This is a genomic window from Tolypothrix campylonemoides VB511288_2, from assembly GCF_045999855.1.
In the GTDB taxonomy this organism is placed as follows: Bacteria; Cyanobacteriota; Cyanobacteriia; order Cyanobacteriales; family Nostocaceae; genus Scytonema; species Scytonema bouteillei_A.
The window spans coordinates 1-115,343 of sequence record NZ_JBFPMW010000010.1 but is presented as its reverse complement, the minus strand read 5'-3'; the positions used below and the strand labels follow the sequence as shown (position 1 = coordinate 115,343).

Below are 115,343 nucleotides of genomic sequence, written 5' to 3'. Positions count from 1 at the left end.
GGGGTTCTGCCAAAATCTCCAGAACCTAGACAAGTTAATAGTTACAGCGTTTTGATATTTGGCGCTATTGATATTTTGTGTCAATAAGTGAGCCTGAAATGAGGTCATTTTTTCGATCTGCCAAAACTGCTTGTAGAGTCCTTGCTCAGTAAGGATTTCAGATGGTGGACTTGAAACGTAGCGATTCCCGGCAACGGGATTGAAACAAGATAACTGGAACATCATTGAAGGTGATGAAACCAACTTGAAACGTAGCGATTCCCGGCAACGGGATTGAAACTTGAATTTTCCTCATATGATCGACCCTAAAGATATAGACTTGAAACGTAGCGATTCCCGGCAACGGGATTGAAACTTCTTGCAATGGTGATGGCATCTCGAAGAATACGCTTGAAACGTAGCGATTCCCGGCAACGGGATTGAAACTACGCTTTAATATCTCTAGAGACTACAGAACCGTCAACTTGAAACGTAGCGATTCCCGGCAACGGGATTGAAACAATCAGATGGAGTCGTTGAAAATATTTGTCACTTTACCCAGGGGATGGCAGTAAAGTGGAAGCAGTTGATGGCAGTAAAAAAGCTTGAAATGCTGATGATAAGCTTGAGCCGATTATGACAATCACGGAAGCAGTGGATGGCAGTAAGTATAAGAATGGAAGCAGCAAAATGGCAGTAAGTATGTAATCAAATGACAAACAGCTAAAAGCGTGGCAGAGCAATGGTTTTAAAGTTTTACATCATTGAATATTGAGGCAATTCTAGTTGGGAGCATCCTAAAGACGGAAGCGTTGATGACAGATAAATGAGTAGATAGTGGGCTGTTGTACTAAAATCCCATAGTACAAAAGCTGTAAGAATTATGGAATTCCTAAAAAAAGGTATAAATTAATACTAAAGCAAAAAAGCTGGATAATAGTTGTCGGTAGGACGATAATATTGCCGCGTCTGGAACCATTACCTTGCCACCTATTGGGCTGTAATGCTTATTCTTCCGTTAAGCGATGCCTTCGGCACGCGAAGCGCGATCGCCAAGAAATTTTCCAGAATGGAAAGATAACTTTGCCGAAACCCAAAAATCGCACCATAAGTTCGCCAAAATCTCAACACCTTTTAGTCAAAATAGCGATGTATTTTATACATGAGGACAAACAGTAATTTAGGCAGAACAAGCATTGTAAGCATTAAAAGCATAATGTTGCCAAAGTCAATTGGAGTCAGTGCTCGTGTCAGCTGTAGTATGAGAAAATTGAATCGATTGAGTTTTACCAAAAAACTGTTGGAGCTACCTTGATTGAAGATTCCGAACCAGGTATTTTCCGTGGGCAGCTACATTAAAGAACAATCTGACTCTGAAGTCTGATGATTCTCTGTGAACTGTAATTTAAACTACCATGCATGACGCAAGCCAAACTATTAAAATCACAATCTTTGATACGACTTTACGAGATGGAGAACTTGCTTTAAAACGCAAGCTGACAGTCGAGCAAAAGATTCGTTTGGCAATGATTCTTGACGAAATGGGAGTGGACGCAATTGAGGTTGGCTATCCTGGAGCCTGCCACAAAGACCGTGATGAAATTTTCATGGTGTCTCAACAGGTCAAACATTCTACGATCTGCGGTTTGGCAAGTAGTCAACCAGATGAAATTGCTGCGGTTGCGTCGGCACTCAAACCTGCTGTTCGAGGACGCATTAATGTGTTTACTCCCATCGGTATTCAGTCAAATATAACAGCATCAGAGGTCTTAGAAACGATCCAGAGCAGTGTATCTTTAGCAAGGAACTACTGCCAGGATGTAGAATGGTCAGCCTTTGACGCTACGCGCTGCCATCCCGATCTGCTGTGCAAAGCGGTTGAAACAGCTATTAAAAGCGGTGCAACAACGATCGCAATCCCTGACAGTCTGGGGGTTGCTTCACCGATTGAATTTTCTCATCTCATTGAAACGGTGATGCATAGAGTTCCCAATATTGACTCTTGCACTCTTGCAGTCCACTGCCATGATGACCGCTTCCTTGCAGTTGATAATTCCTTAGCGGCTTTGGATGTAGGGGCTAGGCAAATTGAATGCTCCATTAACGGATTGGGAGTACGTGCTGGCAATGCTGACTTGGCAAAGGTTGTGGAGGCGATCTCCAACCATTCCACCTACTACACTTCTATCGATTGCTCATGGCTTAAAGTAGCATCTGAGATGGTGAGTCAATTTACGGCAGGTTCGCTATAGTTCGGGTGGTATGCGGGGCATACTCTCAGACAGCTTCAATGACTATCCCTCTTCTGTCACTCTGGGAAAAGAAAAATAAAAGCCAAATTTTTAACTCTAGACAGGGTGAATATTTGAGCGTTTATTTTCGTTCCAAAATGGCTGAAATCAAGATTTTTGGTACACAGTCTTACGCTGTAAGCATTCTAGATTATTCTCTTGCGAAAGTGATAAAAGAGGGCTATACCGCCAAACCGGGCTTCGTCTGCCCTACTGAAAAATTTGAGGCATGGGTTTGGCAGATCCTGCGGCTTCAGCAGTAACAACTATATCTAGAAAAGGCAAAATACCGCAACGTTTGAGTACTTCAAGCTGCTGTGCTTCCTGACCATTTATTAGTACCCCAATTTTGTATTGTTTTAATCGTAAAAAACACTCGATTTATAGTAGTGACGGTCAATAATATCGCCCTTAAAAACGTGTTTTAACCAACGAGGTTTAACAAAACTAGTGTCCGCAAATTCCGGCACCTTTCGACCACTTGATATATTTAATGACATCCAAAACTTTCAGAACTAGTAAACTGGCTCCAATAGCTTTAAATTCAAATGTCTCCAACAACTTTTATGTATACTGTCGCAACTGTGAATAACGGTTATCAATCAATCAATTCAAGATAATCAAAATCTTCTCCACATCCTGTGAAAAGTCAGATCGCTTTATTGCTGTCTTCTCCCTATCTTACGTTTTTTTAGGTCGTTCTACTTACCGAGAAATGAAATTACGCATTTTAATATATTTCCCAGTTTGATGCAAAAAATAACCCTTTTGAAAAAAATTTTTCTTATTTATAAATATATACATTTTCTCAATTAAATATATCGACTTTTACCAATGGTTTCTGTAGACAAAGCAAAAATAATAAGCCAAACTGTAAGTATAAAAAAGTGAGAATTAAAACACATAATTATGGCAACATACCAGGGTGAAATCCTCCTCGATAATCCCATTGCTTACTGGCGCTTAGGTGAAATTACTGAAACTATTGCAGATAATTTAGGAAGTTTGGGTAGTGCTGTCGATGGAACTTATTCGGGTAGTCCTTTATTTGGAATCTCAGGATTGATTGGTGATAGCAATACCGCAGTTAAGTTTGATGGTGTAGATGATGGTGTTTTAATTCCCGATAATAGCAGTATCAATACAGGCGCTTCATATTCGCAAAAAACTATCGAATTGACTTTTAGTGCAGATACTGTAACTGGAACACGTATTATTTATGAACAAGGAGACACTACCAACGGACTGAATATTTACTTAAAAGATAATCAACTGAAACTGGGCGCTTGGGCAAGTAATTCTGGGCAATGGCTGAGCTACGAGATTAGTGCAGATAAAACCTATCATGTAGTCTTGGTATTTAATGCCGGACAACTGACAGGCTATGTGAATGGAAAATCGATTGGTACTGTTTCAACTACTTTTACTTCTATTCCTACCCATACTGGAGATATTGGGATTGCTCGGCTTAGTGATGATACTCGCTTCTCTAATACTGTCAGTACTACAGAGGATAGCGGTTACTATTTTGACGGTATTATCGACGAAGTAGTACTTTACAACACGGCACTTTCAGCATCGAGAATTCAAACTCATTATGAAGCTGCAGCTATCCCCTTAAGCTTAACTGGTAGTGGCGATAATGACTATCTTGTTGGCGGAACGGGGAATGATACGATTGTCGGTGATGGCGATTCTGATGATAACGTTCTCAATTTGGATGGGGTCAATGATTATGTGAATCTCAATGCTGGTTTAATCAATTTAGCAACAGGGGATTTTACCCTAGAAGCTTGGATTAAAACTACGGGAACAACCGAGGCTATTCTGGTCAAAAATGATGGCGATACGAGTTGGGAAAAAGGTGAAAAAGCTTTTTATATTAACTCTATAGGTAAAGTTGAATTTGTCGGTTACGGCAATAGTTACATTAAGGGTGGTACAGCGGTTAATGATGGTCAATGGCACCATGTAGCAGTTGTTTGGGATTATAGTAGCGGTACTACCGGCACGGGGAGAATTTATGTAGATGGTGTGAATGTTACCACCAGTAGCACTTACGCTGCCAACAATGTTGACAATAGTGGCGAGACCTTAAAAATTGCTCTTCCTAATTACGGTGAAGCAACCAATTACTTCTCCGGACAGATGGATGAAATCCGAGTTTGGAATGTAGCTCGCACCGAAACAGAAATTAAGACCAACTACAATCGCACTTTGAATGGAACACAAACAGGGTTAGTTGGTTACTGGAACTTTAATAAAGATACGAATAGCAGCACTGCGATCGCAAATTCAACCGCAAATGGCAATAACGGTACCCTGGTGAATGGAGGGGGAAGTAATATTGTTTTTCAAAGTAATGCTGGTCATGACACAATAGTCGGGGGTGCGGGAAATGACTATCTCAAAGGTGGAAGTGGCAATGATGTTCTCGTTGGCGATAGTAATGACAATACTCTGAATTTAGATGGCGTCAACGATTATGTCCAAATTGCCAATGAGTCTTACTTTGATAGCATAACTAGTGCGATTACAATTGAGACTTGGATTAAGGTCGATAGTTTTACAAAAAATTGGCAAGCTATTGTTACCAAAGGAGATAATAGTTGGCGCTTACATCGTAACGACACTGAGAATACCCTGAATTTTTATATTGAAGGTGTTGGTGGTGTTAACAGCACTACTACTGTGAATGATGGTCAGTGGCACCACGTTGCGGCAGTTTATGATGGCAGTAAATTACAAATCTATATCGATGGGGTTCTCAACGGTCAAACCACTGCTAGCGGTGCTATCCCTACCAACAATTACAATATTCTGATTGGTGAGAACGAGCAGCAATCAGGTAGATATTTTTACGGACAAATTGATGATGTTCGGATTTGGAATGTTGCTCGTAGCGCCACAGAAATTAGTAATAATCTGAATGCAACCTTAACTGGTAAGGAAACTGGTTTAGTCGGTTACTGGAACTTTAATGAAAATAGTATTAGTGGCAATACCATCACCGATTTAACAGGAAATGGCAATAATGGTACCCTCTTTAACGGACAGGGAAATAATTTTATTGCTAAAACTAGCGGTGGTAACGATACCTTAGAAGGGGGTGCAGGTAATGATACTCTCACTGGTAATGCTGGTGCAGATACTTTTGTATTTAATTCTTTATCTGAAGGTATCGATACTATTACCGATTTCGATGGCACCGAAGGAGATTTAATTGAAGTTAGTCGTGATGGTTTTGGTATTATTGGGGCTAAGGTTAATAACTTCACTTATAACTCAACCACCGGAACATTATCTTTTAATGGAACTCAGTTTGCGACCCTGAAAAATCCTGTTAGTTTTAATTTCACCAACAGTATCTACATCAAAGAAGCTGCAGCTATCCCCTTAAGCTTAACTGGTAGTGGCGATAATGACTATCTTGTTGGCGGAACGGGGAATGATACGATTGTCGGTGATGGCGATTCTGATGATAACGTTCTCAATTTGGATGGGGTCAATGATTATGTGAATCTCAATGCTGGTTTAATCAATTTAGCAACAGGGGATTTTACCCTAGAAGCTTGGATTAAAACTACGGGAACAACCGAGGCTATTCTGGTCAAAAATGATGGCGATACGAGTTGGGAAAAAGGTGAAAAAGCTTTTTATATTAACTCTATAGGTAAAGTTGAATTTGTCGGTTACGGCAATAGTTACATTAAGGGTGGTACAGCGGTTAATGATGGTCAATGGCACCATGTAGCAGTTGTTTGGGATTATAGTAGCGGTACTACCGGCACGGGGAGAATTTATGTAGATGGTGTGAATGTTACCACCAGTAGCACTTACGCTGCCAACAATGTTGACAATAGTGGCGAGACCTTAAAAATTGCTCTTCCTAATTACGGTGAAGCAACCAATTACTTCTCCGGACAGATGGATGAAATCCGAGTTTGGAATGTAGCTCGCACCGAAACAGAAATTAAGACCAACTACAATCGCACTTTGAATGGAACACAAACAGGGTTAGTTGGTTACTGGAACTTTAATAAAGATACGAATAGCAGCACTGCGATCGCAAATTCAACCGCAAATGGCAATAACGGTACCCTGGTGAATGGAGGGGGAAGTAATATTGTTTTTCAAAGTAATGCTGGTCATGACACAATAGTCGGGGGTGCGGGAAATGACTATCTCAAAGGTGGAAGTGGCAATGATGTTCTCGTTGGCGATAGTAATGACAATACTCTGAATTTAGATGGCGTCAACGATTATGTCCAAATTGCCAATGAGTCTTACTTTGATAGCATAACTAGTGCGATTACAATTGAGACTTGGATTAAGGTCGATAGTTTTACAAAAAATTGGCAAGCTATTGTTACCAAAGGAGATAATAGTTGGCGCTTACATCGTAACGACACTGAGAATACCCTGAATTTTTATATTGAAGGTGTTGGTGGTGTTAACAGCACTACTACTGTGAATGATGGTCAGTGGCACCACGTTGCGGCAGTTTATGATGGCAGTAAATTACAAATCTATATCGATGGGGTTCTCAACGGTCAAACCACTGCTAGCGGTGCTATCCCTACCAACAATTACAATATTCTGATTGGTGAGAACGAGCAGCAATCAGGTAGATATTTTTACGGACAAATTGATGATGTTCGGATTTGGAATGTTGCTCGTAGCGCCACAGAAATTAGTAATAATCTGAATGCAACCTTAACTGGTAAGGAAACTGGTTTAGTCGGTTACTGGAACTTTAATGAAAATAGTATTAGTGGCAATACCATCACCGATTTAACAGGAAATGGCAATAATGGTACCCTCTTTAACGGACAGGGAAATAATTTTATTGCTAAAACTAGCGGTGGTAACGATACCTTAGAAGGGGGTGCAGGTAATGATACTCTCACTGGTAATGCTGGTGCAGATACTTTTGTATTTAATTCTTTATCTGAAGGTATCGATACTATTACCGATTTCGATGGCACCGAAGGAGATTTAATCGCAGTTAGCCGTGATGGTTTTGGTATTAGTGGGGCTAAGGTTAATAACTTCACTTATAACTCAACCACCGGAGCATTATCTTTTGATGGAACTCAGTTTGCGACCCTGAAAAATCCTAGTAGTTTTAATCTCAGTAACAGTATCTACATCAAAGATGAATATCGCAAAGAAGTAGAATCTGATAATCCCATTGCTTACTGGCGCTTAGGTGACAGTACTGGAACTGTTGCAGATAATTTAGGGAGTTTAGGTAGTGCAGTAGATGGTACTTACTCCAATAGTCCTACTTTGGGAGCGTCAAGTTTAGTTTGGTCAGGTTATCGTAATACTGCAGCCGATTTTGATGGTATTAACGACGGTGTTCTCATTCCCGATAATACTAGTGTTAATGCTGGTAATTCCTACAGCCAGAAAACTATCGAACTGTGGTTTAAGGCTGATAAATTAACTGGTACACAAGTTCTCTACGAGCAAGGAGGACAAACCAACGGTTTAAATATCTTCCTTGAAGGTACGCAACTAAAAATGGGTGCTTGGGTCAATCAAGCTGGTAATTGGCTGAGTCAAGCAGTTAGCATCGGTAACATCTATCATGTCGTCTTGGTTTTTGATGCTGGAAAACTGACAGGTTATGTCAACGGAGAAGCAATTGGGACGGCTACAACCAGCTTTACAGCTATTCCCAGCCATACTACGGATGTGGCGATCGCACAAATGTCTGGCGAGACTCGCTTCTCAAATACTAGTAGTTATACTGGTAATGGATACTACTTTGATGGCATTATTGATGAAGTCGCCCTTTATAATACTGCATTGTCTGGGACACAAGTTCAGGAGCATTATGATGCAGCTGCTGCTCCCCAAACCTTAACTGGTAGCACTGGTAATGATACTCTTGTTAGTGGTACGGGGGATGACACAATTAGCGGTGGTGCTGGTAATGACATTATTGCTGGTAACGGCGGTCAAAACAGCCTTACTGGTGGCGCAGGGTCAGATGATTTTATCTTTACCGAAGTTTCCCATTTTGTTGATACAATTCAGGATTTCACTCCTACCAAATATCCTTACACTCAATTTAATGTCAGTTCCATCTTTAACGCAGATGTGATTCACAACTCTGGTGATTCTACCCAGGATGCAACTGTCATGGATAGCAATGCTTATGTACTGGTGACAGACAACTTTGCTAAGAGTTTATCTAGTAGCGGTAATGGTTTACCTGATGATGGTTATTTTGGCGCTCAAGGATATCGCCCAGAAGTCAAGCTTAGCTACCATAACAACAATAATGGCTTAAATGCTCGTGTTGTTACGAACAATGGAGAATATTTCTCTTTCACGACTGAATCCAAGCAGTATGCCGAAGTTCATTTATTCGCATCAGCCACACATGGTAGCTCTACGATGAATGTAACCCTCACTTATAGTGATGGTACAACTACTACCCAAACGGCTTTAAGTATCCCCGATTGGTTCTATGAAATTACCGAAACTAGCGATCGCTATTATCTCGTCGATGGCATGGATCGCTATAAAGAAGACACGGGTGTACTATACGATGCCAACAATCCAGCAATTTTCGGTTTCCGTATTGCTGCCGATCCGACCAAAACCCTCTGCAGCGTGACTGTGACAAAAAGTAGCTCCACCGGACGGTTAGTGTTTTTAGGGGCTACTGGAGTTGCTCAAGCCCAGACAGAACGCGATCGCATTATTATCGCCTCCAGCTTTGGCGCAACTTCCCTCGAACAATTTAGCTTTGATGCAGCAACCGGAGGACTTTTATTTGCAGGGACTAAGTTTGCTACCTTAGCTGGAGTTTCCAGTCTGGACTTAGCTAGCAATATTGTCATTCAACAGAGCTTCAAAATTGCCGAAAATAGCGCTAATGGTACCAGCATCGGTTCAGTTGCGATTAACAATCCAGCAGCAACTACTCCCTATAAAATCATTTCTGGAAACGATCAAGGTATTTTTGCTCTCAATGCCTCCACTGGTGAAATTACAGTTGCCAACTCCGCTCAATTAAACTATGAAACAATTGCTGATAGCTATCAAATAGAAGTCAAAGTTGCAGATACCAATGGTCGAACCTCTACTAAGTTGGTGACAATAAAAGTTACAGATGTCAACGAAGCACCAATCATCAATAATTACAGCTTCTCAATCCCAGAAGGTTCTGCCGAAGATACCGTTATCGGGACAGTCACTGCAACTGATCCCGATGCCGGAGATAGTAAGTACTATCAAATTACTGCTGGTAATGAAAGTAACATTTTTAACGTCGGCTCTTTAACAGGTCAAATCACCATTGGTGCTAACTCCAGTAAATTAGACTATGAAACTGCTACGAGCTATACATTGACTGTCAGAGTAACTGATTCAGCAGGTAAAACAGATGACGCAACAGTAACGATTAATGTTACCGATGTCAATGAAGCACCTGTTCTGGACAACCAGAGTTTTTACATTCATCAATTTGGAACTCAAAGCGATAAAGGAGATGCGATCGGCAAAGTTGTTGCCAGTGATGATAATGGTGATACCCTCACTTACAGTATTGTTAATGGTAACAGTAATAATTTCTTTGCTATTAACTCAGCCACCGGTCAACTGAGCATCAATCCTAACTTGACTGCCACTGAGCGTAAAAATCTGATTAAAAGTACTGCCAGAAGCTTTGAACTGACAGTTGCAGCCAGTGACGGGGAACTCAGTGATACGGCAACAATTACCTTGGAAAAAAGCATTTTCAAGGATGTGTTTAGTCGAAATGGTCAAAGCAATGCCTTTAGTGAGTTTAATGATAAAACTCTCTCTACAGCTTCTCATGCTGCGCCAAGTTTAGCCGATCTCGATCGAGATGGAGATTTAGATGCTTTTGTTGGTAAAAATGCACAGATGTCTAATACAAATATTAGGGGGTTTCAATATTACGAAAATATTGATGGTATCTTAGCAAGTAGTGCTAGCCCAAATAATCCTGCTTATGCTCAATCTCTAAGTACAGTTGGCTTTAACCCCAAAGCTGCTTTTGCCGATGTTGATAATGATGGGGATTTAGATGTTGTCATTGGTGATGATGAGGGTACAATCAGCTACTTGCAAAACAATAACGGCAATTATAGTGAAAAATCTGGTAGCGATAATCCTTTCAGTGGGATTGATGTTGGAAGCTATGCTAGCCCAGCCTTTGCCGATATTGACACCGATGGCGATTTAGATGCTTTCATTGGCAAAGATGTTGGTGGGATATTCTATTATCAAAACAACAATGGCACATTTAGTTTCAATGATGGTGGTATTAATGGCTATAATGCTGTTGCTTCAAATGCTTCTCCCACCTTTGCCGATATTAACAACGATGGTTATTTAGATTTAATCGTTGGTAGTGGTGATGGTACAATTTCATATTTCCAAAATGATGGTGATGGAACTTTCACCCAACAAACAGGCAGTAATAACCCCTTCAACGGTATTGATGTCGGCACGAATGCAGCCCCAACTATCGGAGATTTAGATAGTGACGGCTATCTAGATTTAGCAATTGGGGCTGCTAATGGGGATGTTTACTACTATCGAGGAACTTCTCGTATATATGAAGTAACTTTCTCTTCAACTAATCAAAGTACCTGGGGTAGTGGAAGTTCAATTAAAACAGCGTTTAATTGGGAACCCTTCGACCCGATTAAGTGGAACTACACTTTCAACAAAGACTTTGGTTTTATCGACTTTGGTGGTGGTACTGCTGGGGACTTTCATTTCCGCACTGGCTATGAAATTGATTCAGGTACAATTAATAGTACCTTGCCCTTTGACATCATGGTCAACGCTCCTAAAAAAGTGGCAATTGGCGATAAGGTCACTATCTCTACTGGCTACAGTCTCTCGGATAGTGCATCATTTTCAACCACAACTCCTTATGTCAGTGCTTACCTCGACCTTGGTTTGATGTTCTATTTGGGTGCCTATGCCAGCATTGATTACAAAGTTGGTAAATACACTTATGACATTGCTGACCAATTGGGGACAAACATCGATTATTCAATTGATTTTGAGTTTGATACTCGAGATGGGGAATATTCTAAAACTTTCTTCGATTTTGCTGACTTTACTCTTAGCTCTCCAGATATTGCTGTAAGTGGTACAGTCGCAGATGATAATACTCTTTCTGGTAGTGCTGAGGATGTTTTCTTATCAACCGAGATATCCCTTGATGACTTGATTGTCGAAAAATTCTTGAAACAATCCAGCAATGTTTATATGCAAGCGCTGGGCAATGCTTGGCAAAATGATTTTAATATTGGTGTGGCAGGAGTTGAATGGGATTTATTGGATTTAGATTTGATTGGCGATATTTCTCTCAAAACCAGCTATGCGTTAGACTTTGACTCTTTAAATGGACAGGTGATTTTAGAAAATGGAACTACCAAATCCTTCACAGCGGGAGATGATGTCTCTATTGACTTGCTGACTGGTATGGACACCAATCATAATAGCAAGTTAGATTACGCTCTCAAGTTTGACCTGGTTAATCCAAAATTAACTACTAAAGTTGACCTCGTCTTCGATCTTGACTTTGATATTGCTGCTCTTCAAGGTTCAGCTTGGTACGATGTCTGGTTATCCAAAGGTAGTAAAGATTTTGGACCTGTATACGATCGGTCCTTCGACATTGCCAAAGGAAGTATCAATATTTATAACCAAACCTTCGCTTTAGGTGGTTTCAGCAGTACTTACATCAACGATTTAGCCATTACTATTGTTTAATAGTTGATGTAAAAAATTTGCTTGCAATCAGATGAGACGCGTAGCCTGCGGTCAACAGGCTCTGCGTCTCTTATTCCCAAACATTGAAATTACATTGCCATGACATTGCCCAATCAGCCAAATATCTCAAAATTTCATTCTTCATCGAATTCTTTATCTTCTGATTTTGAATCTAATCTTAAAATCAAATATCAATGGGTTTATAATTTAACTGTTGACAATATAGTTGAATTTGAACCGTTAAGTTTTCCCAGTATAAAAAAACGCTGGCAAAGTACAAGAGTAAGGGGTCATTTAGCTGGTGTAGCTGCTTTTCTTAATGCAAAAATGGTGGGATTAATCATCGTTGAATTATTACCTAATGCAGTCGAAATTATTTCTTTTTTTGTTATTCCTGAATGTCGCTATCAAGGAATTGGCAATCAACTATTAAAACACGTAGAACAAGCCTTAATTAAACTAAAAGCCCCTCAAATTCAAGTTAAATACCGCGTCACAGAGTTAACAACATCAGCATTAGAATCCATTTTAAAAAAACAAGAATGGCAACCCCCTCAAACAGACTTTATCTTATTTAAATCTAATCGCGATAATATTCTGCAAGCACCTTGGCTGAATCAATATTCACTACCAGATAAATTTACTATTTTTCCTTGGGTAGAACTCACAGAAGCAGATAAAGCAAGTATTATTAAACGTCAAGCTTATCCCGAACTCTTGAGTCCCTTTAGTCCAGATATCCGCCTTGAACCTCTCAATAGTTTAGGTTTACGCTATCAAGGAGAAGTCGTAGGTTGGGTGATTAATCATCGCATTGACTCGGATACTGTGCGTTATTCGATTATGTTTGTGGAAGAAAGATTTCAGAAAATGGGGAGAGCCATCTCTTTATTAATTGAGTCCATTAACATCCAAGTCAATAGTAATATTTTTTATGGAACTTTAGCTGTATCTAGCAGCAATCAACCCATGCTGAAATGGTGCGATCGCTATCTCAAACCTTATACAATTTTGACTTCGGAATCGCGGTATAGCTACAAATTATTGAATTATCGCTTCTCATAACTTCCTTTGTTGTCACCAATTTATTGGAATCCGGTCCAAAACCAGCCCACTCTAGGGCGTTGACGTTGAGCATACCCAACGTTGCCGGACAATTCAAAATGATTAAGTTACGCGATAGAGGATATTTTTTTAAGCGATCGCCCAACACGTACTCGCTCCGCTTCCTCATCACCAAGTCATTTGCCATATCAGCCAGTAATGGATGCCCCTGGCACACTTCTATCTTTGACTCCTCCCAAGCCGGAACCAAAGACCACTCTCCAGAAAAATTGCCCATAATGGGTACACACAGTCCCCGGATTTATCTGGAACAGAAAATAAAATAATTGTTATGCCTGTTGAAGTGCATTCAACAATTATTCCAGTCCCATGGGGTCAAGAATTGGAAATGTGTCGTCCCTTGGCACGAGACAAACACCAAAAGTCCTTCTTAGAGAATATTTTTATACTTCTTAAATTGTTCCTCTAGTAAGCTCATCCATGTCAGTCGTCAGTCTGCTTTATTGATAGAATGCGGTTTTCGGCGGAAGTTTGATGCGATTTTGATGCGGCTAATTAGCAATTTCTTTAAATAGCATCCAGTGAAAATGCGCTTTCAGAAATTTGGTAATGCGACGTAAAATTTTTGCATCAATCTTCGAACCATAGAATCATGCCAAAATCAAAATCCTTAAGAGAAAAAGTTTTTGAGGCTTGCCATACTATGTCTCAAGAAAATAAAAAAATTACACGAGATGCCGTGCGAGAAATAACAGGGGGACGTAATACGGATGTGATGCGATACCTCAATGAATGGCGAGCAGAGCAAGCGAAGCAGGAAAAATCTGCCATAGTAGTTGCAACAAGTACCAAGATTGCTCAACAATCTGAGGAATCAGTTGCAACAATTGAAAATTCTGCATCCTCCGCATCCCCATCTGCACCCGGAGTTTACACAACCGCACCTCAAGACGACCTAGCTTTAGTTGGAAGACGTAGTGCGGAGCGTGCGGCGGCAATGCTGTTAGGTGAAAATGTCTTGACCGACTTCTTCCTTGAAAACCCAGATAAACTGCCTGAAGATTTGCGTCTACAGGTCGAAGCCGTGCAAGCTAAATTCAATCAAAAGTCTAAGCAAAGGCAGGAAGCTTACGACCCGGAGACCTTCACCCGGATGGCGATCGCGCAATTCCAGTAGCTATCCCTATCCGGGTAAACCAGACAACAGATTTTAGATCGCCAATTACCAACCAAGTTCTAAGCAGCTTGCAGCAAGGGAAATCAATCTGCGTTATTGGCGAATCAGGAGCAGGTAAAACATACCTGGCAAAACTGATACAAGAACAGCTTGATTGTGCTTACGGTGTCTATCGCGGTGATAACACAAAATGTCTGCAAATGATTGCTGAAAATCTAGGTCTTGAGACTCACAAGATTGATGAAGAAACGGGGGAACAGAAAAGGGCACTGACCGCAAAACAACTTAAAGATGCGATCGCGGCCAATCTAGGCGACACCATTTTGATTGCTGATAATGCACACAAATGGACAGCTAGCCTTAAGGGATGGCTTGAGGAGCTTTGGGAAGAGGGCCATACTCTATTGCTTTTAGGTAACAGAAGAGATTTAGAAGGCGTGCTTTTTAAAATTCCTTACCTACCTCTACCACCTCTCAATGAGCAGCAGACAAGAAGCATTATTTGGACTGAAGCTGCAAAGCTGGGAGTTACGATTACGCCACTTAAAGCAGCAGAGTTAGCGAGCAAAGCTGGTGGTAATCCTTTGTTGGCTCAAAGATTAGTGCTCGAGCTGCAACAGGGTGTTGATTCGCCACATGATGGAAGTAACTACCGAGACATCACACCATTCTTACTAGCTACCACTGGTCTAGTAGGGGCTGTGAGATTTATCGGATTAGCTACTGGTGATATATTCTTGCGTGTTGTTGGGGGATTAGCGATTACCTTGTTTTTCTCGTTCCGTAGTTTAGCGTTACTCTTTCCTAAAGGAAATAGAAGGAAATGAATGAAGCATATTTAAGTTTTTTGCTGGTATTGCGCTGTATTTTTTGGTAAAGCTCCTATTTGTTGAAGAAGAAAGCGATTTATGATGGCAATCACGCACTGTGCGATTAGTTTGGCTGGAGTCACTTGCATCACTGGTAGTGCTGACCCTCGCGTGTTGCTTTTAGCGGGAATTGGTTCTCAAATTCCCGACCTAGATACAACTAAAAGCTGGGTTGGATTGGCGTTTTTCCCATTGGCTAGATTTATTGAAGAACGTTATCCTCACAGATCAGTGACCCATTCGATCTGTCTCAGTCTTGCGCTTGCACTCATTACCCTGCCTCTTCTGTTCCTCTACGGTTGGCAGTTGTGGGTTGCGATGCCTCTCGGTCACTTGCTCAGTTGTTTCTCAGACTGTTTTACTCGCTTGGGATGTCAGTTTTTCTGGCCCATTAATAAAGATATTTGGGTGGGAGGACTCAATCCGAGAAATAGGCTTCAAACTGGAAAACCAGGCGAGTATGCCGTTCTCGTGTGTTCGGTCTGTATTTTCTGCATAGCTTTTTACGTGGTAACAGGTGGAGGGGGGATTGGCAGATGGGCTACACAACTATTATTTCCAACTCCCCAAACAGCTGTAGAACTGCTCAGACAAGAGAACCAGAAAGCAATTTTAATTCGAGTTCAGGGGAATCGTAAAGTTGATGGTTCTCTTGTAAACGAACAGTTTTGGGCGATCGCTGCTAATGGCAATGTATTGACCGTAAAATCTACAACTGGCGAAATCTTTCAAGTTGGTGAAACAGGCGAAGTTGTTCCTAAGCGAATTGATGTTCTGTCTGATAAATTATCAATCAAAATTAAGAGACAACGAATTGAAGAGGTTGAAGCACAAGAGTGGATAGATTCTCTTTCATCTGATTCTCTTATTGTAGGAACACTCCAAATTGAGGATTATCAAGATATAGAGTTACCAATTCCTAAACCTGGAATGATGGCAACAGTAACTAGAACGGGTGATGATATCACCTTATACCATGCCTCACGTAAAGACCTGCAACCTCTTGAAGAATTCTTTATTTTTTCAGGAGAGGTTTTAATCAAGCAATTATGACTATGACTGAGAAGTTTTGGGCGATATTCGCAACTTTAACAGCAACGGTGTGTGGGATAGCAATATACTCACCAACTTTGACAATTAAAGTACAAACGCCAGTTGCACAAGCACAAACACAAACTACCCCAGAACCGAAAGAGGATATTCCGGTTGAAGTGTTTAAAGGCAAGTCGGGTGCAAAGTCTAAGTCAAGAAGTTTACGGCTGTCTATAACACTTGACAATCCATCGTATTTATTAATCAGGGAAGGCGACGAAATCAAGGAGGGACAAACAATTTCGGATAATAAGCTTGAGCGCGATCGCTTACTGAAACAGCGCAAATCGGTTGAGTTGCAAATTAACAATTTAAAAGCTAAGCCTATTTTCAAGCCTAACCCTCCAACAGCACTACAGCAATCCAATCCCATACCACCAGCTAACTACGCGGAGGAGGAGGCGGCTATAGCCCAGGCACAGTTGCGGTTCAATCAGGCGCGATCGCTACTTGAGTCTAGAACCTCTGTTCTGAAAGCTGATAACCCAGAGAGAAGGGCTGAGGTTGAGAAAGCAGAGGTCGTTTTACAAGCTGCTGCTCAAAAAACTGAAGAGCAGCGCCAACTACTGCAATCTATGCAGGATTTGAAATTGCAAAGCGAAATTATCCAGCATGAGAAGGCAAAGCTACGCCAGATTGAGGGAGAGCAGGAGCAGGCTAGATCCGCATTGGAGCTGGCTAGGGGAAAACTTAATGCTTCCGCGATTGAACAACAGCAGCAATTGCAACAACTACAGTTAGCTGTGCAATTGGCACAGTCAGAATTGGAGGGGAGCAAATCTCGGTTGCAAGCTGCTATCAATAGGAGGCAACATATAGAGTATGCTGCTTCGATTGACAAAGTAGAGCGATCGCACAAAGAACAACAGCTACAACAAGAATACAGTAGGCAGCAGCAGATTTACGAGCAAGCATTACGAGAGCGCGAGTATCAACTAGCGCAACTCTCACTATCAAGAGCGAGTGTAGATGAAAAACTCAACCAAATCCCCTTAATACGCTCTCCAAAAAACGGACATATTAGACGCATTAAACCTTGGACTGGCAATAACGGAAAATACACAACCACAATCACAATATCAAGTAGTACAACAAAAAAATAAAACCTCTAATCCTATGGATTGGGTCATCTCCAAGACCCTTATCGGATCGCATTTGCACCAAATGCGTTCGCCAATTTATCGAAAGAGAATGTTTATGAACGAGGCAGAACTATTAGAGGTAATAGAAAAAGCAGCAACAGAAGGCGCAACGGAACTCGTACTCATGTTTGAGGAATTGAGAGTGTTGCCACCTGAAATCGGACTCCTCACCAACTTGAATACTCTAGCCCTCAGTGAGAACCACCTGAGTCAGCTGCCAGCAGAAATAGTCCAACTCACTAACTTGCAAACGCTATACTTCAGATATAACGGACTAAGTACACTACCACCAGAAATAGTCCAACTTACTAACTTGCAATGGCTTGACCTCAGAGGTAATCAACTCAGAGTACTGCCAAGTGAATTCGGTCAACTCACCAACTTGGAAGTGCTATATCTCGATGACAATCACCTAAGTAGGCTGCCAAGTGAATTTGGTCAACTCACTAACTTGCAATCGCTCTGGATTATAGAGAATCAACTGAGGGAATTGCCAAGTGAATTTGGGCAGCTCGCCAACTTGAACACGCTCAACCTTTACATGAATCAAATAAGGAAACTGCCAAGTGAATTCGGTCAACTTACCAACTTGAAATTGCTAGTTCTTGGTGAGAATCAACTAAGGGAACTACCAAGTAAATTCGGTCAACTTACCAACTTGGAATTGCTTGACCTCAGGAATAATGGACTAAGCGAGCTGCCAGCAGAAATTGTCCAACTCACCAACTTGGAATCCCTTGACCTCAGTTATAATCACCTAAGCCAACTGCCAGCAGAAATAGTTCAACTCACCAATTTGCGCTCGCTTGACCTCAAATTTAATCGATTGAGTGAGTTGCCACCGGAAATTCAACAACTGCCAAACTTGGAAAATCTCGATCTGCGTGGCAACCCTGTCCCGATCCCATCTGAGATGTTGGGGCCAAAGGAAATTTGGAGATGTTCGAGGAATGCCAATGAAATTCTTGATTACTATTTCCACACAATCAATAAATAAATGCCGACATTATCAATTCCCTGGTAGTTAAAGCCGAATCACTCAAGATTGTGCAAGTCATATTATAATCGGATCTACAATCCTAATAAAAATATTGAAGAAAAAGATTCAGATTTGCGCTTTATCTACCACTGGATACCGAAGTTGCTGGGACACAGTTTACAGGATATTCTCCAAGGTAAGTACATTGAGCACGGTTTATATCCACCACCCATTCTAGATTGGTCAAAAACTCGCCTCGTCAACGGGAAAATTGTCTCCGATATCCGCAAGCGCGTGCGAGAACGCCTATTGGTATCTGGTGGGGATGAGTTAGAAAGTGCTATTGCTACGAAAACAACCGTTGAAAAATACTTTGAGTCCAAAGATAAACAGTACAAGCAATTTCAGGAAAAAGAGTTTCTTTCTTGAGAATTAAGCATAAGCCCTGTAACGGGCGTTGGTAGAGTGCCTCTCTAATGGCATAGAGAGGAATTTTCAAGACGTGCTGCATGAGCAAAAAACTTAAAGGTTGGTTTACTGAAATTGTTATCCGTCCCTAACTATTAAGACAGGGCAGTTACAGGTGGACATTTATGGTAAAAACCTTACATAGCCTTCTGCCCCTGCCCTCGCTTGCGTGCCTTCTTCAATATACTTAGTCCTCACTGCGCTTAACCAGGAGCAACAGAAGTGGTTCAAGCGATCGCCAGTTCGCTTGCTGCTTTCAAGAAACACGAGCCAAAAAGCTTGTAAAATAAGGCTTAGTCAAAAATTGCTCGTGTTTGTTTCATTCATAGGGGGTGGCAATCGCCGCCTGTGCGCCTGCTCCTAAGAAAGCAGATTTGTTGAGGGTTGAGGAGGGTGCCACCGTTGGGGCGTCCGTATTGGTCATAGTTGGTGATTTGGGCTATGGCTGTGCCACACTTCGTGAACGGCTAGTTGTCCTGTGGGGAGGTCGGCAATTCGGAAACTGAGGTTGAAGGTAGGGTCGAATAGGGTAAAAGGGTTTGGAGAAACGGATTTGGTATAAGGTGATGGTGATAACATTTATAAAACGTAGGCGGGCGGAAACAAACAGATTTATGTTAAAAATCTTAATATATTTGTTGCCGTTACAAATAATAAATAACGACCCCAATCGGTTAACTTTAACTGTGCCTATCTACTTAAAAAAAAGTTAAAAAAAAGTTAAAACTTCCTTTGATTTTTCCAGGAAATGCATCCTTAAAATATATGTTGCAACAATTAACAAAAAAGTTTCAAAATTTAACATTAGCTACCAAGTTAACCACATTGCTACTCATAATTTTTATTGGAGGAATTACATTAAGCAGTATAGCTTTTGCTCATCTGTTAAATTACCAAGCTGAAATAGCAGTCAAATCAAGAGCTCGTTTTATATTTCAGAATATCAATGCTATAAGGCAATACACAAATGATGAAGTGCAACCAGTCTTGGAACGACATTTAAAAGAAGATGAATTTGCACTGCAAGCTATCCCATCTTACTCAGCCCGGAAAGTCTTTGTAAATCTCCAGAAACAAGATGCAACTTATAATGATTTCTTCTACAAGGACGCCATGCTAAATCCTACCAATCCTCAAGATTTAGCAGATAGTTTTGAAACAACAATTGTGCAAAAATTGCAACAGGCTAATAATTTGCAAAACATAACATCTGGATATCGTTTGATGAACGGAGAAAAATACTTTTACATTGCTAGCCCTTTAGCCTTAACAGACTCAACTTGTTTGAGATGTCATAGCAGTCCAGATGTTGCTCCCAAGAGAATGATTAAGGTGTATGGAACAGAACATGGATTTGGTTGGAACTTGAATGAAATTAATGGCGCTCAAATTGTTTCCGTTCCAGCAAATATAATTCTTGTAAGAGCTCACCAAGCCTTGATGTTATCGATAGGAATTATAACTCTCGTTTTTGCGATCGCTATATATGTAGCGAATCTATGGCTGAAGCGATATGTTATCCAACCTATCAAGCGGGTTGTTCGAGTTGCAGAAGCGGTGAGTACTGGTGATTTTGATGCTGAATTTGATAAAGTATCCAAAGATGAAATAGGTTCTCTTGTAGAAGCTTTTACTCGTATGAAGCTGAGTTTGCTGATGGCCATTCAAAGTTTTGAACAGCAACGCCCAAAAGGATAAAGCTTTTAGCTTTTATACTTTATTTGAATGCGATTTCTAAATTCTTGTGCTCTTTGCTGGTGGGGAATCTTTGCCACTAAGACTTCTACCAATTGCTCTGGTGTAATATTTGGGTTATTTGCTATAGTATCTTCGATAAGAACGGTTGCGAAAGGTCCTACAAAGCTCACGAGTTCTTTACGACAATATTGTAAAAACTCGGGATCGTTAGCAGCCGGAAAGCTAGTTACCACATCCTGAAAGAGAGTAGTTTCTTGAGGGCTTCCTGTTTGTGACAGCAGAATTTGAGCGCGGTTTCTAAACTCTCGCGATCTTTCTGGATGAGGAATTGCTACAGCCAGTCGTTCAACAAGTTCGTTGGGTGTAAGCTGTGGGAATTGATTTAAAGTATTTTTTAGCAGAACACTAGCAAACGGTCCTACAAAACTAGTTAATTCTTCCTGACAAGATGCTAAAAACTCAGAGTTAATACCAAGCGTATTTTCAATACTTGTCTTGATATCTGAAAATTTTTGTTTCTCTGGTGTATTGTCTTTTGCTTCTCCAGTCTTTGCCGTTTTCAGCTCGCTGTTGCGGTCAGTTTGTACCTTTTGTTCGAGTAGGATCGCATCAGAATTACCCGATGCAAGATGCGAACAGCTTTGTAACTCATCAATAACTTCTTTGGCTGATTGGTAACGGTCTAATGGATTCTCCGCTAACATTTTTTCTAGTATTTCACCCAATTGGGGACTGACCTGAGCGTAGGAGCGCCATTTCCACTTCAAAGACGGATCGAGCAATAAATTTGGCATTTTTCCAGTCATAAGAACGATCGCAGAAACAGCCAATGCGTATAAGTCGCTACAGGGATAGCATTGTCCCATACGCAGTTGCTCTGGTGGAGAATAGCCTATTTTGCCTACTACTGAACCCATAACGGAGTGCTGGTCGTTTTCAGGGTCGGTGTTCCAAACCTCAGAAACTTTCTGTTTAACAATTCCAAAGTCAATCAGCACGGGTTTAGACTGTTTTTGGGAATGGATAACATTATCGGGTGCAATATCCCGATGAATGATGTTCAACTGGTGAAGATAATCTAACACCGATAGCAACTCTAACAACCATTGGATAACTTCAGCTTCAGAAAAAGGCTTTTTTTGCTGAGAAAGGCGATCGCGCAACAGTTGAGAGTAGGTTCGACCATCAATATATTCCTGTACGATAAACAGCCGCTCTTCCTCGGTCAACCAAGCTAGAAATTTCGGTATTTGGGGATGATTGATTTGGTATAAAACTTTTGCTTCGCGCTCAAATAGGTCGCGATATTTGTTAAGTAAACGCTCTGAGGTGTTTGGAGGTACAAATTCTTTCAGAACACAAGGTTCACCAAACCGCTGAGTGTCATACACTAGATAAGTTCTTCCGAAGCCTCCCTTTCCAAGAAGCTTGTTAATGAGATAGCGATGACCGATCAAAGTTCCTGGTTGAATCTCAGCTAGCATGGTTGTGTTGTTGTTTAAGTAAAATTTTACCTAATAGAACTGACGCATCCCAAACGACGATCGTTTTTAATCATTTTGTCGTGTGAGCCAAAAAGTCAGCTTATCCAAACACAGTAGCAAACCTCAACTCTCCTGACAGACGTCTCCCAAACAAGCGGTCAGCCTAAGCCCTTGTTGTTGTAACGTTTCTAAGTTCTCCTCAATTACCTTGGGTGGATTTTTCAATCTGCTTCATTACCTTTAATAACAAACAAAAAGCTTACAGTTAAAGCTTTTGCGCCTTGTGTCCTCTGACGGGCGAATTTCTGCCATCACGGACTATTCACTGATTTGAGTAACCCAGCCGCAAACTCTATTGCTTCTGCTGCGGTGGAAACCTTACCTTCTATTTGGGCTAGAGCAATTTCGGTTAGCAGTTTACCTACTAGTGGCGAAGCAGGAATTTTTAAGGTTATTATTATATCATTGCCACTCACTATTGATGTGGGATGAGCGACCAGATCGTCAGGGTTAAGGTAGCGGGCGATCGAGGGTGCAGTCTCCCCTACCTGAGTTCCTCTTGCTACGGCTAAGGCAACAATTGCCGGAAATGCCGCTCCTGCTTCTTGAAACAAGAAGTACTGTTCTCGTATGGACAATTGAGGTGTCTTAAACTGTGGTACCAGTTTTAAAGCTGTCAAAACAGCTTTAATTTCAGCACGGCTGTAGGTGAGTTGCATCAACTCAGTTTCTGCTGTCTCTGGTTGTGGATTGACAAGACAAGCTAGTTTTGCAATTCCCAACCATGTCGTTTTAACAGTCTCGCGTACATACTGGGAAAGCTCTACTCCAAGTTGATTCCATGTTTGTGCTATTTGAGATGCTGCTTTGTCAACTTCTGAAAGTAGCGAAACACTGTCTTTTGTCGAGTATTGGAAGAACTGCGCTAACAAACCATCTTCCCAAGCTTGTATCACCCAGGGAGTTCCTTGGGATGAGTTCAGCATATAACTTAATTCTACCCTGACTCTTTCTGCTGCTACTTTGCTAATGCATGGAGCTAAAGAGCGAATTGTGTCTTGTGTATTTGACTCAATCGTAAAACCAAGTTGTGCGGCTTGGCGGTATGCTCGCATCAACCGCAATGGATCGTCTTCTAAGTTAGCAGGTGAAATCATTCTTAAAAGCCGCTGTTGCAGATCCGCATAGCCTTGAAGGGGATCGATGATTTCTTGAGTATAGGGATTGTATGCGATCGCATTCACTGTAAAATCCCGTCTTCGCAAATCAGTTGTCAAACTTTCGCCTTCCTGTTGGGCGAAGTCAACCGTAGCTTGAGGAAACACCACGCGAGCAATTTGTCTTTTTGCATCAAGCAACACAAAACCTGCTTTGTAATGTGAAGCGATTTTACGAGCTGTCTTGACAGCGTTAGATGGTATTACAAAATCTAGATCCAGATATTCCCGTGTCCTAGAGAGGATTGCATCCCGCACAGCACCACCCACCATATAAGCTGGTTGTGGCAATAACTCAAAGCTAAAAGGCCAATAATCTGGGGATAAAGTAGAAGGAACTGGAATATTCATCGTAATAAAATTAAACCCAAAGACCGGGCAATATCAATTGCGGTTAAGCTAGAGTATCAATAAAGGTTCCTGGAATTGGTTCGATTATGTGTATTTGCGTGAACTGCCATTATGTAGATCGCTGTCTCACCTACCACGCGGTAGAAACGCAGCACGAGCAGCCCCACTTGACTGAAACACCAGATTTTGAGCCTAATGAACCTTCCATTAATGTTAACATCCGCCCGCGTGAGGATGTCATTGAAATGGAATGGGATGTTGTGGGATGTCTCAGCTTTAAGCGCGAAATGGGTAAGTGGGCTAAGTTACGTCCCGGTGAATTAGTGCCAACTTGATAGTTGGCGGTGTTGTGAAAGGGGCTAGAGAATGGGGATTGGGGATCGGGGAACAGATCGCCCAACAGAGAGTGTACCTTACTAGCCTCCGGCTTCTTTAGTCTCAACAAAAAATGCATTTTTTAGGAATAAAACTAACTTAAGAGCGCAGTAGGCGATCGCCATCCCAAAAAGTAACCAAGTTATCTGTACCGAAGCAATCTGTAACATCCAAAGACTCACTAACACCAGTCCCAGAAAATCGGCAATTAACACGCTGTAACGTTCGGAAATTTTCCAAGACTGAAGGACTATTTGCGAAGAGGTATCAATTTTGACTCCAGCAAATAAGTTAAACCACACTTGGCTCAATAAAATTAAAATCGAACCCCATCCCAGCCAAATTGATGCCGTGTAAAATCCTAAAAGTTCTATAAAAATTGTACTGGTAGTAATTTTTAAGAAAGTATCCAGACGTCTGTCCCGAACTTGCTTCTTTGCTTCAGCAATTTGTTGCAAATCCCAAGCCGCCATCCGGGCTTGTTCTATACAAAACAAAAATATCCCTACAGCTAGTACTTGATAGCTTAATTCCTGACCCCAAAGAACTTGTCTCAAGATACAAAGATTTGCCGGAAAGAATAATAAAAATATCATTCCAGGAATAGGCAACATGAGATGGTTTCCCTATGAGCACGTAGATGGAAATATATGGTAAAGCGATCGCACAAGGCTTGGCTGTAGTAAAATGCCACTTTGTACTTTTGGTACAGTGAGTAGTTATAGGGTTTGTGAATTGTTTGGCATTTTACGGGACGGGATGTCCTATTGATGCAGTCCAGATGGCAAACCATTGCTCGCGAGAAAGTATAAAGCGGTTAGCCGCAGCAAGGTTCTTCAACCTCTCAAGATTATTCGTACCAATGACTGGAACAATCCGGGCGGGATGTCGCAGGAGCCATGCAAGTGCCACTTGCTCTTCCGTTGCACCTTGCTCTCGCGCAACCTGTTGCAGGGATTCCCTCACGCGCACAATCCTGGGGTTATTGCTTGCAAACAGGGTTCCTCCAGCCAAAGGTGACCAAGCCATAGGAGAAATTCGCAGTTTTTGGCAATAGTCGAGAGTTCCGTCTTGAAGTGAAGCCATTTCAAGGACGCTTATCTCAATCTGATTTGTGACGAGGGGAAAGGAGAGTCGTGAGGCGAGAAGTTCCATTTGAGGAACAGTGAAGTTAGACACTCCAAAATGAAGTACTTTCCCTTGTTCGCGAAGGTCGGTAAAAGCACCCGCTACCTCATCAGCATCTAGAAGTGGGTCAGGTCTGTGGAGGAGAAGAACATCTATGCGATCCGTGCGGAGGTTGCGAAGAGAAGTTTCTACAGAAGAGATAATGTGTTCCCGGCTTGTGTCATAATGCTTGATGCTATGGGCGGGACGCTTGGGAGATACTAGCTTGATATCACACTTTGTTATCAACTCCATTGAGTCTCTAAGAGTGGGGGAATTGGCTAATGCTGACCCAAACAACTCCTCACAAGAGTAGTTACCGTAAATGTCCGCATGGTCAAAAGTCGTAATTCCCATTTCTATTGCGGTTTGAATCTTCTCAAGAATTCTGTCGCGAGTAACTCCCGCAGGATCGGCGGCTAAACGCCAGACTCCATAGACAATCCTTGATACATCAGGTCCTTGAGTAGAAAGTTTTAACCTCATCTGCTTTTTCCTAATAAACTGGCTATTGGTGGACATTGCTAAACTACTACTAGTACAGCACGGCGTAAATAACTAGACCATTAAGTAGCCAAAACTTTGCTCTTATAGGTCCACTTAAAAGGCTTATCCATTGTTTTGTTAAAATAGTCAGTAAAATTAAGGATTTTTCATATCTCAAGCGACTTCCATAATATACAGTACTGCTACACCCACAACTTGAGTTTTTATGCGAATGACAAAATATTTCTTGTGTTTGTGAAAGTAACGTAGAGTAAGATATCTAAAAGGAAAGAGCAAGATGACTTCCCAAGTTGTAGATACCACCTCAAAATTAATTGCCAAGCTGCAAACCTTACCACTCGAACAGCAACAACAGGTTCTGGATTTCGTTGAATTTTTAGTACAAAAATATCCTCATCCCCAACAATCATCCCAGAAACGGGTATTGGGTCTGAACCAAGGAGAGATTTGGATGAGCGATGATTTTAATGACCCTTTACCAGATGAATTTTGGTTAGGTGAGGGTCAGGTATGAAACTTTTATTAGATACCCACGTATTTATTTGGGTAGCAGGAAATCCTGAAAAGCTATCTGAGAAAGTAAGAAATTTATTAACCGATGCTAACAACTTTTGGGTAGTCAGCATCGCTAGTGTTTGGGAATTACAAATCAAATCTCAGCTAGGTAAGCTAAATTTAAACTCACCCCTTCCTAAATTAATCACAACTCAACAGCAAGTGAATAATTTACAATTATTACCCATTGAATTATCTCATATTTATGCCTTAGAAGCTTTACCAAGTCACCACCGCGATCCTTTTGACCGAATTTTAATAGCTCAATCAATATTTGAAAAAATGCCTCTGTTAAGTGTAGATGCAGTTTTTGATACATATTCAGTTGAAAGGATTTGGGAGTAAAAACACCAATTCAATAAATTAAGATAGCGATCGCTATCCAAAAACCACTTACCAATTAACTTTTCCATGCGGTCGCTACTACTACCAGCATATCAGGTGTAAATAATCCTCTCTCGTTTGTAGTTGCGATACATACGCTAAAGCGCTACTAAAAGCCAAATACAGAAATTTTACTTTTCGTTACGTAGTTTTGCATGATACCTCCCATAGCATCAAAAATCACCTTTCCTGAATTAACTGTAGCAATTCCTCAGTAGATATCTTGCTGCTCATCTCCGCACCTTCTAACAAACTATCCGCCAAATCTCGCTTGTGATGGTGCAGACTCACAATCTTATCTTCTATAGTATCTTTTGCTACCAAGCGATAAATCGTGACCGGACGTTGCTGACCGATGCGGTGGGCGCGATCGGAGGCTTGGTCTTCGACTGCTGGGTTCCACCAAGGGTCCATATGAATGACATAGTCAGCAGCTGTGAGATTCAGCCCCGTACCTCCCGCTTTCAGACTAATTAAGAAGATGTCCCCTTCTCCAGACTGAAAGGCATCCACCCGTTTTTTGCGTTCTAATGCTGGTGTACTCCCATCTAAATACTGGTACTCGATCTGCTGATTGTCTAAATACTCGCGGATTATCTGCAAATGATCCACAAACTGACTAAACACCAAAACCTTATGGCGATTTTCCAGCAACTCCTCCACCACCTCACCAAAAACTTGCAACTTGGCGCTGGGAAGTGGTGCATCAGGCATTACCAAACGTGTATTGCAACAGGCGCGACGCAGTTTCATAATTTCTGCTAGAACTTGTAGGTGTTTCTGACCTCCTGCGACTTCACTCTCTGCTAGTTTGGCGATCGCATCCCGACGCAACGCTTCATACAATGCCATTTCCTCCCGGCTCAAATCCACGTGCAAGGTAGTTTCAGTTCGAGAAGGTAACTCCTCCAAGACCTGATTTTTCGTGCGCCGTAGCAGAAACGGTTGAATCAGTTTTTTCAATCTATTACGTGCTTGTTTGTCCTGAAACTTCTCAATGGGAATGGCAAAACGTTGGTTAAAGCTTTCCAACGAACCAAGCAACCCAGGATTGATAAAGCGGAAAAGATTCCACAGTTCCCCAAGATGGTTTTCAATAGGAGTTCCCGTCGTAATTAGTTTAAACCCACCTTGAAGTTTCATTGCAGATTGGGAACGCTTGGTTGCTATATTCTTGATACACTGAGCCTCATCCAGAACAATAGTTTGCCACAGCACCTCAGACAGCATTTCAGCCACTTCTTCTTGTTGCAACAAACCGTAGCTGCAAATCAATATGTCAAATGGTTGCAGCCGCTCCAAAACTTTTTGGCGATTGCCACTCCCAAATTGAATAATATTAAGGGTTGGAGCAAAACGCTGCGTTTCACTTACCCAGTTCAAACACACTGAAGTAGGAGCCACAATGAGGGTTGGTCCTTCATGAGCGCGAGTCAGGATGACAGCTAATGCTTGCACCGTTTTCCCCAATCCCATTTGGTCAGCTAAACACGCCCCAACTCCCCAATGAGCCAAACGCGCCAACCACTGAAATCCCTCAAGTTGGTAATCTCGCAGTTCTGCTTGTAATGTAGAAGGCAGTTTTGGTTGTAAGTTCTGCGCCTCCTTAAGACGTTGGATATGCGCCTTCCAATGTTTGTCAGCTTGCAAATTCCCCACTTCTTCCGCCAAATCTTCCACAACCATTGCTGCAAGTGGGTGAAAGCGCATACCTTTACCATTCTTTTCCGTAAACGCCCGCAATTCATCAAGGCGTTTGCGAAATGCTTGGGTTAAAGCAAGGAATTGACCGTTTTTTAACGGAACAAAACGGCTGGGTGTTTGCTCTAACAGTTCCATCAGTTGCTGCATATCAAATACTAGAGTCTCATCCAATTTCAACTCTCCACTCACAGCAAACCAATCTCCCTGGCGTTGAATCTTTAACTGAAAATCGTTCAAGTCAGCACGGCGATCTATACGGAATTTTTCTCCTTCTGGCCATTCCAGCACTATGCTATCCCCCAACGCTTGCAGTTCCTGCAACAGTTCCAAACAGTCCTCGAGTTCCTTTACCAGCCATTCACCATCTTGTTCCTCTTGACGGGTTAAGGTGGGACAAGCTGCGATCGCAGCATTGGCAAGTTGCTTCTCCTCACTCAAATTGCGTGTGGTTTGCAAGCGCGTACCTTCAACCTCCGCAATCACGGTTTCACCACCCGTACCGGGGATGTAATAGGGACCACCTCCATCAAAAGGTCGAACCATGACAGCCACTTTCAACCCTTCTCCTGCGGGTAACAAATGAACGTGGGGTGTGGCTCGTGCTGCAACTTCTCGAGCATTTTCCAACCCGCCCCCAATATCAGAATGTACGGTGACAATTCCAGATACTGCATTGAGAGCAGCCAAGACTCGATCTTTAGCTAGGACAGGGACTTCCAGCCGATTTTCCTTACCTAAAATCTCTGCAATTCGTCGGTGTCCCGCACCGATTTCAATCACTTTTATCCGAGTTGGAGTTTCTTTAACAGCCAGGATTTCCTGTCTTTCTGGAAGCTTGGGAAAAAATTCCAGTATGAGGCGATCGCTCTTGGCGGAAGCCTTACCCGACTTATCAAGATTCCCTTTTTTCACCAACAATTCCGGTTCTCCTTTCACAATTTCTACCCGAGTTGTTGGCGAATCTTCCCAAAACACAAAAGGATGTCCTACTAACTCCAAAATTGCTTTTTCGTTTAAAGTGTATTCAGTTTTTCCGTAATATCCATAAGATCCATCATAATAAGTTTCAATATAAGCACAGACCCTTAGGTCTTGAGGGGTAATATAATCAAACTCACTCAGATTATCGCTCAACCGCTTCAAAGCGATAGGACGACCCACACCCCAAGTTCCCTTAGCATTGATCTTTTGTTCGCGAGGCTGCAGCACGCATTTGCTGGAATAGAAAGTAATAAACCAAGCCAAGCGCCGTTCAGTATAAGTTTTAACTGGTGTTTGCGGTTCTTTCTGAAGATTAGCTAGTGCTTTCAAGCTAAGTTCCCAAGGTTCTTGAGGTCGAATCAGGTCTACAATACTTTCTGCTTGGCTATCTTCACGCAAGATCGCTGCTTTCGCTTCATAAGTGCTGCGTGGTTTGAGCCGAGATAGCAGTTCTGCTGCTTCCATCGCCACCCAGTCGTAACCGGACGCCACTGCTTGCTCATATAAATGTTCTAACAACTTAGGAAGTTGCTTTTTTGCTCGATCGCCATCCATCCAGTAAAGACAAAGGGAACACAACAGAGTTTCTAAGCTGTTACCCTCTTCTATAGAAGGAACGCGAGCATCGACAACAAATGATTTTTGTGCGATATCGCCCTGCTGAACTTGCAGTACTATTTTCAGTCTCGAATAAATTAACCTCAACCAATGGTTGGACTGGCGTGAAATTAAACTGCTATATTCTTCTGCTTCCCGAAGGCGTTCGAGCGATCCCTCTTTCAACAAAGCTAAGATAAAAAACAAGCTGCTTGTAGTGCTGAAATATACCTGTCTTTGTCCCCTATCTTTCTTGAAGGCTTTGAGACCGGCTGTAAAATACTCAATAGCTTTTTCATGCTCGCCACGTAAGAAAGTTAGCCAACCCCAAAAGGTAGTCGCATAATGTCCGGACTCATCAGATATACGCTCCAAACTCTGTTGAGCCTCTTGTAGGTGACCTCTTAAAAGCAGTTGTTCCGTTAAAATCAATTGCAAATCATCTGAAGAATGCCCGTCAGGAGTAGAGCATTCTTCTTCAAGCAATGCAAACGCCTCTTCTACTGGATAACATTTCAAGGTTGCATTCCATAAAATAACAGATATAGCGCTCTTGTACAATTCTACAGGCAGAGTCCGAAACCAATCTGCATCAAATGGATTATTACAAACGAGAGTGAAGATATTTTCTATTGATATACGATCTTGAGTGTTGTATTTCCCATAATCCTCAAGTTGCTTGTGAATAAAATTGAAACTGTGGTTGTAAAGACCAATGCGGACTTCCCGGATTAATTGGCTCTGACTTTTAAAATATCGAGGTCCATCTTCCCATCGAGTTTTAATAGGTAGTTTTTCCTGAACGGCTTTAACTAGTGTGTCAAACCTTCCTGTTCTCACTGAATCGCGAGTCGCAATCTCCACAAGCAAAGGATGGCACTGAGGACCTTGTCCAAGTGGTTGTACCAACAACCCTGCTGCTAACAATTTATTAATATAAGGCTTTAAAGTTGAAGCATTAAAAAGATGACCTTTCTCATTACGTGCGCCAATATATGTCAAACATTCCAGAAACGTGGTTCTATTGATAGGCTCATAAATAACCGAAAACAATTGGACAATAGTTTGTTCCAACGTTGATAGCTGACGATAATCTTCAGCAAGTTGTGAGCGAAGCATATCGCTATCAGCCTCAGAATTGCTCGTGGTATTCATCAGGTTTTACGTATTTTTTCTATAAAAAAGTAGATAATAGATCCAACATTATAAACTAAATGCCTGCAAAAACTAACTTAATCTTTATTCACAGCTATTCTCTCTTTCTCTTACCTCTGCGACCTTTGCAGTTCAAAAAGTTTCATCACCTCACGCTCCCCGAAGTCTCTAAGGGTACACTCAGTCAACGGACATCAGTACTCTCTCGTTTTTAGCTAAAGGCTGGGAATGAACTCTGCAAGGCAAATGGGGAAAGGCGGAATCTCAGTCCACAACAGGCATTATTCCCAAGCGGAGCCACCGGATCGCTCGTGAGGGCGCAGACCTGCTAGGAGCCAATCCCATCCTCTAAAAAGTAAGGGCTCTAACTAGAGAGCCTTGTCAATCATTTTGATTTGATGTAGTATAAAATACCTTGAAAAAGTCACCAACAGTACGCAGGGCTCCTCTAGAGTACCATCGTCGATTTGTTTAGATTCAATGGACACAAGTTCGCCTAGTAGTCACAGTAGTCATCTCCCTCTTGCTCGGTGAGTTTGTCTCCCAGCAAGTGGGAGACATTAGGAGGTTATTATGCTCACCTGGGAAGGACGTGCTGAACTGTCAAGCATTGCTGACTTAAACCAGCTCAAAGTTGAACTCAATCGTTTACCAGCTGTTGATGTAGGCGACTACATTGTCGAACAGCCCACAGAAAAAAGAGCGATCGCATTCCGCTTGCTAAACAAAGACCAAGCGATCGCAGTTTTTGAATACTTACCCTCTGAAATTCAAGAAGAACTGATTGAAGCACTTCACGACACGCAAGTCTGTCAAATTGTAGAAGCAATGAGTCCAGACGATCGCGTAGAGTTGTTTGATGAGTTACCTGCAAAAGTTGTCAAGCGCTTGTTGCAACAACTTAGCTCTGAAGAAAGGCAAGTGACAGCAACAATTCTCGGCTACCCTGAAGGAACAGCCGGGCGTGTCATGACAACTAAATATGTCCGCTTACAGCAAGGTTTAACAGTGGGGGAAGCTTTAAACAAAATTCGTCGTTACGATGAAGATAAAGAAACCATCTACTACGCCTACGTCACAGACGAAAACCGCAAGCTCGTGCGGGTAATTTCCCTGCGCCAGCTATTATTTACCATTCCTGATGCTCACGTCAGAGATGTGGCTAGCGATCGCGTTGTCAAAGTCAAAACGGAAACTCCCCAAGAAGAAGTCGCTCAGTTGATGAAGCGCTACGACTTGATAGCACTTCCTGTTGTGGATCGCGAAGACAAACTTGTGGGGATCGTTACTATTGATGACGTAGTAGACATTTTAGAAGAAGAAGCCACAGAAGATATTCAGAAACTAGCAGGTGTGAGTGGTGGTGATGAAGCCGCCCTCTCGCCGCCCCATGTCACTCTCAGCAAGCGTTTTCCCTGGCTATTGGCTAATATTGGCTTGTATGTAGGAGCAGCAAGTGCGATCGCGCCATTTCAACAAGTCATTTCCGTAGTCCCAGTTTTAGCTGTCATCATGCCAATTCTATCCAATACCAGTGGTAACGTCGCCATTCAAGCTCTATCCGTAACAGTACGGGGATTGGGAGTAGGAGAAGTGACACCAAAAGACACTTTTAAAATTCTTCGTAAGGAAATTCTCGCAGGATTGGGGACATCTGTAGGGCTGGGATTATCCTTGGGTATACTGTCCTTAATTTGGTCACCACCGCAAGAGAGATGGGTAGCACTTGTTGCTGCGGTGGTGATGGCTGTGAACGTATTTGTCGCAGCTAGTATGGGTACAGTGCTACCAATGGGTCTTAAAAGATTAAAATTAGACCCGGCATTGATTAGCGGACCGTTGTTAACAACGTTATTAGATGCAGTCGGATTTCTCACTTTCCTAACGCTGATTTCGGTGGCTTTGAAGATTGTTCGTTAAGATAGCGCTCGCATTCTTGGATAAAATTGTGGACGGGCGATTTGCTCCAATTGCCCCTCCAATCTCACAATTTCATGTTGCTGAGTAGCGTTTGGGTTTTGGGTTTTCCATATTTTACTATCAGTGGTAGAAGCTGTTCGGTGACGATTGTTCCTTAGAGGATGTTTTAAAAGTCCTCTTGTTGGTAGCAAAATATTCAGATCCCCCTAAATCCCCCTTAAAAAGGGGGACTTTAAGAGGCTTTTTAAGGGGTTCAGGGGGATCGATAGGTACTTAAAAACACAGCAAATCACTTTTCAAACATCCTCTTAGAGACCATTTATAAAGTAAATCTTTAGACAACAAGACGATGTAACATAATACGAGTTATGACTCTGAAGATTGACCAACATTCCGAATCCAACTCCATCGATAGCTGAGTAATCGCAACTAATTGACATCAAACACTTATACTAAACTGGCACTTTAAGGAAGCAGCAAGCTGTTGAATGCTTGAATTTACAAAAAAAGAGATTAAAAAGAATTTGTTTTGAAAGTAATCAAACCTCGTCAGGAAAAATTTTTTTCTCTGTTTGAGAACCATCTTCGTTATCCCTTATAAAAGTGTGAAACTCAAGCTCAGTTAAATCATTTTTTTTATGAAATTTCATAATTTCCCATACAGTAGGAGCTTCTTGTAATTTAGTATTGATAATAACGATCTCAGGTTCTCCAGATTCCTTATCGCTACGCTCAATAATAAAGTTCTGACCGTGATGCCAAAATGTTGTGGTAATTGTTAAAAATTTTTGGATTGTGCTGTCTTTGATTCTAAGTCTTGTATGAGACACCAAAGATGGTTCAACATCTAAGTATTCAATTGCATGGTTGTATTCTGGAACACTATTCCAAACTAGTTCTTCATCTTCATCTAATAAATTTAGATCGAAGTATTCTTCTGGTGACATCTCAACTGTATGCCATTGTGGCTCGTTAGCAATTTTATAATCTATAAATATCTCCAGAGACATATACAAGCATACCTCATATTGAATTTAATAATGGTCTGAATTTGACGGACATAAATTGACCGTATTATTTAATTGAAAAAATCTTTTTACTCCCATTATGAATGAAGTTGAGGAAATGCACAGTATATTAGTTGCTACTTTTTAGTTCACTGGAACACATTAATTTATTAGAAACAGCCGATCTATAATTACAGTGAATCAGTTACGTGATTTGATTACTGATGGACGAGTTGTTCTGGTTGGGGCTGTAAAAAGGGATATATGCTGGACTCACGGAGCATTACTCAAAGCAGTACGTAACAAAACTGAACCTTTATACTTCCCCTACCGATTCCTCAAATATTCCCCAGTTCCTCGTTCGGGATTTACATGGACGTATTTACCCGTAACAGCCAAACTGGAGTGTCCGAGTTGCTTCTGCACGCAAATAGTTGGCGCACCTCTTTTAAGAGCATGAGTTGCATGGGCGTGTCTGAGCCAATTTGGTGAAAACTTAATCCCTGCTTTTTCGCACACCTCTGCCATCAATGCCCTGATACCTCTATCGGTCAGTGCTCTCCCCTTCCTACGATTTGAACAGCTTGGGAAAACTGGATCGTCAGGTGAAGCATCACCCTTGACTGCCAAAAGTGCTGCACTAGTTTCGGGGTCAAGTCTCATAGAGCGCGTCTTACTCCCTTTCCCCGTCACCGTTACAATAATGCAATCCCCATCCTCTCTGATTTGCTTCCATCGCAACCCCGGTTTGGACTCTGCTTTTTTTCCCGCTGTTGCTTCTGTTTCCCCAATCTCCCCCACCTGACAACCGGAATAGTAAATCAACTGAAATAATAGCAGATGGCGATCGCTCAAAATACCTGCTGCTTCCTCTAATTCCCAAATTTGTTGTTCACTCAAGATTCTCTGGGATAAAGTTTCTTCCCACTCCATAGCAAGTTCGGCTGCTGCATTGCATGGAAAATAGCCAATACTTTCTTTCGTCCCAAAAGACCAGAGCGACCTGATAGCAGCAACATATTTAGCAGATGCATTCTGACTCAACCCTTTCCGATCTTTCTGCCCTCGTACTGGCTTTTCCTCCTTAAGCCAAACCACATAAGACTGCAAATGTGCCAGGGTACAGAAACGCAGATCGCTAATTGAGTAGCGATCGCGCATCCAACTGCACAAATCCAGAGCGATCTGACAGTACACCCTTTTGGTTTGAGCGCTTTTAATGTTGGCAGAATTTATCCACAATTCCACTAACTGTTCTGTAGTTTGAACTCTAGCTCTCCCAGGGAAGTAATAATCTCCAAGCATCTGAATTTCTTCCCCAGAAAAGATTTCAGCATCTATAACATCTATTTTGACAATTTCGTTCATAAAGGAAATAACGAGAATTTATCGTTCAAGAGGGATGGCGCTTTGAAGTATACAAAAAAGCATAATTGCAATCTTCTCGTTGAGAAACCGTGTATTTGCTCATCCCCCTTTTCAAGTTTTGAAGCGAGCAACAAGTTTCAATCCCGTTTCCGGGAATCGTTAAGTTTCAAGTTAACAGTTCCTTTATGTAACTTGAACCACTTGATGGCAGTAACTGCCACGATGTGCTTCCACAAGGGCACTGCCATGATGTGCTTCCATTTTGAAAGCAAAGTAGAAAAACAGGGAAGATAGTAAATATTATACACGATGTTTTCCAAAGATTTTATTGTGTAATTTGTAACGTGCGGAGATTTGGGAGCACAAATCAGGAAAATATCTGTACAAATCTTTCGAGTCATAGCCAAGTTGAAATGCAACCTGCTTTAAAGATTGGGGTGGGTTTGATTCGTGATGCTGCTCTAAAAATTCTCGGGCCTTGGGAGCATCAAATGGACGATTAGTTTTAAAGTATTGTTCGGATAATGGTAATTCTTGAAAAACTATAGGATTATCCAGATCTAGTTTCCCTAAATAGATATCAATTAAAGAGATAGATAGTCGGTAGCATACACGTAAGAGTTTATCGAGTTGGGGTAATGCGTTACCAACACGCCAATCTCTTGGGACAGTAGAACTTAAATACATTTGTTCTGCAAAAGCTTTAGCATTGCCTCCAGTTGCTACTTGAATACACTTATCTATAGCAAGAGCTACATATTCTCGCAAAGGTAGTTCAATTAAATAGGGAGCTTGAGCGATTAATAAACCAAGCTGTTGTGCAATAAAGTTTTGCCATTCTATATCTTGGCACCTCAAAAGGTGCGATTCAATCGTTGAACAACTTATACCTAACCAGGAATGGCATCTACAACAAAATCCATTTTTAGTGTTCCAAGCTAGTAGATAAATATTGTGACCGCAATTTGGACAATAATTCATCAAAGGATATTTATGGAGCGGACAAATTTTCAGTGCGGATACACACCAAATTAATGGTTCATATACTGGTAGTCCTTTCTGGCTAGATTCTGAGTAACATAATGGACACCAAGCTTTATATTTACGTAATAAATTTCTAGTCGATAAAACTTGTGACCAGTAGATTAATGTTAAATATTTTAAATGGGGTTGTTGAGTCAGTTTCTGTAAGATTAATACAGGTTCAAGTGCCATAGTTCCAGTCCCGTTCCATGCACCTGTCTGATTAAAAAAGATGTGGAAAAATATATTGGATAAACTATCTAGATTCGGTCCGGGATAACGGCTAATGAGAGGAGCTAATTCCTGAGCCAGTAAGATTCCTGTAGGAACTTGATGAACAGCAGCTAAACGTGTGATGTAGCTGGTAAAACTTTCAGTTAGTGGTGTGCCTAATAATAATGGTTGTAACGGATATAAATGACTACGCTGCGGTAGATTTAATTGCTGGATAGACTCCGGCGATTGTAAATTTAATTGATTAAAGAGCATTTTCACCTCCTCCAACAATATCCCTGTTGGCATTGCGTTCACCAGGACGACGTTTCTTTTTCTGAATTTTTACTTCTGGACTTGTGGGTAAATTATTGTGGCTTGGTTGAGCATGAATATTGGGATTTTGGCTAGAACTAACTATTAAGCCTAAAGACGAACGAAGTTTTTCTACTTGATTCTCTCCAGACAATAAAATATTCTCACCCTCAATTGCTTCCGTTAACATTCGTACAGATTTAGAGACAGCAGGTGCATAAGTTTGTAAGTGGTTTTCATTTAAAGATTTTGATGACTCAGATAAAGCTTTTCTTAGGGACTGTGTCAGCCAATCTTTAACTATTCCTACACACCCAATACTCCGCTCATAAAAGTAATCCCAGCGTTTTTCCAAATCAGGAGTTTCAGGGGTTGGTCGTAATATTCCAATACATCCGGGTCATATTCCATCTCATATATCAATGCCAATTCGTTGCGATGGCTCTCAAACTGAATCACCACACCCATTTTTTTACTTGGGTATCGCCCGACAACATTTCCCACCTTTCCCCTGACCCGTCTTGACGGTGGAGAACTACGTATCGTTTGAATCATTGTATATTGTTGTGGTGACAACTCCACTGATGCCGACCACTCATTAAACTCTGATTCTGTCAGCATTTCTACCTCGGTACGCAATTTTTCCTTCATTGCATACTTCTATTCAATCGAATCTTTTTCCTAGAAAATTTAAGAACTATTAATTTTCTTCTACTTGCTGCCACCAACTGCTTCAAAAAAAATTGGGCTTATCATCAATCAAACCCTTGCGGTGACTATTATCTAGCTTTTTTGTCTGGAGTATTAATTCATACCTTTTTCTCCAGAAATCCCATAATTCTTACAGCTTTTGTACTACACGATTTTAGTACAACCGCCCACTATGTACTCATTTATCTGTCATCAACGCTTCCGTCTTTCGGATGCTCCCAACTAGAATCGCCTCAATACTCAATGATGTTAAACTTTAAAACCATTGCTATGCAACGCTTTTAGCTGTTTGTCATTTGATTACATACTTACTGCCATTTTGCTGCTTCCATTCTTATACTTACTGCCATCCACTGCTTCCGTGATTGTCATAGTCGCCTAAGAAGGCTCAACGCCATCATTACCATTTCAAGCTTTTTTACTGCCATCAACTGCTTCCACTTTACTGCCATCTCCTGGGTAAAGTGACACGGTTCATCGTGTAATCAATCGTTTCAATCCCGTTTCCGGGAATCGCTAAGTTTCAAGTTAGCCAGAACACATAAGATTAATGAGCCAGGGCAACGTTTCAATCCCGTTTCCGGGAATCGCTAAGTTTCAAGAATCACTCAGCATTAGATATTGTTAAACTTATTAAGTTTCAATCCCGTTTCCGGGAATCGCTAAGTTTCAAGTTAATTATTCAAATTCTTTAGTAATTTCAACTTCAAGTTTCAATCCCGTTTCCGGGAATCGCTAAGTTTCAAGTTTTATTAAAATGTTCGCTACTCCTAAAGATGCTTGGTTTCAATCCCGTTTCCGGGAATCGCTAAGTTTCAAGGTGGATGGTGTATTTTAGGCATTCACAAGTTCAAGGTTTCAATCCCGTTTCCGGGAATCGCTAAGTTTCAAGATCAATGTTAGCCTAGTATTAGGAATTCATATTTTAAGGTTTCAATCCCGTTTCCGGGAATCGCTAAGTTTCAAGGCTAATAGGTGTCCGAAAGACAATAAATTCTTTATGTTTCAATCCCGTTTCCGGGAATCGCTAAGTTTCAAGCCGCGACTTTATGAAGCTGATCAAACAAGACGTTCGTGTTTCAATCCCGTTTCCGGGAATCGCTAAGTTTCAAGTGTGCATGACTTTCTCTATGTGCTTGAGTTTGACGTTTCAATCCCGTTTCCGGGAATCGCTAAGTTTCAAGTCGGTCACATAGCAGTCACATAGCGCGATCGCTGTTATTGTTTCAATCCCGTTTCCGGGAATCGCTAAGTTTCAAGTTTGAATCCCCCCCCGCGATCGCGCTGAGGAAAAATTTGTTTCAATCCCGTTTCCGGGAATCGCTAAGTTTCAAGAAGTAGGTGAAGTTGTCCAATTTAAACCAAAATTGCGGTTTCAATCCCGTTTCCGGGAATCGCTAAGTTTCAAGCGTGGCAGAGCACGACTGAGGAGCTTGGTATTGAGTGTTTCAATCCCGTTTCCGGGAATCGCTAAGTTTCAAGATTTTTGTCGCAATTCAATCTTAAAATTCAATTAATGTTTCAATCCCGTTTCCGGGAATCGCTAAGTTTCAAGATGATGTTGTATTGTAATAAACCTACTTAACAAAAGTTTCAATCCCGTTTCCGGGAATCGCTAAGTTTCAAGTATAGAAGATTGGGAAGAGAATAATAAATTAATCAAGTTTCAATCCCGTTTCCGGGAATCGCTAAGTTTCAAGTGGGCAAGACCTCATGAGCTATGGAATGAAAAATTGTTTCAATCCCGTTTCCGGGAATCGCTAAGTTTCAAGCTACCTTGCTAAGGGCGCTTTTATCATGGGAATGTCCGCGTTTCAATCCCGTTTCCGGGAATCGCTAAGTTTCAAGTGTGAGGCGCTCGGATTGCCGTGGGTGTTACTCGTACGTTTCAATCCCGTTTCCGGGAATCGCTAAGTTTCAAGCAAGCAGCCAGCACTTAAGAATCGGAACACTGCAAACTATGTTTCAATCCCGTTTCCGGGAATCGCTAAGTTTCAAGTTTGTGGCGTAGCATTTGTGAATATATGCACCACAATGTTTCAATCCCGTTTCCGGGAATCGCTAAGTTTCAAGCCCAGAGGACATCAAAGATCCGAACAAGAGAGCGGCAGTTTCAATCCCGTTTCCGGGAATCGCTAAGTTTCAAGAGGGCTATTACGACGAGTTTAAATCCGAATTAGCTAGTTTCAATCCCGTTTCCGGGAATCGCTAAGTTTCAAGTTGACCAATTTTAGCCGACCTCCTGTGTGGACAGTTTCAATCCCGTTTCCGGGAATCGCTAAGTTTCAAGGAGTTTTTACCTGTAACGTAGCTGTCTTTAGGGATACGTTTCAATCCCGTTTCCGGGAATCGCTAAGTTTCAAGTTTGTAGTTTGGTAATTTACGTAGCAAAAAAACAAGTTTCAATCCCGTTTCCGGGAATCGCTAAGTTTCAAGCTGGCATTGTTCAGTCAACTCCTACTAAATGGAAGTTTCAATCCCGTTTCCGGGAATCGCTAAGTTTCAAGCACTAAAAGCACAAAGATTAGTAGGTACGGTTTCATCTTGTTTCAATCCCGTTTCCGGGAATCGCTAAGTTTCAAGTCCGCCATCTGAAACCCTTACAGAGCATGAATTCTACCAGACGTTTTGGCAGATCGAAAAAATAACCTCATTTCAGACTGCTTTATTGACATAAAATATCAATAGTTCCAAATCTCAAAATGCTACAACTATTAACTTGTCTAGGTTCTGGCGATTTTGGCAGAACCCCCTAGGTTTTAGCTCCCGCTTCGGTTTGCCAAACATCAATCTAGTAACATTATAAATGGACTGCTTCTGGGCGTCCAGAGATCGGTTAGATATCTTCATGTTAATTGTAGCGATCGCCAACGCCTATAATTGCCTGCTGCAAGGAGGTTGGTAGCCTAAGATGGTATATGAATTAATTGCATACCTGCTTGAATGGGGTCAAAATCTTCGGCAAAAATTGTACTAAGGCTGTATTTTGCTCCGGTAAAGTTTGCAAGAGCAACGACTGCTCCAGACAAGTCAGCACCGCTTAAATTGGCATAGCTGAAGTCGGCTTCTCGCAATCGAGTTTCTAACAAACTAGTTCTTATAAGCATAGCTCCACATAAAGTGGTTCTTAACAATATAGTTTTTTTGAGAACAGCACCCGTCATGAACGAACGATTGAGATTGGCACCCGTTAGATTTGCCTGACTCAATTGAGCTTTATTAAGAATTGCTGTACTGAAATCAGTCTGAAACAAAAGTGCTTCGCTTATATCTGTCCCAGTCAGGTCGGCTTTTCTCAAACTGGCTCTACTCAAATTAATCCCTCGCAACACAACTCCACTTAAATTAGCACCGTTGAGTTCAGACCTTTCAAAGTTACGTTCTCCTTGGCTGTACTGCTCTAATAGTTGTTCGGCACTCATAACTTTTGGCATTCCAAATCCTTTTATCCTTGACATCTGTTCCAAGATAATCTAAGAAAGGAATCAAAATGTTCATGGAAAATCCTTAATTTTTACTGAGTTTCGCTACTTGCAATCGAGCGCGATCGGAAATTGACTCCCATAAAGGCTTCATTCAAATAGGGATAACTGAATCCGTTTGGCTGACTTAACATTATCGAGATTGGACAGCGAAATGCCCAACAACCTCACACCGCGTTCCTCCATGTCAATGGCTTCAAAGAGTTCCCTGGCAACAGCTGCAATCCGATCCAACTCACCGATCGGACTCATTAATGTTTTGCTGCGGGTCAAAAGCTGGTAGTCTGAAAACTTCACTTTTAGGGTTAAAGTCCGTCCGGAAGCTTGATGTTTGTTTGTGCGTTCGTAAAGGATTTGGGCAATTTGTTCCAATTCCACCAGCATTGAGGCGCGTTCGTGTAAATCTTCAGCGAAGGATGTCTCCGCACCAATGGATTTACGGATGCGGTTGGGTTCTACGGCGCGGTCATCTTGACCCCTGGCAATTTTGTAATAGTGCTGTCCTACTTTGCCAAAGTGTTGGGTTAGTTCAGACAGCGATTTCCGACTGAGATCGGCACCAGTACGAATTCCCAACTCGTGCATTTTAGCCGCCGTCACCTCTCCAATCCCGTGAAACTTCTCAATTGGTAACTGTTGGACAAAAGCTTCGGCTTGTTCTGGCAAGATGACCCAAAGCCCGTTTGGTTTGTTCAGTCCCGATGCCATTTTTGCTAGGAACTTGTTGAAGGATACACCCGCAGTTGCAGTTAATCCAGTTTCTTCTAAAATGGCAGCTTTGATGTGTCTGGCAATGGTGGAAGCATAAGAAAGGTTTTGCTTGTTTTGAGTTACGTCCAAGTAAGCTTCATCCAAAGCAACGGGCTCAAATAAGTCAGTGTAATGCTCGAAGATGCTGTGGATTTGCTCTGATACAGCACGGTAAACCTCAAACCGGGGACGGACAAATATCAGGTGGGGACATTTGGAGATTGCAACTCGTGAAGGCATAGCAGAATGAATCCCGTATTTTCTTGCTTCGTAACTAGCTGCTGCTACCACCCCGCGCTCCTTGGGAGACCCACCCACGACTAACGGTTTGCCTCGGTAATCGGGATTGTCCCGTTGCTCAACCGAGGCATAAAAAGCGTCCATGTCTACGTGGATAATTTTTCTTATACGAGCGCCCATCAATGGAGAAAACAAATCCCATAGTATCAATCATATAGTACTTTTGCACTAGAAACGAGATAATAATTATGAAGATAATTCTGTTCGTACTATTAAACTTAGTAAAGCAATGGGGACGCACTGTACGCTGAAATTAGTAAAGGCAGTGAGAAAAGCCAAGTTCTCAATCTTGCGGCTTTGTTTTTCATAGCTTATGAGTTTTTAACTCAGCAGAATACTGAACAACTCATACCACGATAGGTGCGACGCTCGTTCATGCGAATGCGATCGCTCCGGGAGATGGTTGTTACTGTTCCGGACAGTTAGCTTTAATACACTTTACTCTATATTCTCTATTTTCTTTCTCTAATCGTTTAACTTCATTGTTTTGTGATTGAAGTAGATGCTTTAGACTATTCCTCTCTTTCTGAAGCTCTTCCAATTGACTTGTCAGTTTTTCTCGCTCTTGTCGAAATTGCTTAACTTTTTCGGTGAGCGGTCTGACTGCGTTTTCCTCAAGCCGTTTGACTGCACTCTGGGGCTGCTGTCCGAGTTGCTCAATCTGAAATGTAGCACTATCGTATGTTACTTCAACGATTTTGATCCGGTAATTATAAATCCCCTGATAGTCGTAAGACTTTCCTAATTTTCCTATTTGACAGATTTCTTTCTCATCAGACTCAGATTGGATAGCACGAATATTACAATCACTTTCTGTAAAAATGTCAAGATTTTTATAATCATCTGTGCCAATAGTACCCCCTACAGATGAACTAGAGACATCACTGACGGAGATTGAAAGTCCCTTCGGGTCAGTAAGGTACTCTAACTTGCCTTGTTTAACTGTGAGAGTTTGAAATGGGATCGCTTTCTTTTGACGAAGATTGTTGAAGCTAGATATAACTCCAGATATAACTGGCTTTAACTGAGAGCGAAAGATAAAAATACCCGATACCGCGATCGCGGGAATCAGTAGTGCAATTCCAAAAGAAACACCTTTTCTAACTTGTTGAGTAATATACTCTTGGTGTTGCCGTTGTAGGATGAGCCGACGCGACCGTTTTTCTTCAACGTTTTTAATAGCTTGTCTAATGATATGTGCGGGAATTTGTGCTTCTAAACCCGCTTGTTCTAAATCCGCAAGTGAGTAACCAGTGTTTGCCTCAGTAAATAATCGAGCAGCTTCCGCTAGAACTTCAGCTGCCATATCATCAGGAATGCGGGAAGATGAATGACTCATAAATGTTACATCAATTCACCACGTATTTTAGGGAAAAATGCATCCAGCTTCAACCGTACTTATAACTTTGTTTGGACTAAAGGACGTTTTTGCGATAAGCCGGGGGAGGCTTGCGCCGAAGCGATGCTACAAAGCAGCCGATAAAGCGATCGCATTGGCAAAGACGCCCCTCAGTACTTGGAGTTCCCTCCCAAAGCTACATCGAATGGGTAATACGTCGCAAGCGATCGCGCGTACCCCTAACTAAGATTTGCACCTAACCAACTTCCAGGCTTGTTACTGCAAATATACGGTTTATGGGCAACTTAGGAATTTCTCTGGTGTACATTCTAGCTACTTCAGAGACAGGCTTCATTCCGTAACGTTGAGCTAGAGCGATCGCTTCTGGATTGGCATCCGGCACATCCAGAAACACGGGAGCATCGGTTGCCTTAGCAAGCAAAGCAAGTAAGAGTTGTTCGGCAATCTGTCCTTTATTTGCAAATAAAGGTCCAATGCGAAAACCAGTATGGCTTTGTCGGATGACTCCATAACCAACAATATGTCCTTCGCTCATCACTCCTAAAGCAGCACTGTTTGGCTGCTGAATCCATAATTGCAGGAAGCGAACTCGCTCGGTGGGAAAAAAATTGCGCTCGTAAGCAACTAACTCATCAATTGGCACAGCTGCAAGTTCTACGACGTTATCTGGTACTGCACCGCCGCCAATTGCCTTGTAACGAATATGGTTGTAAGCAATTTGGAAACCCGATTTTTTGTAGTTTTCTTGTTGGGCAATGACTCCATCTACACTAATGTTACGCTCGGTACTCAGATATGCCATTGCAGTCTTCCATATTTTGAGCCCAAAGCCCTGCCCGCGAAACTGTGGCTTAACTATGTAAAAACCAATAACGCCAAAGTCTTTTCCGTAAGTTACAGCAGAAATGCTCCCTATTGGCTCGCCGTTCAATTCAGCCAGAAAAAAACCGTGGGGATCGCACTGATAAAAACATTCAGCATCATATATACCAGGATTCCAACCTTCATCTGCTGCCCAAGAAATTACTAACTCAAATTCAAACCTGTTCATCGGGCGAATAATGAAGTTGTCAGCGCTCGTTGGCGATTTTGCAGTCATAATGTCTTTTTTTCTAGGTAATTACCTGAATTTGAACAACTGGGAGAAGTTCTTTTGGATATTCTCGTTCTTCTTCTAAGTCGTCATCCTAATAGTCTTGTTCGTTATCATCAAACATAGTGACACGAAAGTGTTAGTTTACAAACTGTAACTTACTACAAAAAGCCCATTTGTCAATTTTAAAGTAGAAGCAGTACGCAATCTGATTTTCTAGATTGAACCAAAGTAGGATACAGCATTTTGCGATCTTATCTCCATACGTCTTAGGTACCGCGCTGTTAGTTCTCAAGCGCAGCGACTTTACCTATTTGCCCTTAAAATGTAACTTGTAACGCATTCGTTCAACAAGTTAACGGATGGGTTAAAGAGTCTGCACTCGAAGCACTCAGCGATCGTCGAGTTGTTGATGTTGCTCACCACATCATAACAGGTGCAGCATATTTATATCGTCTGCATCATCTCAAACTGCAAGGATGTTTTTTACCTTCTAATGACTGGATTTAGCGTCCTGAATGACATTGTGCTGAAAAGCAAATAATTAGATGATTGCCGAAAAGTGTAATACCCAATGGTCAAAAATCACCACAAGCATTGTCTGCAACTATCAATGATTTCCCTTTCAACCTGTCCGATACTGAAATCATCGAACGCAAACAAATGATTTTACAAGGAGATTGAATTATGAATATAAAAGTTATTGGTTTAGCTGCTATTCTTGGTTTATCTGCACCTGCAATTACAGATATTGTTTTAAATCCTCAAAGTGCTGTAGCGATGCCTACAGATTTTGTTCGTCCGACAGGTGCTTTTACAGATAGCAGTCAAGAATGGGTTGTAAAGCTTAATTTAGACCAATTTGGTATTTATACTTATTCAGGTCAAAATATCAAGCAAGGAAGTGATTTAACTTTAAAAAATCCAGAAATGTCTGGCAATAACCAAAGTTACACTTATACTTTCAAAAATAATAACTACAAATATATTATTACTTATCAACCATCAGACAAAAAACATATTCGTCTTACAGTTGTTAACCCACAGGGAAGTACAATCTTAAATAAACTGATGGCTAAGGTATGAAATTATAGAGATATTTCAACTATTTGCTTGAGGGAAAACATCAGATTTAAGTAGGTGCGGTCTATATAAGTTGACTGCACCTGTTCTTGTTACCAGTATAGGATTAAGGAATAAGGATTATGGATAGAGTCCTGATAGTACAAGGGTTAATTGTATTAGTGACAGTGGGAATAATCCTGTACATTCTATATCTATGCTTGCATTTTTGGCATCAAAAACTTTTTCTATCACAACAACTCCAGCTTCAGCAGGATTTAATGGAAAAGACATTTGCTTCAATTCACAATGGTCCAGTACAAATGTTGGGGTTTCTTATTAGAGAAGTTGAAGTTCAGCCAGTAAATCAACAAGAATTACTAGAGTATCTACGTGGTATTTATCAAGATATTTTAGTAAATGTTGAACAACTGAATATGCCGCATTCTACTTTAAACAGATGAATCGAAAGTCATCAGCATTTAGACTGTCTTGGAGTTTCAAGAAGGCAGGAAGCAGAGAGATTGAAGCTGTAACTTAATTGCAGGACCTTCTGCCATCTGCCCTCGTACTTCTGCCTTCTTGATAAAGTTGACCTTGGGAGAAATCTCCGCATAATTATTAATTGCAATTAGTTCACTATTGGCAGGAATACGTGCCCAGCCTCTTACGTAGAGGTTGGGTTTTTTATTTTATTCAGTGGAGTGGAATATGCAGGAAAGCCTCTGACTTTTCACGGCATCTGGAAAAGGTTATTTTGAGGGTTTCTCAAACCCTAACTTTTACGTTACCTATTTTCATTAAATTAGAGTTATTGAGAATTAGACTGTGGAAAAAGCCACACTGTTTCGTGGTTTGAGTGTGATATATTAGGATTGAAAAAATTATACGGCAAGTTACCGTATAAGAAGTAGTTGGGCAGCACGGAACGAATAAACGACTATAAAGACTCAATGCAGAACTCCCTGAAGCTCGGATTCTTCATCCAGCCCGTCCACCCGCCGTCCCGTTCCTATGGGGACGTTCTTTGCGAGGATCGCGAAGCGGTCGTGCTCGCCGACCGACTTGGCTACCGCGAGGCCTTCATCGGCGAGCATCTCGTTGACTCGGCCGAGACGATCACCTCGAGCCTCGCTTTCATTGCGAATCTCGCCGATGCGTGCCCGTCGATCGCCTTCGGTACCGGCGTGCTTCCGCTCGCCAACTACCACCCGGCGATGGTGGCAGCGCAGGTTGCGATGGTGGACCACCTGGTGCAGGGTCGATTGATCCTGGGAGTCGGACCTGGCGTTGCCGGTGACGCAGAAGCCATCGGAGATTTGGGCTCGGATCGAAATCGCAAGACCCAGGAGGCGCTCGAGCACATGTGCCGGATCTGGAGCGAAGAGCCGCCGTACCGGATCGAAGGCAAGTTCTACCGGACCACCACGGAGCGATCGCTCGATCGAAACATCGGAGTGGGTGTCGCTGTCCGACCGCTGCAAGAGCCCCATCCGCCCATCGCCATCACCTCGATCCGACCGGACGCTCGGGGACCGCACGCCGCAGGAGCACGCGGCTGGTCCGGAATCTCGGCGACCTACCTGGGTGCATACGTAGTCCGGGCCCACATTAAGAACTACCTGGAAGGCCGACGAGCGGCGGGCCTCTGTGCCGATGCTTCCGGGTGGCGCGTGGCACGCAGCGTTTTCGTGGCCGATGACGAGGCCACGGCACATCGCTACGTGCATCGCGAGGGCGGCGCACACGACTTCTATTTCCATGTCATGAGGACCAAGCTCGCGAAGGCCGGCGCGCTGGACGTCATGCGCGACTTTCCCGACCAGCCGGATTCCGATCTCTCTACGAAACGGTGCATCGAGCGTCTCGTAATCGCGGGAACCCCCCAGAGCGTCGCTGACCAGATTCTTGCATTCCGCAACGAGGTCGGCGCGTTCGGCACACTGCTCTACACGGGCCACGACTGGACCGATCCAGCGCTCGCCCAGCGCTCCATGGAGCTCATGGCGAAAGAGGTCTGGCCCCGGATCGAGCGGGCCGCGCATGAGACAACACCAAAAGGTCAAACTGACGGTAAGGCATTTTCAGTCTGATGGATAGCCCAACCATTGCGTGCAGCCGACGCCCGTTAGCGGGTGCGGCTGACGCAGGCGTTAAACCGCTTCGCGTGACGCAAGATGTTCGCGCCTGATTGTATATCTAATGGAGAAAGCTTTTGCGACTGAGACACATAACACACTCTGATTCGGTTCGCAAACATTACACGCGAATTATTTTTTAATTGGATCGGGTAGTGTTTATCATTTGGAACGCTATATTTAAAATTTTGGTGCAGTAGCCAACCTTGGCATCAAGTTTCTAACTCTAACCAACCTCTCCATAAAACTTGTATACCAATGGCACTGTTTTTCCTATGTTCTAAGTATCCTCCTAGGCGGGCGATAGCGCGGATTGCCCATTTAACCGATTGCCGAAAAGTGTAATACCCAATGGTCAAAAATCACAATTGTCTTTGTCCGCAATTATCAATGATTTCCCTTTGATATTCTCCGATACTGAAATCATCAAACACAAACAAAAAAGGAGAAAGTTATGCCAGTAGATACTCAAGACCGTACATTGAAACTTGGCGATCGAGGAGATGATGTTAAGCATTTGCAACAAGACCTGAATCTTCTAAAATATGGACCATTGACAGTTGATGGTGACTTTGGCACAAAAACAGAAACTGCGGTAAAACATTTTCAAAGCAATAACAAGTTGACTGTAGATGGAATTGTTGGACCACAAACTTGGCAAGTTTTACACGAACAAGCAGCAAGGGCAAGAAGAGCCAGTTAATTTCATAGATGGCTTTAATCATAGCTGAAAACGCTTACTCAATAGTAAGGTGGGCTCTGCTCCACCCTACTAAATTAACATTTATTGAGTTTTATACAGAACTAGTCGGATTTCTTGTATTTCGTAAAATTAAATCAAGATTATGAAAAGACGGACATTTCTATCAACAACTGGTTTAACAGGTGCTGCACTAATTGGGTCTCAACTTCTAGTTAAATCTAACGCATCAGCAATTACACAAACATCTGAGTATAAAAAGCCGAATATCCTTGTAATTGTTGTAGACCAACTACGAACCCCAAAATGGTTTCCAGCACAAGCGACTCTCGACAGTCTTCTACCCTACATGGCTAAATTACGAAAAAGTTCTGTTAGCTTCACGCGGTACTATACAGCAGCAACAGCCTGTACTGCGGCTCGCGGTACATTGGTAACTGGTTTATACTCCCATCAAACCTATGTAATGGATACACATTTGAACGATGGTAGTGGTAAAAATGGCTTACTAATTAAGGCACCGGCACCAAGTCTTAACCCTGGTTTTCCGACTTGGGGAAAACTGTTGCGAGACAACTTTGGTTACAGTACATGGTGGTTCGGGAAATGGCATTTATCCACTACAAACTCCCTCGAACCCTACGGATTTAGTGGAGGAACTTATCCTTCTCCCAATGGTAATCCTGGCGAAGGTTTAGCAGTAGACTCTTATATTGTCAACGGTGGTAAACCTCCTCAAGGAATTCAAGCCACCGAACAGTTTGCTCAGTGGCTCAATTCCAACGATGCTAAAAATACTCCTTGGTGTACAACCATCAGCTTAATAAATCCCCATGACATTTCTTGGTATCCCCGTGGTACAAAGCAGATACCAGAAGAAAATAACCCGCCAAGTATTTTCAAAGACAAGATTCCTAACTTTGAGAACCCCATCGAGTTAAGGAAAAAGCCCCGGTTGCAAGAAGCATTTCGCCGAGCAACAAACATAGGAGCTGGCTTTGTACCACCGAACTTTGGGGAACCTTGGCTGAAAATGTTGGATTCATATCTACTATTCCAACAATTTGTGGACACTCAAATTGGCAAAGCACTTGATATTTTAGAAAACTCCCCCTATGCCAAAAATACCATCATCGTGTTTACCTCAGACCACGGCGAATATGGCGGTTCTCACGGGTTGCGCGGTAAGAGCGCTGCTGTCTATGAAGAATCAATTAATGTTCCTCTCTATATTAAAGATCCAACTAAACAGTGGGTTTCTACCCCAGGAACAGAACGGACACAACTGTGTTCTAGTGTAGATATTGTCCCACTGTTACTGACTTTGGCTAGTGGAGATAATCAATGGCGTCGCCAATCAGCATTCAAGCATTTAAGTACACGCTTGGACATTGCCCAAATCCTGCGCCAACCCTATGCATCAGGGCGCTCCTATATTCTTCACACTACAGATGAACTGATATTAGAGTTGGTAGGAGAACTGCTCGTTTTAGGCAAGACCCCAAATCATATTATTGGATATCGCACGGACAAAGCGAAACTAGGAGCTTATAACTTCTGGCGTTCTGGCACGATAGATATTGAAACCAAAGGTATGGAAATAGAGCTTTACAACTATAGTACAGTTAGAGGACAGCAGGAATTAGATAACGTCAGCAACAGTCAACCCAAATTGTACAAAGAACTTGTTAGCAATCTGTTTAATGATGCTATTCCCAATGAGTTGCGTAAACCTCTAACTTCGCCAGAACTGCAAGCCATACAACAGCAAGCATTAAAAGACTATTTGTCCTTTGCTTCTCAAACAACTCAATCAAAAAGCAAGCTGGGTAAAACAGATGAACATCTCGAGGCTTTAAATACTGCAATTGCTAATTTGTAGCTTTACGCTTCCTGAGGTTGTTTGATTTGGCACCTGTCAAAAAATTCCATTGGGTATTACACTTTTGGGCAATCATCCCACAAACCAAGAAAGCTCACACAATACACCACCTTTGGGTAAGCACTCCCGACGAAATTCTCCCCCCAACCTTTTCGCTAATAAGTAGCTGTGCTTTGTTCCCTGTTGCTGTCCGGGTTTTAACCCAGAGCCATTATCCTGTACCCTAAGAATGTATTTATCCTGTTGTTGTTCTCCTGTTGCGATAATTCGAGTTACACCTTGGGCATGTTTACCTACATTACATAGAGCTTCCTCTAACCACAAACACAAATCGCGTTTCATTTCTAGAGTGAGGTTCGGTTGATTAATGGGTGCAAAATTCCGTACTTTGACTTTTATCGTTTGAAAGTAAGGTAGATTGCGCTTGAGAGTATGTGAATAGACTTCGTGTAATAAATTATGCAGGGGAAGATTGAGGTCGATACTCGTTCCTTCCCCCAAGCGGAGGATGTCTTCAGAGGTTACTAATTCCGGGACTGTTGGCACCAACAATGGTTTGTTATCAGTATCATTTTCATCTGTTAGGCTGCGTCCTACTGCCCGAATCTCCATGTTGAGGTCATGTAAGCGCTGTAAAAGTTCTTCTGAAGCTATCTGCTTTTGTTGGATATCTCTCTGGAGGAGTGCCAAGGTTTGCAATGGACCATTATGAATTTGAGTAAAGGCTTGTTCCATCGCCTTTTGGCGAATACTTTGCCGTTCGATGATTTGAGCATAATATTGAAGACGCTCCGCATACAAGTGTTCTATCATAGACTGGAGGCGAGTATGCAATAAAATTACAATACTTTGTACTCCCATAACTGGACCCAGAGAGATGAGTAAATCTAGTCCTCGTGGACTGCGTAATTCTACTGGGTTGAGGATTAAGTAGGTCAAAATGGGAGATGCGATCGCCAACCAGGTAAGTATAATTGCCCTCAGCAATTGGTGGGGACGGAGAGTTATCAGCATACACGTAGTCAACAAGAATAATCCTGAGGTACTGGGGGGCAAAGTTTCCACAAGGATAGTCTTTGAGGTAAACGCTTTAATGGTGACGAACCAAGAGGGGAACACCACAAGAATTACAGCCTGAAATAAACCTAGATATATTACCTGTTGTAAGGTTTGCGGTTTTGTATAAAGACAAATTAGCAATATTAAGGATGTAATTGCAAACAGGGGAGGTACTATCAAATAAATGGTCTCATGATGGGGGTTAAGCCGATGAATAATCGTGGAAATAGTTCCACCAACAGTCATCAAACTCAAAATACCCAGAGCAATTCGACGCTTAAGTGTATTATGAGAATCTAATATCATAGATAAAGCACATTTAACACCATCAATTATTTAACTTATACGCCGTAAGTCCCCCACGCTCATTTGGTACTCCAAATCAGTGGCGGGATATAAGGCGGGCGACGACGATTGCATCTTTCTCGCTCATGTAAGCCGCAGGCTTCAAGGACAAAGGTGTATGAGGAGTCGCCAATTATTTTCTGGAGGGCTTTTACTGAAAATAGTCCTAAGATGCGGCATTCCTCCGTGAAGTTGGAAGCCAACACTTTACCCGGTACTCCGGGTCAGTGTGGGTAGTTCACTCAGTCAATTAACCCTTTTTCACGCGCACGAATTTGGGTCAATGCCCGAATATTTTTTCCTTCCTCTGGATAAATTTCTAATGCATCTTGAATTTTTGACCAGTAATGGCGAATCATGCGTTCGGATTTATACATAGCGCTCGCGATTGCTTTATCTTGCAATCCTTCTTCAAACGCAAGTCGCAGTACCTCCAACCACTCTGGTTTGACCTCCAAATCCCCTTGAATATCTTTAGTGTGGGTCAGTCCCTGGATTGACCAATCCATCCGGGTTAAAAAGGTTTCTACGCTCGAACTTTTATCCACTATTGTAAATCCTCCCTGATGGGCATCAATTTCTGGCATCAAGCGAATTAAGGCTTTGATATTACTGCTTTGCACCATTAGGTTGAGATGGGGATAATTCTTCATTAATTGTGACAGCAACCCCAATCCATTTTCTATTTGCGCCGTTGTTTCTGCTGTTTGTGGTATGGATAAATCCGCAATTACCAAGTCAGGCGAATGCTCGGCAACCTCTTCAAGGGCTGACTCTACAGTCTGTGCTGATAATACCAGTGCATCGGGATAACGCTCGCTTACCAAACTAATTGTTCCATTCAGCAGCAAGCGATGGTCATCAATAATTAAAATCCTTGGTTTTTGAATATTCATCGAACTTAAGATCTTAATTTGCTAAAAAAGGAGTGTGTGCTATGCAATGCTTGTTACTCAGGGTACAGGCAATCAGCATTAGTCAACATATTAACTATGTGATTGAGATGAATCAAGCTCTATGCAATCGAGCAGCTATTAATTTTGCCGTAGCGTTTGATGATGCCTTAGGAGCTGGGGAAGACATAGTTTGGTTGACATACTCCGCGCCCTAAAAGTGCGCGGATTCTAGGCTCAAGCAACAACTGCGGACATAGCCCGTCTTACGTCGTCTAACCCAACAGTTGATGCCCCAACTGTACAAATATTTTTAGCGGCGTTTTCATCCCTTCCGTTTATTGACTCGCAGCTCGGGCAACGCCATTCTCTGACTGACAAATCTAAGTTTTCTAGAACGTGCCCGCAACAAGAACAAGTCTTACTGCTCGGATACCATCGGTCTATAAATATGACAGAATTGCCTTTCTTTTTGGCAACCCACTCTAGAATTTGTAGAAACTCTCCAAAAGCTAAGTCTGATATTTTGCGTCCCCAAAGACGTTGCATTCCTTTGAGGTTAAGCGTCTCAAAACACAACACATCAAACCTATTAGTTAGGTCGTGTGCCAACTTCCAGAACCAGTCACGGCGACGATTGGAAACATCCTCATACTTGTGTACTAAATTCTTTCTTGCTCGCTCTCGATTGGACGAACCTTTTACCTTTTTGGAGTGCTGCCTACTCGCTTTCTTAATGGCGCTTAAAGACTGTTTCAAAAATTGGGGAGACTCAATTTTTGTACCGTCCGAGCAACTGAGGAATGTCTTAAGTCCAAAATCAAATCCAGCGATTTTACCCGTCTCGAATTGAATCTGCGGACTAGCTACACTGTCAACCACAACGACCATAAACAACTCACCTAATGGCGTCCGTTTGATGGTTAATGTTTTAACCGTTCCCTCGATTTCTCGCTTATTCCAAAATTGATAAACTCGATTTCCCATCTTGATCCTATTGCCACCAAGAAACTTGTATCCCGCTTGTTTAAGAGTGAATGATTTGTACTTTTTGACCTTTTTAAATCCTGGTGGACTAACTCCCTTCAAGCTGTGCTTGAAGAATAACTGGTACGCTTTCTCAATGCGCTGACAAATATCTTGTACTGCTTGAGAGCCTACCATCTGCCAAAATGGGTTGCGTTTCCGCAATTTGGCGATATGAGACTGAAGTTTTGCACAACTCAAGTGCTTGCCCCACATTCGGTAGTAACGACGATGCAAAGCAATGCAATGGTTGTAGATTCCCCCTGAAGCGTTAATCATTCGCTTGAGGTATCTATTCCGCTTGTGTTCGTACAATTTAAACTTTAGTGTTTTCATGCTAATATTGTACACTAATAATCCGTACAATATTATGAAGAAACGTTTAGATTTCAGGTTGGAAGAATATGAACTTCTAATACTCTTCGAGTATTGCGCTTCTGTAGGGAGAACAAAGTCAGACGTACTCAGAGAACTTATCAGAAGTTTAAAAACCAAGAAAAGCCGTGCTAGAAGCGCAAGTCCTTGGTAATATTTACTTCGAGCAAGAACAATATGCGATCGCACTTGATTGTTAAGTAGAGAATGAGTGCGATCGCGCTCGGTTTAAAATTTAGAGTGCGGTAGCTCCTCCCATACTTCCCATGCCAAGCCATTGGGCATAGTTGCACCTGTCAGATCTGCACTTGCCAAATTAGCACCCTCAAGCCTAGCTGCAGTTAAATCTGCACCTACTAGATAAGCGCCCCTCAAATCGGCACCCCTTAAATCCGCACCCCTCAAATCGGCATTTCTAAGTTCAGTACTTCTTAAATCCATTCCTCGCAAATCTGCTCCTCTCAAGTTGCAGGCTCTACACTCTCGGAAGTTCCGCAATTGTACGATCTCGCTTGGATTCTCAATCGTAGGGATATTCACTATTTCTGGATGAATTGCAACAGGTTCTACAGTATTTTTATAACTAAAAGAAAGGATTGCGATCGCACTCAATAAACTAAAGCCTTCCAAAGCAACTTTAATTGGATTGAAGCCCGCACGAGTTTGTACGGTGTCAATGGAATTTATGGATTTGAGAAGACACAAAGCAGCATTAGCATTGGGGAAGCGATCTTGTGGTGATGGTGCGACCATCTTTTCCAACCAACAAACTAACCGTGCATCAACTTGGGGAACAACTGAGTTGAGATTAACGCGAAAAGTATCATCAATTAGGTTCCCAACCTGAGCGGATTTTGTTTGTGTCAGCAAGCAAATAAGAGTGACTCCAAGGCTGTATAAGTCAGAAGCGAGAGTTAGCGAACGACCAAAAAGCACTTCTGGTGGCATAAATCCTAACGTACCTTTGACAGTACTGCTAGCCGCTAAGTCTTCACTGCCAATTCTCGCTAACCCAAAATCTACCAAATAAACATTGAGGCGATCGTCTACTAGAATATTTTCCGGTTTGATATCGCGATGAATAATGGGAGGGACTTGTTGTTGTAAGTAAACGAGAACTTCTAGAATAGCGATCGCAATAAGTTGAATACTCTCAAGTGTAAAATTCCTTGGTTCTGCTAAAGAACGAGCATCTTTATATTCTTGTACCAAGCAAAAACCACAATCGGTTTCAAACGTTGCAAGATACTTGGGAATCCGGGGATGCTTCAATTGCTGCAACAGGGCTATTTCTTGTTGCAAAGCTTCATATCCCGACCAGCTCGAACCCACCTTAGCAAATTGAAATTGTTTGATAACAACTTTTTGCTGAGTTTGGAGACAGACTGCTTTGTAGGTCACTCGCCCGCCATTCAAATTGAATCCTAACTCTTGTTCTACTAAATAACCTTGTTGGGAAAAATCGGGAAAGCGATTGGTATGAGAATTTATTGAGTGGTTGGGGATTTCGTTCATAGGATTTACAGTTATTTCAAAGCCTTACTTTTTTCAACCAAGCGGATAAACTCAGCACGATAACCATCCAAGTCAGCTCCTTGAGACTGACGCGCTAGTTGCAAAACACCATCAAAAGTAGCAGTTCCTTTATAGCGTGAATTTCTTAAAACCATGCCAAATCCAGCAACAGCTGAGGCAAACTTTAAGTTTGTTGTGGCTTCATTCAACTTAACACCTCGGTCAACAACAGGATAAGTCAGGAGTTGAGAAGCAGACGCTTGGGGTTGTTTGTAGCGTAGCTTCACCTGCATGATTTCATCCTGATTTGATAAACTTTTTTGCTGATATTTTAAAGAATCTACCTTTGGTAGGGTTACATCACTTTCTACTCCAGTCGGGATAATTTCATAAAGTGCTGTCACAGAATGTCCCGCACCCAACTCACCTGCATCTTTTTTATCGTCATTAAAGTCTTGGTTTGCCAGCAATCGATTTTCATAGCCAATCAGACGATAGCCTTGGACTTTTGTTGGATTAAACTCGACTTGAATTTTGACATCTTTGGCAATTGTCAAAAGGGTTGCTCCCATTTCTTTAACAAGAACTTTCTTCGCTTCAAGTAAATTATCGATATAAGCGTAATTACCGTTTCCTTTATCAGCGAGTTGTTCCATTTTGGCATCTTGTAAGTTACCCGTTCCAAATCCAAGAACCGTTAAGAAAATCCCTTTTTCTCGTTCTTTTTCAATCAGACTGACTAATTCCTCATCACTCGTCACACCAACATTAAAATCACCATCTGTTGCTAAAATAACGCGATTGTTACCCGATTTTATAAAATTATCCCTCGCAATTTTATAAGCGAGTTGAATTCCTTCCCCACCTGCTGTTGAACCACCTGCAGCTAATTGTTCTATGGCATCGAAGATTTTATCTTTTTGAGAACCCGGTGTGGGTGGTAAAACCAAACCCGCATTACCAGCATAGACAACTATTGCGACTTTATCGGAATCTCGTAACTCGTTTACTAACAAACGCAATGCTGACTTCAGCAGTGGTAATTTATTTGGGTCTTCCATTGAACCAGAAACATCTAACAAAAAGACAAGATTGTTAGCAGGCAAATTTTCTGTAGAAATCTTTTTAGATTGCAAAGCAATTTGGACAAGTTTGTGTTTGGGATTCCAAGGCGCATAGGAGACTTCTGTTGTAACAGAAAAGGGTTTGTCGTCATCGGGTTGGGGATAATCATAAGAAAAATAGTTAATCATTTCTTCAAGGCGGACTGCATCGGATGGCGGCAGCTGACCCTGGTTGATGAAGCGCCGGATATTGCTATATGAGGCAGCGTCTACATCAATGGAGAAAGTGGAAAGAGGATTGACACTGACACTCTGGAACTGATTGTCTTCATTGTGCTTATATCCCTCGCGACTGAGATTTTCATCGCGATCGCTCGGCTGAATCGTTGACGTCTGGCTCAACAACGGTGTTCCCGTGTTTGCCACAGGAGATGCTGGTAAGAGACGGGGTGTTGAGTTTTTCGGTTGCGCCGCAGGTTGAAGTGGTTGCGTTGAAGATTGCTTGTAAGGTTCTTTTGCTAATTGATTTTCTACAGGTGCTGACTTTGACATCATGGTAGTTTGAGGTTGACTGCAAGCAACCAGATTCCCCAACAAAACAGCAATTCCAAAAACAGCAAGTGGCCGATGCGGGTGATTCATAAGTTATGTTAGAAGTGAGGATATGTAGAGGTGAGGAAGTAGGGATCGAGAAGTTTTCCTAGTTCTACTATTCCTATACGGGTTTTTAGCAGTCGGTTACGGAAAATGTAACGTTCAACAGCATCGGTAAACAGCGATCGATATCAATTTAATAGGATTGCTACAGAAAATTCATATTTATAAAGATTGGGTAAGGTTTTTTATCATCCCTGTCCGGTCTTGTTGGTATCATTTTTGAATGATGAGTACACCTAAAATTTTAGTAATATCAACATTTGTAAATACAAGTAACTTGATATCAGATTTTTTAAAGACCATTAACTCGAACTCAGATTTTGATACCAAATGAATAGACAGCGTACTATCTTGCAATATATCCAGTTCTTCCAATAGCTTGTCAAATCCCCTAATCTTCTTAGTTGCTCGTAATGCTGCCGCTCCCGCACGAGTCGTATAAACATCGCGTGCTTGCTTTGTAGAAATTGTAATAGATCTAAATATAGGGCTCGATTTCATCACTTACGAAGCTTTCAAGTATCTCTGATTCATCGTTTTTTAAATAAAGAAATACAAGATGTTTGAGTTTGTTCCACATATTCAGCCTTTGCAGTTACTCAACTAGCGCACTACTTATACTTTTGAGCCATCCTTGTATCATACATCCCCCTGACCTAACAGTTTTTTGGTGTAGTTTGTTCTATTTGTTTGCAAAATAGAGTTTCCTGGGAATTATAAGCATAGTGACTGAGAAGAAAGAACACAATTGTGAAAACCCAATCCTTGGAGCACACTATGAACGCAAACGATCCAATTCTACATAGTCTTACATCTGTGATAGAAGCGGCAAGACTTGCTGGAAATTGCGACTCATATACCGATCTCCCTATTCCCATTTTGTACGCGGGTGCCCAAGGAAATTACTTTTCAACCGATTTAACAGACTTGCCTGTGGATGAATTAGCGAAAATTCATGAAGTTGATGGCAAAATACGAGGCTTGGAGTTTCGCTTATTGGGAAAGCTCATACTGTCGCACTTGAATGAAGTCACGACTTACGTTTACGTTTCAGAAGATAGCTGTCTTGTTGCTTCAGTTATGAGAACTAGAACGGAGTTTGCAGGTGTTGATATTGTGACTTACTTTGCTGATGATGCAATTTTGACAACCACGACGGTGAAATTGCAAGTCACTGACAATGGAGGGCAAAAACTCTTTAGGCGATCGCATCCCGAACTCGATATTGTAGAACTTGTAGACTATCACCTCGCTCACACCAGAGACTTTGCTTCGTGTCATGGCGATCGGCAGCCAATTTTTACAGATTTATTAGCTGTAGCCGTTCTCATTGACGAGTCTTTACAGCGTCAGGAGAACGACCCTATGAACATGATGCTGACACTGGTAAACGCATTGGGAATGATGAACTCATCTGATACTGAGAATATTTTCAGCGATGAAGATGACAGCCATGAAGATGAACAGTACGACGAAGATGAAGAATTTGAGGAAGAAGCAAAAACGCCTCTCATGGCTGCAGTCATAAGTGGAGATGTGGAAGCCGTCAAAGCTTTGTTAAGTCAGGGTGCAGCGCCTGACCCTACACTTTGGCACGAGACACCGCCGTTAGTTGTTGCAGCAAGGAAAGGTTATGTTGAGATCGTGCGTGAGTTAATTGCCGCAGGCACAAACGTCAACCGGGGATTTGAATATCCACCTATTTTTGAAGCGGCTCTTAAGGGACAAACAGAAGTTTTACGCGTACTGATTGAAGCAGGTGCGAATGTTAATGCCTGTGATGGAGATGGCATTACACCATTGATGGATGCTGCTTACTCCGGTCATCTTGAAACAGTAAAGTTATTGGTAGCATCTGGTGCTGATGTCAACGCTTGGGGACAGGGAGAGACACCCCTGCTACGTGCGGCGGCTGGTGGACATCGTAATGTTTATGATTTCTTGTACCCATTAGTAAATGATGATATTAAGAAACGCGCCGATAAAACAGGTGATAAGCAAATTCAAGCAACTCTTAAAAGAAAAGCACGAAAGAAAAATAAAGCAGTTGAAAAATTTATTACAAACGCAATGTACGGTAACTTAAAAAAAGTACAAAAAGCCATTGCTCAAGGTATAGATGTTAATGCAATTGGTTCTAATGGTTGTACGGCACTCATGTATGCAGCTAGTTACGGTCATATTCCAGTTATCGAAGCATTACTTAACGCAGGTGCAGAGCCGAACATTCTCAGTGATAGTGACGATGGATTGGGTGAAGGGAAAACAGCGTTAATGATGGCAGCAGAGAGCTTTTTTGCTAGTAATCGAGTGGAAGTAATAAAGTTACTGGTGCAAGCGGGAGCAGATGTTAATCTCAAAGGTGATAACGGTCAAACAGCTTTAATGTGTGCCGCATTCGGTGCTTTTGGTTATATAGAATGTGTTAAAACACTCATTGATTTAGGTGCAGATGTTAATGCCAGAGATGATGATGGGAATACGTTATTAATGAAAGTTGAGTTACACGGTCGTGAATTTCGGATAGCACCAATGTTGAGACAGGCTGGTGCTTCTGAAGAGGGAATGGCAGAAATTGCACTTATAAAAGCCTCTGAAGACGGAGATGTACAAAGAGTTCGAGAATTAATTAACACTGGTGTCAATGTCAATCATTTTCACGGAGCAGCTTTAGGTAACGCAGCTTATAAAGGTCATCGAGAGATTATCGAGTTGTTGATTCAAGCTGGTGCAAATGTGAATCTTGGTGTAAAGAGTGGTTTGACTCCCCTAGCACGTGCCGCCCATGAAGGACATTCCGAAATTGTAAGGTTGTTCCTACAAGCAGGTGCCGATCTGCACGCACGATGTCATGATGGGGAGGGTTATACTGCCCTAGAATACGCTGAAATAGCTTTGCAAGAAGGTCATCAAGGCAAAGGACACGCGGAGGTAATTGCTTTCTTGAGATCGCTAGTACATGAAGGCAGAAGGCGCAAACGCTTATAACTGAAGCTTTTCTCTCAATCCTAATGGTATATTTACTTCCGCCAAGCTGTACTAGTGGTTCACCACATTGAATTTGAGGGTTGATTGAAAAACCGCAGAGGCGCAGAGGGCGCAGAGGAAGAGAAAAAGAGGATGAGCTTGAACATCGTTTTACCCATTAAAACTTATGTGGTGAACTACTAGTGACAATTAGCTGAGTTTAGCTCCCAATTCATTATTGGGATTGCGCTCGGGTTGGCGCTTGCAGCAGTTCAATGTCTCTAATCTGAAGAACACCACTACTCTCAAATTGCACGCTGATTTGAACTTTGGCAGAATTTGTTTCTTTCTTAAAATAGGCACGGACTTCATAAGACTCAAAATCTTCGGTAGGTGAAATCCCTTTAGACAGCAGGCTTGTTGTCGTGCCCCACTGTCCTTGCCTGCGCGTACCCAAACTCACATTGATTGGTTTTTCTGTATTGAGTGCTTTCGCATGAAATCGGCAGGCAAGCACGCATTCTTGAACGTTGGGTTCGGCAACTTCAAACAAAATGACATTTCGTAGAGGTTCTGTAGTGGTTATCAGGCGTCGATCGCTATCTTCGTAGGCTTCTATTTGCCAGTAGTCTCCCAGCATCGCAATACCTCCTTTTGAGATTGTTGAATCACCAAAGGTAAATTGACGAATAAGCACAAACGATCCTGTAGGCTCGGGGACATCAAAGCGTTTTTCTAACTCACTACCAACTTCTTGAATTTTTGAACCGATAAATTCTTTCAAATGGTTGAATAGATCGTCGAACACGAGGGATACCTTGCAGTCACAATACTTACAGTATTCCCATAATAAGGATGAAAGTTAGCATGAAATGCCAGATTGAGAAGAACTAAAGTGAATTCTGAACAGCAGGGGGTAGCGATCGCCAATTGATAGATTCTTTACCTGAACTCCAAAAACTTAACATTACTGAGCCCTAAAGGACTTCAGCCTACATTCACAAGCAAGTTCAAAGTCCCTTATCGATTGTCCGATGCGCCTAGTTGTGTTTGCGGGTTATGGGTGTACCAGTACGCCCAAGCAATCAGAACTGCCTGAAACGGTAGTCTTATTATATAAAGTAATTGACTTTGAGGAATTCCTTCCACCTTAATGTTGTGCAAAGTCATGTAGATGTTAGCAGGAAATACGCCAATGAACAGAGCAATCAGCCCCCAAGCTGCGGCTACACTGACAGACGGAATCATTAAGCCAATACCACCAAGAATCTCAAAAAAACCGCTAATGTAGACGGATGCCAAAGGTGGAAATAGTGGCGGTACAATCCGGGCGTATTGGTCTGGCTTAATAAAATGGGTAATCCCAACGATAATGATAGACACTGCTAAAAAACCACGGAGAATTTCTTTGAGTCGATATGAAGATGCAGAATACATAAGAAAAATCACAAACACTGCTCAAATAGTAGAAATTGCTCTTGCTGAGTACTTCTATCTGGAGTTAGCTTTTAAAGTCGATTTTCTGAAAACTTTTTTCTTCTATAACTGCCTTAGCATAACTGCTCTATGCCTTGTCCCAAGGGCTGTTCAAAAAAAAGCCCGATTATGGCAAAAACACCCACATTTAACTAATATCAAAATCTCAGTTTTAACACCAAGAATCGAACAATAAATCATACACAATCTACCGATTAACTTTGTAGCTTGATGATACCCTTTTATTAGAAATTATAATTTTTAAAAACACAATATTAAGAAAATCTTATCATTCAGCGATGTGCGGAAATTAGCGTAGATAGAATATGGACGCACATCGCTCAAGAATTTGGAAAAATGGGATATTCGACATCTTGGATTGGCAATACCTTTAGTGGGAATCGTAAGTGGGTGCAAATCAATATAGAAGCAATGTATGTTGCACCCGATGGAACTGTCTACACGAATAGTATCTGGGACGAAGCAGCAAAAGAGGCGGGTATATATAAAAATGGAGATGTTGCCGGATACGCCGCCGACTTGCACGGTTGGGAGCGTTTGGGTGGCAAAGCGGTCACAGCTAATTCGCGCTATTTGTATGTAGGAATGTCACAAGGTGCGGGTTCGGGCAAACCGGGTGAGGATTATCCACCAAAAGGAACGATTTGGTATTGCATCCGACGTTATAACTTATCCGGTCAGCAAGCGCCTTTTTCTGGTGGGCGTGGTTGGGATAAGAGTATGGTGATTGTGAATACGAGTAGTCCCGTGACTGGATTAGCAGCAACGGATAATGAGGTGTATGTCAGCGATCGCGCTGGTAACAGAATTGTTGTCTATGACGCTAACTCTATGAACCAACTCCGGAGTTTCTCTTTTTCACGCCCCGGACACATAGCAATTGACCAACAGAAGAATCTTTGGATTGTCCAACAAAAAGAGAACTCTTCTGCTGCTGCTATTTTGCGGTATTCTCCCCAAGGACAGCAGTTATCGGAAAAAATTACCAATGTTGCGGAGCCAACTGCGATCGCACTCGACAATCAAGGTAGATTGTTAGTTGCAGATAACGGACCGCGCCAACAAATACTGATCTATAACATTGGGGGTTCTCCCTCCCAAGTTGGAACATTTGGTACTGAACGAGGTGTGTATTCAGGGACCCCCGGTCAAATAGGGGATTTAAAATTTTACGGTATTACTGGAGTAGGTACTGATGCACAAGGCAATATTTATGTTGCAAACAATGGTTTTAACAATGCAGGCTCTGACCTAAGAAAATTTTCTCCAAATGGTGCTTTGCAATGGAGGTTGTTAGGGCTGTGCTTTTTAGATACCGCAGATGCCGATCCCGGTTCTGACGGTCGCGATGTGTTCACAAAAGAAGAACACTATGTCATGAACTATGACAAACCTAACGGTCAGCAGTGGACTTATGCTGACTACACTGTCAATGCTATTAAATACCCGCAAGATCCCAGACTCAATACTACAGCAACTGCGGTTTTCTTCCGGAGAGTTCAAGGCAGACCTTTGATGTACCTAACAGGTATGTACAACAGTTGGATGCAAATATATCGTTTTGCACAAAACTCCGAAGGTTGGACGGCGATACCAAGTGGAATGTTTGTAGGCACTCCAGCAGACCCTAACAAGCCTTTTTTCACTGATGGAAATTGGCCTCCAAACCAACCCAAAACAGGTGAGTGGATTTGGCGCGATGCTAATAGTAATGGTGCTTTCGATCCAGGTGAATATGATACTAACAAAGATGACGTCTATATCGGTGGTTGGTGGGTAGATAGCCGAGGCGATGTGTGGAAAAATTTACGGACTGCTAATGGTATCCGACATTATCCTCTCCAGGGTTTTGATGGGAGTGGCAATCCTATCTATACTTATGCATCAATGAAAAAAATAGCTACACCAAGCTTCTTCACAGATTTACGTAGGGTAGAATATTTTCCAGAGACAGACACAATGTACTTGACAGGGTTTACTAAAGAAAACCCTCCACCATACGATGATGCCAAAATCGTCGGCTCTGAATTAGTCCGTTTTGATAATTGGAGTAAAGGAAATAGAAACCCTGCTTGGAGAACTAAGTTACCTGTAGACAGACGTCCTGAAGAGAAACAGACTATTTATCCAGCAGCAATCAGTGTTGCAGGTGATTATGTATTTGTCGCAACAGTAAAAACAAGGCAAGTCTACGTCTATAGAACATCAAATGGTTCACAAGCAGATATCATGACACCCGATCCCAATGTTGAACCAGAAGCCGGTTGGGTAGATGTCCCGTATGGTGTCCGAGCTTACCGCCGTTCTAATGGAGAATATATCGTTTTTCTTGAAGAAGACCACCACGGTAAGGTTTTATTCTTCCGTTGGCAACCATAGCAATTGAGTTTGGTGGGCTCTAGAACGTGTTTTCACGCGTACTTGTTTAGTCTCCTAATTTTCTAGCTCCCCCTAAATCCCCCGACAAATTGGGGGACTGTAAAGTATCTTAGCCCCCTCTTATTAAAACTACGGTGGTGTACAGATCTCTAAAAAAGAGATGAAACATCGTGAAAAGGGAGAATTGGAATTCAGTTCCCCCCTTTTTAAGGGGGGTTAGGGGGGATCGAAACTGCAAGAATCCACTATGATATGACTTGTGTACACCACCATAGCTGGGCTTGGTGGGATCTATAAGAGTTTGAAAACACGCCCTAGCCCACCTTTTTACAACTCATTTAGAATCCACTACTGAAGGTATCACCACCACTACCGAAGGAGGGATTAGAGGGGTTAACGCCACCAGCAAAAATGTTCCAGAAGTTATCTCCAGCGAAGGGGTTACCGTTATAAGGTAGGTCTTGGATGTTAGAAGCACTACCCATTGTAAAGGGATTCTCATCACCAAAAGAACCACCAACATTACTAAATATATCCTCCGCTCCTTCTACACCAGATATATCGAGCAAGCGATCGAAGGGACCAAGATTAACTTCATCCATGTTGTTTATCCTCTTTTATGTTAAGAATTCGTTGCCATATACTCAAAAGTAACTTGATATTTCTCTTGAAGAGACAAAAATTCTTTTGATTATTTGACCTTTTTTTAGAATTTATGAAAAACTCATTTTCGATTTATTGAATAAATTGGTGCTGTATCAATCCTGAATTTTCTCTTTATTTATTTTGCTTTCTGTGGTAGAAGGGCGATTTGTTAAATCTGCCATAATTCTAAGAAAAATACTCTTAAATATAAGACAAGTAGGGCGAGTAATCCCCAATATATAGCAATCCTATTTGAGATCTAGACAAGGGAGACAAGAAAGAGGTGTTTGTAAATCATTTAGGACTGTTATATAGCAATTCTAAATCATTTGTGAAGAACTTAAGAGCGCTAGGGGCAAATATAATTCGCAACTATACAAACAAAGTCCACCTACGTGAACTTTATTAAATAAACCTGCAATCGGTAGGTTTCGTCTATATAGCTGCGATTTCTAATTGCTAAGCATGAATTAAATTTAACTTTAAATGAGTCAAGATAATTGCGTATTTTCTTACAATTCAACTAGGATTGCTATATAAGGTTTTTCATCAGTACTGTCACCTTACTTATTGAGCGGATACATTTTATAGATAATTCTTTCTTTTGGTAGAAGTAAATTTTCTTTGCTTGAATTAACTTTTGCCAAATATGAGGTTTCTAAAAATTTGGGATGGGTAATGTTTAACTTACAAAAATAGCTAGTTTATGATTGTAAGGGACTTACAGCCACTAACTCAAAATTAGTTTCACAGCAATTCGTCTTCCATAAATCTACTCTTACAAAATATGTCTAATGTTAGTGGTATAGATGAAATCGAATCTTGAAGATAAAGGCAAACGATCTGTATCAGAGTGATTGACTGCTATGGCTGCGATCGCCATAACGGTTGTTGCATTATTTGTTTAAACCGTCAGGCGTGAAACATAGTTAACAAGATTCGGAACTTATAACTTATCAAGAACGAGGCTTCATGGAACCAAATCAACTGAGTCAAGAACTGCGTGAAGGGAATAATCCCCACATGACCCGCCGTCGGTGGATTATTGGTTTATCTACACTTGGGGGTTCAATGGGACAAATTGTTTCACTTTATCAAACAGGGATAGTCAAGCATTTACCAGATCCACCAGTCCCAGTCTTTAATGCAGATAAAGTAGACGCATCTAACTACGCCTACAGCCGATTCAATTCACCTGACGGTCCAATCATGGTTCTAAATTACGCTCTGACAGCTTGGTTGGCTGCAGCTGGGGGTTTAGACCGCGCACGGAGAAACCCACTGCTACCAATTGCAATGGGCGTTAAGATTCTTTTAGATACAGTTGTCTCAGCCGAACTCGCTCGAGAAGAGTGGGCAGAAAACAAAGCATTTTGTGAGTATTGTCAAGTAGCAACTGTTTGCTCCATAGCCTCTTTGGTACTTGCCGCACCAGAGGTACTTGCAGCTACTCGTGTTCTGCTAAGTCGTCGGGACAGCAAGAAGGCTGAAGCACAAAGTAGTACACGCTGAGCGGTACATTTAATTTGCGAGTACATAAAGGCAGCCCCGATCGCTTGCTACTAGGGCAGAAGGAGCCAAAGCTTTTCTTGTCGGCTTTTTGTTTGTTACTAATGGTTGCTTTATTTATGCGCCTGCTGTACTAGAATAAACTTTTACAGAGACGTTGTGTTTAACGTCTCTACATTTTACTGGGGTAGAAGTGTGTTTACATTATCTCCACCTGCACTTCCAATTAAAGTTTGTCTTATATGCCTCCTCGCAAACGAACCAAATCTGAAAATGTCAATCCGGATATTCGCGAATCTGTTTCTGAAGAAGCTAAAGCGGAAGCTCTTATAGTAAACACTGATGAAATCGGATGCACTCAGATAGAGACTACGAGTACAGATTTGTCACAGGATAAGGTTGAAAACCCCAAATCAATCGATCTATCTTTAAATTCATTAGTACAGCAAATTGAAAAACAAAACTCCAATCTATCTGTTGTAGTAGCGCGTCAGTTTTGCTACAAATTAGCACAAACCCTGGTGGAGGTGATGATTAGCGAACCGCGTAAATTTAATGTTTTGGAAGAATTTATTCTCCGTGCAAGCATTGAATTTACACCTCTCCCCACATTGAAAGAATTGTCAAGCGTGTTGGGGTTGGATATCGTATTTTTACAAAGTACTGCTGAAAATTTAGCAAGATTTAAGAGTTTGAAAATTTTACCAACGGGTGAGCTTAAGATTACACCACAAGGACAGGAATCTTACAAACAGGGAAATGTCTCTCTACCACCTCAAGTCAAACAGATTTATGCGATCGCCGATCCTTTTGCAGAAAATCTCACTTTTCAGTTTGAAGCTTTACCATCGGGATTAGTAGATCTACCCGATCTAGGAGAGTTAGTTGCTATTGAGAATCATCTTCCCACTCTCAACAGTCTGGCACTTACCGATATTCAACCATTGATTCAGGCTGCGGGGTTAGGGCTTCACGTACCTGAAGAAGGAAAAATTGTGACTAATTTTCAGGCGATCGGGAAGCCTCAAGTCTGTTGGAAGACTATCTCAATCTTTGTTCTACTTGATGTTATAGAGAACAAACATATTATTCAGATTAGGCAAGATAAGCAAGTCTTAGAAAAAGCATCAAATTGGCTGACAGAACTAGAAGCCCAACAAAAATTTGATTTGAAGCATTTGGGTAGAATATTACCGGAAAACACTCCTGTTAGTCCTTCAAAACCAAAAGCCAAACGGCAAAGGTCAACAACAAAGAAAAGTCAAAAATAAAAGAGATACACTAAGAACGTAAAATTTTTTATCTCACGCAAAGGCGCGGAGATTTTTTGATGTCTTTGCGTGAGATGCGATTGGAAAAGAGGCTTAGTTAGCGGTGAGAGAAGTGGCTAAAGTACTCAGTGCTTTCCAAGTTTGATCTCCAATCATACCGTTGACAATGAGTTGTTCGCTTTCCTGAAACGCCTGCACGGCTGCTTCTGTTTTTGCACCAAATATACCATCAATTGCACCATCTTGATAAAATTTACCTCTAAAAAGAACTTCTTGAACAATTGCAACTTGTTGACCGTGACTGCTACGGTGTAATATCGGTTTGTTAACTGGGGCGTTAGCACGCAGGGATTGCCAGGTGAGAGGACCAGCAATACCATCTTGTTTGAGAAGGAAGTGATATTGGACAGTTTTGACAGCCCTTTGGGTTTTGATGCCAAAAAAACTGTCAACTGTAAGGCGATCGCCACTAGGGAGTCTGCCATTTAACAGTTCTTGCAATTCTTGCACTTTTAGGTTGTTGGCTCCGAGTCTTAGTATGGGGTCGATTCCTGGTGTAGCTACCTGCATAGTTATGCCTCGTGGATGATATTAATTAATTCAGTGGTTTTACCTCTAGAAACCGGATTATCTTCAGTATTTTCAGAGGTAATATTTTGGTTGACAGCCATTGGTTAGACGGCTCAAACTTGCGCCCCGTAAATTATGGAAGACTTAAAGCAAACAATAAGCAGCTACTCCAGCAAAGACCTAGAGCAACGCAAACACTGGTATTCACCAGCAGCAGAGGCTTACAATGAGGTAAGACCCCGCTACCCTAAAGAATTGATTCACCAAGTTGTGGAAGTTGCTCAACTAACCCCGGACTCAAAAATTCTGGAAGTCGGATGCGGTCCTGCAACTGCAACAGTAGGGTTTGCTCCCTTGGGTTACTCAATGATTTGCTTGGAACCCAACCCAGATTTTTTTAGGTTAGCTCAACACAATTGTCAACTTTATCCGAATGTAGAACTTCAGAACACATCCTTTGAAGAGTGGAAGCTCGTGGAACGTGAATTTGATGCCGTTTTAGCAGCAAGTTCCTTCCATTGGATATCACCGGAAGTTGGATACCCCAAAGCTGCCAGTGCATTACATGAGAGTGGCCACCTAATTTTATTATGGAATAAAGAACTTCAGCCATCCTATGAAGTTTACCAAAGTTTATCTGAAGTCTATCAAATATATGCTCCATCACTTGACCGATATGAAGATAGAAAAACTCAAGAAGATATTCTGAGTGGATTGGGACAAATGGTCGTTGATTCGGGACAATTCAAAGATTTAAAATCCGGTAACGTTATATCTGAAGTGACCTACAATGTCGATGAATATTTTATGCTTTTGAACACTTACTCACCGTACCTTAAATTAGACTTCCAGAGTAAAGATGCTTTATTTACAGGATTGAGACATCGGATAGAAGATAATTTTGGAGGTTATCTTCAGCTTTCATATATTTCTGCCTTTCACATTGCCAAAAAATCTTAAGTCAGTACAGCAGGTTGTAAATTCATCAAAAAACCCGCACGTGGCGGGTATGAACCAAAGGGTTTAAAATACAGACGGTTAATCATTCAACTTTGCGAATATTTACCTCCATTTTAAAAAGAGAGCATTGGCGATCGGTCACTGTTTAAGCTGTCATTAATTGACAATTTGTAGGAGAAATAGTGTGAGTTCCGGTTACACCAGTAGACTTTGTCACTGGCTTTTTTCTGACGATATCGCAGACGGCTTCTAGCGCTGACTCAATGGAACCTTGGAGCCAAGCGGGGAATCTAGAACAATGTTCGCCAGCAAAGAATAAGGTGTTTTGAGATCTTTGTGCTTCCAAGTAATTGGATTCGCTATCATCCCAATGAATGGTGCATCCCCCCGCACTCCACTTGTAGTTACCCCAAGCAATGGATGCTTTATCCAGAATGATTCCAGGTGCATTCAGTTCTGGGTGAATTTTGCTGACAGTATTTTGCACGTAATCAAAACGTTCAATCTCTGACATTTTGCCCATGCGCTCGGCGTCGTCGCCAATGGTATAACTTGCTAACATTACGCTTCCACGCTCTGGATTGAACTTAACTGAGGGGTAGTATGTTTGGCGTACACCTTCTCCGCTGAAAGAAGCACCACCTTTAATCCCTTCTTGTTGCCAGAAAGCTTCCTTGGTATGGAATGCTACTTTCGTACCGGGGCAGTAAACAGTGTTGTGAATGGAGTGTAATTTTTGTTGGTCAAAACCACTTAATTCCATTTTACGGAGTACGCTGAAGGGAATGGTGCATAAGATATAATCGCAGTTTTTGGTATGCAATTGACCGTTTTGTTTCCAAGTAATTTGGGTGTAATTTTTTTCTACGTGTAGCGCTACCACTTCAGCATTGCACTTAATATCAGCTTTAATTGATGCTGCTAAGCGTTGGATAAGTTGATCCATTCCACCTTTAAGTTGCAGCAAGTCATGGCTGGTTTCGGTCATAATGTCGCCAAGGAAAATGTCTAGCCCTTGGGAACACTTAGCACGGAAACTGGGATTTTGAGTCAGGAAAGAGTGCAGATCGATGGTTTCACCATCTTCACTAAAGTAGGGATCTAAATCCAAGCGCTCCAACTCATCCATTAAGTGAGATTGCAAGTCGCGTTCAAAATCAGAACGAAGATTACCCGGTGCGATGGTGTTAATAATAGTTTTGAGCCAAGCGGCAAAATTGCGAGTTTTTTCGCTGTAACGAGTATCTGTCAACAGACCACCTTCTGTTTCTTGCAGCACTCTCGGTGCATCTTTCATGCGGATCGCGTCCCCATCAATATTCATTTTGGCGTTGCTTTCCTCGAACACGGTTATAAACTTACACAGCTTGTCACCGAGTCCCATTTCTTGAACGTAATGCAGTGTCAGTTCGTGGTTGCTGGGAATACGCATTGCACCGAGTTCTGCATAAGGTGCATCAGGTGAGTTACCGAAGCGGTGAGTCCACACCCGTCCACCAGTGCGAGGGCTACCTTCCAATATCTCAACAGTATGTCCCAAGCGTTCGAGTTCGTAAGCAGCTACCAAACCTGCAATCCCTGCGCCTAAGATTGTAATGTGCTTCTTCTGTGATTGGCTGTTGATGAATTGGAGTTGTTCTTTAATCGTGTTAGCGTCCATTGTTTTATCCCCTTTGTTGTTTGTCTTATGATTTAGGATTCAACTTGCCACGGACGATTACGTAATTTTTAAAGATAATTGTATAAATTAAATACTATTTATTACGGATACTGACAGTTTCTAACTTTTTCTGACTGAAGCTCACAGGGCCCGAGCCTTACAAATGATAAAGTAGCTTAGATATATTGCAAATAAACGCATTTGCCAGTAAAAAGTACTCGTAGGCTTACTGGAAATTATGCGATCGCTCTCCATGAAGAAAATCTTGTTCCTTTGTACGGGTAACTACTACCGCAGCCGCTTTGCCGAACACCTTTTTAATTGGTTGGCAATTAAGCAGGGATTAGATTGGCATGCCGATTCACGGGGTTTGGCACTTGAGCGTGGTGCAAACAATGTGGGACCGATTTCCCGATATACCCTTGAGGTTTTAGCAACGCGCTTGGTGAATGTCATTGATGATGAACGGTTTCCCAAGCCAGCAGAGGAGCAAGATTTTCAAGCAGCGGCTAGGATTATTGCCCTAGATGAGTTAGAACACAGACCCCTAATGAATGAGCGCTTTCCCCAATGGACAGAAAAAATTGAATACTGGCTAGTTCACGACATAGATAAAACCTCTCCTCTAGAAGCCCTTGGGCAAATTGAAAAAAATTTATTCCAACTCATAGAACAGTTAGCTCAAAGTGAGTCGCGCTCAGCCGAGTGACAATATTACCCAACGTGTAAATTGTGCAGGGGAAGAAAGTTTAACTCAATAAATTCACTGGTAGTAAGAGTTGCGATCGCACCTCTCCCCCACAACTGACCATCAATGTAATAACCTCCGCCTCCATCCCCAATGACGATCCATTACCGGGATTCATGGAATATGCGGGGAAACAGGCTGCACTCAAACTCAAGCGGAAGAAGTTTCCCCTGGCAATTCTGACACAGGTCGTCTGCAAGTAAATTTGTCTTTTGGTCAGATCGCTACCATGAGAGCGAAGATAGCCTTGTGTCACGTTGTAAACTTGTCCCTCTGGATACACTTGTGACAGTACAGCACACAAATCGTAACTGGGTTTATCGGAACTACACCAAACTTCAACCACAATATCACCAGCTAAATACAAATCTTCTTCTAAGACTTCGCTTGTATAAGTGAGAACATCTGAACGACAATCGATGTGCGATCGCTCAAAGGAACCTGCACTCATTGCTGCATGACCGCCCAATGATGGAACGGGTCGCCAGGGGTCATGAACGAGAACATCGGTCTTGCTAATTGCTAATGGCTGATGGCTAATGGTTCCCGAATCTTCTCGAATGTTACTAAGTCCTTGACTTGACAAATAGTAACTTTTATGGGCTGTATCGGGAAAACTATCAAACTTGCGCCAGCGATCGCTACCCATTTCAAACAAGCAAACAGGTGGTTCCTCAAGCAATCCCGTATCTATACCTTTAAGAAATTGGTCGAACCACCGAATTTGCATTTCATCGACAGGGCTAGCAGCATTAATACCAAAATTAACACCACCAACTTTGCGACCCCAAGGCAAATGTGCCCACGGTCCTACTAGCAGTTGTTGGCGGTACTGGCTCCGTGCTGCCAGATCCTTATATAAATGCATTGTCCCGCGCAAGTAAGTATCAAACCACCCTCCAATATGAAACACGGGCAAATCGACATTTTGGAAGTATGTTTTGGGTGAAAGTTGTTCCCAGTATTCATCGGGTTGGGAATGAGCCAGCCAATCGTGATAAAACGAGTCAGGGGAAAAATTCTGCAAAACTTCAGGGCGATTGGGGCTTGTATCGTGCAAAGGCAAATTACCACAAGCAGCACGCAAAGCATGGTAAGCTTTCTCATCCTGTCGCAAACGTGCTGTTTCTGTGGCTAGCTGAAGCGCCCAGGCGAGATTGCTCTGCAAGCAGAATGCTCCACCTTCGTATGCCCAATCTGCATATAAATCGTAGCCAATCATTGCAGGGCAAATAGTTTTTAACGCCTGTGGTTTGGTAGCGGCTGCATAGAGTTGCGTCATACCTTGGTATGAAAAACCGTACATCCCTACTTCACCAGTACTCCCCGGTAGTTTTGCTGCCCAGTTTACTGAATCTTCTCCATCTTCAATTTCACGGGCAAAAAGCTGAAACTCTCCTTCGGATGTCCCTCGTCCCCGTACATCTTGAATCACGACGATATACCCGCAAGCCGCATACCATGTAGGATGGGCGTAAACAACCGTAGATGCGATCGCTCTTCCATAAGGTTGTCGCATCAACAGTACGGGAAATTCTCCTTCTGCATCAGGACGGTATACGTCCGCATCAAGGCGAATGCCATCACGCATGAGTACAGATAAAGTTTCTTTGGGACAGACATTAAACATTTCAATAGGAAAGGCAATCAACCTGAATAAGTTCAACACTTGAAAACTTAGGTTTGCAAGAGTTACCAGGTTTTTTAGTTGCTATCATTTTACGTTACTCAGTACCTCTATCAAATCATCGATCGCTTTTGCCATAAAACCTCTACCAGAGAAATATCAATGTTCGCCACAACTTCTGCTTCTTAACAGATATAAATGCGTAGCTACTGATACAAAATTTAATATTAAATCGCAATTTGATATACAGATTTCAAGGGAATATTATGTAGTGCTTTCTCTTTTGCCAACACAATTAGCCATAAAAGAGGTAATGAGACGTGAGAGTCAAATGAGTGCTATATCGCCCTGAACTCCGTTCTTATAACACATTCCAGGGAAATGATGTCCGTTAAAGTGCATCCCGCTATCAAGAAAACTTTTACAAGTTTATAACCCGAACATGACAGTATTAAATGACTGCAATCAACCTACACAAAAAGGCTTGCACGCTCTTGGTGTAATCCTGCTAGTCGCCGCATCCTTAATCTGGGGTACAACCTTTCCACTCATTAAAAATGCGATCGGTAGCCTTTCACCATCTGCAATACTCGCAAGCCGCTTTGTTGTAGCTGCAGTGGTGTTAGCTCCTTACTTGCGCTGCTTGAATGCTAAATTAATCCGCGACGGATGTCTCTTAGGACTGGTGCTCTTTGCTTCTTTTGCGACCCAAACAATGGCGCTTCAGACAATCCATGCAAATCGGGCGGCATTCATTAGTAGCCTGACCGTCGTTATTGTCCCCCTTTTGGGTTTGCTGATCGGTCAGCGCGTACTGCTGAAAACTCTGTTAGCAGCTGGAGTTGCCATCACTGGTATTGGAGTCATGTCATGGGAAAGCGGACAGCTAAGTGTGGGTGATTTCTTGTTGTTTGGTAACGCTTTCATCTACGCCGTGTACATTTTGATTCTTGAAAAAACTACACAACGCCACCCAACCCTTTCACTCACCGCCGTTCAAGTCTGGGTTATAGCGGTGCTTGGAATGCTTTGGGCAACACCTGAACTGGTTCGAGAAATCCACGCAATTGGTACGAACATCAATGCAGTTCTTTACCTGGGTCTGGTTGCTACTGCTGCTACTGTCCTGATAGAGACAATGAGCCAGCGCTGGGTTTCCGCTCAAGAAGCAGCGCTATTTTATACACTCGATCCAGTGTTTTCAGCAGTTATCTCGTTTTTACTGCTTGGTGAGACACTTGGAGTTCGTGGTTTGATTGGAGCAACGTTAGTCTTAGCAGCAATGGTATTAAGCCAAGGTGGAAAGGATACACAGGACAACACAGAGATCGAGACGCTGTGCCTTCCCTTTGAATCCTCTGACGACTCTCACCTGTCACCGCTTACAATTTCATTGCATCCGGAAACACGTCAGTTAGTTGAATTAGGGAAAGATTGATAATTCTTTTAATGACGATTTGAAAAATATATGTCAAATAAAACACTCTTGCGATCGCAGTAAGCAGTGCATTGGGGGGTTCCCCCCATTGAAGCATTTGTCTTTGACTTCAAAAGTTTGTGGTTGATTGACTTTTTTGGTTGATTGCTTTGTCCTGGTGTTACATACTCGATTTCGAGATTGATGGTATTTTGTTTTTGCACAAACTCCTTTATCCCAATTGCGGTACAAGCCATGACACTCAATTTATATTTCCTGCGACATGGAGAAACGACTTTCAGTCAAAGTGGTAATTTCTGCGGTGAAACTGATGCGGAGTTGACCTCTGAAGGGATACAGATGGCAGAGAGTTTTGCCGAGGTTTATCAAAAATTGAAGTGGGAAGCTGTTTATGTTAGCCCAATGAAGCGCACAATTGCAACTGCCAAGCCATTTTGTGATGCTATCGGTATGGATATGCAGTTGCGTGACGGGCTTAGAGAAGGTAGTTACGGCGAATGGGAAACTAAGAGTAAATCCTTTGCTCAGGAGAATTACGCAGAAAATTATGTAAAATGGTTGACAGAACCCGCTTGGAATGCACCCAAAGGCGGGGAAACTGCGGTGGATATTGCTAACCGTTCTATGCCTGTCATTGCTGAAATTCAAGAAAAACATCCCCAAGGGAATGTTTTAGTCGTTTCCCATAAAGCCACGATTCGGATTATGCTTTGCAGTTTACTGGGAATTGATTTGGGGCGCTATCGCTATCGGGTGAATATTTTGGTCGCGTCAGTCAGTATGGTGAAATTAGACGTTCACGGTCCTTTGTTAGAAATATTAGGCGATCGCCATCACATACCCGATCGTATTCGCTCTCGTCCGGGAACATAATAGTCCCTACTAGTACAGCACGGCGTAAATAAGGCAACCATTAATAGGAAGGAAGAAGCTTATATTCAAAGCTTTTAAGCCTTCTGCCCTCTGCCTCCGGACTTCTGCCTTCGTGTACTAGCAGTTTGTCAAAAAATTATTGACACGATTTCCCAGGCATAACTTGTATTAAATAAATATTATTATGCATCGCACTCTCGCCTAAAAACCAGATTGTGGGACGAGCGTCCTTGCTCGTCCCAAATTAATAGCGAGCTTTTCAGTTCGCACTACAAAAAATTTTGGGCTATCTTTGTATTTGGAAGTTCAGATGGATGTGGGATTAGTATATCGGTGCCAAGGTATCCACTCTACCAAGTACTGACATATCTTCCTCATCTAATGCCACTGGTGTCCCACTGCGAATCAGTTCGGCAAAATCCTCATTAGGAACCATAATAGTCAACGTATACAATCGACTCGAACCTGTATTTTTAATCAAATGAGTACCTGTAGGTGGAACTAATAAACTATCTCCTGCTTTAATGGGAACAGTTTTGCCATCGCATATGGCTACACCTTCCCCTTTCAGAACAAAAAACATTTCTACTGCCATTTGATGGCGGTTTGGTGGTGTTTTGCCACCAACGTCAAAAATTTCTACACAACAAGTCAAAGAAGTATTGGCACTAGCTGGATCGAACACGATCGCCAACCGATTTGAGTCGTTCGGAGCGATCCGATAGGCTTGGTAATCTTTCGGAGACTTGACGACAGGAATAACACAACGAGTAGCACGCATTTATTTATCCTCCGTGGTTATTGAGGTTACTTAGTGCTGTGAAAATAGCTTGGGAATCCGTCACAAAGCCAAAGCACTGATTGACGTTGTAAAGTGTCGCCAGCCAACAGTAATCAGGAGAAGTTGTGGCGGTACAATCTTTGATTAACAGGCAGTCATAACCCAAGAAATTGGCATCACACAGGGTTACCATGACACACTGATCGGCATTAACGCCTGCAAATAATAGGGTATTTCTACCTAAATTCTTTAAGATACTATCTAAGGGTGTATCCCAAAAAGCACTCATGCGGTATTTATCGACTCGAATGTCTTGAGGGAATTGTTCCAATTCATCCACCACCGCCGCCGCCCAACTACCAGCCATCAGAACTTGAGCGCCATTACTCGGTAAGCGATCGCCCAAGCCTACACCTTCCCCTGTAGGATTGTAAACGTGAAGTACATTGGCACTAATATTAAGTAAATCGGGACGATTACCCCAATTCACCCAGATAACGGGAACGCCTTTTTCCCGAAGTGCGGGCAATAAGGCTTGCAACGGTTCAATCGGTTTGCGTGCTGGGGTAACATCTACACCGATATGCGCCAGCCAACCATCAGGGTGACAAAAATCGTTTTGCATATCAACAACGAGAATGGCAGTTTTTGCCAAGTCAAGGCGCAGAGTTTTAGTTTCTGTTGGTAAGATAACGGGTTGTGGGGGTTGGGGCGGACGAGTAATATCTGCAAACGTCTGGCTGACTGCCCATGCGTTTGGTGCAATTCCTAAATTCCGAAGAGGTACATTCATAACATTGTTACACCCGAAACCATTGCTTATTTTTTAACGTGAAAATCCTCCGAAGGTTCTATTACTTAATCAAGGTTAAATATGGTGAACTTTACTATCCAGAATGTTTTGATTGCCACTGATGATGATTATGTCACCGTAGACGTGCAAGTTATAGATGGAACTATAGCTAAGGTAGCACCTCATTTAGAAGTTGTTGGTACAGTCATTAACGGTGAGAATAAATTACTACTGCCGGGATTTGTCAATGCTCACACTCACTCCTCAGAAATGTGGCAACGAGGGGCAATTCCACCTCTACCATTAGAATTATGGTTGGCAGAACTTTATGATTTTGCACCTCTTGATACAGAAAAAGTTTACTTAAGTGCTCTAGGTACGGCAGTAGAAACTCTACTATCGGGTGGTACGAGTGTAGTGGATCATCTCGTATTGATTCCAGGACAAGAGTTAGAAACAATTGCAACTGCTGTTCGGGCTTATCAAGAAATTGGCATCCGCGCCTTTGTTGCACCCCTCATTCAAGATGAATCCCTGACGGCTGGTATGCCATCTGGGGAAATTGAGCAAGCACACGAACCCTACTTTCGCTCAACCACAGCAACATTAGAACTCATAGAAGAAGCTGTCAGACAGTTTCACCGTCCGGATGAGGGGATGAATATTCTAGTTGCTCCCACAGGGATACAATTATGTTCCGATGCTTTGTTTGAGGGGTGTAGTGAGTTAAGCGATCGCTACAATCTTTGCCGTCACTCCCACTTACTGGAAACCAAAGCACAAGAAAAACTAGCCCAAGAAAAATACGGTTGTACTGCTGTCGAACATTTAAAGCGCATTGGTTACCTAGACCATCGTACCTCATTAGCCCATTGCGTTCACCTCACAGACAATGACATTGCCATCCTTGCCCAAACAAAATCCACAGTAGTACACAATCCTTTAAGCAATCTGCGATTGGGCAGTGGCATCGCCCCCATTTTAAAATATCGCCAAGCAGGGGTAAATGTCACTTTTGGTTGCGATGGGGCTTCTAGCAACGACTCCCAAGATTTACTAGAAGCTATCAAAATAGGTTCTATATTACATAACGTTACAGATCTAGATTACCAGCACTGGATTACCTCACGCCAATCAGTAGAAATGGCATCCCTAGGTGGTGCAAAAGGATTGAACGTAGCAGATACACTGGGTTCAATTTCTGTAGGGAAGAAAGCCGATTTGGTATTGTACGATCTCACGAGCTTATCCCTATTACCACGTACAGATCCCATTGGCTTACTAGTTCTCGGTCGTCCTACCAATGTTGTTAATAGCGCGTGGGTAAATGGCAAGCAGATTGTTGCTGATGGACAAGTAACCACTATTAACGTTAATGAGTTACGACAGGAGTTGTTTAACCACAGTCAATGGCATGCAAATCGCAAATCTCAAACGGTTGCCCAAATTGAAGCACATTATCGGGCTGTCATGGGATTATAAGATGGGGACTGGCGATTGGGAACCAGGAAAGAGACATCTTCATACTTAGTTGTGGGATTTTCCTATAAATAACCGACCTGTAAAAATACTGAGTTTCAGAAACTCAGTATTTTCTCACGAACAGAGTTGTAAATAATCGTTAACTTTTAGAGTATTTAAAGCTCAATCGAACATTTTAGTCTTGACCATCAAATTTTACCCAACCATAATGGAATAAGTTTTGGTATCCTTATGTCCAAACTGTATCAGGATAAATGACTAGTACATTGATAAGGGAGGTAAAAGAGGTAGTAAAAGTACCTAGTATCTACGTAAAGCAGAAATTAAGACGATCTGTAAACTCCTCGGCGTTTTAAAGGATACTGTTGGCGCATGGTAGAGCAGACCTGACCTCGTTCCCAGACAGAGCCTGGGAATGCCTTCCGAGAGGCTCCGCCTCCAGTACTTCCTAACGTAGATTCTATATATTCATAAGTTAAAAATTTTACAAGTATTTAAACTTTGTATTCTTTTCGCTCCAGTATACTGAAAACGGCATATAACCGTTTTTTGTCAGAAGAGTGTCATAGCAGTTGTAGGGGCGCAAAGCCTTGCGCCCTTGCAATTGTTAACAGTATGGAAAGTTAGTTTCTAAACCGTTTTTAGTATCAATAGATGCAGCTAGTTTTAGATTTGGCAAACTGATTGACATCTTAGAAAGCTATATGGGTGCATAAGTTGGAATTACAGCCAAATCATGATTTTACACCTGTTGCTAATGCGATTGAGGAAAACTAGATTTCCGGTTCTCTCCCCTTTCCAAGGGAAAGGTTAGGGTGGGGTAGAACCTCAATATAAAACATAAATTCTTCAGTTATTTCAAACTTGTGTGTCTACCAGAGTTATTAATTATCTTAATTTAAAGAAAAAATATGAGTTCTGTACAATTTTTAAATCAAGGGATTGCATTAGCTAAAACTAAACTGCAAGAAAAAGCTCAAGAACAGGGGTGGAGAGACTTACTGACAAAAGCATTTGACAATTTCACTTCTTTGCCTCAAGTTGAAAATTTAACTCAACCTTGGAGTGTGGGAGATTTTAGCAATCTTCCTCATATTGAAATTGTCAGTTCAGAGATTTTGGGAAACGCGAATGCAGCTTATGCAGCTAGTTTAAATACAATTTATATTTCACAAGATTACCTCAATAAATCTGAAACAGAAGATATTGCATCTGTTGTCTTAGAAGAAATCGGACATTTTTTGGATAACCATTTAAATTTTAATCTGGATAGTGCGGGAGATGAAGGAGCGATTTTCTCAGCCTTAATTCAAGGCAAAGTTTTAGATGACTATTTACTGCAACAGTTACGAACAGAAGACGATCGCATTTTCATTCACGTGAATGGGCAAGTTATAGCAGCAGAAGCAGAGACTAGCCCAGAAAGCAACTTATCCCTTTTAAGCCAGTCTATAAAGCCTTTACTTGATAATATTAAACAGGCAGTTGCAGGACAAAATTTAACAAATCTGCCAATATTAGGGGATGTTCCTCTTGGTAATTATGTCAACGACTTCATCACAGATACAGTTGAAAAAAGAATATTAGATGAACTCGATAAAATTACTAACAAAACCACAGCGTCCGTGCAGCAAGCTTTATTTGATGCGTTAAAGCCTGAAAGCCAAGGCGGTTTGGGTTTGCTGTTAGACATAGATAACAATAACTTAATCGATCTCAATGATATAAAAACTCCTACTGATGCTACTAGCATTGGGTTTCAATTCAAAATTGGCAAAAGCTTTACTCCCGATCTTTCCTTATCAAAAAGTTTAGGTTTGCCTAATTTAGGCATTAACTTAACAGGAGGTATTACTCCCAGTTTAGCATTTGGTTTAAATGTCGGCTTTGGAGTTGATAATACCACTGGTGCTGATGCTTTTTTCTTTGACACAGCTACTGCAGATGAATTCCAAGTCGAACTGAATGCAAATCTCAAAGATAAAACGGCTCAACCCTTAAATTTAGCTGGTTCGCTGGGCTTTCTACAAATTAGCGCTACTGACAACGGTAGCAACCTCAATAGTAAATTTGCTGTTGACTTGACAAATACCACAAGTCAGCGTGTTAAATTCTCCAATCTTAACAATATCAGCCTTGGTTCTCCTAACTTTACTGCAAACGCTAATCTAAAGTTACAGCTTGATACTGGCTTGGATAAAAATGGTAACTTACCATCAATTAGTGCTGACTTTAATGTCAATAACTGGAGTTTAGGAGCAGCTATTCCCAGTGTTGAATTTAAAAATGTGGCTCTCGACTTGGGTTCTTTTGCCAACAACTTTGTGGGACCAACTCTCAAAGATATCCAAAGAATTACACGCCCCATTGACTCCATCCTCAGTCCTCTTGTTGAACCACTCCCTGTTATTGATTACTCCTTGCTTGGTATTGCTCAACAATTTGCACCGAGTTTGATACAACCCGGTACTGAAGATTTTATCAGACAAATTACTAAGACTCTCAAGCAATTTAATGGTCTTGCAGGTGATGCTACAAACGGAATTAAAATCTATCTTGGTGATTTCAACGCCAATCCTAATAACCCAAACCCATCACCGGACGTAGTACAAAAAGTCGGAGCAAAGTCCATTTTACCTCTTGGAGAAGAACCATCCAATAGCTACGTTGATTCCCTGAAAAAGCTAGAAGAAGAAGATGGAATTAAATTCCCGCTTTTAACCGATCCAACTAAAGCTTTTAATTTGCTACTGGGTCAAAATGTGACTCTTTTTGAGTACAATCCACCTGGATTAAAGTTTGAAACGGGGACTTTAGGTTCGGGAATTATTCCTCCGATTCCTGTTTTTGGACCAGTTGTCATTCAGATTTATGCAAAAGCTGGCGCAAGTGCTCAATTTGGATTTGGTTATGATGCACAAGGATTGATTGATTTTACCAAAAATAACTTTCAAAATCCTGTTGACCTAACTAATGGCTTCTTCCTGAGTAAACCCGAAAATAAAGGTTATTTCACTATATTTGGGGAAATCGGTGCGGCTGCAGCCGTGAATCTCGCTGTTGTTGAACTTGAGGTAGGCGGAGGGCTGAGAGCTACTGTTGAATTGGGGAAAAATTCTCCTTCTAAAGTCCGGGGAAGCGAACTCTATGAAGATCCTCTATGTTTGTTAGCACCGAGTGGAAATTTAGCTTTAATCATCTTTGGATCTGTCACTCTTGACTTGGGCTTTTTTAGCTTTACCAAACGTCTGGACTTAGCCAATATTAACCTCATTGATTTTAATACGGGTTGCGATCCAAATGATAAGCACTTTAACGTTGAAGACCCGGAACCCGATCCAGAAACTGAAGAGTTTTTGAAAGCACAAGGGGTGATCGATCGCAAGGGTACAAATAATGGCGAGACTATTACAGTTCAATATCTTTCTGGTAATAAAAAGGATGGAAATGAATCTGTATTGTTGCTAGGACTTGATTTTCCAGAAGGGAAGCCTCCCGGAAAACAATACGACTTTCTCAAAGCGATCGTCATTGATGGGCGTTCTGGAGATGACACTATTACCCTGACTGATGGGGTTGATGTCTCCGCTCAACTCAATGGTGGTGAGGGGAATGATATTGTTATTGGCGGAGCAGGGAGTGATTTCTTAACAGGGGGAGCAGGTAGCGATCGCTTGGATGGTAAAGGAGGAAATAACACCACTAGCTATACAGATGCACCCAAGGGAGTCATAGTTAACTTAGCTGCAAACATAGCCGTAAAAGACGGTTACGGTACGATTGACTTCCTGCAAAATATTCAAAATGTTGAAGGCTCGCAATTCAGAGATATCATTACGGGTAGTTCCGAGAAAAATTTCATTGATGCGGGCGAGGGTAACGACGACATCTTTGCGGGTGAAGGCGATGACGTTCTCCTTGGCGGTGCGGGACGAGATATTCTAGATGGCGGTACGGGGGTTGATACAACAACATATTTAACTTCTCCTGGTGCAGTTTTTGTGAACCTCCGCACGGGTAAAGCTTTTGGTGGCGAAGCGGAAGGCGATAAGTTAAATTCAGTCGAAAACGTCCACGCTACCGTTTTTGATGATGTCGTCATTGGTAATAATTCTGACAATGCTTTAGGTGGTTATGAAGGCGATGACAAGTTAGAAGGTGGTGGAGGTGGAGATTTATTAGATGGTGGTGGTGGTAATGATACTGCTATTTACCGCAATTCTAACAGTGCTGTGGACGTCAGTCTCAAAAATGCTCAAGGTTCGGGAGGAGATGCTGAAGGAGATAAATTAGTCAGAGCCAAGATTCTAGATAAAGATAAAAAACCTGTTGAAACAGAATATAACTCCATAGAAAATCTCATCGGTTCCAACTATAACGACACTCTTGAAGGCGATATCGGAGACAACAAACTTGAAGGGTTAGCAGGTGACGATCTCCTCAAAGGCGAGAACGGTAATGATACTCTCATTGGTGGTGCAGGTGCGGATAATTTTGATGGCGGTTCGGGTATTGATTGGGCTGATTACAGCGAATCACCTGGAGGAGTGAATGTCTATCTTCAAGGCGTTGGTTCTGGTAGCCACGCTCAAGGGGATACTTTTGTTAACTTTTTACCTGGAATATCCACTGTTGAGAATTTACGCGGTTCGGATTTTGGCGATACTCTCATTGCAGATAATGGAGTTAACGTCATTGACCCTGGTTTAAGTAGCGGCGGTACAGATAACGTTGATGGTGGTGGATCGACAGATACCCTCATTGTTGATTATTCCATTCGAGATATTGGTGCGGGAATGACGGGAGGTTATACCGTTGGTTCTGCACTATCTGGAAGTTTCTTGCGACAACGCAATTCTGGTGGTTCGATTTTAGATGCTGTTAATTTCACCAACATCGAACGTTTAGTCGTCAAAGGAACCATGAAAGATGACTCCATTATCGGTGGTTCTGGCAATGATATTTTAATTTCTGGTGATGGTAACGACACGATTTATGGCGGTCGTGGTGGTAACTTAATTCTTGCGGGTGATGGGAATGATATTGTTGTTGACCAAAACGATGTCAATCTGGAATTTAAGACTATCCCCGATAACAAATTTGGTATTTTCATTGATGGCGGACGTGGAATTGATACTCTATCCATTGACCTTTCAGGTAAGGTTGTAAAGACGAGTAGCAAGACACTGCAATATAATATCTCTCTGATTGGAACCAATCCCTTAGTTGAAAATCCCACACAAGCACTGAGTCTGAGTGATGGAACTGCAATTCGTAACTTTGAAATTTTCAAAGATATTAAAACGGCGGGTGGAAATGACATCCTCATCCAATTGGGAAGAGTTAATAATAATTTTAGTACCGCCCAAGGAAACGATATCGTCAATGCGGGTTTGGGAATAGATGTTGTCGATGGCGGTCAAGACCCAGCACCTGTTGTTATTGCGTCAGTACCATCAATAAATGAAGACTTATCAGTTAATGTTCAACAAGTCGGAAATACGAATAGTGAAGGGAATAACTCGGTAGTCGTTCCTCAAGAAGTTATCAATCAAATTGAAGATGACTTGTTAATTATAGACTACTCAGTTGAAGATATTGGCACGGGAATAGTGGCAGGAATTCCCAATTTCAATGCTAAAAATGGCGGGAGATACTACCGCAACACTAGTAATGGTGATAGTCTTCTCGATGAAACTAAGTTTACTAACTTTGAACGCTTCAACATTACTGGAACTAGTAAAAATGACCAAATCTTTGGTGCGGATTTAAATGATTTTCTAGTTGGTAATGCTGGCGATGATTTAGTAGTTGGTAATGGCGGTCAAGACCAAATCCAAGCGGGAGAAGGACAAGATTTTGTTGTAGGTGGTAGTGGTGATGATACTGCTACTGGTGGCGATGGTGATGACATCATAGTTGATGGTTGGACATTCAATACATCTCAAGTCAATACTGCTGTGGCGATTCCAGGGATTGCGATCGCAGATGGTGGTAATGATACCTTTGATGGTGGGACTGGTAATGATGCTATCAATGGTGGAACTGGAAACGACCAACTCAGTGGCGGAAACGATAACGATCTCCTCGTTGGTGGTGAAGGTAACGATACTCTCAGAGGGGACAGTGGCAATGATATCTTAATAGGAATTAATTTGGGCATCAGTGTTTACTCAAGTGTTAATTCAGAAATTGATACTTTAAGTGGTGGTAGCGGTGCGGATGAATTTTGGTTGGGAGAGGAAACACTAGTCTACTATGACGATGACAACCGCTCTACTGTAGGAGCAAATACTTACGCTTTAATTACCGATTTTAATTCTACAGAGGGAGATATTCTCCAATTACAAGGAGTGAAAGAAGATTATTTCACTCAACTTGTCAATAATTCCATCGAAATTTATCGAAAAGATAGTCCAACAGCCCCATCGGGAGACTTGATTGGAATTCTCCAAGGCGTCACTACTTTCGATTTAGGTGCTAGTTATGTACGATATGTCAACAACACCCAGCCAGCAAACACACTGAGCCTTTTACAAAAATTTAATTATCCCCAAAATTCAAATCTAACATCTCAAGCAAACATCACTAACCAGGTACAACCTTTATCGCCTGGAGTACCTCCATTAGGTAGCCTTCCAGTACAAAGCCTTAAAGCAGATGTTCAACCATTATCGGCTTCAGACGCAACAGCAAACTTTATCATTACTCAAGATGGAGATGGCGAGAAATTACTCAGTAAATTACTAGGAAATACCAACGGGCTGAGTAACTTTAAGGTAAAACTCAAAGGCGATAGCCGTGCTTTTGGAACTTTCCAAAACGATCCCTTTGGTTTAGGTGAAGGAATAGTTCTCAGTACTGGTAAAGTTGTCGATTTACCGGGTAAAAATACTGCTGATGGTGGTCTTTCGCCCGGTACTAATGTTTCGTTACAGTTTGAGAAACTTGACGGTGTTACAGGTGACCCCAGCAACGCAGCAACTGCTGTTTACCGTGCAGATTTAACTAATTTGGGATTTGACCTCAAATCTTTAACAATTGGTGATGGTGGCGTCATTGGTGGTAGCAACGGTCGATTTACTGGCTTCGATCTAGACGGAATTAAAATCAGCAATACCAAAATTACCAACGCTGCTGATATTCAAAGTTTACCCAGCCTAAATGTCTTTGACTTTAGCCCCATAGGAACTATCTTTACACCAGGAAATCAACGTCCACCGAGCGATCCTGAAAATCCAGATTTATTTGGGACTATCAATGGTACAGTTAACAATGGTATTGCAAATTTAGGAAGTTTTGATGCGGTATCTACTACTGGTAGTAGCGCCAATGGTTTTGTTAGTTTAGGGAATTTAGGGAAAGCTGGTTTTAACTTAAAACAGTCGTTAGCTTCAGGACAACCACTTTATCTTTATATTGGTGAAGTTGGTGATAATGGTGAAGTTGCAGGCGGTAATATTACTGTTTCCAATCGCGAAGTCAACAGCTTAAACGACCTCAGCCAAGATTTTGGTTTACCAGGTGTAGCAGATGATGCTATTTCAATGGAAATCGAATTTGATGCTGATGCTAGTACACAATATGTCTTCTTCCAATTTGCGTTTGGTTCGGAAGAGTTGGCTGAATACGCAGGTAAGTTCAACGACGCCTTTAGTTTAGAACTCAATGGTTTTAACATGGCGCGGTTGAGTGATGGAGATACCGTCACTATTAATAATTTAGCCAAAAATGCCTATCCCTCTTCATATCATCCCGACTTAATCTACAATCCAGTTGACACTGGTCCTGCTAGCGATCGCATTAAGTTAGATGGCTACACTAAGCCTTTAACTTTTGTTGGAGTTGTTGAACCCAATTCCCGGAATAAAGTCGCTATTAATGTTAAAGATAACCGGGATGGTTTATTAGATTCTGCTGTCTTTCTCAAAGCCGGAACTTTCGGTATTACTTCACCTCAGCCTCTTGATGGAAGCAGACCCGGAGTCAGTATTAAGCCAGAAGATGGTAAAGATACAGTTACAATTACCGAAGGTGGCGAGACGGGTAGTATCAACATAGTGCTAAATACTATCCCCAGTCAGCCTGTCACGATAACTATAGAACCCGGTTCTCAAGTAGATTTAGGTAATGGACTAGGTAAACCCGTAACAATTACCTTTACTCCTACCGATGCTTACATTCCCCACACAATCACAATTTCAACACCAGATGATGGTATCAAAGAAGGTACGCAAACGGAGACAATAAAATTCACCTCTAGCAGTGCTGACCCCAATTACAATGGTGTTGTCATTCCTCCCCTCAACATACAAGTTAACGATCCAACAAGTGGAGGTGGGATATCAGGCGGTCAATCGAGTGTCAGTGCTACTGCAAATGATTTGTTGTTCGTATCGGGAAGTGGTTCGCAAGTTGAATTGGAATTTGCCCTTGAGAAAAATAACGGTAAATTTATTAATGAAGTGGGTGTATTTGTCGTTGATAATGATAAAGGTGAAGTTAACGGTATTGCACCCGGTCAACCTGGCTATTTGCAAGCAGCAATGTCACGTTCTCAAGTCCTTCTTTCTGCACTTGCAAATAATCCCACTCCCGATCTACAAGGAATTCGCAAGCTGAATTTTAATTCTGGTTCTTACCTCAGCTTTTATTTGGTTCAAAATGCTAGCACTGATGAGGTTAAAGCAAATTTAGCAGCTTCTCAACCAACTCCTAATGTATTTTTCTCCTCGAACTTTGCAAACATTGATAACTTCGATCACTTACAAATTGATAGTTTGAATGATGGTGTATTATCTGTTAAGTGGGAAGACCAACTAAGTGGAGGCGATCGAGATTTTGATGATTTGGTTTTGAATGTTAAAACTAGCAATAGTCCTTTGACGATTGGGACTAAATTACAAGCAGAACGCGAACTTATTGACTTACGGGGGATTACTGGAGCGATCGCAACTCAGTTTACCATCAACAGTGAAGCTGCTTACAAAAACTCTGTTGGTTTTTATACTATTGACGATGAAACCGGACGGATTGGAAATCTCAAACCAGGAGACCCAGGTTATGTAGAAGCCGCATTCCAACGTACCATTATTAACTTAAATGGGGATACAACAAACGTCTCCGGACAGTTCAACGGCGATACACTGATTGCACCGTACATTATCGCTAATGGTAATATCGAGCAACTTCGCTCTCAAAATCCAAATAACGTGTTAAGTACTGGTCCAGTTGCATACTTTGCCTTTACAGAAGTCAACACCGATCGAGTAGACCATATTCGCCTGCTTGGGGATAATAAATTCGGTTTCGAGGATATCCATAACGGAGGCGATCGCGACTATAACGATATGGTCGTACAATTGAATTTTACAAGCACCGCAGGTCTAGAGAATTTAACGCAACCTTTGGGGTAAATTCTCAATCTCAGGCGACTCTTGTCTCTACTCTAGTAGTAGAGACTAAAGACATTATTCTCTTGATAAGTTTTTGCCAATCATTAATTGATGTAGGTTTGGCAAAGTGCTGAATCTCCATCCTATCCAACTCAGCAATTTCATTAGGACTAGCAGAACTAATTGTGGCGATGACTGGTATATCTTTGAGATGAGATTGTTTCTCGATCCAAGTTATTAATTCAATCCCGTTAATATCTGGCAGAATGAGATCTGCTAGCACTATGAGATGTGGTACGGGACAACAATCGCGATGACTGTATAACCCGATTTCTGATAAGTAAGTTAAAGCACTCAATCCATTTTCTACAAATTGTAACGAAATAGGTAAACGGGCTTTGGTTATAATACGCTGGATTAGCCGCAGTTCAGGTAAATGGTTTTCTACCAGCAAAATAGTAAATGGTTTTAAGTTAGCCATATTTTTTCTTTAATAATTAGAGAGTATCAAAGGGATTTTTAGGTAGACGCAGTACCTGTTCTAGCAAACATAAATCTGTTAATTAGAACTTTGTTGTTTAGTGTAGGGATCAATTATGAAGAAGGTGTGGAGAGGATTGCATCCGTAGATACACTCAATCTACGCACGTAGATTAAAGAATCTCTGCTGGCAATTCCGTAAATTTGCGGTTGAACATTCAAAGCTGTATGACTATCTCGTTTGGACTTGACCAAAAGAATGGAATGCAAGCCCCGTCCTTCTAGGACGGCTTTTCTTGATTTCTAATGTATTGCGTTAGTATTTCAATTGGCGCACCTCCAACGGATACAGCAAAATAACTGGGACTCCATAAAGCTGCGCGTGTTGCCGGGGGGATACTCCCCCCGGCAAACTCGCGCAGCTTTATGGGGCTTTATGTATCCAGCTTGTCCATAACGACGACTAGAAACACCTTTTAAGGCATTAACAATTTGAGAAATAGACAATTTAGGCGGATATTCGATAAGTGCATGAACATGATTGTCTTCACCGTTGAACTCAATCACTTCAAAATCCATCTTCTTGGCTACTTCATTAAACGAGTTTTTAATCAATTCAAGACTTTCGGACGTGAAGACAGACATACGATATTTGGTAACACAGACCAAATGAATCTTAAGGTCTGTAACACTATGTCTTTCACGGCGAAACTGGCTTGTCATGTTTTGTAGATCAAAGTATAATTGTCTTACAGACCAATTATAACACTGTCAGTGAAAGCCAGATACCAGTTCCGATTCTACCCGACAGACCAACAGCAACAGCTTTTAGCTCAGTTGTTTGGTTGTGTTCGTGTGGTTTGGAACGATGCTCTTGCTATCTGTAAGCAGTCTGAAAAGCTACCGAGTAACAACGACTTGCAAAAGTTAGTGATTACGCAAGCCAAAAAAACTGAGAAGCGGTCATGGTTGTCTGATGTTTCTAATATTCCATTGCAGCAATCTGTAGCTGATTTAGGAGTCGCCTACAAAAACTTTTTTGATTCACTTAAAGGTAAGCGGAAAGGTAAAAAAGTTGGCAGTCCTAAATTCAAAAAGAAGACTGCACGACAATCAGCACGATTTAGAATTGGTGGTTTTTCTATCAAAGGAGATAAAGTATATTTAGCCAAAATTGGTAATATTAAGCCTATTTTGTCTAGAAATTTACCCTCAACTCCATCAAGTGTAACAGTCATTAAAGATTGTGCAAATCGTTATTTTCTCAGCTTTGTTGTAGAGGTGGAACCTGTTCAATCCGATGCCAAAAACCAAAGTATTGGTATTGATTTGGGAATTAAAACCTTTGCAGTTATGAGCAATGGAGAGAAAGCAATAAGTCCCGATTACTCAAAGAAAGACCGCAAAATTCGCAATCTACAACGTCAGCTAGCAAGACAACAAAAAGGTTCTAAACGTCGTGAGCGTACCCGTCTAAGAATTGCCAAAAAACACAACAAACAAGCAGATACTCGCCAAGATTTCCTACACAAGCTATCAACCAAAGTGGTTAGTGAAAACCAAACTATTATTTTGGAAGATTTGAATGTGTCAGGGATGGTTAAAAATCGCCAGTTAGCAAGAGTGATTAGTTTACAGGGATGGAGAGAATTTCGGGTATTTTGTGAAGCTAAGGCTGAAAAACTTAACCGAGACTTCAGAGTAATTAATAGATGGGAGCCTACTAGTCAAACTTGCTCTTGCTGTGGGTATCGTTGGGGCAAAATTGATTTGTCTGTTCGCTCAGTACTTTGTTTAAGTTGTCGTACTGAGCAGGATAGAGATGAGAATGCAGCTAAAAATATAGAAATGGTCGGCATGGGGCATCGGCACGACCTTAAACGGACGGGGAGTGATTGTCAGACTACTTCGGTAGCTATTTGCTGTGAGCCGTCAAGAATCACCGACCCTTTAGGGCGGTGAGTATGTCAAATAGTGCTGTCATATTTACTGACCAAGATAGTAGTAGAGTTGTTATTCAGTTCAAGATGTCTCGCACGTTTTCTCTAAAAACACCTACAACCGCTTTTCAAGTTTTAGTTGCTGGAGTTGCAGCCAGTCTTTTTGCATCTGGACTTTTAACCCAAGCGATGTTGAAGTATCCGAACAAAACGCCAGACTGGTATTTTGAAAAAGTCATCTACGATCTAGAGCGCGATCGCCATGCATAAAGGTCACTGGTTATAGCACGGTAAAGATTGAGCCAAACCAGTGCTCATAGGTCGTTGCGTTTCACTTGTTGATGAGACAAGGAAGACAAGGGAGAGGGGGGAGACAAGGGAGATGTATGAACGTAACTTGGTGTCACGCCAGTACTGCTAAATGAGAACTCCTGCTAGGCTCAAACACCCGATTGCTAAAGTCATGGCTAACGCCCGTCCCACGATCGCGCTGTCCCATCGGTTTTGGAGGGCGCGAATATCTTCCGGAACCTTCCCCAACTCTAAAGCTTCCTTCATTTTTTGGTTGACGGGCTTAGCCACAGTTAAATACAAGCTCAATTGAATCAATAATCCGGCTAATGCAATCAACGCTAGCGAGCTTGGACTTGTCCCAATCTTGGTAACAATTGCAAAGCTGAGGGTCGCTAGCATTCCAAGTATGCCGAACACGGGCATTCGAGTATCTGCTATTTTATGCAAATTTCCTATAACATTTGCGATCGCACCATCGTGACTTGCTGCTAAAGCAGGACGACCTATCACCGCAAAGAAAACATCAACTCCATAAACTACACCAGCTGACAGAAGGCTCAATATCAATAATGCATTAACCAACATAAGATCCTCCTTTCAATTCATCCAGTAATGATTGAGTTTGGGGTTTCCAACCCAAAAGGTTTCTAGCCTTAGCGCCACTAACCCATTGATCTAGAGCAAGCGCATCAGCAAAGGTACCCATTGCATTTCGAGCTTCTTCCAATACCCACGATTGAATTTGACCCGGTATTCCAGCTGCGTAACTTGCGGCTTCAGCAATCTCCCGTAATGTCATAACCTGGTCATCGGCTGCAATAAATAATGACCCTGCTGTTGCTTTCTCCAGTGCTAGAACATAACAACGTGCTAAATCATCTACATGCACGAGCGTCCAGCGATTTTCTCCTGTACCCACAAATTGCACGACGCCATACTGACGACCTGCTTGCACTAGCATTGCTACAATCCCTCCTCCTCGACCGTAAACTAGCGCTGGTCGAATCACGATGGTGCGAATTTGATTTTCTCGTGCTGCTAAAACCCGTGACTCAAGCTGGGATCTCCAGGCAATCAGAGGAGTTGGATTGAGGGGAGTCTCTTCATTGGCAATGCGATCGCCCGTGTTGCCCAACAACCAAGTACCTGTTGTGTAAATGAACGTTTTGCCTGTCCCATCTAGGGCTTTGAGAAACGTTTCTACAGCCAATTGTTCGGTGCTTGCCATCTGCTCGTCGCCTGTAGATGCTGCATGAATGACCGCATCCACCTGTCTGGCTGCTTGAACTAAAGTTTCAGGTTGCATCAAATCTCCATACAGATGTCGAACTCCAAGAGACTCTAGCTTTTGAGCAGAAGCATTTGAGCGCACTAGACCAGTCACTTCATGTCCAGCCGATTGCAGGGCATTTACAATCGCACTGCCAATGTATCCCGTTCCTCCCGTAACTAAAACATTCATGATATAGTGTCTCCTGAAATTAGTTGGTTGACCAACCAAATTAAATCAAAAAAAGAGAAGGTTCCTTGTGTATCAGACTAAATATAGAGAACTTGTGGACATTTTTTAATCTTTCCTCAATTGCGATGCAAACATCTCGAATAGAGCCCGGTAGGCACTCTCTAAATCGAAATCTGGATCTGCCAATTTTTGTAGAGCAAGTCCATCAAATGCTGCCAGTAAAACAGATGCCATTGCCTCTGGATTGGCGATCGCATCTCCCGCAATCTGGCGCACCAGACGAGTAATGCACTGTCTCCCTGTTGAGAGCATGACCCGAACTGCGTCATGAAAGTTAACGTTGCGTAGCCCTAAAGTAAAAAGCTCGCACCGCAACCGAAACCATTCTGGTTCATCAACCACTCGTTGCTTTGGCTCGGTAAACGTCTTCTCCAGCAATTGCTCCGGAGATAGCGTATTACACCACCGTTCAACCTCCTTCACGTATTGTTCTCCCGCTGCATACAGCACTTCCTGCAACAGTTGATCCTTACTACTGAAGTAGTAGTGAATCAAGCCAGGAGCAACCCCCGCTGCATTTGCAATTTCTTTCATTGTTGCAGCGTCGTATCCTTCCCGTGCTAGAAGCTTGTAGGCTGCACAGACAATAAGCGAACGATTATTTGCAGTCTTTGAAGCAGTTTTTTTGCTCACCGATCTATTTGGTTGGTCGTACAACCAAATAGTAGATCGATTATGGCCCTATTGGCAACACGGAGAGAACAATATTTTTTGTGACAAAATTAGGCTTGTATATGCGGATATCTTTGTATAAGTGCCATACCAGACGTTTGCCATGCGTGATATACATGACACAGAATAACTATCTTAAGTGCTGATAAATATGACCAGAGTTGAACTATTGTCTGATAAGGATATTGACTATAATAGGCTGCGCGATCTGCTAGCAACGTTCAAATGGAAAGAAGCTGATGAAGAAACAGCGTCTGCAATGTTAAAGGCGGCTGGTAGGGAGATGCAAGGCTGGTTAGATACTGAAGCAATTAGTAAATTTCCTTGTACTGATTTAAGAACAATCAATCAACTCTGGGAGCGCTATTCAAAGGGACATTTTGGTTTTAGCGTGCAGAAACGAATTTACCATGAGGTAGGAGGAGATTTAGAGAACTGGGGTAAGCTCGTCGGATGGCGTGAAGGAGATACCTGGTTAGATTATTCAAAGTTGATTTTTGATATCCATGCGCCTTGCGGTCACCTACCTGCGAAGTTTCCACGCTTTACAGTTGGTTGGGGATGGTGGTTTGGTCCTTTTATGGTTGAAAGAATCACCGAGTGTAATTTGTAATATCTAACACGCCCCATTCGTTCTGAGAGATAAAAAGCTATGCATCCGGGTCTGATTGCTGTACTACTTCTGCTGTTTTTAGGACCACCTTTATGGATAAGCTACCAAGCATTCATCAGATTGGGCTGCACGTGGATGTTGCTGTTGCTACCTTTAGCCTGGTTTGTTGGGCTGCTATTTGGTGCGATCGCCGCTATGGTTCTCACTGGCTTGCTAGAGTGGCTGAGCAATCGCAACCTACCACCTGCAGAGGCGGGATCGATGGGTGGGGTTGCATGGCTTGGTATATGGCTGGTTGGAGCATTGATACTGAGTCCTCTTTGTGCAGCCATCTTTACCTGGTTAACTGCAAAGTTGTTATTCCACTTAAGAGCTTGAGGCGCTACCAACAACAGCTAGACAGCAAACATTGTAACATCTGGCTCAGGTGACGCACAGGTACAGAGGTGCTGATGTAAATTGAATAATAAACGATCCCAAAGCCCCTATGCTCACTCAAGACAAACAACAACGCAACTGGAAACCCATCATCAAGCAGTTTGAAGCAGTACTCGGCAAAAATGGCGTGGTGCAACGTCGTGAAGAACTGATTACTTATGAATGTGATGGGCTCACGAGCTACCGCCAACGCCCTGCTATTGTAGTACTGCCAAGAACAACAGAACAAGTGGCAGAGGTTGTGAAGATATGCGATCGCAATTCCATCCCGTTCATTGCTAGAGGTTCCGGTACTGGCTTATCTGGCGGTGCATTACCTGTTGAAGATTGCGTGTTAATTGTTACTTCTTTAATGCGGCAAATTCTTAATATTGATTTAGAAAATCAACGTGTAGTCGTACAGCCAGGAGTCATTAACAATTGGGTGACGCAAGCAGTGAGTGGTGCTGGTTTTTACTACGCCCCCGATCCCTCCAGTCAAATTATTTGTTCGATAGGTGGGAACGTAGCAGAAAATTCTGGAGGAGTGCATTGTCTGAAGTACGGTGTCACCACCAACCACGTTTTGGGGTTAAAAATCGTCACTCCTGAAGGTTCAATTGTGGATTTGGGAGGGCAAATACCCGAAATGCCCGGTTACGATTTGACAGGGATCTTTGTTGGTTCTGAGGGAACTCTTGGAATCGCCACGGAAATTACTTTGCGAATTCTCAAAAGCGCAGAATCCATTTGCGTACTTCTTGCAGATTACACGAGTATAGAAGCAGCTGGGGCTAGCGTTTCCGATATCATCAGTGCGGGGATCATTCCTGGTGGTATGGAAATTATGGACAATCTTAGTATTAACGCAGTTGAAGATGTTGTAGCAACCAATTGTTACCCCCGTGATGCTGCGGCTATTTTAATTGTTGAAATTGATGGTTTGGCTGTAGAAGTTGCAGAAAACAAACAGCGAATAGCAGAAATTTGTAAAAATAATGGTGCGCGGAACATTGCGAGCGCGAGCGATCCAGAACAACGCTTAAAATTGTGGAAAGGACGAAAAGCAGCTTTTGCAGCAGCAGGGCATTTAAGCCCTGATTATTACGTCCAAGATGGAGTGATTCCCCGGACTCAGTTACCCTATGTGCTGGGAGAAATAGAAGCATTAAGTCAAAAGTACGGTTATCGCATTGCCAATGTTTTTCATGCTGGCGATGGCAATCTTCATCCACTGATTTTGTTTGATAACTCAATTCCTGGTGAGTTAGAAAAGGTAGAAGAAGTTGGAGGAAAAATTCTTAAACTTTGCGTTCAAGTCGGTGGCAGTATTTCTGGAGAACATGGCATCGGTGCAGAAAAAAGGTGCTATATGCCAGAAATGTTTACTGAAGTTGATTTAGAAACCATGCAATGGGTAAGGCAAACTTTCAATCCTAAAGGTTTAGCAAATCCAGGTAAAATTTTCCCCACACCCCGTACCTGTGGTGAAGCCGCTAATGCTATGGGCGATTTAGCTAAGAAGTTTGAGGGAGTGGAACGGTTTTAGCTTTGTAGTTGCAATGGATTTGCTAAAAGCCAACTACGAATGAATTATCAGTAGGGCTGGCAATGCTAGTACAAAAAGGCTGAAGGAGCCCCTCCGGTTATGTCCTTACGGAGACGCTACGCGTTGCGAAGCTATACCCGCAACGGCTTACGCCCTCCCTTGTTCGCCCTCCCTTGTTCGCCAGTCGCCAGGGCGCGGGAAACCCGCCTACTTTCCCTGAACTCACCAGTTCCCAAGGCGCGGGAAACCCGCCTGCTTTCCCTGGGCTCACCGCCTGCGCGGGCTAATTAGATGCATCTTTATAAGAAATGGTATAGATAGAGAATTCAGTAACTTTACTGAGTGAGCAAGATATAGAAATCGCTAAGATTTAGCATTAGTTAAAAGGAATAAAGCTTTAAGTAGTAAGGAGTTTATATAAAAGTCATAAATAATTCCTGGAAAATTTGAAGTGCTTTAGGGCGGGTATTGACCACCCCACTACCAATACTGCAAGGGCTGAGAAGATTGTCGCATGAGACAAGCACCTTTGTGCAGGGGTTGTAGGGGAGGAAAAAACGCTCTTTCCGACAAGTATTGACCCCACTAAGTATAATTCATAAATTAAATAAAATATCTATACAAAACAGTTATGAATGAAATACCATTTTTTACCTTAGTAATATTAGAACTGGGATTTTTTATTTGGTTTTCTCGGAAAAAAACTATCCTTCAAGCAATACTTTTTAGTATTCTCGTAGCTACTATTACCTTATTTGCACGCCTGTTTCAATTAACATTGTTAGCAATTTTCTTTGTTAATTTCACTATTTTATTAGCAATACTAATTTTTTTTATTGGATTATCTTGGTCTGTTGTTTACCTCGTCAAAAGATGGCAACAAAGGCGTTATACTTCTATTCCTCTCGCAATCATTTTATTTTCATGGATTTTATCAAGTTATATTTCTCCCGTTCAAGTAGAGTTTTTACTATATGCTAAAACTCGTAATGGCATAGTTTCAGAGCTCGCAACAGGAAAGCTCATACCAAAGCCTTTATCAGCAGCAGACATAAGAAGACGAACCCCTAATGAAAAACCTCCTACTGCTGCTCAAGTGAACAATTTTACAAGTTTATGGCGAAATAATTTATTAGGATGTGATGGGCTGGGTATGCCAAGGCAAATAAAGTTGCCACGGGGCTTGCTCACTTCCACAGGTAGAAATGCAGTTTCTGTTCTTCGCAAAGATGCTAAAGCCTTAGTGGTAAAATTTTTGGTTAGTAGCTACGGTTTGGGGGATGGAGACAACAGTTTTATATATAGTTCTGACAAAACTTTAGATATACCAGCTAAAACTACCATTCAAAATTACGATCGCAATTCCTCAACTTCTCAAAAAGCAATTGACATTCAAACCGCTTTATGCAGTCAAGAGCATTTTTTTCATGCGGAACAAATAGCAAAGAATTGGTTTTTTGTGAGCGCGGGATACTAGTAGTACAAAAAGTTTAAAGTATAAAATCAAGGTTTCTATATAGCCAGCCTTCCAGGGATTTGTAATGTGTACTTGTGTTTGCCGTGGTATACTAAGCTGTCAGCATAAAGAGTTGTATGGTTAGAGAATTTAGGAAAAGATTTGATGTCAAAAAAAGAATCAAACATGAAGTAACTGCTTGGTAGGAATAGTTAATAAATCTTTTTTGCCTAAAGTTCAAATACGTTATTAAAGCTACAAAAAATACTGATAATTTTATGATATTTTAAAAAAGATTTGTAAATATTTTATTCAACCTATTGCAAAAATCATTTCTTCCGATAATACCTAAGAAGTATGCAGTAGGAGAACAACTTCCGCCGCTCGCGATCGCCGTATAATTCAAATGTACCGTTTTATTCACCAAAAGTTCAATTATTTTATTGTTTTAGGGTTAATCCTGAGTTTATTTCTATTTTCTTCACCTTCTACCTCAGTTTCTTCTCAAAATGAAAGTTATTCACAGCAACAAGAAATTAGAGGTGTTTGGTTAACTAATGTGAGTAGCGGTGTCTTGTTTGTTCCTTGGGGTATTAATCGTGCTTTAAACCAACTTTCATCTCTCAAATTTAACACGATTTATCCTGTTGTTTGGAATAGGGGGCACACTTTTTATAAAAGTCAACTTCTTAAAAAAGAGATAGGACAAGAAACTCAACCTTTACTGGGGATAATACACGGTGGTAGAGATATTTTAGCAACAATCGCACAGCTTGCCTCTCAAAAAAAGTTACGTGTCATTCCCTGGTTTGAGTACGGGTTGATGTTACCTTCTCAATCAGAATTAGCAAGACAGCATCCTGATTGGCTAACAACTCAACTCTCCGGTGCTGAATTGCTAGATGACACTCTTCATAATGTTGGAACAAGTCAATCACAACCATCTTTTTGGCAAAAGTTAATCAGTACAAGTACAATTAGAAAGCAAGTTTGGTTAAATCCCCTGCATCCAGAAGTAAAAGAGTTTATTAAAGGATTAATTTTAGAAGTCGTTACAAATTATGATATTGATGGAATTCAATTAGATGACCATTTTGGAATGCCAGTCAAGTTAGGTTACGATGCCTTCACGATCGCTCTTTATCAACAAGAACATCAGGGGAAAAAACCACCATCCGATCCTTTTGACTCAGAGTGGATGCGCTGGCGTTCTGACAGGATAACTGTTTTTATGCAAGAAATTGTGAGTGCTGTCAGAAATGTGAAACCTAACATGAAAATATCATTGTCTCCTAACTCACACAGATTTTCGTATAAATACTATTTACAAGATTGGAATACTTGGGTAAAAACAGGTTTGGTAGATGAGTTGGTTTTACAAGTGTATCGCAATGACAAAAACAGTTTTTTAGCTGAGCTCTCACAACCAGAAGTGCAAAATGCTCGCCTCACAATTCCAGTGAGTGTAGGAATATTAACTGGAATTTGGAATAATCCAGTTAATATCCAGCAAATTACAGAACAGGTTAAGGTTGTGAGGGAGCAAAACTTTAATGGTGTTTCCTTTTTTTACTGGGAAAGTTTGTGGAGTTATTTGACTCCCGACTCTCCACGACAGCGCCGCAAAGCTTTTTTGGAATGTTTCCAGCGTTAGAAAAGAAAATTTACGATTAGATAACAGTTTGATGCAATCAGAGAAATTCACATTACAATGGGCGATCGCCACTTTTGGTGGTTTTCTGTTAAGTTTGTTATTGATTGAAATTGGTGAGAAATCAGATATTAATGTCTTGCAAGGGACTGTAGGTGGTTTAATCGTTGCATTACCTCAAGCTTTCGTTCTGAGAACACGCCTGAAAAACCCTTGGTTGTGGGTGTGGTCAAGCCTTGCTGGTTGGGTTTTTGTGACCACCGCAGGAATTGGTGCTGTTGGTTGGATGGTACTGTCAACCCAAGTTCTTGTCCTCAGAGTTTTTTACGGCGTGCTTCTAGGGACAATTGCGGGATTCAGTATGGGTTTGGCTCATTGGTTTGTCATCCAACAATATAGCCCTCTAGCAGTACAATGGGTGTCGATCAGTGCGGTTAGTTGGGCGCTTGGAGTGGGGATTGGTTCGGCTGTAGGCGGTATACTGTATCAATTGACGCAGTTATTTTTAGGCGAAGTGGTTGGTTTGGCTGTGACCTGGTTTGTAGTAGCTGTCTTCACAGGTATCTATGGTGCCAAAATTTTCAGGTGCTGGGATTGAGAATACGCATTCTCTCTATTCAAGCAACAGATGGAAATCCCCGTTGTCTGTACGTCGTAGCTTTGTTAAGGGGGAGCGTTTATCGCCAACCCCTGGAGAAACAGTATAAAAATTATTAGAAAATTATTAAATATTGTAAATATTCTGAGCAACCTCTTATCTACGTAAAGGCAATGTGTGCAACAATTAGATACTGCAGAAATTTTAAAAAATGAATCTTAGTAATTAGTATAAACTGGTCAACCTGCTTTTTCTCTGTTTAGGGGACACATTTTATTCTAAGCAATAGCTTGGTCATGTTCTTCATACAAAGTAGCGACAGATACAAAGTATCAACAAGCAAAAGCTAAAAATCTTTTGCTGTAGTTTTGGTGCAAAAATGCGTTTTCTAGCAGTCTATCTATGATAGGGAGCGCTTAGTGTAGTATCGGCAACACCAGATAAGGTCTCTCGCATGAGTATCAATTCATCAGAATCAACTGTAGAGTTAACACAACTGCCACCAGCAGTTCGTCATCGAGTCCTAAATCCAGATAAAAAACACAGCAACCAGCAGTTTACACCTAGAATTCACGATTCTGTTGTGCAGTATCAAACTCAAAGGGAGTCCCTACTAGAAGCGATCGCACAACGTATTTGTCGCTCTGAGACTTTGAATACTATTCTCAATGAGACGGCGAGAGATCTCAGACGGTTTTTAGGATGCGATCGCATACTCATTTACCGATTGGAATCAAACACGAGTGGCTTTATAGCCGTAGAAGCAAGTGTCACCCCTGATAGTTTACTGGGAACAGCGATCGCAGATCCTTGCTTTGGGGAAAAATATGCAGAACGATACAAACGACGTGGTATTCAAGTTATAGAAGACATATATGCAGCAGGGTTAGCACCGTGCTACATCGATCTGCTCAATTCAATGGAAGTACGAGCTAATATAGTAGTCCCGATTCTCTTTAAGCAACAATTGTGGGGATTGCTAACGGCTCAACAAAGCTACAGACCCCGTCAATGGCAACAAACAGAAATAGACTTGCTCAAACAAGCCACAACACACTTAGAAATTGCCATACAACAGGCCCAATTGCAACAGCAAGTGGAGAACTTACAAGTTCAGCTTGAAGTGCAAAAGCAAGAATCAGAAAAACTAGAACGTTTAAAACAAGAGTTTCTCAGAACACTTTCTCACGAACTCAAAACGCCAATCACCAGTATTCATTTGGCAATCCAAACAATAGAAAGTGTTCTCAAGCAAGAAGGGCTGCTTGAGGTAGAAATGATTCCCCAGCTATTACAGATCCTTCAGAAAGAGTGTCGGCGAGAAAGTAAGTTAATTGACGATTTATTATCACTGACATATTTAGAAGCAGAAATCGAACCTTTGACTTTAATTTTGATCGATTTACAAACCTGGCTTCCGGCGATCGTTGAGCCGTTCCAAGAACTTGTATGTTGTCAGCAACAGCAGTTAAATCTAAATATAGCTAACGATATTCCTATATTAGAAACAGAAATCGCGGACTTGGAACGTATTCTTACAGAACTCTTAAAGAACGCTTGTAAATTTACCCCCGCAGGTGGAACCATTACAGTATCTGCTTTCAAGACAGCAGATACAGTGGTGCTTAGCGTAAGTAATTCCGGAGCAGAAATTACAGCCCTCGAGCAACTGAAAATTTTTGACCCCTTTTATCGCATTCCCAATGACGATCCGTGGAAATACAGCGGAACCGGATTGGGGCTAGCTTTAGTGCAAAAACTAGCGAAACACATGGGAGCATTCATTGATGTAGAAAGTACATCACATCAAACGACTTTCACACTGAGATTTCCATACTAAAACAGATCTCTATCCCTTCCGATATCAAGCACAGCTTGAACTTCTACCAGGGACAGCTATCTAGATTGATGTCATCGGAAATACTCTTCATCTTCGCATACAACCCGACCTGGCTCGAAGAGCGCAACTCATTGCTATTATGCTTGGCAAAACTACGAGACAGCGGACATCATAGAATGCTAACAGAATTATGCTAATTAGGTAAATATAGTAATCAACCCTATCATTTAGGCTAAACTAAGCATATGCCAAATTTAGAAAGTGTTACAATTCATCAATTTAGAGGGTTGCGAGATCTGAATTTAGATAATCTCGGACGGATTAACCTGCTTGTTGGTATTAACAATTCAGGGAAAACTAGTGTTCTTGAAGCACTAGCTATTTATTGCCATCCATTAGATATTAGAGTTTGGATTAGCACTGCACGTCAGCGAGAACAGGAAAGTAGAATACAGCGTACTTCGCCTCTTGATGCACTTCAATGGTTATTTACACGTAATTCTGCTTCCGATGGTGAGGGAAAAGAATCTACAATTCATACTGAACTTCTTCAAAACTCTTTTAGATGGCTAGTTAAGTGGTGTAAAGAAATGGATATACAACTATTTGCAACTACCCATAGTCTTGAGGCTGTAGATGCTTTATTACAAGTAACCGAAGTTGAATCTGAACAGAATTTAGTACTTTATCGTCTAGAGCCAAAAGAATCGAAGACAAAAGTAATTAGACATGATTGGAATAGATTAAGACGTTTACGAGAAGATTTGGGTCAGGAGGTCCGTTGGTGAATCGCCAGTGTGCTTTGATAGGAGTTGAAGGGAATCACGATCAAGCTTTTTTATCTACGATATTGTGTAAGTTACTTGGTTTCTCTGAGTTTAAAGGTACCATAGCAGACTTAGAACCACTTTGGCGTAAATTCGTCCCCGTATATCCTACAAAAAGTGGAAAGCTATATACAAGACTTCCTATGCCATCAATTTTGTACAATGACACTTTATCAGTCGCTATATATGTAGGAGAAGGGAGTAATTTAATTGAAAATCTAACTACTAAATTAACTGATATTTCTGATTATTCTAGTTCTCTATTGGCTTTTGGTATCGTAATTGATGCTGATAAGAAGTTACCTGCTGAAATAGCACAGAAGTATCATGATAGTTTTAAAGAATATTTTGCTGATTTTCCTAACACAGTTAGCAATAACGGTTCTGTGATAGAAAGTGTGCCTAGATTGGGAATATATATATTGCCAAATAATAGAACTCAGGGTGTGCTTGATACTTTAATATGTATTTGTGGAGAAGTAGCTTATCCAGAATACATGAAAAGGGCAACATTTTATGTAAATCAATTTTCTTCAGAAGAAATAAGTCTGTTGAAATGGAAACCTTTTGATAAAGAAAAGGCTATAGTTGCCACAGTTACAAGTGTTCTCAAGCCTGGTAAAACGAATACAACAAGTATTAAAGATGACAAATGGATTAGTGCTCAAACTGAACAACAACTTCCAGAACTTCAGAATTTAACTGACTTTTTGAGGAAACTACTAAATTTAGAAATTACTCCTAAGTAGGCGCTTGAATGAAAATGTCATAATTTCCCCTCGTTGGGAGTCACTGGTGATACTAAATTTCCTAAAAAGAATGAAAGAAGATAAATTTTTTATTCTTCATCCTTCATTCTTTTTTAATCAACAAATCCTTGGCAATTGCTCGCCAACCAACATATCAACAATGCGTTCAGTACCAAAAACAGTTTTTAACAAGACGACGCCCGAAGGAGAAGAAGCCACTTCGCCAACGATACAAGCATCTTTACCTGCTGGGTGAGACTGCATAGCAGATAACACTATATCTGCTTTCTCTCGTCTTACAACTACCACTAATTTACCTTCATTTGCCAGATACAACGGGTCTAAACCCAAGATTTCACAAACACCCTTAACTTCTTCACGCACTGGTAAAGCTTGCTCGTGAAGACGAATACCTACTTGCGAACTGACAGCAAACTCATTTAATACCGTGGCTAAACCACCTCGCGTGACATCTCGCATGGCGCGAACATCAGGACAGACACTCAAGATAGTATCAACTAAACCGTTTAAAGGCTGACAGTCACTTTCAATGTGAGTGTCTAAAGCTAATTCTCCACGAGCAATTAAAATAGCTGTGCCATGATTTCCCAATTCACCATTGACAATTACCACATCTCCTGGTTGAAGATTGCGAGCAGAGATGCTAACTCCTACTGGAATCACACCAATACCAGCAGTATTAATAAACAGTTTATCTGCAGCACCACGATGCACAACTTTTGTATCACCTGTCACAATTTTTATACCAGCTTCTTTAGCAGCAACTTGCATACTATCAGCAACACGCCGTAAAGTTTCTACAGCCAGCCCTTCTTCTAAAATCACACCGCAACTGAGATACAAGGGTTTAGCACCACTCATGGCTAAATCGTTGACTGTCCCATTAACAGCCAATTTGCCAATATCGCCACCGGGAAAAAACAAAGGATCGACAACATAAGAATCTGTCGTGAAAGCCAGTCTATCTCCCTGTTGTAATAAATTGGCTAAATTAAAACTCGCTTGATCTTCTAATTCAGAAAGAATAGGATTATCAAAACTTTTCACAAAGATATCGTCAATCAAATCGTGCATAGCAGTACCACCACTACCATGTGCGAGGGTAATGTGGGTATCTGTTACTGTAACCGGGCGGCGAAACAATTGGACTTTTGGACTGAAGGAATGCTGTCCTGAATTTGCCGGGGAAAAATTCATATTAAATGATGTTTAATATTGTAACTTGGTAAATTGTTCTGCTCTCATTCCCAGTCAGGGATTGGGAACGAGTTACGGGTGATGAAGAACAAACGATGAAGAGTTAGAAAGCCCCAAACGGTTGCTCAACGTCACTCCTAAAACTCTCAGGTAATTCCCTAAAGCCAATTGAGTCATTTCCCAACTTTTAAGCGCTTCTACCACATCAGTGCGAGCTTCCTGTAACTCTTGTGCTAGTTCAACAGCATTTGTAACAGCTTTGGAAATACCAGCATCTGTATGAGGACGGATCGCAAATGCTGCATCACCGATCAAACACACTCGTCCGAAAGCCATACGAGGTACTGACAGATCGTAGATTGGCTGAATCAAAGGTTTTTCTGTCAGTTCAAACAAATGCTGAAATACTGCAGGTAAACTCTTCTTTGCCTCCAGACGGCGCTGTTGCATGATTTTTTCTGTGACTTGTGCTTGAGGCCAGTAAAATTTTTGTACAGCATCTTGGCTGTTACCCATCACTTCAGGTAATTCTTCTACAGGAACATTAAAGTACCAAAGCCAGTTAAAGCGCCGCTTTCCGACCTCTAGTTCCCCATTCGGTCCCGGTACTAAATAACAAATAGCTTGCATACCAGGACCGTTGTAGAATGTAAAGTTATGAGCCAAAAATTCTGCAACTTCAGGCAAAGGAACGCTTTCATCGATCGTTCCCCGCCATGCAACATAGCCCGCGTATTGCGGAACGGTATCTCGTAGCAGTTGCTGACGAATGGTAGAACCCAAACTGTCAGCCTCAATCAACAGATCGCACTCCTCTTGTTGCCCATCTTTCAAGCGTACCTTGACGCAGTTGTCACTCTGTTCAAAACTAACAACTTGGTTGTCTTGATGGTAAAACTCATTTGGGAAACTTTTCCTGAGTTGATGGTGAAGCATATCCCAGGAAATCATAACTTGTGGTATTGCTTCTTCCCAAATTATGCTGCCATCAATTGATAGAAACTGTTGCTTCTCAGACAGAACACCCGTTGCTTCTGTTGCAGCAATACCATGTTCAAAGAAAAAGCGACTCATTTCCAATTGGACAATAGAACCAGCTCCCCAACTTTGCAAAACATCAGGCAAGTGTTCAAAAATTCTCACATGACAGCCAATGCGATGCAGTGCTAAGCCAGCACACAAACCACCCACCGAACCACCAGATATAATGACGCGCAAAGGTTGAGAATTTCGATCCGCGAAGCCCTGATTATCTGACATGGGGTTATATATTTAAGCTCTTCGATAGAGTATAGTACCTTTAGATGAAATAGCAATCCTTTGAAGAAAACTTAAACATTTAGCTGTCAAATACTAATCCAGCAATTACGGAACTCAGGAGCAATGGCATCTAGATTCGGAGATTGTAGAGGCAATAAGAAATACTCGAAATAAAGCGATCGCCTGCTAGCAAGAACAATGCTTATGGGGGCTTCCGTAGTAACCGAATGCAACCACTGCTTCAATTGGTAATTGATTGAATGCAATAGTGTAACTAATTTTAGTTACACAAAGCCGGTTTTGGCAGATAATGGAAGTAAGCAATCTGGAGTTGCTATGACCCGTAGAGAGAAATTGATTGAGCGGTTTCTCCGTCGTCCTAAAGATTTTACCTGGGAGGAGTTGGTCAGCGTGCTTTCTGGGTTTGGTTTTGAAGAAGTCAGCACGGGAAAGACTGGAGGATCGAGGCGGCGTTTTCTCAATGATGCAGGAGTAGTTGTAACATTACACAAACCCCATCCTCAAAATATTCTTAAACGGTATCAAATTGAACAAATTATTGAGATTCTCCAGAGGGAGGAGTTGTTATGAATGACATGATGCAATACAAAGATTATTTCGGATCTATTCACTATAACGATGAAGATAAAATTTTCTACGGACAGGTGGAATATATCCGTAGTTTAATTAGTTTTGAGGGGGAAGATGTGGTTAGTCTAAGAGCTAGTTTTGAGGAAGCAATTGATGATTATTTAGCTCTTTGTGAGGAAAAAGGAATTGAACCAGAGAAGCCGTTTAAGGGTAGTTTTAATGTCCGTGTAGGTAGCCAACTTCATCGTCAAGCAGCATTATTTGCCCAACGCCGAGGAATGAATCTCAATAAGTTGGTGACGGATGCACTCGAACGCTATCTGAAGGCAGAATCGTTAGAAAATGTTTGAGGTCTTTTCTAGCTCTACCATCCCTTTCCCAACCATCTTTGAAAAGCGACCATACTTGTAGTATGCCGCACAAGCACCTTCAGAAGACACCATGCAAGTCCCGATCGGTGTTTCTGGAGTGCAAGCTGTACCAAAGACTTTACATTGCCATGGCTTTAAAACTCCTTTGAGAATTTCCCCACACTGACAAGCCTTGTGGTCAGCAACTTTAAGATTGGGGACGGGAAATTTTAATTCTGCATCAAATTGAGCGTAGTCAGAACGAATTTTTAAGCCAGAATATGGGAGATCTCCTAACCCACGCCACTCAAAATTTTCTCGCACTTCAAAAACTTCGTTCATCGCTGCGATCGCTACAGAATTTCCTGTTTTTTCTACAAATCGATTGTATTGATTTTCTACTTCACAACGATTTTCTAGAATTTGTTGTAATAGCATCCAAACCGATTGAAAAATATCTAAAGGTTCAAACCCGGAAATAACAATTGGTTTATAATACTTTTGACAAATAAACTCATACGGGTCAGTACCTATAACCATACTGACATGACCGGGACCGACAAAACCATCTAGTTGTAAATCTGGATTATCTAATAATGCTTTTAGAGCAGGAATCACAAGGACGTGATTGCAAAACATACTAAAGTTATTGATTTCTTCAGATGCTGCTTGCAAAAGAGTCAAAGCTGTACTGGGGGCTGTTGTTTCAAAGCCTAAAGCAAAGAAAACAATCTCTTTGTCAGGGTTATCCCTAGCGATTTGTAAACTGTCTAAAGGCGAATAAACCATACGGATATCCGCACCTCGTGCTTTGGCTTGCAACAAACTTGATTTTGAACCGGGGACTCGCATTGTGTCGCCAAAGGTCGCTAAAATGACATTGGGATTTTGGCTGATAGCAATAGCATCATCTAGTTTTCCCTTTGGCATTACACAGACAGGACAACCAGGACCGTGAATTAATTCAATAGTTTTAGGTAAAATGTCCTCAATACCGTATTTAAAAATAGAATGAGTATGTCCGCCACAAATTTCCATAATCTTGACGGGCTTTTTTAGCTGTTGCGATAATTTTTCAATTTCTTTGAGCAAAGATAAAGCTTTTCTCGGTTCTCTGAATTCATCAACGTATTTCATAAGGGTTAGTTCTTGGTTATTAGTTATTGGTTATTAGTAGAATAATTAATCACTAATTATTAACAAAATTTGCCAGTTCTTCTAAGAGTTGGATTGTTTGGGCTGCTTCTTGTTCGTTAATTCTACTCATGGCAAAACCAACGTGGACAAGTACCCAATCTCCAACACACGATTGAACTGGGTGGTGTTCGTCCACAATACAAGCAATATTGACTTGGCGCTTTACACCAGCAATATCAACAACAGCTAATTTTTTTTCAATATCTGTGATTTCTGTAATTTGACCGGGGATTCCCAAACACATTTTGTTTTCCTTTTTTTGTAGGTTAGGGTGCAATACTGCAAGCTGAGAATTTTGGTGTAAACTTAACAAAATATTTATAAATGTTGGGTTTCGTTCCTCAAACGCCACATCGCTCAACGGGGGGAACCCTCCGCAGTTGCTTCAACGGGGGGAACCCCCGCAACGCACTGCTCTCCGCACGGCGCTGCTCTCCGCACGCGAGTGGCTCCCCAACCTACGTGTTTTGTAAAGAAGCTGCTGCGATCGCAGCTTGTCCTAGTGATAATCCTCCATCATTTGTTGGAACCAAACTATGAGTTAGAACTTTGAAATTTAATGCTTTTAATTTTACAGTCACTTGTTCTAATAAAATTTTATTTTGAAAAACTCCTCCACTAAGAGCGACACACTTAATGTCATGTTTATGACAAATTAAGTTAATTGTTTCTACAATAAGATTAGCTAATCCCAAATGAAATTTAGCGGCGATAATTGATGGCTTCACTTGCTGTTGTAAATCATCTAGTAAAGCTTTCCACATCGGATGGGGATTTATATGATAGAGGTTATCAACCGTTTCAATTGTGAAAGAATAACCAATTGTTGTGGAAGAACTCTCTAAAATAGTGCGATAAGCTGGAAGCTTAACGGCTGAAGCCGTATCGCAAGCAGCTTCCATTTCTACTGCTGCTTGTCCTTCATAACTACATTTTTCTTGACAAATCCCAATAGCAGCAGCAACTGCATCAAATAAACGACCAACTGATGAGGTTTTAGGAGAATTAATTTGTTTTTCTATAACTTGATTGAGAAGCTTTAAAGGTTTTTTGTCTAAAAAATTAATAATTTCTAAATTTCCGTAATTTTGTTTTAAATCTTCCCAAGAAAAGCAAGAGATTAATTGAGCGTAGGTATTACGCCACGGTTCTTTGATGGCTTGCTTTCCACCAATCATAGCGACTGGTTTAAATGTTGCCAATCGTTTAAATTGGCGGTAATCTGCTAAAAGAAATTCTCCCCCCCAGAGTGTGCCATCACCACCGTAACCCAATCCATCAAAAGCAACACCTAAAATAGGGGGAGAATCAATCGGTACACCGTTCTCTACCATACAAGCAGCAATGTGAGCGTGGTGATGCTGAATGTATAGTAAGGGTACAGTTGTGCTGTACCCATATTGATGAACTGAAGCCAGTTCTTTACCAAGTTTTGCAGACAAGTATTCAGGATGCAGATCGACAGCGATCGCTTCTGGTTTATACTCAAATAAATTCAAGTATAAATTCAGCATATCCTGATAAGCACGGAAAGCAACTGCATTTTCTAGATCTCCCAAATGTTGGGATACGATCGCTTTTGTGTCTTGCAATAGACAAAAGGTATTTTTCAACTCACTGCCCATTGCTAAAATCTGTGGAACACGATTAAAACCTGGTGGTAAATGGATAGGTGCTGGTGCATAGCCTCTAGCACGCCGAACAATTTGCACTTTATTGCCTACAACCCTCACTACTGAATCATCAACCCGGTTAACAATTTGCCGATTGTGGAAGAGAAAATAATCAGCAATTTTTCCCAACTTCTCACGCGCTTCATCATTATCAATACACTGTGGTTCATCAGACAAATTGCCACTAGTTAAGACAATCGGACGGTTCATCCGCTTAAGAATGAGATGGTGAAGCGGGGTATAAGGAAGCATAAAGCCAAGGGTATTTTGCCCCAGTGCTACAGAAGGTGCTATGCGGCTTGGAGTGTAAGTTTTTTTTTGGCTGTCCAACTTGCGATGTTGGTGATTCTTCCACTTCCTCTTTCACCCTCATCACCTGATGAAGCTTCAAGCAACACAATAGGAGCTGCGGGACTTTCAAGTAATTCTCTTTCCTGGATACTAGGAGTGCAGTATTCTTCAACGACAGCCATATCTCGTGCCATCAAAGCAAAAGGCTTGCTTTCGCGTCCTTTGCGCTGACGCAGTTTTTGCACTACAGTTTCATTGGTAGCATCGCAAGCTAGGTGAAATCCTCCTAAACCCTTAATGGCGACAATCTCACCTTTTTGCAATAAGGTACAAACAGAATCAATATCGTCTAGCATAGAAAACATAGAACTTGTTATTGGTTTACCATCAGAACGTTCTAACCAAGCGTTAGGACCGCAGACATGACAGGCTGCGGGTTGAGCGTGAAAGCGTCGATTATTGACATCCTTATACTCGCGAGAACAATCCGAGCACATGGTAAAAGCATTCATGCTTGTATTGTTACGGTCATAAGGAATGGCACGAATAATACTCAAGCGGGGACCGCAATGAGTGCAGTTTGTGAAGGGATAGCGATACCAACGGCTGAAGGGATCGAGGGTTTCTGCTTTGCATTGCGGACAAGTAGCAGCATCAGGGGCAATTTCGGTGTTCACCCTGTCACTCACACTGCCAGAAATCACAAAGTCGTCGAATTGAAATTCGCCTTGATAACGCTTGCGCGTTAATATATTAATTTTTGCTAATGGAGGGCATTCTTTCTGTAATTTGTGGACAAATTCGTCTATTGATTCTTGTTTTCCAGATACCCGAACCAAGACTCCTTGACCATCATTACGAACATCGCCGCACAAACCACAAGCTTTGGCAAGGCGATATACTGTAGGTCGAAACCCAACTCCTTGTACAGTACCGCAAATTCTAATTTCTTCAAAGTTCATAGTCCAAGTGCCATAACATAATTCGGTTGTTTCCTGAGTCAGCGATGACCGCTGTATTGCCACATACCTTCACTCCGTAACACCAATTCAGGCTATCTCGCGTTGGCAATCCATAATCGCGATTTTCACCTTTGCTGTGAAAATCCAATTGTCCGGCGATCGCATCACTCCTCACCCCTTGTAAAGCCATTATTGGCTCTGTCTCAGTCCATCCCAATAACCGGGAATTAGCAGTATCTGCCACTAACAACCACTTCCCTACAGAAGCCACACCATACGGCATACTCAGACTATGAGCGCTGGGAAAATAAACCCCTTGATTCATTTCTACTGAATCAAAAGTTTTTTGTCCTAACACGACTGTACAAGGAGCATTGTTTTCTGTTGGCATTCCCTGCCAAATCATCACCCGATTGTTACCTGCGTCTGTGACAACCAGATTGTCTCCCCAAAAGGTGATATCGTGGCACCAACGCATACTGGATGCAGAAGGAGAACCACCACCATTTTCATTGCGGGCTATCATATCTGGTTGTCCCAATACTAGATCGGCAGGCTGACCGTTTTCTTCGGGGATCTGATACCAAACTAAAACTCTTCGATTTCCAGTATCAGTTACAAACAGCCTTCCTTGATGGTAAAAAACTCCATAACACCAATTCAAGGTATGACCCGCTGCTTGTTGATTTCCCCGATTTGGTTGATTTTCAGTAAAGCAAGCTTGACCTAGCACAATATCTGCTGGAACATTATTATCCTCTGGCAATTTTTTCCAGATTAAAACCCGGTGGTTCCAAGCATCTGCTACCGCCAATCCTTCCCCACAAGCACAAATACCCGTTGGAACACTTAGAGTTGCCCTTCCAACTTCGCCTTTCGCATTTTGTCCTTCATGGTTAAAATCTGGTTGTCCAATGACCCAATCTGCTTTTTGACCATCTTCAGTTGGTTTGTTGCGCCATCCTAACAAACGATGATGCCCTGTATCTGATACCCACAAAGGTCCTGTTTCCGATATTAAACAGGCACCACGAGGACCAAACATTTCTTGTCTGCTAGGTGCAACAGGCATTGCTAATTGCCCAGGTTCCAGACTTTTTCCCAAAATGACTTGAGCACCTTTAGGCGAAAGGAGTAAGCTGTTGGCAATCTCTGTTTCTTTTGGCGTGCTTGTTGGTGCTATCACTAAAACCCTTTAAAGTTAGGAGTTTAAACTTCATCAAATCTATTGTGACAAGTTGTCGATCGGTTGACTTGCCAGTATGACCGAAAAAAGGATAAAGGGTAAAGTATAAAGGATGAAACGCTCGATCGATGGAGTCTACTTCATACTTCACACTTCATACTTTTACTTTAGCTTGAGGTCTCTAAGGAGAAGCGGCATAATTAAGCCACCTATAAAACTCGATATCGGAACTGACATCCAAAGACTCACATTTGCTTGTGCAAACAAGAATAGTATAAGCGCACTGATACCAATACCGAATGAAGTTTGCTGTACAAAGTACATAGGGTCCCGCAATAGCTTCCCCTTAAAAAACAATCGGGCTGTAAACCAGCCTATCTCTAACATAACCCCTCCTAAAAACTCCTCAACAAATCTATGACTATGAGTGCTAGAACAACTCCAGGAATCACACCAGCCGGACCAAATAAACCACCAAGTAGAGCAGAGAACTGATAGCCAATATCGCGTCCAGCCAACAACATTCCTCCTATAGCCCCAGCAATCATAGATATAATTGTTGCTACTAAAAACCAAACAAATCCAGTTGTTAGATCTAATTCATCAGTTATTAAACTTGTGAATACTTCTCTGACTGAAGGATTGGTTAGAAAGTTTGTCATGGTTGTGTCCTTGCTAACAGCTAATGGTGAGTCCAGCCCTGGAGGCGGGTTTCCCGCGCCCTGGGGACTGGCGAACAAGGGAGGGCTAATGGCTAATAGCTATTAGCCATTAGCCATTAGCAATTCATTTATTATTTGCGCTTGTTCTAGCTGTCCGTATTGGGTGAAAATATTCAAAGCTTCTTCATAATATGCATTTGCTTTTGCAAGATTTTGAGGATTTCCAGATTCTGGTTTATCTAAATCATCTGGTAAATTTAATAGAGCGTTAGCTTTATTAGAAATTGTATTAGCATATTCAAGAGGTGTGTCTTGACGATCGCGTACTTTTAATGCTTCGTCATAGGCAGCTAGAGCCCGTAAAATATTATCTATCGGATGTGTACTTGGTAAATACTGTAAAGCATTACCAAGATTGTTGTATAACATTGCATATTCTCTAGGATGGTCTATCAGTCGAATATGCTTGAGTGCTTCCTCAAAGGTTTGTACAGCTAAGCCTTGATATAAGTATTGCCGTTCTGACGTAACAGGCATTGACAGGTATGCGATCGCAATATTATTGTGTAAAATTGCATATTCTTGCGGGTATTCTTGACAAGTAAATACTTGCAATGCCTCCTGGTAAATTTGGATGCTGTCAGTTGAGCGTGCTAAGTTAAAAGGTACGAGGGATTGTAACACCAACCCTAAATTCATTTGGGCTTCTGCCACTTCCTCTGGTAAAGCAAGCTGCTGCAAAATTGGGATTGCCTCTTCTAATTGTTCTTTTGCTTCTAACAGTAATTGCGCCCCAACGTCAGGAATCGCTTTTAAAGTACTTGCCATTCCTGCATTTGCTCTAGCTTTCCACAGCAAATGCTCCTCAGCACATAGATCGCGTGCCTGGTTGTACAATGACAGAGCATTCCACAAATCTTGAGTAGCTTTTGGCTTTTTTTGAAAGCCCTGAGCCATTTCAATGAGCATTTGAATTTTTTCTAGGGTTGATGCTGGAGACGAAGCCAGGACATCCATTGCTGCTTTTACTGCTGAATCTGTTATGCTAGGGGTCATAAATCATTCAAACGTCAAACTTTAAACAAAAATCAAAATTTGACTGTTTACAAGTACAATTTGTAACAGTCGGCTACTTTACTAGAGCGAATTATTAGGTATTGTTACTCACCTCACACCTGACCAACTCACACCTTTCTTATGGATTGTTATCTTGACCCTTTTAAGTTTCACAGGTAAAAGATATGATGCTTCCATAAGATGGAAGTTTACCCCAAGGACACAGCATATTTGTGATACATAAAAGAAACACTATTTCCCCAACACCAGATTGTAAATGTGTTTCTTGAGGCTTTACGCAATTGAATCACTTAAAACAGAAAGTCTCTTCTAAAAGGAGTCGCCTGAGTTTCCTCAAAAGTTCGGCGATGAAGAGTTCTTTTCTTCCAATATAAAACACTTTTTCTCTCAAATGTGAAAGTGTTTTATAAATATTTATTATAATGTTTTTTGGAAAAAATTTATATTTTTTTGATGGTTTTTAGAGAATTTCCGAAACCATAAAAATTTGTTAGAAGAAAACTAAAATTGACTGAATCGATAAACGAACGAAAGCTATTTTATTTTAAGCACAATCATTTAAAATTTAGAATTTATCTAGTGTAACAATGCTCGCTCTCATCCTAGATGTTAGGTAGCGATTGCCGAAACAAACAAAATTGTATTAGATTAGAATTGACATAAATATGTAAAAAAATAACTAAATTAACCGGAGACAAAGTTATTGTTTCTAAAAAACTCAGTATGGATACGAAAAAGCCGTACCCATACATAGAGATGAATATAATGATGCAATTGCTCATATATTAGCTTGAAACAGTAAAAGAAGATGTTATCTTATAACTTTTCCGGTTGATTATAGATATTTTTTGTTCACAAGTTATAAAATTTATGTAAATAATAAACAGTAGAATTAAACAATACACGAGATGATATAGCAATCCTATTTAAGATCCGAACAAGAGAGTAAGGGAGATAAGGAGGACAAGGAAGATAAGGAAGAGGTGTTTGTAACTCCTATATGGACTGCTATATAGAGCAACTCTATAAGCGTTGCTCAAAACCCCGAACTTCTAAAGAATACAGAGTCGGGTAATGCAATTTGCAAGACTCTGGCTTGCTTGAATAGCTGGAGGCGTAGGGGATAGTCATTACCAACCTTACTTCGCTGGCTCAGTTAGTCAGCTGGATCTCTCGCTCGAGTGGCTCCGCTTGAAAATGCGGACTCCGAAGCTCTGCTTCACACGGGTATACGATCGCAGGAGATCGAGGATAAGTCTATCGTTAACCAACAGCATCCTTTAAGAAGTCAAAAATCTGAAAACTCAATATGTTATACAGTATAAACATTTTATGCTTTCCGCTTCATACTTTATACTTTTTTACTAAATAGCAAATGGCTAACTTATTATGGCTGCAAGGTGGTGCTTGTTCGGGCAACACGATGTCATTTCTCAATGCTGAAGCACCAACGGTTTGCGACCTCATCACTGACTTTGGTATTAACGTACTTTGGCATCCGTCTCTAGGTTTGGAACTCGGTACAAACTTGCAAACAATGCTGTGGCAATGCCTTTTAGGAAAAATTTCCATAGATATTCTTGTCTTTGAAGGCACAGTTATTAATGCACCAGATGGAACTGGGGAGTGGAACCGTTTTGCCGACCGTCCCATGAAAGACTGGTTGCGCGATCTATCACAAGTAGCCAACACTGTTGTTGCAGTGGGAGACTGCGCCTGTTGGGGAGGAATACCAGCAATGACACCCAATCCCAGTGAATCTACAGGATTGCAGTTTCTCAAACGTCAAGAAGGCGGGTTTTTAGGTAAAGACTTTCGCGCTAAATCGGGATCGCCCGTTATCAATATTCCTGGATGTCCAGCCCATCCTGATTGGATTACTCAAATATTAGTTGCGATCGCGACAAATCGAATTGGCGATTTAGTTCTTGACGAACTACACCGTCCCCAAACCTTCTTCAACACTTATACCCAAACAGGCTGCACTCGCAATATCCATTTTGCTTACAAAGCGTCTACCACCGAATTTGGTCAGCGTAAAGGATGCTTGTTTTACGACTTAGGATGTCGCGGACCGATGACCCATTCTTCTTGCAACCGCATTTTATGGAATCGAGTCTCCTCCAAAACCCGTGCGGGAATGCCATGTTTGGGTTGTACCGAACCAGAATTTCCCTTCTACGATCTCAAGCCAGGAACAGTATTTAAGACGCAAACAGTCATGGGAGTTCCTAAAGACTTACCGACAGGAGTTAATAAGAAAGACTACGCCCTACTCACTCTTGTTTCAAAAGACACTATGCCAGCATGGGCAGAAGATGATTTTTTTACGATTTAGTTAATGGCTAATGGCTAATGGCTAATGGCTAATGGCTAATGGCTAATGGTTAATGGCTAATGG

At 41.7% G+C, this 115,343-nt stretch carries 90 protein-coding genes, 3 pseudogenes and 2 CRISPR repeat arrays; of the genes and pseudogenes, 48 read left to right on the top strand and 45 right to left on the bottom strand.

Features of this window, described 5'->3' with window-relative positions:
• Positions 1-169: 169 nt before the first annotated feature.
• Positions 170-500: a CRISPR direct-repeat array (repeat unit 37 nt; unit sequence CTTGAAACGTAGCGATTCCCGGCAACGGGATTGAAAC).
• A 504-nt stretch (positions 501-1,004) separates the two neighbouring features.
• From AB0756_RS26555 to AB0756_RS26545, 3 genes are all read left to right on the top strand, one after another.
• Entirely contained in the window at positions 1,005-1,145 is a 141-nt protein-coding gene (locus tag AB0756_RS26555) for a hypothetical protein (RefSeq protein ID WP_153021553.1), read from the top strand.
• A gap of 249 nt (positions 1,146-1,394) precedes the next feature.
• Positions 1,395-2,231, top strand: coding sequence for a beta/alpha barrel domain-containing protein (locus AB0756_RS26550; RefSeq protein WP_038080360.1), 837 nt, complete (start codon positions 1,395-1,397; stop codon positions 2,229-2,231).
• Between the two features lie 137 nt (positions 2,232-2,368).
• Positions 2,369-2,533, top strand: a complete 165-nt coding sequence (locus AB0756_RS26545) for a hypothetical protein (protein WP_408104022.1) — start codon at positions 2,369-2,371, stop codon at positions 2,531-2,533.
• Here AB0756_RS26545 and AB0756_RS26540 read toward each other — a convergent pair.
• Entirely contained in the window at positions 2,481-2,606 is a 126-nt protein-coding gene (locus AB0756_RS26540) for a hypothetical protein (protein WP_408019795.1), read from the bottom strand. The two genes, AB0756_RS26545 and AB0756_RS26540, sit on opposite strands and share 53 nt — an antisense overlap.
• A 44-nt stretch (positions 2,607-2,650) precedes the next feature.
• Positions 2,651-2,898 (bottom strand): annotated as a pseudogene (locus tag AB0756_RS26535) (hypothetical protein); the annotation flags it as partial.
• Positions 2,899-3,179: 281 nt separating this feature from the next.
• On the opposite strand from AB0756_RS26535, the gene AB0756_RS26530 reads away from it, so the two are divergent.
• The 10 genes from AB0756_RS26530 (at position 3,180) to AB0756_RS26485 (ending at position 20,537) form a co-directional block, all read left to right on the top strand.
• On the top strand, positions 3,180-12,047 hold the full coding sequence (locus tag AB0756_RS26530; RefSeq protein WP_408104021.1) for a LamG-like jellyroll fold domain-containing protein: 8,868 nt from the start codon (positions 3,180-3,182) through the stop codon (positions 12,045-12,047).
• A 99-nt stretch (positions 12,048-12,146) separates the two neighbouring features.
• Entirely contained in the window at positions 12,147-13,112 is a 966-nt protein-coding gene (locus tag AB0756_RS26525) for a GNAT family N-acetyltransferase (protein ID WP_050045244.1), read from the top strand.
• 98 nt (positions 13,113-13,210) lie between these two features.
• Positions 13,211-13,438 (top strand): hypothetical protein, encoded by a 228-nt coding sequence (locus AB0756_RS26520; protein WP_153021552.1) that lies wholly within the window; start codon positions 13,211-13,213, stop codon positions 13,436-13,438.
• A 326-nt stretch (positions 13,439-13,764) separates the two neighbouring features.
• Positions 13,765-14,289 (top strand): DNA-binding protein, encoded by a 525-nt coding sequence (locus AB0756_RS26515; protein WP_082051602.1) that lies wholly within the window; start codon positions 13,765-13,767, stop codon positions 14,287-14,289.
• Between the two features lie 68 nt (positions 14,290-14,357).
• Positions 14,358-15,116, top strand: coding sequence for an ATP-binding protein (locus tag AB0756_RS26510; RefSeq protein ID WP_038080354.1), 759 nt, complete (start codon positions 14,358-14,360; stop codon positions 15,114-15,116).
• 81 nt (positions 15,117-15,197) lie between these two features.
• Positions 15,198-16,211 (top strand): metal-dependent hydrolase, encoded by a 1,014-nt coding sequence (locus tag AB0756_RS26505; protein ID WP_072040705.1) that lies wholly within the window; start codon positions 15,198-15,200, stop codon positions 16,209-16,211.
• A gap of 2 nt (positions 16,212-16,213) precedes the next feature.
• On the top strand, positions 16,214-17,353 hold the full coding sequence (locus AB0756_RS26500) for a hypothetical protein (protein ID WP_050045242.1): 1,140 nt from the start codon (positions 16,214-16,216) through the stop codon (positions 17,351-17,353).
• A gap of 94 nt (positions 17,354-17,447) precedes the next feature.
• Positions 17,448-18,389 carry a leucine-rich repeat domain-containing protein gene (locus AB0756_RS26495; RefSeq protein ID WP_050045241.1) on the top strand — a complete coding sequence of 314 codons (942 nt, stop codon included), beginning with the start codon at positions 17,448-17,450 and terminating at the stop codon, positions 18,387-18,389.
• Positions 18,390-18,437: 48 nt separating this feature from the next.
• Positions 18,438-18,800: an FAD-binding domain-containing protein gene (locus tag AB0756_RS26490; protein WP_038080353.1), complete on the top strand. Its 363-nt coding sequence runs from the start codon at positions 18,438-18,440 to the stop codon at positions 18,798-18,800.
• 804 nt (positions 18,801-19,604) lie between these two features.
• Positions 19,605-20,537 (top strand): Tll0287-like domain-containing protein, encoded by a 933-nt coding sequence (locus AB0756_RS26485; RefSeq protein ID WP_038080384.1) that lies wholly within the window; start codon positions 19,605-19,607, stop codon positions 20,535-20,537.
• A 5-nt stretch (positions 20,538-20,542) separates the two neighbouring features.
• Here AB0756_RS26485 and AB0756_RS26480 read toward each other — a convergent pair whose 3' ends face one another.
• Positions 20,543-22,021 carry a serine/threonine-protein kinase gene (locus AB0756_RS26480; RefSeq protein ID WP_038080352.1) on the bottom strand — a complete coding sequence of 493 codons (1,479 nt, stop codon included), beginning with the start codon at positions 22,019-22,021 and terminating at the stop codon, positions 20,543-20,545.
• A 311-nt stretch (positions 22,022-22,332) separates the two neighbouring features.
• Entirely contained in the window at positions 22,333-23,589 is a 1,257-nt protein-coding gene (locus tag AB0756_RS26475; RefSeq protein ID WP_038080351.1) for a tRNA nucleotidyltransferase/poly(A) polymerase family protein, read from the bottom strand.
• Positions 23,590-23,675: 86 nt separating this feature from the next.
• Here AB0756_RS26475 and AB0756_RS26470 point away from each other — a divergent pair, with 86 nt between their 5' ends.
• Entirely contained in the window at positions 23,676-23,924 is a 249-nt protein-coding gene (locus AB0756_RS26470) for a Ycf34 family protein (protein WP_038080350.1), read from the top strand.
• 81 nt (positions 23,925-24,005) lie between these two features.
• On the opposite strand, the gene AB0756_RS26465 is transcribed toward AB0756_RS26470, so the two are convergent.
• Both AB0756_RS26465 and AB0756_RS26460 read right to left on the bottom strand, forming a co-directional pair.
• Positions 24,006-24,578: a hypothetical protein gene (locus AB0756_RS26465; protein WP_038080349.1), complete on the bottom strand. Its 573-nt coding sequence runs from the start codon at positions 24,576-24,578 to the stop codon at positions 24,006-24,008.
• A gap of 133 nt (positions 24,579-24,711) precedes the next feature.
• Positions 24,712-25,617, bottom strand: a complete 906-nt coding sequence (locus tag AB0756_RS26460; protein ID WP_038080348.1) for an aldo/keto reductase — start codon at positions 25,615-25,617, stop codon at positions 24,712-24,714.
• A 298-nt stretch (positions 25,618-25,915) separates the two neighbouring features.
• Here AB0756_RS26460 and vapB point away from each other — a divergent pair, with 298 nt between their 5' ends.
• Together vapB and AB0756_RS26450 are read left to right on the top strand one after the other, a co-directional pair.
• Positions 25,916-26,152: a type II toxin-antitoxin system VapB family antitoxin gene (gene vapB / locus AB0756_RS26455; protein WP_038080346.1), complete on the top strand. Its 237-nt coding sequence runs from the start codon at positions 25,916-25,918 to the stop codon at positions 26,150-26,152.
• Positions 26,149-26,538, top strand: a complete 390-nt coding sequence (locus AB0756_RS26450) for a type II toxin-antitoxin system VapC family toxin (RefSeq protein WP_038080344.1) — start codon at positions 26,149-26,151, stop codon at positions 26,536-26,538. The genes vapB and AB0756_RS26450 overlap by 4 nt, the downstream gene beginning before the upstream one ends.
• A gap of 219 nt (positions 26,539-26,757) precedes the next feature.
• Here the strand turns inward: AB0756_RS26450 and AB0756_RS26445 are convergent, their stop codons facing one another.
• Positions 26,758-31,014 carry a DEAD/DEAH box helicase gene (locus AB0756_RS26445; protein ID WP_050045239.1) on the bottom strand — a complete coding sequence of 1,419 codons (4,257 nt, stop codon included), beginning with the start codon at positions 31,012-31,014 and terminating at the stop codon, positions 26,758-26,760.
• A 573-nt stretch (positions 31,015-31,587) separates the two neighbouring features.
• On the opposite strand from AB0756_RS26445, the gene mgtE reads away from it, so the two are divergent.
• Complete coding sequence (mgtE, locus tag AB0756_RS26440) at positions 31,588-32,934, top strand: magnesium transporter (RefSeq protein ID WP_038080338.1); 1,347 nt, start codon at positions 31,588-31,590, stop codon at positions 32,932-32,934.
• A gap of 539 nt (positions 32,935-33,473) precedes the next feature.
• Here the strand turns inward: mgtE and AB0756_RS26435 are convergent.
• From AB0756_RS26435 to AB0756_RS26400, 8 genes are all read right to left on the bottom strand, one after another.
• Complete coding sequence (locus AB0756_RS26435) at positions 33,474-33,944, bottom strand: hypothetical protein (RefSeq protein ID WP_038080336.1); 471 nt, start codon at positions 33,942-33,944, stop codon at positions 33,474-33,476.
• Between the two features lie 324 nt (positions 33,945-34,268).
• Positions 34,269-35,309: a tyrosine-type recombinase/integrase gene (locus AB0756_RS26430; RefSeq protein WP_063779451.1), complete on the bottom strand. Its 1,041-nt coding sequence runs from the start codon at positions 35,307-35,309 to the stop codon at positions 34,269-34,271.
• A 300-nt stretch (positions 35,310-35,609) separates the two neighbouring features.
• On the bottom strand, positions 35,610-36,821 hold the full coding sequence (locus tag AB0756_RS26425; RefSeq protein WP_050045238.1) for a TniQ family protein: 1,212 nt from the start codon (positions 36,819-36,821) through the stop codon (positions 35,610-35,612).
• On the bottom strand, positions 36,811-37,215 hold the full coding sequence (locus AB0756_RS26420) for a hypothetical protein (RefSeq protein WP_167844740.1): 405 nt from the start codon (positions 37,213-37,215) through the stop codon (positions 36,811-36,813). The genes AB0756_RS26425 and AB0756_RS26420 overlap by 11 nt, the downstream gene beginning before the upstream one ends.
• Positions 37,167-37,511 carry a hypothetical protein gene (locus tag AB0756_RS26415; protein ID WP_038080333.1) on the bottom strand — a complete coding sequence of 115 codons (345 nt, stop codon included), beginning with the start codon at positions 37,509-37,511 and terminating at the stop codon, positions 37,167-37,169. The genes AB0756_RS26420 and AB0756_RS26415 overlap by 49 nt, the downstream gene beginning before the upstream one ends.
• A gap of 551 nt (positions 37,512-38,062) precedes the next feature.
• Positions 38,063-40,154: a CRISPR direct-repeat array (repeat unit 37 nt; unit sequence GTTTCAATCCCGTTTCCGGGAATCGCTAAGTTTCAAG).
• Positions 40,155-40,477: 323 nt separating this feature from the next.
• On the bottom strand, positions 40,478-41,029 hold the full coding sequence (locus tag AB0756_RS26410; RefSeq protein ID WP_082051600.1) for a pentapeptide repeat-containing protein: 552 nt from the start codon (positions 41,027-41,029) through the stop codon (positions 40,478-40,480).
• A 114-nt stretch (positions 41,030-41,143) separates the two neighbouring features.
• A complete protein-coding gene (gene dinB, locus AB0756_RS26405) occupies positions 41,144-42,223 on the bottom strand; it encodes a DNA polymerase IV (protein WP_202048646.1) in 1,080 nt (359 codons plus the stop codon).
• A gap of 286 nt (positions 42,224-42,509) precedes the next feature.
• A complete protein-coding gene (locus AB0756_RS26400; protein ID WP_038078324.1) occupies positions 42,510-43,442 on the bottom strand; it encodes a hypothetical protein in 933 nt (310 codons plus the stop codon).
• Between the two features lie 37 nt (positions 43,443-43,479).
• Between AB0756_RS26400 and AB0756_RS26395 the strand changes: the two genes are divergently transcribed.
• Positions 43,480-43,689, top strand: coding sequence for a hypothetical protein (locus AB0756_RS26395; RefSeq protein WP_137986114.1), 210 nt, complete (start codon positions 43,480-43,482; stop codon positions 43,687-43,689).
• 9 nt (positions 43,690-43,698) lie between these two features.
• On the opposite strand, the gene AB0756_RS26390 is transcribed toward AB0756_RS26395, so the two are convergent.
• Positions 43,699-44,562, bottom strand: a complete 864-nt coding sequence (locus AB0756_RS26390) for a GNAT family N-acetyltransferase (RefSeq protein WP_408104020.1) — start codon at positions 44,560-44,562, stop codon at positions 43,699-43,701.
• A gap of 681 nt (positions 44,563-45,243) precedes the next feature.
• Here AB0756_RS26390 and AB0756_RS26385 point away from each other — a divergent pair.
• The 5 genes from AB0756_RS26385 (at position 45,244) to AB0756_RS26365 (ending at position 50,338) form a co-directional block, all read left to right on the top strand.
• Positions 45,244-45,642: a hypothetical protein gene (locus AB0756_RS26385; RefSeq protein WP_038078328.1), complete on the top strand. Its 399-nt coding sequence runs from the start codon at positions 45,244-45,246 to the stop codon at positions 45,640-45,642.
• 119 nt (positions 45,643-45,761) lie between these two features.
• A complete protein-coding gene (locus AB0756_RS26380) occupies positions 45,762-46,082 on the top strand; it encodes a hypothetical protein (RefSeq protein ID WP_038078331.1) in 321 nt (106 codons plus the stop codon).
• 489 nt (positions 46,083-46,571) lie between these two features.
• The gene (locus AB0756_RS26375; protein ID WP_050045237.1) at positions 46,572-47,711 is read left to right on the top strand and encodes an LLM class flavin-dependent oxidoreductase; all 1,140 of its coding nucleotides are present in this window, start codon (positions 46,572-46,574) and stop codon (positions 47,709-47,711) included.
• A gap of 499 nt (positions 47,712-48,210) precedes the next feature.
• Entirely contained in the window at positions 48,211-48,459 is a 249-nt protein-coding gene (locus AB0756_RS26370) for a peptidoglycan-binding domain-containing protein (protein ID WP_038078334.1), read from the top strand.
• A 142-nt stretch (positions 48,460-48,601) separates the two neighbouring features.
• A complete protein-coding gene (locus AB0756_RS26365; protein WP_050045236.1) occupies positions 48,602-50,338 on the top strand; it encodes a sulfatase-like hydrolase/transferase in 1,737 nt (578 codons plus the stop codon).
• Positions 50,339-50,410: 72 nt separating this feature from the next.
• Here AB0756_RS26365 and AB0756_RS26360 read toward each other — a convergent pair whose 3' ends face one another.
• A complete protein-coding gene (locus AB0756_RS26360) occupies positions 50,411-51,703 on the bottom strand; it encodes an ATP-binding protein (RefSeq protein ID WP_050045235.1) in 1,293 nt (430 codons plus the stop codon).
• Positions 51,704-51,984: 281 nt separating this feature from the next.
• Complete coding sequence (locus AB0756_RS26355) at positions 51,985-52,638, bottom strand: response regulator (protein ID WP_038078337.1); 654 nt, start codon at positions 52,636-52,638, stop codon at positions 51,985-51,987.
• A gap of 41 nt (positions 52,639-52,679) precedes the next feature.
• Between AB0756_RS26355 and AB0756_RS26350 the strand changes: the two genes are divergently transcribed.
• Positions 52,680-52,853 carry a hypothetical protein gene (locus AB0756_RS26350; protein ID WP_202048648.1) on the top strand — a complete coding sequence of 58 codons (174 nt, stop codon included), beginning with the start codon at positions 52,680-52,682 and terminating at the stop codon, positions 52,851-52,853.
• Between the two features lie 19 nt (positions 52,854-52,872).
• Here AB0756_RS26350 and AB0756_RS26345 read toward each other — a convergent pair whose 3' ends face one another.
• From AB0756_RS26345 to AB0756_RS26330, 4 genes are all read right to left on the bottom strand, one after another.
• Entirely contained in the window at positions 52,873-53,997 is a 1,125-nt protein-coding gene (locus AB0756_RS26345) for an RNA-guided endonuclease InsQ/TnpB family protein (protein ID WP_038078340.1), read from the bottom strand.
• A gap of 267 nt (positions 53,998-54,264) precedes the next feature.
• Positions 54,265-55,551: a serine/threonine protein kinase gene (locus AB0756_RS26340; RefSeq protein WP_050045234.1), complete on the bottom strand. Its 1,287-nt coding sequence runs from the start codon at positions 55,549-55,551 to the stop codon at positions 54,265-54,267.
• Between the two features lie 11 nt (positions 55,552-55,562).
• Positions 55,563-57,257 carry a vWA domain-containing protein gene (locus AB0756_RS26335; protein ID WP_038078342.1) on the bottom strand — a complete coding sequence of 565 codons (1,695 nt, stop codon included), beginning with the start codon at positions 57,255-57,257 and terminating at the stop codon, positions 55,563-55,565.
• 228 nt (positions 57,258-57,485) lie between these two features.
• A complete protein-coding gene (locus tag AB0756_RS26330) occupies positions 57,486-57,776 on the bottom strand; it encodes a hypothetical protein (protein WP_167844741.1) in 291 nt (96 codons plus the stop codon).
• Between the two features lie 273 nt (positions 57,777-58,049).
• On the opposite strand from AB0756_RS26330, the gene AB0756_RS26325 reads away from it, so the two are divergent.
• Positions 58,050-60,260 carry an ankyrin repeat domain-containing protein gene (locus AB0756_RS26325; protein ID WP_050045233.1) on the top strand — a complete coding sequence of 737 codons (2,211 nt, stop codon included), beginning with the start codon at positions 58,050-58,052 and terminating at the stop codon, positions 60,258-60,260.
• A 214-nt stretch (positions 60,261-60,474) separates the two neighbouring features.
• On the opposite strand, the gene AB0756_RS26320 is transcribed toward AB0756_RS26325, so the two are convergent.
• Together AB0756_RS26320 and AB0756_RS26315 are read right to left on the bottom strand one after the other, a co-directional pair.
• Positions 60,475-61,047, bottom strand: a complete 573-nt coding sequence (locus tag AB0756_RS26320; protein ID WP_038078346.1) for a hypothetical protein — start codon at positions 61,045-61,047, stop codon at positions 60,475-60,477.
• A gap of 212 nt (positions 61,048-61,259) precedes the next feature.
• A complete protein-coding gene (locus tag AB0756_RS26315; RefSeq protein ID WP_038078348.1) occupies positions 61,260-61,676 on the bottom strand; it encodes a DoxX family protein in 417 nt (138 codons plus the stop codon).
• 396 nt (positions 61,677-62,072) lie between these two features.
• Here AB0756_RS26315 and AB0756_RS26310 point away from each other — a divergent pair, with 396 nt between their 5' ends.
• The gene (locus AB0756_RS26310; RefSeq protein WP_050045232.1) at positions 62,073-64,115 is read left to right on the top strand and encodes an NHL repeat-containing protein; all 2,043 of its coding nucleotides are present in this window, start codon (positions 62,073-62,075) and stop codon (positions 64,113-64,115) included.
• Positions 64,116-64,453: 338 nt separating this feature from the next.
• On the opposite strand, the gene AB0756_RS26305 is transcribed toward AB0756_RS26310, so the two are convergent.
• Positions 64,454-64,717, bottom strand: a complete 264-nt coding sequence (locus AB0756_RS26305; protein ID WP_038076278.1) for a hypothetical protein — start codon at positions 64,715-64,717, stop codon at positions 64,454-64,456.
• A 1,015-nt stretch (positions 64,718-65,732) separates the two neighbouring features.
• Here AB0756_RS26305 and AB0756_RS26300 point away from each other — a divergent pair.
• Both AB0756_RS26300 and AB0756_RS26295 read left to right on the top strand, forming a co-directional pair.
• Positions 65,733-66,272, top strand: coding sequence for a vitamin K epoxide reductase family protein (locus AB0756_RS26300; RefSeq protein WP_038076279.1), 540 nt, complete (start codon positions 65,733-65,735; stop codon positions 66,270-66,272).
• Between the two features lie 239 nt (positions 66,273-66,511).
• On the top strand, positions 66,512-67,540 hold the full coding sequence (locus AB0756_RS26295; protein WP_202048649.1) for a hypothetical protein: 1,029 nt from the start codon (positions 66,512-66,514) through the stop codon (positions 67,538-67,540).
• Between the two features lie 93 nt (positions 67,541-67,633).
• Here AB0756_RS26295 and AB0756_RS26290 read toward each other — a convergent pair whose 3' ends face one another.
• A complete protein-coding gene (locus AB0756_RS26290; protein WP_038076280.1) occupies positions 67,634-68,110 on the bottom strand; it encodes a peptidoglycan-binding domain-containing protein in 477 nt (158 codons plus the stop codon).
• A 135-nt stretch (positions 68,111-68,245) separates the two neighbouring features.
• Here AB0756_RS26290 and AB0756_RS26285 point away from each other — a divergent pair, with 135 nt between their 5' ends.
• Complete coding sequence (locus AB0756_RS26285) at positions 68,246-69,070, top strand: class I SAM-dependent methyltransferase (RefSeq protein WP_038076281.1); 825 nt, start codon at positions 68,246-68,248, stop codon at positions 69,068-69,070.
• Between the two features lie 145 nt (positions 69,071-69,215).
• Here the strand turns inward: AB0756_RS26285 and AB0756_RS26280 are convergent, their stop codons facing one another.
• Positions 69,216-70,730, bottom strand: a complete 1,515-nt coding sequence (locus AB0756_RS26280) for a flavin monoamine oxidase family protein (protein WP_050045231.1) — start codon at positions 70,728-70,730, stop codon at positions 69,216-69,218.
• A 253-nt stretch (positions 70,731-70,983) separates the two neighbouring features.
• Here AB0756_RS26280 and AB0756_RS26275 point away from each other — a divergent pair, with 253 nt between their 5' ends.
• Positions 70,984-71,439 (top strand): arsenate-mycothiol transferase ArsC, encoded by a 456-nt coding sequence (locus AB0756_RS26275; protein ID WP_038076290.1) that lies wholly within the window; start codon positions 70,984-70,986, stop codon positions 71,437-71,439.
• Between the two features lie 40 nt (positions 71,440-71,479).
• Here the strand turns inward: AB0756_RS26275 and AB0756_RS26270 are convergent, their stop codons facing one another.
• Entirely contained in the window at positions 71,480-73,108 is a 1,629-nt protein-coding gene (locus AB0756_RS26270) for a CocE/NonD family hydrolase (protein ID WP_082051620.1), read from the bottom strand.
• Positions 73,109-73,547: 439 nt separating this feature from the next.
• On the opposite strand from AB0756_RS26270, the gene AB0756_RS26265 reads away from it, so the two are divergent.
• Entirely contained in the window at positions 73,548-74,543 is a 996-nt protein-coding gene (locus AB0756_RS26265) for a DMT family transporter (RefSeq protein ID WP_082051599.1), read from the top strand.
• A gap of 8 nt (positions 74,544-74,551) precedes the next feature.
• On the opposite strand, the gene AB0756_RS26260 is transcribed toward AB0756_RS26265, so the two are convergent.
• Positions 74,552-74,746, bottom strand: a complete 195-nt coding sequence (locus AB0756_RS26260) for a hypothetical protein (RefSeq protein ID WP_137986113.1) — start codon at positions 74,744-74,746, stop codon at positions 74,552-74,554.
• Between the two features lie 31 nt (positions 74,747-74,777).
• On the opposite strand from AB0756_RS26260, the gene AB0756_RS26255 reads away from it, so the two are divergent.
• Positions 74,778-75,416, top strand: coding sequence for a histidine phosphatase family protein (locus tag AB0756_RS26255; RefSeq protein ID WP_038076283.1), 639 nt, complete (start codon positions 74,778-74,780; stop codon positions 75,414-75,416).
• Positions 75,417-75,738: 322 nt separating this feature from the next.
• Here AB0756_RS26255 and AB0756_RS26250 read toward each other — a convergent pair whose 3' ends face one another.
• Together AB0756_RS26250 and AB0756_RS26245 are read right to left on the bottom strand one after the other, a co-directional pair.
• Entirely contained in the window at positions 75,739-76,197 is a 459-nt protein-coding gene (locus AB0756_RS26250; protein ID WP_038076284.1) for a cupin domain-containing protein, read from the bottom strand.
• 4 nt (positions 76,198-76,201) lie between these two features.
• On the bottom strand, positions 76,202-76,990 hold the full coding sequence (locus tag AB0756_RS26245; protein WP_038076285.1) for a cysteine hydrolase family protein: 789 nt from the start codon (positions 76,988-76,990) through the stop codon (positions 76,202-76,204).
• 84 nt (positions 76,991-77,074) lie between these two features.
• Between AB0756_RS26245 and AB0756_RS26240 the strand changes: the two genes are divergently transcribed.
• Both AB0756_RS26240 and AB0756_RS26235 read left to right on the top strand, forming a co-directional pair.
• Positions 77,075-78,472: an amidohydrolase gene (locus AB0756_RS26240; protein ID WP_038076293.1), complete on the top strand. Its 1,398-nt coding sequence runs from the start codon at positions 77,075-77,077 to the stop codon at positions 78,470-78,472.
• 911 nt (positions 78,473-79,383) lie between these two features.
• On the top strand, positions 79,384-87,888 hold the full coding sequence (locus AB0756_RS26235) for a choice-of-anchor L domain-containing protein (protein ID WP_038076286.1): 8,505 nt from the start codon (positions 79,384-79,386) through the stop codon (positions 87,886-87,888).
• Positions 87,889-87,898: 10 nt separating this feature from the next.
• Here AB0756_RS26235 and AB0756_RS26230 read toward each other — a convergent pair whose 3' ends face one another.
• Entirely contained in the window at positions 87,899-88,348 is a 450-nt protein-coding gene (locus tag AB0756_RS26230; RefSeq protein ID WP_038076287.1) for a response regulator, read from the bottom strand.
• Between the two features lie 280 nt (positions 88,349-88,628).
• Positions 88,629-89,070 (bottom strand): annotated as a pseudogene (gene tnpA / locus AB0756_RS26225) (IS200/IS605 family transposase).
• Positions 89,071-89,121: 51 nt separating this feature from the next.
• On the opposite strand from tnpA, the gene AB0756_RS26220 reads away from it, so the two are divergent.
• Positions 89,122-90,309, top strand: coding sequence for an RNA-guided endonuclease InsQ/TnpB family protein (locus tag AB0756_RS26220; protein ID WP_050045229.1), 1,188 nt, complete (start codon positions 89,122-89,124; stop codon positions 90,307-90,309).
• Between the two features lie 2 nt (positions 90,310-90,311).
• Complete coding sequence (locus tag AB0756_RS26215; RefSeq protein WP_038080601.1) at positions 90,312-90,557, top strand: hypothetical protein; 246 nt, start codon at positions 90,312-90,314, stop codon at positions 90,555-90,557.
• Positions 90,558-90,704: 147 nt separating this feature from the next.
• Here AB0756_RS26215 and AB0756_RS26210 read toward each other — a convergent pair whose 3' ends face one another.
• From AB0756_RS26210 to AB0756_RS26200, 3 genes are all read right to left on the bottom strand, one after another.
• Positions 90,705-91,166 (bottom strand): DUF1772 domain-containing protein, encoded by a 462-nt coding sequence (locus AB0756_RS26210; RefSeq protein WP_038080603.1) that lies wholly within the window; start codon positions 91,164-91,166, stop codon positions 90,705-90,707.
• On the bottom strand, positions 91,156-92,043 hold the full coding sequence (locus AB0756_RS26205) for an SDR family oxidoreductase (protein ID WP_038080605.1): 888 nt from the start codon (positions 92,041-92,043) through the stop codon (positions 91,156-91,158). The genes AB0756_RS26210 and AB0756_RS26205 overlap by 11 nt, the downstream gene beginning before the upstream one ends.
• Positions 92,044-92,148: 105 nt before the next feature.
• Positions 92,149-92,736 (bottom strand): TetR/AcrR family transcriptional regulator, encoded by a 588-nt coding sequence (locus AB0756_RS26200; protein ID WP_038080607.1) that lies wholly within the window; start codon positions 92,734-92,736, stop codon positions 92,149-92,151.
• A gap of 190 nt (positions 92,737-92,926) precedes the next feature.
• On the opposite strand from AB0756_RS26200, the gene AB0756_RS26195 reads away from it, so the two are divergent.
• The 9 genes from AB0756_RS26195 to AB0756_RS26155 all read left to right on the top strand — a co-directional run bounded on the left by AB0756_RS26195 (position 92,927) and on the right by AB0756_RS26155 (position 102,475).
• Positions 92,927-93,388 carry a GUN4 domain-containing protein gene (locus AB0756_RS26195; protein WP_038080609.1) on the top strand — a complete coding sequence of 154 codons (462 nt, stop codon included), beginning with the start codon at positions 92,927-92,929 and terminating at the stop codon, positions 93,386-93,388.
• 39 nt (positions 93,389-93,427) lie between these two features.
• A complete protein-coding gene (locus AB0756_RS26190; RefSeq protein WP_038080610.1) occupies positions 93,428-93,766 on the top strand; it encodes a hypothetical protein in 339 nt (112 codons plus the stop codon).
• Between the two features lie 109 nt (positions 93,767-93,875).
• On the top strand, positions 93,876-95,354 hold the full coding sequence (gene glcD / locus AB0756_RS26185) for a glycolate oxidase subunit GlcD (RefSeq protein ID WP_038080611.1): 1,479 nt from the start codon (positions 93,876-93,878) through the stop codon (positions 95,352-95,354).
• Positions 95,355-95,985: 631 nt separating this feature from the next.
• Positions 95,986-96,831 carry a hypothetical protein gene (locus AB0756_RS26180; RefSeq protein WP_038080613.1) on the top strand — a complete coding sequence of 282 codons (846 nt, stop codon included), beginning with the start codon at positions 95,986-95,988 and terminating at the stop codon, positions 96,829-96,831.
• 385 nt (positions 96,832-97,216) lie between these two features.
• Positions 97,217-98,464 (top strand): glycoside hydrolase family 10 protein, encoded by a 1,248-nt coding sequence (locus tag AB0756_RS26175; protein WP_038080614.1) that lies wholly within the window; start codon positions 97,217-97,219, stop codon positions 98,462-98,464.
• Positions 98,465-98,495: 31 nt separating this feature from the next.
• Positions 98,496-99,059: a hypothetical protein gene (locus AB0756_RS26170; protein WP_038080617.1), complete on the top strand. Its 564-nt coding sequence runs from the start codon at positions 98,496-98,498 to the stop codon at positions 99,057-99,059.
• Positions 99,060-99,513: 454 nt separating this feature from the next.
• On the top strand, positions 99,514-100,899 hold the full coding sequence (locus AB0756_RS26165; protein ID WP_038080619.1) for a GAF domain-containing sensor histidine kinase: 1,386 nt from the start codon (positions 99,514-99,516) through the stop codon (positions 100,897-100,899).
• Between the two features lie 245 nt (positions 100,900-101,144).
• Positions 101,145-101,687 carry an AAA family ATPase gene (locus AB0756_RS26160; protein WP_038080622.1) on the top strand — a complete coding sequence of 181 codons (543 nt, stop codon included), beginning with the start codon at positions 101,145-101,147 and terminating at the stop codon, positions 101,685-101,687.
• Entirely contained in the window at positions 101,684-102,475 is a 792-nt protein-coding gene (locus AB0756_RS26155; RefSeq protein ID WP_038080624.1) for a DUF3226 domain-containing protein, read from the top strand. Before AB0756_RS26160 ends, AB0756_RS26155 begins: the two co-directional genes overlap by 4 nt.
• A gap of 117 nt (positions 102,476-102,592) precedes the next feature.
• Here the strand turns inward: AB0756_RS26155 and hypE are convergent, their stop codons facing one another.
• Positions 102,593-103,693 carry a hydrogenase expression/formation protein HypE gene (gene hypE, locus AB0756_RS26150; protein ID WP_038080625.1) on the bottom strand — a complete coding sequence of 367 codons (1,101 nt, stop codon included), beginning with the start codon at positions 103,691-103,693 and terminating at the stop codon, positions 102,593-102,595.
• A 72-nt stretch (positions 103,694-103,765) separates the two neighbouring features.
• Entirely contained in the window at positions 103,766-104,953 is a 1,188-nt protein-coding gene (locus AB0756_RS26145) for an FAD binding domain-containing protein (protein WP_167844742.1), read from the bottom strand.
• Between the two features lie 336 nt (positions 104,954-105,289).
• Between AB0756_RS26145 and AB0756_RS26140 the strand changes: the two genes are divergently transcribed.
• Complete coding sequence (locus AB0756_RS26140; RefSeq protein ID WP_038080654.1) at positions 105,290-105,544, top strand: type II toxin-antitoxin system HicA family toxin; 255 nt, start codon at positions 105,290-105,292, stop codon at positions 105,542-105,544.
• Complete coding sequence (locus AB0756_RS26135) at positions 105,541-105,894, top strand: type II toxin-antitoxin system HicB family antitoxin (RefSeq protein ID WP_038080627.1); 354 nt, start codon at positions 105,541-105,543, stop codon at positions 105,892-105,894. Before AB0756_RS26140 ends, AB0756_RS26135 begins: the two co-directional genes overlap by 4 nt.
• Here AB0756_RS26135 and hypD read toward each other — a convergent pair.
• From hypD to AB0756_RS26100, 7 genes and pseudogenes are all read right to left on the bottom strand, one after another.
• Positions 105,880-107,031, bottom strand: coding sequence for a hydrogenase formation protein HypD (hypD, locus tag AB0756_RS26130; RefSeq protein WP_038080629.1), 1,152 nt, complete (start codon positions 107,029-107,031; stop codon positions 105,880-105,882). The two genes, AB0756_RS26135 and hypD, sit on opposite strands and share 15 nt — an antisense overlap.
• Before the next feature lie 52 nt (positions 107,032-107,083).
• The gene (locus tag AB0756_RS26125) at positions 107,084-107,335 is read right to left on the bottom strand and encodes a HypC/HybG/HupF family hydrogenase formation chaperone (RefSeq protein WP_038080656.1); all 252 of its coding nucleotides are present in this window, start codon (positions 107,333-107,335) and stop codon (positions 107,084-107,086) included.
• A gap of 214 nt (positions 107,336-107,549) precedes the next feature.
• A pseudogene (locus AB0756_RS26120) lies at positions 107,550-110,017 on the bottom strand (carbamoyltransferase HypF).
• On the bottom strand, positions 110,007-111,203 hold the full coding sequence (locus AB0756_RS26115) for an NHL repeat-containing protein (RefSeq protein WP_050045226.1): 1,197 nt from the start codon (positions 111,201-111,203) through the stop codon (positions 110,007-110,009). The pseudogene AB0756_RS26120 and the gene AB0756_RS26115 overlap by 11 nt, the downstream one beginning before the upstream one ends.
• Before the next feature lie 162 nt (positions 111,204-111,365).
• Complete coding sequence (locus AB0756_RS26110) at positions 111,366-111,590, bottom strand: hypothetical protein (protein WP_038112665.1); 225 nt, start codon at positions 111,588-111,590, stop codon at positions 111,366-111,368.
• Positions 111,591-111,598: 8 nt separating this feature from the next.
• Positions 111,599-111,865: a hypothetical protein gene (locus AB0756_RS26105; protein WP_038112667.1), complete on the bottom strand. Its 267-nt coding sequence runs from the start codon at positions 111,863-111,865 to the stop codon at positions 111,599-111,601.
• A 102-nt stretch (positions 111,866-111,967) separates the two neighbouring features.
• Positions 111,968-112,921 (bottom strand): tetratricopeptide repeat protein, encoded by a 954-nt coding sequence (locus AB0756_RS26100; protein ID WP_050045225.1) that lies wholly within the window; start codon positions 112,919-112,921, stop codon positions 111,968-111,970.
• Between the two features lie 1,396 nt (positions 112,922-114,317).
• Here AB0756_RS26100 and AB0756_RS26095 point away from each other — a divergent pair.
• On the top strand, positions 114,318-115,280 hold the full coding sequence (locus AB0756_RS26095; RefSeq protein WP_038085017.1) for a hydrogenase small subunit: 963 nt from the start codon (positions 114,318-114,320) through the stop codon (positions 115,278-115,280).
• Positions 115,281-115,343: the final 63 nt, after the last annotated feature.

Coding starts and splice junctions, on each gene's coding strand:
- AB0756_RS26555 (WP_153021553.1), top strand. CDS start 1,005: ATGCCTTCGGCACGCGAAGCGCGATCGCCAAGAAATTTTCCAGAATGG.
- AB0756_RS26550 (WP_038080360.1), top strand. CDS start 1,395: ATGCATGACGCAAGCCAAACTATTAAAATCACAATCTTTGATACGACT.
- AB0756_RS26545 (WP_408104022.1), top strand. CDS start 2,369: ATGGCTGAAATCAAGATTTTTGGTACACAGTCTTACGCTGTAAGCATT.
- AB0756_RS26530 (WP_408104021.1), top strand. CDS start 3,180: ATGGCAACATACCAGGGTGAAATCCTCCTCGATAATCCCATTGCTTAC.
- AB0756_RS26525 (WP_050045244.1), top strand. CDS start 12,147: ATGACATTGCCCAATCAGCCAAATATCTCAAAATTTCATTCTTCATCG.
- AB0756_RS26520 (WP_153021552.1), top strand. CDS start 13,211: ATGATTAAGTTACGCGATAGAGGATATTTTTTTAAGCGATCGCCCAAC.
- AB0756_RS26515 (WP_082051602.1), top strand. CDS start 13,765: ATGCCAAAATCAAAATCCTTAAGAGAAAAAGTTTTTGAGGCTTGCCAT.
- AB0756_RS26505 (WP_072040705.1), top strand. CDS start 15,198: ATGATGGCAATCACGCACTGTGCGATTAGTTTGGCTGGAGTCACTTGC.
- AB0756_RS26500 (WP_050045242.1), top strand. CDS start 16,214: ATGACTGAGAAGTTTTGGGCGATATTCGCAACTTTAACAGCAACGGTG.
- AB0756_RS26495 (WP_050045241.1), top strand. CDS start 17,448: ATGAACGAGGCAGAACTATTAGAGGTAATAGAAAAAGCAGCAACAGAA.
- AB0756_RS26485 (WP_038080384.1), top strand. CDS start 19,605: ATGTTGCAACAATTAACAAAAAAGTTTCAAAATTTAACATTAGCTACC.
- AB0756_RS26480 (WP_038080352.1), bottom strand. CDS start 22,021: ATGCTAGCTGAGATTCAACCAGGAACTTTGATCGGTCATCGCTATCTC.
- AB0756_RS26475 (WP_038080351.1), bottom strand. CDS start 23,589: ATGAATATTCCAGTTCCTTCTACTTTATCCCCAGATTATTGGCCTTTT.
- AB0756_RS26470 (WP_038080350.1), top strand. CDS start 23,676: ATGTGTATTTGCGTGAACTGCCATTATGTAGATCGCTGTCTCACCTAC.
- AB0756_RS26465 (WP_038080349.1), bottom strand. CDS start 24,578: ATGTTGCCTATTCCTGGAATGATATTTTTATTATTCTTTCCGGCAAAT.
- AB0756_RS26460 (WP_038080348.1), bottom strand. CDS start 25,617: ATGAGGTTAAAACTTTCTACTCAAGGACCTGATGTATCAAGGATTGTC.
- vapB (WP_038080346.1), top strand. CDS start 25,916: ATGACTTCCCAAGTTGTAGATACCACCTCAAAATTAATTGCCAAGCTG.
- AB0756_RS26450 (WP_038080344.1), top strand. CDS start 26,149: ATGAAACTTTTATTAGATACCCACGTATTTATTTGGGTAGCAGGAAAT.
- AB0756_RS26445 (WP_050045239.1), bottom strand. CDS start 31,014: ATGAATACCACGAGCAATTCTGAGGCTGATAGCGATATGCTTCGCTCA.
- mgtE (WP_038080338.1), top strand. CDS start 31,588: ATGCTCACCTGGGAAGGACGTGCTGAACTGTCAAGCATTGCTGACTTA.
- AB0756_RS26435 (WP_038080336.1), bottom strand. CDS start 33,944: ATGTCTCTGGAGATATTTATAGATTATAAAATTGCTAACGAGCCACAA.
- AB0756_RS26430 (WP_063779451.1), bottom strand. CDS start 35,309: ATGAACGAAATTGTCAAAATAGATGTTATAGATGCTGAAATCTTTTCT.
- AB0756_RS26425 (WP_050045238.1), bottom strand. CDS start 36,821: ATGCTCTTTAATCAATTAAATTTACAATCGCCGGAGTCTATCCAGCAA.
- AB0756_RS26415 (WP_038080333.1), bottom strand. CDS start 37,511: ATGAAGGAAAAATTGCGTACCGAGGTAGAAATGCTGACAGAATCAGAG.
- AB0756_RS26410 (WP_082051600.1), bottom strand. CDS start 41,029: ATGTCAAGGATAAAAGGATTTGGAATGCCAAAAGTTATGAGTGCCGAA.
- dinB (WP_202048646.1), bottom strand. CDS start 42,223: ATGGGCGCTCGTATAAGAAAAATTATCCACGTAGACATGGACGCTTTT.
- AB0756_RS26400 (WP_038078324.1), bottom strand. CDS start 43,442: ATGAGTCATTCATCTTCCCGCATTCCTGATGATATGGCAGCTGAAGTT.
- AB0756_RS26395 (WP_137986114.1), top strand. CDS start 43,480: ATGCATCCAGCTTCAACCGTACTTATAACTTTGTTTGGACTAAAGGAC.
- AB0756_RS26390 (WP_408104020.1), bottom strand. CDS start 44,562: ATGACTGCAAAATCGCCAACGAGCGCTGACAACTTCATTATTCGCCCG.
- AB0756_RS26385 (WP_038078328.1), top strand. CDS start 45,244: ATGAATATAAAAGTTATTGGTTTAGCTGCTATTCTTGGTTTATCTGCA.
- AB0756_RS26380 (WP_038078331.1), top strand. CDS start 45,762: ATGGATAGAGTCCTGATAGTACAAGGGTTAATTGTATTAGTGACAGTG.
- AB0756_RS26375 (WP_050045237.1), top strand. CDS start 46,572: ATGCAGAACTCCCTGAAGCTCGGATTCTTCATCCAGCCCGTCCACCCG.
- AB0756_RS26370 (WP_038078334.1), top strand. CDS start 48,211: ATGCCAGTAGATACTCAAGACCGTACATTGAAACTTGGCGATCGAGGA.
- AB0756_RS26365 (WP_050045236.1), top strand. CDS start 48,602: ATGAAAAGACGGACATTTCTATCAACAACTGGTTTAACAGGTGCTGCA.
- AB0756_RS26360 (WP_050045235.1), bottom strand. CDS start 51,703: ATGATATTAGATTCTCATAATACACTTAAGCGTCGAATTGCTCTGGGT.
- AB0756_RS26355 (WP_038078337.1), bottom strand. CDS start 52,638: ATGAATATTCAAAAACCAAGGATTTTAATTATTGATGACCATCGCTTG.
- AB0756_RS26350 (WP_202048648.1), top strand. CDS start 52,680: ATGCAATGCTTGTTACTCAGGGTACAGGCAATCAGCATTAGTCAACAT.
- AB0756_RS26345 (WP_038078340.1), bottom strand. CDS start 53,997: ATGAAAACACTAAAGTTTAAATTGTACGAACACAAGCGGAATAGATAC.
- AB0756_RS26340 (WP_050045234.1), bottom strand. CDS start 55,551: ATGAACGAAATCCCCAACCACTCAATAAATTCTCATACCAATCGCTTT.
- AB0756_RS26335 (WP_038078342.1), bottom strand. CDS start 57,257: ATGAATCACCCGCATCGGCCACTTGCTGTTTTTGGAATTGCTGTTTTG.
- AB0756_RS26325 (WP_050045233.1), top strand. CDS start 58,050: ATGAACGCAAACGATCCAATTCTACATAGTCTTACATCTGTGATAGAA.
- AB0756_RS26315 (WP_038078348.1), bottom strand. CDS start 61,676: ATGTATTCTGCATCTTCATATCGACTCAAAGAAATTCTCCGTGGTTTT.
- AB0756_RS26310 (WP_050045232.1), top strand. CDS start 62,073: ATGGGATATTCGACATCTTGGATTGGCAATACCTTTAGTGGGAATCGT.
- AB0756_RS26305 (WP_038076278.1), bottom strand. CDS start 64,717: ATGGATGAAGTTAATCTTGGTCCCTTCGATCGCTTGCTCGATATATCT.
- AB0756_RS26300 (WP_038076279.1), top strand. CDS start 65,733: ATGGAACCAAATCAACTGAGTCAAGAACTGCGTGAAGGGAATAATCCC.
- AB0756_RS26295 (WP_202048649.1), top strand. CDS start 66,512: ATGCCTCCTCGCAAACGAACCAAATCTGAAAATGTCAATCCGGATATT.
- AB0756_RS26290 (WP_038076280.1), bottom strand. CDS start 68,110: ATGCAGGTAGCTACACCAGGAATCGACCCCATACTAAGACTCGGAGCC.
- AB0756_RS26285 (WP_038076281.1), top strand. CDS start 68,246: ATGGAAGACTTAAAGCAAACAATAAGCAGCTACTCCAGCAAAGACCTA.
- AB0756_RS26280 (WP_050045231.1), bottom strand. CDS start 70,730: ATGGACGCTAACACGATTAAAGAACAACTCCAATTCATCAACAGCCAA.
- AB0756_RS26275 (WP_038076290.1), top strand. CDS start 70,984: ATGAAGAAAATCTTGTTCCTTTGTACGGGTAACTACTACCGCAGCCGC.
- AB0756_RS26270 (WP_082051620.1), bottom strand. CDS start 73,108: ATGTTTAATGTCTGTCCCAAAGAAACTTTATCTGTACTCATGCGTGAT.
- AB0756_RS26265 (WP_082051599.1), top strand. CDS start 73,548: ATGACAGTATTAAATGACTGCAATCAACCTACACAAAAAGGCTTGCAC.
- AB0756_RS26255 (WP_038076283.1), top strand. CDS start 74,778: ATGACACTCAATTTATATTTCCTGCGACATGGAGAAACGACTTTCAGT.
- AB0756_RS26250 (WP_038076284.1), bottom strand. CDS start 76,197: ATGCGTGCTACTCGTTGTGTTATTCCTGTCGTCAAGTCTCCGAAAGAT.
- AB0756_RS26245 (WP_038076285.1), bottom strand. CDS start 76,990: ATGAATGTACCTCTTCGGAATTTAGGAATTGCACCAAACGCATGGGCA.
- AB0756_RS26235 (WP_038076286.1), top strand. CDS start 79,384: ATGAGTTCTGTACAATTTTTAAATCAAGGGATTGCATTAGCTAAAACT.
- AB0756_RS26230 (WP_038076287.1), bottom strand. CDS start 88,348: ATGGCTAACTTAAAACCATTTACTATTTTGCTGGTAGAAAACCATTTA.
- AB0756_RS26215 (WP_038080601.1), top strand. CDS start 90,312: ATGTCAAATAGTGCTGTCATATTTACTGACCAAGATAGTAGTAGAGTT.
- AB0756_RS26210 (WP_038080603.1), bottom strand. CDS start 91,166: ATGTTGGTTAATGCATTATTGATATTGAGCCTTCTGTCAGCTGGTGTA.
- AB0756_RS26205 (WP_038080605.1), bottom strand. CDS start 92,043: ATGAATGTTTTAGTTACGGGAGGAACGGGATACATTGGCAGTGCGATT.
- AB0756_RS26195 (WP_038080609.1), top strand. CDS start 92,927: ATGACCAGAGTTGAACTATTGTCTGATAAGGATATTGACTATAATAGG.
- AB0756_RS26190 (WP_038080610.1), top strand. CDS start 93,428: ATGCATCCGGGTCTGATTGCTGTACTACTTCTGCTGTTTTTAGGACCA.
- glcD (WP_038080611.1), top strand. CDS start 93,876: ATGCTCACTCAAGACAAACAACAACGCAACTGGAAACCCATCATCAAG.
- AB0756_RS26180 (WP_038080613.1), top strand. CDS start 95,986: ATGAATGAAATACCATTTTTTACCTTAGTAATATTAGAACTGGGATTT.
- AB0756_RS26175 (WP_038080614.1), top strand. CDS start 97,217: ATGTACCGTTTTATTCACCAAAAGTTCAATTATTTTATTGTTTTAGGG.
- AB0756_RS26170 (WP_038080617.1), top strand. CDS start 98,496: ATGCAATCAGAGAAATTCACATTACAATGGGCGATCGCCACTTTTGGT.
- AB0756_RS26165 (WP_038080619.1), top strand. CDS start 99,514: ATGAGTATCAATTCATCAGAATCAACTGTAGAGTTAACACAACTGCCA.
- AB0756_RS26160 (WP_038080622.1), top strand. CDS start 101,145: ATGCCAAATTTAGAAAGTGTTACAATTCATCAATTTAGAGGGTTGCGA.
- hypE (WP_038080625.1), bottom strand. CDS start 103,693: ATGAATTTTTCCCCGGCAAATTCAGGACAGCATTCCTTCAGTCCAAAA.
- AB0756_RS26145 (WP_167844742.1), bottom strand. CDS start 104,953: ATGTCAGATAATCAGGGCTTCGCGGATCGAAATTCTCAACCTTTGCGC.
- AB0756_RS26140 (WP_038080654.1), top strand. CDS start 105,290: ATGACCCGTAGAGAGAAATTGATTGAGCGGTTTCTCCGTCGTCCTAAA.
- AB0756_RS26135 (WP_038080627.1), top strand. CDS start 105,541: ATGAATGACATGATGCAATACAAAGATTATTTCGGATCTATTCACTAT.
- hypD (WP_038080629.1), bottom strand. CDS start 107,031: ATGAAATACGTTGATGAATTCAGAGAACCGAGAAAAGCTTTATCTTTG.
- AB0756_RS26125 (WP_038080656.1), bottom strand. CDS start 107,335: ATGTGTTTGGGAATCCCCGGTCAAATTACAGAAATCACAGATATTGAA.
- AB0756_RS26110 (WP_038112665.1), bottom strand. CDS start 111,590: ATGTTAGAGATAGGCTGGTTTACAGCCCGATTGTTTTTTAAGGGGAAG.
- AB0756_RS26105 (WP_038112667.1), bottom strand. CDS start 111,865: ATGACAAACTTTCTAACCAATCCTTCAGTCAGAGAAGTATTCACAAGT.
- AB0756_RS26100 (WP_050045225.1), bottom strand. CDS start 112,921: ATGACCCCTAGCATAACAGATTCAGCAGTAAAAGCAGCAATGGATGTC.
- AB0756_RS26095 (WP_038085017.1), top strand. CDS start 114,318: ATGGCTAACTTATTATGGCTGCAAGGTGGTGCTTGTTCGGGCAACACG.